Below are 114469 nucleotides of genomic sequence, written 5' to 3'. Positions count from 1 at the left end.
CCGAGCCGGTGGATCGTCAGCCCCTCGTGCTCGTCGAGCACCCACACTTCGAGCGGATCGCCCGCGTAGAAGTGCCAGACCTCGTCGGAACGGATCCGGTGCCACGACGAATACGCGCCGTCGCACAACAGGTAATAGATTGCGGTCGACGCCGCGCGTGGCGCGCCGTCGGCCGGACGCACGACCGTGTCGGCCGCACGGTAGGTTTCCCGGAAATAGCCGCCCTCGGGGTGCGGTTGCAGATCGAACTGGTGAATCAGGTCGGCGGCGGAGATCGGCATGGCGGATGACGTCGGTGAAGGATTGAACCGGGCACGCGACGCACGGCCCGGCCAATCGGGAACCCCACCGGCCGACGTCGCGTGCCGCTGCGTCGATCGCCGCGGCCATGCACGCGGCGACTGGATCGCGCGCCGAACGCGGCGCGCGACGATGAAGCGAACACCGGCCGATGCTGCCAGAAGTGCGGGACGCGACGCAACCGGCGCTACGCGATCACACCGTAGCGACGCAGCGGCGCAAGATATCGGCGGCACGTCGATCGATGCAGCGAACGCACCGCCGCACCCGCCGTCACACCGCCATCCGCGCGACAGCCGCCTGCCCGCCGCTCACGGCGCGACGCCGCACCGCGTCGTCACGCAGTCGGCGCCGCGGCCTGCTCGTCGTGGCGCACCAGCAGCACGGGCCGATCGGCCGCGCGCAGCAGCGATTCCGCGACACTGCCGAGCAGCAGCCGGCGCAGGCCGTGCCGCCCGCTCGTGCCCATCACGATCAGATCGGCGCCGGCCTCGGCCGCCGTGCGCATCAGCACCGCGGCGATGTCCTCCCCGTACGCGTCGAGCGCGCGCACGGTGCCCGGCACGTGCCGCTGCGCGAGGGCCGCCTTCGCATCGTCGAGCACGACCGTCGCCGCTTCGGCTGCCGCGGCGTCGCCATCGTGTTCGGCCGCGAAGCCCGCATCGACGTCGACGAGCTGCGGCCGGTGCTCGACGACAAACGCGCACGTGACCTCGCCGCCGGATGCCGCCGCGATCCGGATCGCCTCGTTCAGCGCGAGACGCGCACTCGGGCCCCCATCGAGCCCGACGAAAATCCGCTTGTACATGGTCCGCCCTCCGACCGGAAGCCCGTCGCCCATCGCGCGAACGACGCCCCCGTCACCGCAAGCCGGCCCGATGCCGGCTCGCCTGCCGAACAGTCTGCCCCACGTGCGGACGCACCGGTTGACGCGTGTCAATCGCGGCCGGAACGCCCGCTGCACCGCCTGGCTATCTCATTTTTAACTGACCCTATTACAAAAAACGTGTAAAACGCGCACAATTTCATCTTGAAAATAGTTGCCGCACGCGGCCGGTGCGATTTTTCCCGGTTATACCGCGCCGCCCGAGTGCCACGGGCGGCCCCGACACCAGAATGGCCATCGAATGACCGCCAGTGGAACCCCGCCGCGTGACGCCCGAGGGCCCACGCGCTTCCAGACCATGTTACGCCAGCCGCTCGCGGCTGGCGTCGTTGCGCTGTTCGCGGGCGCGGCGCTGTCGCTCGGCGTTGCGCTGCTCGTTCGCGAGCAGTGGCAAGGCGCCGTCCATACGCGCTTCGAGCGACGCACGACGCACGTGACGGCGATGCTGCGCCACGAGCTGCAAGCCGCCGTCGCCGTGCTCGAAAGCACGCGCGGCGCGTTCGCGCTCGCGCCACAGATGACGCCCGAGCAATGGCGCCGGTATGCCGACACGCTCGAGCTCGACAGCGGGCGTTCGCCGATCCGGCAGTTCGGCTATGCGCCGCTGTCGCCCGCGGCACGCAGCGCCCTCGCCGGCCACGCGCCGATGCCGGCCGGCCCGCTCGCGGTGGCGACGCTCGGCGCGCCCGCGTCGAGCTCGGCCGGCGTGCGCTTCGGTGCGCCGGATCAGGCCCCCCTCGCGCGCGCGCTGCAGACCGGCGATGTCGCACTCGGCATCCATTCGGCCGACGACGACACATCCCGCGATGCGCGCACCCTCACGCTGTTCCTGCCCGCCACGGCTTCACCGCGCACGACCGCCGCACAGTCCGGCGCCCGTGAAACCGGCGCCGACGGCGTGCTGTTCGCGCAGGTGAGCCCGAATCGCCTGATCGAGCGCGCGCTCGACGCGGAGCGCGGGCTCGACCTGCGGATGAGCGCCGGCGACGATCCTCGGCCGATCGCGAGCGCCGAGACGACGACCGACGAGGCTTTGGCATCGCCCGACCTGATGCGGCGCAGCGACCAGCTGAATTTCGGCGGGACCGTCCTGACGCTCGCCTATTCCGCAGACGGCCGCCCGAGCGCGACCGGCGCGCAGCGCGCGGCGGGCACGGTGCTCGCCGCAGGGCTGATCGCGTCGTTCGCGTTCGCGGCACTCGTCCATGCGTTGCTGCGCGGCCGCGCCGGCACCGCGGATACGGGCGCCAGCAGCCGCGGCATCCTGAACGAGGCGCGGATGATGGGCATCATCCGTTCGTCGATGGAAGCGATCATCACGATCGACGAGAAGCAGACGGTCGTGATCTTCAACCCGATGGCCGAACAGGTATTCGGCGTATCGGCGATGGAGGCGATCGGCGCGCCGCTGTCGCGCTTCATCCCCGAGCGGTTTCGTGCCGCGCATGCGAAGCACGTCGACCAGTTCGGCGTGACGGGCGTGTCCGAGCGGCAAATGGGCCGTCAGCGCGTGCTGTTCGGGCTGCGCGGCAACGGCGAGGAATTCCCGATCGAGGCGTCGATCTCGCAGATCCGCGACGCGTCGGGCAAGCTCTACACGGTGATGCTGCGCGACATCACCGAACGGCAGCGCGCCGAGAATGCGCTGAAGCAGTCGCGCGAAGAACTGCGCGAGCTGTCGGCGAATCTGCAGAACGTGCGCGAAGAGGAAAAGACCCGCATCGCGCGCGAACTGCACGACGACCTCGGGCAGCAGCTCACCGCGCTGAAGATGGACCTGTCGGTCATCGAGCAGCAACTGCGCACGCCGAACCGTGCGCAACCCGACGACGACGTGCTGTCGCAACTGCAGGGCATGCGCCGGCTGATCGACGCGACCGTCGCGTCGGTGCGGCGCATCGCAGCCGATCTGCGCCCCGTGATGCTCGACGATCTCGGCCTCGTGCCCGCGATCGAGTGGCTGGCGAACGACTTCACGAACCGCTACGGCATCGACGTCGAACGCCACATCGAAACGGGCGGACTCACGTTCACCAGCACCGGCGCGACCACGCTGTTCCGGATCGTCCAGGAAGCGCTGACGAACGTCGCGCGCCATGCGGATGCGACGCGCGTCGCGCTGCGGCTCGACATCGAGGAAGGCTTCTGCGTGCTGCGCGTCGCGGACAACGGCCGCGGCGCGGCACCGGGCGGCACCGCCCACGAGGACAAGTCGTTCGGCCTGATCGGCATTCGCGAACGCGCACACATGCTGGGTGGCAGCGTGACGATCGATACCGCGCTCGCACGCGGCTTCTCGATCACGGTCGCGTTCCCGCTCGGCACCGTTCAACAGGAAACCACCCTCACATGATCAAGGTGCTCATCGCCGACGACCATACGCTCGTGCGCGACGGTCTGCGGCACATTCTCCAGAACGCCACCGCATTCGAAGTCGCCGGCGAAGCGTGCGACGGGCCGTCGACGATCGCGCTGATTCGTTCGACGCCCGCGCAGGTGCTGGTGCTCGACCTTTCGATGCCGGGCCGCAACGGCGTCGAGCTGATCAAGCAGATCAAGGACGAGAAGCCCGCGCTGCGCGTGCTCGTGCTGACCATGCACGCGGAACAGCAATACGCGGTGCGCGCGTTCCGCGCCGGCGCGTCGGGCTACCTGACCAAGGAAAGCGCGAGCGCCGAACTGGTCGGCGCCGTGACCAAGGTTGCAGCGGGCGGCGTCTACGTGAGTCTCGCGATGGCCGAGCAGTTCGCGCAGAGCCTGAACGAACCGGCCGAGACGCTGCCGCACCAGCGGCTGTCCGATCGCGAGTTCGACGTGTTCCGCCGGATCGCCGCCGGACAGACACTGACCGAGATCGCGCAGGCGCTGTGCGTGAGCGCGAAGACGGTCAGCACGTACAAGACCCGGATTCTGGAAAAGATGCAGATGCCGCACGAAGCGGCGCTGGTCCGCTACGCGATCCGGCACAAGCTGCTCGACGAAGCGGACGACGTCTAGGCGCACCGTGCCGGCCGCGCGGCGTGCGGGTCAGCCGGACGTCGCACGGCCTTACTTCCCCGGCACCGGACAGGCCAGATCGCCTTCCTCGCAGGACAGATAACCCTTCAGCGTCTCGTTGCGCGTCTTGGTCAGATCGTCGAGGCAGGTCGACACGACCATCGGATACACGCTGCCGCCTTCGGCGTTCGCGCTGGAGAAGTTGCATTCGGCGTCGCGGTAGGCGATCCACGCGCGCTGCGCATTCACGAGTTTCTCCGCGAGCGGCTTCGCATCGCGCAGCCGCGCGGTGACGGCCTGGTAAGTGCGGTTCAGGTCCGCGTCGGATTTCTTGTACGCGCGATCGGCGCACGCCGTCATCGCCGCCTGATCCGTCGCGTCGGCACAATTCGCCTGCGCATGGGCAACGTTCGCCGTCAGCGCCAGCGCGCACAGCAGACCGGTCAAGACACGCATGGATGCTCCTGTTTGTTTTCGTTGAAGTCGTGGAACGTGATGCCGGGCTTGCCGCCGCGCCTCGGTGCGCGACCTCGCCGGCCGATGGGCGCGACCTCCGTCGCGGCCGCCGCAGCGTGGCAATGCCGACCGCGATGCTAGCGCACACGCGATGGATTGTCAGCCCGCGCCACGCTTGCCGCGCACGCAAAAAAGCCCGCACTCGACACGAGTGCGGGCTTTTCGCTACGGCTTTGCAGGCGGCCCGGCGGCCGCGCGGCGAACGGCTTGCTTAGTGACCGAAGTACACCGACGAACGATCGGCTGCTGCCGGCACGACCACGCGCTGGCCCGACTGCGACGACGCGACCGGGCTCGAGCCGTAACCCGTTGCGTCAGCCTGCGCACCGGTGTTCTGTGCCGCGGCGATCTTTGCCTGTGCGGCCTGGATGTTTTCCGGATAGTTGATCCAGTCGTTCGGGTTGTAACCGGCCTTTTCGAGCTGGACCAGCTCGGCACGCACTTGCGCGCGTGTCAGCGGCTGCTGGTTCGATTGGGCGAACGAGACGACCGGTGCGGCCACCAGAGCGGCCAGTGCAACTGCCTTGATCAGCGATTTCATGATGCGTTACCTCCAGATTGTTTTGTCAGGCGCTTCGGACTCGGTAGTCGTTGCGCATGAATGGAAGTCTAGGAGGCTTGCCTATCAGGGTAAATACTTAAATCGCAAATTCACTGTTGACCGAATCCGTACAATTGCCACGCATTCGGTCGAAACATCAGAGGATTATGGCCGCATCCGAACCCAATATGCGGCAGCGTGCTTTCACCCCGGGGGATCGACTCGCCGCGCGGTGGACAACCGCGCCGCGGTTGCCAGGTTTGCCCCGTTCAAGGCATCAGCGAACCTGATCCGCGTCAGTGGCCCCCATGGACAGGTCGAACAGCAACGCCTTGAGGCGAATCCGGTCGTCGGCAGCCGTTTCGTCGAATGCCGCGTGGTGAAGCGCCCAGCCCGGCACCGCCGGATCGGCATGCACCGCGCGCACCGTGCCGTCGAGCGTGAGCAACGCGACACGGTCCTCATCCGTATACGGCAACTGCACGTGCAACGGCTCGCCGGCCGCCGCGAGCGCCCGGTCGAGCGCGATCGACAGCCCGTTCAGGCTGAGATCGCGAACGATCCCGATACCCTCCGCGTGCACCGGCCCGCCCGTGCAGCGGGCCGCGATCCGTACCTGGACGCGCGGCTCCGCACGCGTGCGCAGCCGGTCGACGAAGCCCGGCGGAGAAAGCACCATGAACGGCGCGGCGCCTGTTGACTGCACCGCTTCGACCGTCGCGCCGAATCGCGACACCGCCGACCGGCCGATCGCAACTGCCTCGACGTCGTCGCCGCGGGCAAAGTCGAGCACGACCGCCGGCTGCGGCTCGACGAACAGCGCACCCGATGCGCCGATCCCGATCAACCGGCAGCGCTGCAGCACCCGGGTCGCGCCAACCCGCCGCCGGATGCCGATCGCGGCGCCGGCCGACAGCCCCATGCGCGCGGCCCCCGGCACGGTGTCGGGCGCCGGCACGGCGGGCTCGGCGTCATCGCGCCGGCGGACGGGCTGGAAGTGATCGAACAGGAAAGCATGCTGCGCGGGATCGTGCAGCGTCGTGCCGGCGGGCAGCAGCGCAGCGCCGCCCGCATCGTAGAGATCGAAGCCGAGCGGTACGCCGGCGGGGACGTCATCGCGCGCGAGCGCGACGTGATCTGTGATGTGCCGCATCGGAAGGGCGCGGAGCGACCGCGCGAGCTGTCGTGACAACGTTATTACGGCAGCATCGCGCGAAATCTGAACGTCTCGTTACTCCGAACCGCTGGTCGCACCGGGCGAAACCGGCGCCGGGGCTGGAGCCGGAGCCGCCGACGGAGCCGGTACGGCCGACGGTGCGGCCGGGGCGGAGCCGAGGCCCCCGCCGCCCGTGTTGCCCGCAGGCGTCGCGCTGCCTCCCGCCGCAGCCGGCTGCGCGGCCTGCGGTTGCGACGCGCCCGACGACAGCGCGGCGGCCGATGCAGCCACCTCGGACGCCGGAACCCACTCCTCGACGATGCCGCCGGATGCCGCCTCGGGCGCCGACGCAGCCGATGCGGCCGACGCCGCGGCGGCGTCCGCCTCCGGCTGCCGCTCGATACGCTGCGTTCTGACGGGCGCCGGCGCCTGCTTCGGCTCGGGCCCGAACCACCCGTCGAACAGATCCGTCACGCGTTCGCGCACCGACGCGAACCAGCCGGGCGACGGCTCGGTATCGAATTTCAGCTTCGCGTCGACGATCCGGGCGCGTTGCGCGCGCTGGAAGAAGTCGCCGACGATCGGCAGTGCGCTGTGCGCGCCTTGCCCCCAATAGTCGCTGCGCAGCGTCACGCGGCCGTCGTCGAAGCCGACCCACGCGCCGGCCACCAGCCCGGGCTGCATCAGGATGAACCAGCCGTCCGCATTGTCCTGCGTGGTCCCGGTCTTGCCGGCCACGTCGCCGCGAATGCCGAAGCGCGTGCGGATGCTGCTGCCGGTGCCGCGCGTCACCACGTCGCGCATCACGCCGAGCAGCGTCTTGTCGGTCTCGGCGTCGAGCGCGCGCTCGGGCGGCGCCGGCGCATATTCGGCGAGCACGTCGCCCTGGCGGTTCTCGATGCGCGTCACCATCTGCGGCTCGAGGTACAGCCCGCCGTTCGCGATCGTGGCGTACGACGCGACCATCTCCTTCAGCGTCACCGGGCTCGTGCCGAGCGCGAGCGACGGCACGCGCTCGAGCGGACTTTCGCGCACGCCCATGTCGCGCGCGAGCCGCGCCACCGCCGCCGGTCCGACCTTCTCCATCACCTGCGCGGTGATCCGGTTGCGCGACAGCGCGACCGCGTCGCGCAGCGTCATCGGTTTGCCCGACGGCGGCGCGTCGTCATTCGGCCGCCAGATCTCGCCGCCCTTCAGCGGAATCTCGACCGCCTGGTCGATGAAGGTGTCGTCCGGCTTCATCCCGTTCGCGAACGCGACGCCGTAGACGAACGGCTTGAAGGTCGAACCCGGCTGACGCCGCGCCTGTGCGACGTGATCGAACGGCTCGTTGGTGAAGTCGCGGCTGCCGACCCACGCGCGGATCTGCCCGTCACGCGGATCGATCGCGACGAAGCCGGCCTGAACGTCGGTCTTCGCCTTGCACAGCGCGCGCATGAAACCGCGGTCGGCGGCGAGTTGCTTCATCGCGACGGCATCGTTCTTGCCGGCATCCTGCGCGGCCTTGTACTCGGGCGACTCGCGCATGAAGGTGCGGAACACCTCGTTGTCGGTGCCGCAACCGTCGCGGCCGCCCCACGCGTTGTTCGCGATGCCCTGCAACTGGTTCGCCTGCAGCGTCAGCGCCTGGGTCGCCATCTGCTGCAGCCGCGAATCGATCGTGGTGCGCACGACCAGCCCGTCCGAGTAGATGTTGTAGTCGTTGCGGTCGGCCCAGCCGATCAGCCATTTGCGGAGTTGCTGCGCGAAGTGCGGCGCAGGCCCGGGCGGTTCCTTCTGGCGCTCGAAATCGATGCGCAGCGGCCGGCGCTGCAACTGCGCGAACTGCGCCGGCGACAGCTTGCCGTACTTCACCATCTGGCCGAGCACCGTGTTGCGCCGCTGCAGCGCGCGCTCGGGGTTCAGCACCGGGTTGTAGTAGCTGTTGCCCTTCAGCATCCCGACGAGCGTCGCGCTGTCCAGCACGTCGAGCTCGTCGGCCGACTTGTCGAAATAGGTGCGCGCGGCCATCTCGACGCCGTACGCGTTGTACAGGAACGGCACCGTGTTAAGGTAGGTCTCGAGGATCTGGTCCTTGCTGTACACGGCCTCGATCTTCAGCGCGGTGATCGCCTCCTTCACCTTGCGCGTGAGCGTCGGCGCGCGGCCGATCTCGTCCGGATACAGGTTGCGTGCGAGCTGCTGCGTGATCGTCGAGCCGCCCTGGCGGCTGCCCGAGAACGTATGGAGCGCGGCCGACGCCGTGCGCTTCCAGTCGAGGCCGTGGTGCTCGTAGAAGCGATGGTCCTCGGTCGCGATCAGCGCGTCGACCATGTGCGGCGAGATCTGCTTGAGCGACACCCATTCGCGGTTCGACGGCTTGAATTCCGCCAGCACCTTGCCGTCGGCGGACAGCACCTGCGCGGGCTGGTCGACGCGTGCCTTGCGGATGTCGCCGATGCCGGGCGTGAACGGAATCAGCACCAGCACGTACAGCAGCAACAGCACCGGCACGGCGGCGGCCGCGCGCAGCACGCTGCGGCGCGTCGGATGACGGAGATGGCGCCAGGCGATGGCCAGGACACGCTTGACGGGCACGGCGGCAGCGGCCGCGACGGGTTGGGCGCGCGCGCCCCATTTGGCACAGAGGTCACGCACTGACGACACGTTTCGGCGATTCACGCGGGTGGGGGATCTGCTGGAAAGGCTGCATCGTACCAAAACTCGCGCGGCCCACCGGCCCGCGGCAGTCCCGGGCCCGTGCGAACGGCGCCGGATCGCGCATCTTTACAACAAAAAAGGCGCGCGCCCCGTAAAGGAACCGCGCGCCAAGCCTGGTACAACCGGGTGCCGTACGCGACGCTCAGCGCACGAGAAAACCGTAGGTCAACGGATCGCGCTCGTCGACGATCCAGTTCGCGAACCCGCAGATGTGCGCGCTGCCCTCCACTTCCGGGATCACGGCCGAAATATCGCCGACCGTCGTTTCGCGCAGCACGCGCCCCTTGAACACCGTGCCGACGATCGACTCGTTGACGAGCGTGTCGCCGGCCGCCAGCAGGCCGCGCTGGTACAACTGCGCGACGCGCCCGCCGGTGCCGGAGCCGGTCGGCGAGCGGTCGACCTCGCGATCCGCGAACACGCAGCAGTTCGCCTGTGTCGAGTCCGGATGGCGCGGCGCGTTCGCGATGATCGTGCCGTAGATATGGTTGATGTCGGGGATCTCCGGATGCACGACCGGATATTTCGCGTTCGCGGCGGCCTTCACTTCGGCGCCGAAGCGGATCAGTTTTTCCACCGCCGCTTCGCGCACCGGCAGGTCGAACGGCGCGCCGTCGACGTAGAAATAGAATGCGCCGCCGTACGCGATGTCGCCGGTCACGGTGCCGAACGACGGCGTGTCGACCGACACGTCGCGCAGCCAGATGAACGACGGCACGTTGACGAAGCGCACCGGCCCCGCGTGTTCGCCGTCCCATTTCACGAACGCCTCGATGAAACCACACGGCGCGTCGATGCCGACGCGCGTCTCCGGCACCGTGCGCTGCACCCAGCCGAGCTCGACCGCGGCGGTCGACAGCGCGATGATGCCGTGTCCGCAATGGTCGCTGTAGCCTTCGTTGTGCACGAATATCACGCCGAAATCCGCGTTCGCCGACACCGGCTCGGTGAGGTAGCCGCCGTACATGTCGGCGTGGCCGCGCGGCTCGAACATCAGCGCCGTGCGGATCTCGTCGGCGTTCTCCTTGAGCCACGCGCGGCGCTTGACGATCGTGTCGCCGGGCAGGCGCGGCAGCCCGCTCGTGACGATGCGGAACGCTTCGCCGCCGGTATGGACCTCGACGGTGGAAATGGATCGGGAAATTTTCATGGAGGATCGAAGGCGTGAAAACGAAGGACGGCGCCGCGGCGCCGTCCGGTGACGGTTACTTGGCGTACGGCTCGGGCAGGCCGTTGCGGATCACGTAGACGGTGGTCGGCGCGCCCTTCAGGTCGCCGCGTTCGTCGAACGAATAGGTGCCCGCGACGCCCGCGTAGTTCGACTTCGCCAGCTGCGCGATCAACTTCGCCTTGTCGGTGGTCGTGCCGGCCTTGACCATCGCGTCGGCGAGCAGCTTCATGCCGTCGTAGTAGTTGACGCCGTAGACCTGCGTGTCCGTGTGATAGGTATCGTGGTACTTCTTCAGGAATTCGCGGCCGGCCGGCGTCTTCTCGAGCGCGACACCGCCCTGCGCACAGTAGACGATCGACGCGGCCTCGCCCGCGACCTTGCCCATGTCGGCCGAGCAGATGCCGTCGCCGCCGAGCAGCTTCGCGCGCAACCCGCGCTGCTTCATTTGCTTCGCCATCGGCGCGCCTTGCGCCGCATAACCGCCGAGGAAGATCACGTCGGGATTGCTGGCCTTGATCTTGGTGAGAATGCCGAGGAAATCGGTCGCCGACGAGTTCGTGTACTCCTGGTCGACGATCTTGATCCCGTTCGCCTTCGCGACGTTCATGAACTGCTCCGCAACGCCCTGCCCGTACGCGGTGCGATCGTCGATGACGGCGGCGGTTTTCGCGTTCAGCGTCTTCGCGGCGAAAGTCGCCATCGTGCCGCCGAGCTGTTCGTCGCTCGCGCCGATCCGGAAGATGTTCTTGAAGCCCTGCCGCGTGAGCGCCGGGTTCGACGCGACCGGCAGGATCGGTACGCCCGCGTTGCTGTATACGCGCGACGCCGGAATGGCGACACCCGAGTTGTACGGCCCGAGCACCGCGACGACGCCCTTGTCGACCAGGTTCTGCGCGACCTGCACGCCCGCCTTCGGGTCGGCCTGGTCGTCCTCGGACACCAGCTTGAACGTGACCGTCTTGCCGGCCACTTTCACGCCGGCCTTGTTGAGCTCCTCGACGGCGAGGCGTGCGCCGTTTTCATTGTCCTTGCCGTTCGCGGCCTGCGGGCCGGTCAGCGGTGCCGAATGACCGATCATCACGACTTCCTGCGCGTGCGCGGAAGTCAGCGCGCCGGCGGCAACGGCCACCGAGAGCGCGGTAACGAAGTGTCGCATGGTGTCTCCTGATTGGTTTGTGTGAAACCAATGTAGGACACATGTGGTCATGAAGCAAGCAGTTTCAAAATGATTTTTGTGCTTTTGGTCATTTTTAAGACCAGACCGACGTGATGCAGGTCATTTCGGCGTGATGTCTCGCCGCACACGAAGAATGTGCTGTTCGACGTAGAAGGCGGCCGCATCGGCGTCGCCCGACACGATCGCCTCGTAGATCAGCCGGTGCTCGGACACGTAGAGCCGGATCCGGCCCGCGTCGTAGATGCCGTCGTCCTTCAGCCGCTTCCACAGGGGCTGGTCCATCGTCTTCGCGACTTCCTCCGCGATCTTCACGATCAGCGCGTCGCCGGTCATCAACGCGAGCTGCCGGTGGAACAGCCGGTCGCTCTCGTTCCACAGCGCCCGCTGCTGCGGATCGTCGATGTCGGCGATGGTTTCCATCTGCGCGAGATAGCCTTCGGCGACGGGATCGGCGCGCCCGTGCGCGGCGGCGAGGCGCGCGATCGCCGGCTCGAGGATGAGCCGCACGTCGAGCGTCGACGTCGGACTGAAGTCGGCGTCGGGCACGCTGCGCGTGTCGCCGCGCTGCGCGAGCACGTCGAGCGGCGCCGGCACGACGTAGGTGCCCGAATTGCGCTTCGTGAACACCAGCCCTTCGTTCTGCAGCGCGCCGAGCGCCTCGCGCACGGCCGGTCGGCCGACCTGGAACAGCGCCGCGAGTTCGCGCTCCGACGGCAGCCTCGAATCGGCCGCATAGCGCCCCGCGCGGATCTCGTCGCGGATTTTCTCGGCGACCTGTTCGTAGATCTGCAACGGTCGGAAACCGGCTTCGAGCGATTCGGGACGTGCGGACATCATCTGGGGCTCCTGCCCGGGCGGGTGGTGGACGGGGAAACGGGTTCGCACTATACCGGAGCGATACCGGCGCCGGCGTGCGCTACGCCCATCTGGACGGATATTAGAACCAAAATTGACGGTCCGCTTGTTTTTCCGGCTTGCCTGCCGACGATCAACTGGTATAGATTTGATCCAGAATGACTGCCGTCTCGATATTCGGCAGCCTCCGTGGCGAGCGCGGCATGCGCCCGTCGTCCACGCCCACCGACACGAAACCGATCGATACGATGACCGCTCTCCCCCGGATTCCCGCGTTCGACGCCGCCGAAACGGCCGCGCTGCTCGACTACCCCGCGCTGCTCGCCACGCTCGCACACGCCGTCGCCGAATACGCGGCGGGCGAGATCGTCAGCCCCGAACGCCTGGTCGTGCCGCTGCAGGCGGGCGGCGTGATGCTGTCGATGCCGTCGAGCGCACGCGACCTCGCGAGCCACAAGCTCGTGAACGTGTGCCCTGGCAACGGCGCGCGCGGACTGCCGACGATCCTCGGCCAGGTGAGCGCGTACGACGCGACGACGGGCGCGCTGCGCTTCGTGCTCGATGGCCCGACGGTCACCGGGCGCCGCACGGCAGCCATTACCGCGCTCGGCATTCAGGCGCTGCACGGCGCCGCGCCCCGCGACATCCTGCTGATCGGCACCGGCAAGCAGGCGGCCAATCACGCGGGAGCGCTCGCGGCGATCTTTCCGGACGCGCGCCTGCACGTGCGTGGCTCGCGCGCCGACAGCGCGGCCGCGTTCTGCGCCACGCACCGCGCGCAGGCGCCGCAACTGGTGCCGCTCGACGGCGACGCGATTCCCGATGCGATCGACGTCGTCGTCACGCTGACGACGAGCCGCACGCCCGTCTATCGCGAAGCGGCACGCGAAGGCCGCCTCGTGGTCGGCGTCGGCGCGTTCACCGCGGATGCCGCCGAGATCGACGCCGACACCGTGCGCCACAGCCGCCTCGTCGTCGACGACCCGGCCGGCGCGCGCCACGAGGCCGGCGACCTGATCGTCGCGCAGGTCGACTGGCGGCAGGTCGCATCGCTCGCCGACGTGTTGCGCGGCGCCTTCGAGCGCAGCGGGCCGCTGCTGTTCAAAACGGTCGGCTGCGCCGCGTGGGATCTGGCCGCGTGCCGCACGGCTCGCGACGCGCTGGACGCGCGCGCGGCTGACTGATTCCACGGCGGCGGACCTCGGTCCGCCATCATCTTCGCGGGCCCCACCCGGCGTCGCCGGGCACGCGGCCTCGCCTCTTTCTCCTGCGCGTTGTAGGAAACACCCTACAACGCGTCGCGGCGGCCTACACAAACTTCCAGTTCGGCCGATTTCATTTTCGGCGGCGCGACAGGATACTGCCGGCATGAATGCCAGCCTGTCACCCGCCGACGCACTCCGGGTGTTTCTCGTCGATCACGCCATTGCCGTCCGGCAAAGGATCGCGCTGCTCGTCGGCGCGATCCGCGGCGTCGTGGTCGTCGGCGAAGCGGAAGACGGCGAGGACGCACTGACGCACATCCGCGGCAGCCACGCGGACGTCGTGATCGTCGACCTGCGACTCGCGGACGGCAGCGGTCTCGAGCTGATCGGGATGCTGTCGAAGGCCGCGCCGCGGATCGTCACGATCGTGCTGACGAACCATTCGGCGCCGGCATTCAGGGAGGCATGTGCGACGGCGGGAGCGGACTACTTCTTCGACAAGACCGCCGAATTCGACGCCGCATGCCACGTCATCGAATCCCTGGTGCGCGCTCGTGCGCACCGCCCCTGACCGAGCCGGAGTGACTCATGTCCACAGCCACCGCCTGCGCCGCCGCCCCATCCGTCGCGCCTCGGCCAACGATTCCGCTTCCCGCGGTCTCACGTAACGACGGCGCCAAACACCCCGCCGCGCGCTGCTCGGCTTGCCTGATGCGCTCGCTGTGCCTGCCGCCGCACCTGACCGCCGCCGAATACGGCCGACTGGACGCGATCATCTGTTCGACGCGCCAGGTTCGCCAAGGCGACGCACTGTTCCGAACCGACGATCCATTTCACAGCATCTACGCCGTGCGCGCGGGCTCGTTCAAGACGGTGATGATGCATCGCGACGGCCGCGAGCACGTGACCGGCTTCCAGATCGCGGGCGAAACGCTCGGCATGGACGGCATCGGCGGTGGCCAGCACTGCTGCGACGCGATCGCGCTCGAGGACAGCGTCGTCTGCGTCATCCCGTTCGGCGCGCTCGAGGCGGCGTGCCGCGAAATGAAGCCGATGCAGCATTTCCTCTACCAGATGCTGAGCAGCGAGATCGTCCGCGAGTCGAGCCAGATGCTGCTGCTCGGCACGATGTCGGCCGAGCAGCGCGTCGCGCATTTCCTGCTGAACCTGTCGTCGCGCTTCGAGGCGCGTGGCTATTCGGCATCGGAATTCAACCTGCGGATGACGCGCGAGGAGATCGGCTGCTATCTCGGCATGAAGCTCGAGACCGTCAGCCGGATGTTCTCGCGGTTTCATCGGGATTCACTCGTCGAGACGCGCGGCAAGCGCGTGCGGATCATCGACGCGCAGGCGCTCGCGCAGGTGTGACGCATGGCGCGTCGCGCGTCATTGCGCGGTGGCGCCCGGCGTGACCGCATGCAGCACGACCGCCCCGGATTCGCCCGCCTGTGATACGGACAGGGTCTGCTCGGCCAGCGCGAACACGCGGCCAAGCACCTCGATCACGTCGTCGCCAGTGCCGCTCGGCAGCGATACCGGCGAGCGGCCGCGCATGGCCAGCTCGAGCCGCACGTCGTAGGTCTGGCCGCCGTCCACGCGCGGGCGCAATTCGATCACCAGACGGCAATCCTCCAGCCGTGCGCGGAATCGTTCCAGCCGCACCAGTTGCACCGCCGCTTCTGCTTCCAGCGCAGCGGAACCTGCGAATCCGACGCAGACGATCTGCATGCCCACGCCCATGGCGCTTCTCCTGACGCGGTCGCCGCTCGTCGACGGCGTTGCCTGTTCCTGTGTCTCCGTGCCTCGGCGTCCCACGCGCGGCACGATCCTGCTTCACGCAGCGCGATGACGGCCGCGGCGATTACTGCCCTGGCAGCTTTGCATTCGCCCGTCCATCGGCACGATACGGTTCAAACGTTGAATGTCTGCGACGCCTTCATTTCGATCCATGTCATCCCGGCCCGCAACCCTTCGATCGCCGCCTCGTACTCGGTCGGGTACGCATGACTGTGCTCGAACGTGTGGTGAAAGCGCGCTGGCCCGGTGCCATGCTCGACCGACACACGACATCGGAACTCGCCGGATTCACACCGCCGCGTCTCGATCTCGACCGACCAGTCGCGCTCATGAATCGTGCCTTGCAGTGTCATGCCTCCTCCTGCGGTATCAATCACCCATCCGAAAGTGACCGCTGTGCAGCAACACCGGCCGGCCGCCGATTTCGTCGAGCATCCGTCGCGCCATCGCCTCGATCGCCGAACGGTGCGCTTCGAACGCATGCAGCAAATCCCGCTCGAGCAGCGACGGCGCACCGAAATGGTCTTCCAGCGCCTCGGCCGTGATCGCGCACTGCACGCAGCGGCCGTCGACGAGCGCCGAAAACGCGACGACCAGATCGCGTGCGCAATATTCGGGCGGTTCTGGTGGAAAGGCTATCTGCATCTGTGCGCCTGTCATCGTCGGGACGATTCATGACGTGAGCATAACGGCCCACGCCGCCGCACGCTTGACCCACGTCAACCGGTTCGCTGCGCCTCACGCGGCGGCGCACCGTCGCGCCGCCCGACGGCGGTTCAGCCCGCATCCGCATCGATCGCCGCACCGCGCTCCGCCAGCAGTTCGCGCAGCACGCTGCGATGGCAGCGCCGCTCGTCCTCGCAGTAGCAGCCGATCGAAAACGCGCTCGTCGCCGACAACGCGGCGAGCAGGTCCAGCACCTTCGGCGCGTCACCATGCGCCATTTCCGCTCGGAAGTGGCGCGTGAACGCGCGCCATTCGGCGTCGGTTTCGGCAGCCTGCGCCTGCGCGACCAGCTCGGGGCTCGGCGACAGCGTCGGCAGCCATACATCATAGTAGTCGCGCGATGCGAATTCCGCCTTGGGAACGCCGCGCGGCGGTCGCCGCACCGTGCCGATCCGCAGGCCCTCGCCGGCCGTGCGCGGCGTGCCGAGCCGTACGATTCGAATAGCCATGCCGCTCCTTCATCATGCGTTCGATGCGCCATCGTACCGCCGCGCCGCCGCCGCGCAAGAAAAAACCGGCTGCCTCCACGACGGAGACAGCCGGTTTCGGCGATGCGATCGTGCGCCCGCGGGCGCGCCGTCAGACGCCGCTCTTCAGCACCTTGCCGATCGCGTCCGCGACGATGCCGACGTTCGAATCGTTCAGCCCCGCGACGCACATGCGCCCGGAACGCAGGATGTACACGCCGTGCACTTCGCGCAGCGCTTCGACCTGCGATTCGGTCAGGCCCGTGTACGTGAACATCCCGCGCTGTTTCACGTAGCGCGTCAGCGCTTCGCCGCTGACGTGGTCGCGCAGGCCGTCGTGGATCGACTGGCGCATCCGCGCGATGCGGCGGCACATCGCGGCGAGCTCTTCTTCCCACTGCTTGCGCAACGCGGGCGTGTTCAGCACGGTCGCCACGACCTTGGCGCCGTAGGTTTGCGGGTTGCTGTAGTTCGAGCGCACCGCGCCGGCCAGCTGGCCCAGCACGCGCTCGGCCGCGGCCGCATCCTCGCAGACGACGCTCAGGCCGCCGACGCGCTCGCCGTACAACGAGAAATTCTTCGAGAACGAGTTCGCGACGAGTGCCGGCACGCCGCGGCGGGCCAGTTCGCGCACCGCGAACGCGTCCGCGTCGAGGCCTGCGCCGAAGCCCTGGTACGCCATGTCGACGAACGGCAGCAGCCCGCGCGCCTCGATCACGTCGATCAGCTTCTCCCACTGGCCTTCGTCGAGATCGACACCGGTCGGGTTATGGCAGCACGCGTGCAGCAGCACGATGCTGCGCGCCGGCAGCGCGTCGATCGCCGCGAGCATCGCGTCGAACTTCAGGCCGCCCGTCGCTTCGTCGTAGTACGGGTACGTGTTCACCGTGAAGCCCGCACGCTCGAAGATGAAGCGGTGATTTTCCCAGCTCGGGTCGCTCAGCCACACCTGCGCGTCCGGGAAGTAGCGCTTCAGGAAATCGGCGCCCACCTTCAGCGCGCCCGAGCCGCCGAGCGTCTGCACGGTCGCGATGCGGCCGGCCGCGCGCGCCGGATGATCGGCGCCGAACACGAGCGCCTGCACGGCGTCGCGATAGGCGGCCAGGCCGACCATCGGCAGATAGGGCTTCGGGCCGAGGTCGCGCTGCAGCGCGGTTTCGGCTTCGCGCACGGCGCCCATCACGGGAATCCGGCCTTCGGCATCGAAATAGATGCCGATGCTCAGGTTGACCTTCTGATCGCGCGGATCTTTCTGGAAGTTCTCGTTGAGCGTCAGGATCGGATCGCCCGGGTACGCGTCGATGTGTTCGAACATGGCTATGTCGGTCTCGTTTGGAAGAGTGGTCGTGGTGCCCGTGTCAGCCGGCGGACGCGCCGTCGCGGATCGCGTAGCCCGCATTCTTCTGACGGAAGCGATACCCGATCGCGAGCACCGCGAGCCATACGGGGATCAGGTACACCGACAGGCGGAGATCCGGCGTCAGGTACATCACGACGAGAATGCCGGCCATGAACGCCAGGCACAGGTAATTCGTGAAAGGATAGCCCAGACTGCGGAAGGAAGTCTGCTCTCCGGCGATGCGCTTGGCCTGGCGGAACTTCAGATGGATCAGCGTGATCATCGCCCAGTTGATGATCAGCGCCGACACGACGAGGCCCATCAGCACTTCGAACGCCTTGCCCGGCATGAAGTAGTTGACCACCACGCACGCGCCGGTCGCGAGCGCCGACGCGCCCAGCGCGGCGAGCGGAATGCCGCGCTTGTTGACCGAGCACAGCACCTTGGGCGCGTTGCCTTGCTTCGCGAGGCCGAACAGCATCCGGCTGTTGCTGTACACGCCGCTGTTGTAGACCGACAGCGCGGCCGTCAGCACGACCACGTTCAGCACGTTGGCGACCACGTTGCTGCTCAGCGCGTGGAAGATCAGCACGAACGGGCTGCCGCCGGTGACGACCTTTTCCCACGGATACAGCGACAGCAACACCGCCAGCGCGCCGATGTAGAAAATCAGGATCCGGTAGATCACCTGGTTGGTCGCGCGCGGAATGCTGTGCTTCGGATCGTCGGCCTCGGCCGCGGTGATGCCGATCAGCTCCAGTCCGCCGAACGAGAACATGATCGCGGCCATCGACATCACGAGCCCCGACACGCCGTTCGGGAAGAAGCCGCCGTGTTGCCACAGGTTCGCGATGCTCGCTTCCGGCCCCGCATGACCGCTCGCGAGCAGCCAGCCGCCGAAGCCGATCATCCCGACGATCGCGGCGACCTTGATGATCGAGAACCAGAATTCGGTCTCGCCGTACGATTTCACGCTCGCCAGGTTGAGAAGGTTGATCGCGACGAAGAACACCAGCGCCGACACCCAGGTCGGCACGCCGGGCCACCAGTACTGCACGTAGATCCCGACGGCCGACAGCTCGGCCATGCTGACGAGGATGTACAGCACCCAGTAGTTCCAGCCGGACAGGAAGCCGGTGAAGTGGCCGACGTACTTGTCGGCGAAGTAGCTGAACGAGCCGGCGACCGGCTCGTCGACGACCATCTCGCCGAGCTGGCGCATGATGAAGAACGCGACGACGCCGGCCACCGCGTAGCCGAGCAGCACGGACGGGCCGGCCATCTTGATCGTCTGTGCGATGCCGAGGAACAGCCCCGTGCCGAGCGCGCCGCCGAGCGCGATCAGCTGGATGTGCCGGTTCTTCAGCCCCCGCTTCAGGCCGTCCTTCTCGTTTCCAGAAACCATGTCTTCTCCATTCTGCCCGCCGCCGCCGGAAGCGGTGCGGCGCGCCTCGGTGTGCCGGGCGCTGTTTTGCTGTGCCGGCGGCCGTTCGTGGAGCCGCCGGGTTGGGGACTGCAATCTTCGCGCGGCAACACCCGTTTCCTGTTGGCAGGCCCGCCAGACCGGCCGCCGACCGTCGCCCTCGCCCGCATTGCTGCGGGCGCACACGAAAATCCGGCGTCAGTTTAGCGTCGCGGCAGCGAAATCGGGTTGCGTAACCCGCTCATGCAAACCCTACATTATGAGATAAGATTGCATCCGGGAGACAGATGAGGAAACAAAAATGCCTGAACCGGTTCTCGATCGCATCGATCGCCACTTGCTGTCGGTGCTGCAGGAGAACGGCCGCGCGTCGAACCTCGACCTCGCGAAGGCCGTCGGCCTGTCGCCCGCGCAGACGCTGCGACGCCACCGGCGGCTGGAGGAAATCGGCGCGATCCGCCGTTACGAGACCCGCCTGTGCCCCGACACGCTCGGGTTCGGCGTCACCGCGTTCGTGCACGTGACGATGGAACGCGGGCATATCCGCGACCTGTCGAAGTTCCAGAAGCTCGTGTCGGATCTCGCGCAGATCCAGGAATGTTTCTCGGTGACGGGCGATATCGACTACGTGCTGAAGGTCGTCGCGCACGACCTGAAGGGGTTGTCCACGTTCCTGCTCGAAACCCTGATGCGAATCCCCGGCGTGAGCGGCGTGCATTCCAGCGTATGCCTCGACGAGATCAAGTGCACGAGTGCGATGCCGGTGGAAAGCTGACACGGCACTGCGCGACCGCCCGGGCGACGCAATGCTCGGCTACCGCGCTCAGCGCACCGCCTCGAACGCGCTGATCAGCAGCGCGCCGCCCGCGATCACCATGCATCCCGCCGCGCGACGCGGCGTCAGCCGCTCGCCGAGATACACGCGGGCAATCAACGCCGCGAACACCACGCTCGTTTCGCGCAGCGCCGACACCGGGCCCATCGGTGCGCGATCCATTGCCCAGATCACGATGCCGTACGCAAGCGCCGCGAACACGCCACCGCATGCGGCCTTCGCCGTTTCGCCGACATCCTGCGCGAGCCGCAGCGGCCCCGCGCGCAGCCGGTAGTACACGGCCATCAGCAACGCGGTCAGCACGAACATCCACGCCGTATAACCGACCGTGCTGCCGCTTTCCCGCACGCCGATCCCGTCGACCACGCTGTACGCGGCGATCGATACGCCGGTGGCGAACGCGGTCGGCAACACCTGCGTCATCCGGTGCCGTGCGCCGCGGCCTCGCTCCAGCCCGATCGCCATGATGCCCGCGCAGATCAGCACGAGCCCGCATTGCGCTCCCGCGTTCAGGCGCTCGCCCGCGAACACCGCCGCGCCCAGCGTGACGAGCAGCGGCGCGGTCCCGCGCGCGACCGGGTACGCGACGGTGAGGTCGCCGTGCTCGTAAGCCCGCACCAGCAGCAGCGTATAGACGACGTGGATCACCGCCGACGCGACGACGCAGGCCCAGCTCGCGGGCGTGATCGGCGCGGCGGCCGGCAGGAGCAGCAGCGCGAACAGCCCGATCGCGATCTGCAGCACCGTGGCCGAGCGCAGCCGGTCGCCGCTGCTGCGCACGAGCGCATTCCAGGACGCATGCAGGAAGGCGGCACACAGGACGGCAAACAGAACGGGGATCGGCACGCTGAATACTCGCTGACGGCCGGCAACGCGAAATCGTCGCCGCGGGCCAACCATCGTATGAATCCGTCACGCGATTGTCAAAAAAGTGCGCGGCCCGGCATCCCGGACGAACCGGCCCGCCGTGCGCCGTCGCCCGCCCGGCGCGACATCCGCGGCGGTGACGGCGCCGATCGCCGACTATGTCGCCCAGGTTGCATCCGCTCCGTCCCTTTCCGCTTTCTTTCGCGCCGCCTCGCGCCGTAATGAAATCGATACCGAGGCGCAACCGTCGCGAAACCGTTCCGCCCCCATATCTTCATACCAGGCTGTTTCAATGCCGGTGCTCTATCGCGAGCGCCGCGCCGAACCGACATGGCGACGGGCCGCTATCCACCATCGAAAACCTACCTGGAGTTTCCCGATGTTCCGTCAAGCCTTGCTCGTCACCGCGTGCGCCGGCGCGGCGCTTGCGCTGTTCGCCTGCGGCGGCAGCGACGATCCCTCGTCGACGCCCGCCGTGTCGTCGCAGGATGCGCTGCAGACCGCCACGCCGATCAAGCACGTCGTCGTGATCTACGGCGAAAACGTGTCGTTCGACCACTACTTCGGCACCTACCCGAATGCGTCGAACCCGTCCGGCGAACCGGCGTTCACCGCGAAGCCCGGCACGCCGACGATCAACGGGCTGACGGGCACGCTGCTCACCGCGAACCCGAACTTCACGAACACGGCCAACGGCACCGACGCCGCGAACCCGTTCCGCCTCGACCGCACGCAAGCCGCAACCGCCGACCAGAACCACGCGTACACGGCCGAGCAGCAGGCCGAGGACAACGGCCTCGCCGACCTGTTCCCGAAATACACGGGCAAGGGCTCGTCCGGCGGCGCCGGCGCGTTCGGCACGAAGGGCCAGGTGATGGGCTACTTCGACGGCAACACCGTGACCGCGCTGTGGAACTACGCGCAGCGCTTCGCGATGAGCGACAACGCGTACACGACGGTCTACGGCCCGTCGACGCCGGGCGCGCTGAACGTCGTGTCGGGCCAGACCAACGGGATGCAGATCGTCAAGACGTCGAAGCAGCCGTCGACGCTCGCCGCCACGTCGTACTACATCAACGACGGCCAGGGCGGCTTCACGATGATCAACGATGTCGACCCGGGCTACGACGTGTGCTCGAGCACGACCGACCAGGCGATGATGAGCGGCAAGAACATCGGCGACCTGCTGAACGGCGCAAAGATCACGTGGGGCGGCTTCATGGGCGGCTTCAACCTGTCGACGACCAACAGCAACGGCACGACCGGTTGTAGCCGCAGCACCGTCGCCACCGCCGTGAACGCCGCGACGGCCGACTACATCCCGCACCACAACTGGTTCCAGTACTACGCGTCGACCGCGAACCCGCAGCACACGCGGCCGAGTAGCGTCGCGGCGATCGGTTCCAGCGTCGAAACCGACGGCAAGACGGCCGAGCCGGCGAACCACCAGTACGACAGCGACGACTTCTTCGCGGCCGTGAAGGCCGGCAACTTCCCGTCGGTCAGCTTCCTGAAGGCACCGGCCGCGCAGGACGCGCACGCGGGCTATTCGGATCCGCTCGACGAGCAGGCGTTCGTGACGAAGGTCGTCAACTTCCTGCAGCAGCAGCCGGACTGGCAGAACACGGCCGTGATCGTTACGTATGACGACTCCGACGGCTGGTACGACCACGCATACACGGCGCCGACGCATTCGTCGTCCGACGCCGTCGACCAGGTCAACGGCAACGGCGTATGCGGCTCGGGTGGCACCACAGGCGTGAACGGCGGCACCGTGAACGGCCGCTGCGGCCCGGGTGTGCGCATCCCGCTGGTCGTGATCTCGCCGTATGCGAAGCAGAACTACGTCGATCACACGATGATCGACCAGGCATCGGTCGTGCGCTTCATCGAGGACAACTGGCTCGGCGGCCAGCGCATCGGCGGCGGTTCGTTCGATGCCACGGCAGGCGACCTGCGCGGGCTGTTCGACTTCGCGTCGAAGCCGAATACGGCGCCGCTGTATCTCGATCCGACGCAAGGCACCGTGCTGAGCGCGGCGCCGTCGATCTGACCGGCATCGCGTAACCGGTAGCAGCAGGCCGGCGCATCGTGCGCCGGCCGTTTCCATTTGATGCGCCGCTTCCACGCGGTGCCCGACTTTCGACCGACAGCATGACAGCCCGTCCCGCGTTCCCGTCTCCCGACGCATCCGGCGCCGCCGCGCCGCGTTCCCCTGCCCGCGCGGTGCGCCGCGCGGCGTTCGTGCTCGGCGCGGCCGTGCTCGGCTATGGCGCGTTCGCGATCGCGTTTCCGGCCCGCACGCCGGCGGCGATCGGCGACGTCGTCGCCGACTGGACGGGCGCGAATCCGCATCCGGTCGCGCTGCAGCGCCCGGCCGCGCAGCCGCTGTCCGCCGTCGCGCAGCTCGGGCGTGCACTGTTCGTCGATCCGTCGCTGTCGGCATCCGGCAAGCAGTCGTGCGCGTCGTGCCATAGCCCCGATCATGCGTACGGGCCGCCGAACGGGCTCGACGTGCAGCCGGGCGGCCTCGCGATGACGCAGCAGGGTTACCGCCCGCCGCCGTCGCTGATGTACCTGTATCGTCAGCCGAACTTCAGCATCGGCCCCGATGCGGGCGAAAACGACGCCGCGCCGAGCGTCGCTCAGCAGGCTGCATCGGCGGCCGGCGTCGTCAAGGCGCAGAAGGTGGCCGGCACGTCGGCCGCGCCGCAGCTCGTGCCGCAGGGCGGGATGTTCTGGGACGGCCGCGCCGACACGCTGCAGCAGCAGGCGTTCGGGCCGCTGCTGAATCCGGTCGAGATGGCGAATGCGAGCATCGACGACGTCGCGCGCAAGCTCGCGCAGTCGTCGCATCGCACGCAGTTCGAGCAACTATTCGGCGCGCGCGTGTTCTCCAGCCCGCAGCTTGTGGTGTCGGAGGCGATGTTCGCGATCGCGCGCTATCAGGTCGAGGATCCGTCGTTCCATCCGTACGACAGCAAGTACGACCGCTGGCTCGAAGGCCGTGCGCGCTTGACGCAGGCCGAATTGCGCGGGCTGCGGCTCTTCAACGATCCGGACAAGGCGAATTGCGCGGGCTGCCACCTGTCGAAGCCCGGCAAGGACGGCTTGCCGCCGATGTTTACCGACTACCAGTACGAGGCGCTCGGCGCGCCGCGCAACATGGCGCTCGCGCAGAACCGCAACCCGGGGTTCTACGATCTCGGCGTGTGCGGGCCGTTCCGCGAGGATCTGAAGGACCAGACGCAGTACTGCGCGATGTTCCTCACGCCGACGCTGCGCAACGCGGCGACGCGCCACGTGTTCTTCCACAACGGCGTGTTCCACACGCTCGATCAGGTGATGGCGTTCTACAACGAGCGCAGCATCTCGCCGCAGAAGTTCTATTCGCGCGGCGCGGACGGCAAGGTCGACGAATATGACGACATTCCGCCGAAGTACCGCGCGAACGTCGATGTGACCGATGCGCCGTTCAACCGCAAACCCGGCGACAAGCCCGCGATGACCGCGCAGGACATCAAGGATATCGAAGCGTTTCTCGGCACGCTGACCGACGAGCCGGCACGCTGAGCCTCGGCGATCCGCCGCGCTTCGTCAGCAGCGCGCGCGGATGCAGAGAAAGGCCGGGGCCAGCGACAGCTCCGCATGGAGCCGCTCCGACACGGCCTTCATCGTCGGCAGCGGCGTCGGCTCGACGAATCGCTCGAGCCGCCAGCCGGCGTCCGCGAGCGCGTTCAGGATGTCGGCAAGCGGCCGGCGCCATGCCTCGACGTAGGGCTTCGGTTCGCCGAAACCCGACCAGTGAAAGCCGAAACGGCTCGTATCGAAGTACGTGCCGTCCCCGCGCGTACGCTCGTCCATCCAGTCCCGCATCGGATGCGCCATCGAGAACACCAGCGTCGCGCCTGGCCGCGCGACACGCCTGAATTCGCGCAACGTCGGCGCGAGATCGCGCACGTAGTCGAGCGCGAGCGAACACAGGATCGTGTCGAACGCGTGGTCGGGCAGCCAGTCGAGCGGCGCGGCGAGATCGCCCTCGGCGACGTCGACCGCGAGCCCCGCGCAGCGCGCGCTCGCGAGCGCGACCATCTCGGGCGTGATGTCGAACGCATGAACCGTCGCACCGTGGCGCGCGAGGTGCTCGCTGCAGATGCCGGGTCCGCAGCCGGCGTCGAGGACCATCAGCCCGTCGACGTCGCCGAGCAGCGCCATCGTCGCCGGGCGCTCGTAGAGCGCGTTGTGCGCCTTGGTCGGCGCGATGTCCGCGTACCGTTGCGCGAAGCTCGCATACGCGCGGCGGGCGGATGGTTCGTTCGGATCGGTCATGCGGCATCCGTTGGCGGGAATCGGAGGCTCGATTCTGCACGATCGGGATGCCGCTGGCGACGTTCGAGGTGCCGATCATTCATGAAAGGCTGCGAGCTGACCGCACCTCGCCACACCGGCGGCGGCATGGAAGCCTGCAGTCCGTGAAGCGGCATCAGCCGAGATCGGCGCCGAGCGCCTGGGGGGAAGCCGGTAAACGGGAAGGATCGCGACCGCGCGGGCTGGTTACCGGGCCGCCGTCGCCGACGTGGCGACGGTTGCGGCGGCAACCATCCGTCGCTCCGCCAACTGCTGCGCGAACCGGTACGCGACCAGCGAGCCGGCCACGGCCAGCAGCATCGGCACCAGGCTGTCGTGATTCACGCGCGTGAACTCGAGCAGCAGCACGACGGCCGTGATCGGCATCTGCATCGACGCGGCCAGGAACGCGGTCGCGCCGATCAGCGCGCATCCGCCGATCGACGCCCCCGGCCATACGAGACTCCACACCCCACCGAGCACGACGCCCAGCAGCGCGCCGTTCGCAAGGCCCGGCGTGAGGAGCCCGCCCTCGGCACCCGCACGCAGGCTGCCCGCCTCGATCAGCACCTTCAGCACGAGCAGCGTCGCCGCGAGGCCGATCGTCAGCGTGCCGTCGAAACCCAGTGAAGCCGGCCCCTTGCCATTGCCGAGCAGTTGCGGAAACCACATCGCCAGCACGCCGATGGCCGCGAAGTTGACCAGCGAGAGCACGGGAAGCAGGCGCCCCTTCGGCGCATCTGCCCGCGCGCGGGTCGTGAGCCGCACGAAGCCGTAAGCGGCAAAACCGAACAACGGCCCGCAGACGATCGACCACGCAACCAGCGGCGTGCTCAGCACGAACGAAGGCACCGTGTACTGATGTTCGTTGCCGAGCCCGATCCATGCGACGGCCGCCGCGATCGCCGACGTGACGACGGCCACCACCAGCGCGCGCAGTTCGAACGTGCCGAGCAACACTTCGAGCACGAACACGGCGCCGCCGAGCGGCACGTTGTAGACGGCCGCGAGGCCGGCGCCCGCGCCGCACGCGGCCATCAGCCGGCAATCGGCGGGCGAGAGCCCCGCGCAACGCGCGAGCTGCCCGGCCAGCAGCGAGCCGATCTCGCGCGGCGCGACTTCGCGGCCGAGCGGCGAACCGAGCGCGACGGTGACGATCTGGAGCAGCGCGTGCACCGTCGTGCTGACGAACGGCATCCGCGGATCGGCTGCGCGAACGGCCCGGCGGATGCTGACGAGCGGTTGGCCGAACCGGTAAAGCGCCCACCAGCCGCCGCCCGCGACGAGCCCGCAGACGATGAGCACCGCGAGCCGGCGCAGCGGCTCGGCGTAGGTCACACCCGCGAGAAAGCTCTCGGCCCCGACCAGGTGCGCCAGGCTGTAACCGTAGGCCACATGCTGGATCGCGTGCAGCAGCAGCGCGAGCAGCATCCCGCCGACGCCCGCGCCAACGCCGGTCAGGATCGTGACGGCAGCCATCCGCGCGAACGGGCTGGCCGGCGGCGAAGAAGAAGCGGGAGCGGACGGGAGATCGAGGCGCATGAGGTCGGCGAACGAGGATCGACACGACGGCGCGCACCATGCACGCCGCCGTCAGGACCGCATCGTAGGCTTCGGCCTCTCATGAGACAAACGTATTTTTCTGATCAACTCATGCAATTTGTGAATACATGCATGGCGGCGATCCCCGGCGGCGCGTGCCGCCAACAACGCGATCGCACTACTCCGGATACGTGACGCGCTCCGGCTCCCGTCGCATGATCACCTTCCCGTGGCGCACCGACAGCGTGGCCTTCGCCTGCCGGCGCACGGCTTCGTAATCGCTGTCCGCGTCGAGCACGACCAGATTGGCCGGCCGTCCGACCGCGATCCCGTAGCCGTCGCCGAGATGCATCGTCGTGGCGCTGTGATCGGTCACGAAGTCGAGGCAGCGCTGCAGGTCCTGGTAGCCCATCATGTGGCAGATGTGCAGGCCGGCATCGAGGACGCGCAGGATGTTGCCGTTGCCGAGCGGATACCACGGATCCTTGATCGAATCCTGCCCGAAGCACACGTTCAGCCCCGCGCGATCGAGTTCCGCGACGCGCGTGACGCCACGCCGCTTCGGAAACGTATCGAAGCGCCCCTGCAAATGGATGCTCTCGGTCGGGCACGACACGAAGTTCAGGCCCGCGCGCTTGAGCAGCCGGAACAGCTTCGAGCAGTACGCGTTGTCGTACGAGCCCATCGCGGTCGTGTGGCTCGCCGTCACGCGCGCGCCCATCCCGCGCACGCGCGCTTCTTCCGCGAGCACTTCCAGAAAGCGCGAATGCGGATCGTCGGTCTCGTCGCAGTGCACGTCGACGAGGCAGCCGGTGCGCTCGGCCAGATCCATCAGGAACCGGATCGAGCTGACGCCCTGCTCGCGCGTGTTCTCGAAATGCGGAATTCCGCCGACGACGTCCGCGCCAAGCTCGATCGCCTGCTCCATCAGCGCGCGGCCGCCGTCGAACGACTCGATGCCTTCCTGCGGAAACGCGACGATCTGCAGGTCGATCAGCCCGCGCGCTTCGTCCTTCACTTCGAGCATCGCCTTCAACGCGGCCAGCGTCGGATCGGTGACGTCGACATGGGTGCGCACGTGCTGGATGCCGTGATCACGCAGCATGCCGATCGCCGCATGCGCGCGCGTCTTCGTATCCGCATGCGTGATCGTCGCCTTGCGCTCGGACCAGCGCTCGATTCCCTCGAACAGCGTGCCGCTCATGTTCCAGGCGGGCTCGCCGGCCGTGAGCACCGCGTCGAGATGGATGTGCGGTTCGACGAGCGGAGCAATCGCGAGACGGCCGCCCGCATCGACATCGTCGACGCCGACAGCGGCGACCGGCGCGGCTTGCGCGTCGATCCGCGCGATCCTGTCGCCGTCGATGCCGATCGTAAACAGCCCGTCGCGACCGCGCAGGCGTGCATTGAAGAGGTTCATGTGGATCCAGGCGTCATGCGGCGCGAGCGCCGCGTGGTGGGGAAAACCGGCTCCGGCGATGCGTGCCGCGCTTATTTGAAATCCTCGATCGTCAGGCCGGTGGCCGCGCGCATCTCGTCGTTCGTCACGTCGCGCACGTGCTTGCCGAACGTCCACACATGCCGGCCGGGATCGCGCGCGCGATACATGCGATCGCCGTAGAACTGGTCGGCCGGCGCCTGCAGGATCTCCGCGCCGGCCGCACGCGCGCGCTCGCAGTGCGCGTCGATGTCCGCGTCGTCGGCAAGGTGCACGTGGACGTGCTGCGTGTTGCGGTCGCCGGTGTCTTCCGGTGAGGCGATGAAGTCGGCCCACGCGCCGCCGATCATGACGAGGCCATCGCCGAACTTCATTTCGGCATGCGCGATGTCGCCTTCCGGCGTGGTGACGACGATCGAGCGCTCGAAGCCAAATGCGCGTTCGAGCCATGCCAGCGCGGCTTTCGGGTTGCGGTAGCACAGCGCGGAACTGAACGACGGACGGCGAGGCGTGGTCATCGGGTGTCTCCGGATCTCGGCATTGGTCTGCTCATTCTCCACGCGCGCGGCGCGGCAATCAACTCCCGCGCCAGCGACGCGCGTGTTGTCAATGCGCGACACGGCGAACGCGGCCACCCGGCATTTCGCGTCGCGCCGTCGACGAAAACGCACGCCATCCGGCCTCCGCATCGATTTGTGAACGCCGTGTGACGCACTCTTGCGCAACTCGCAACGGTGCGCTCGCGCGCCGGCGGCCGTCATCGCGCGACCCCGCCCCTACACTGGCGCCGAACTTTAGTCACTTGTCCCACACGCAGGAGCAGTTACATGAAGAAAACCCTGATTGCCGCCGCATCCGCCACCGCGCTGTTCGCCCCGCTCGCGAATGCACAGAGCTCGGTCACGCTGTATGGCCTGATCGATGCCGGCATCGCATACACGAACAACGCGGGCGGCGCCTCGCTGTGGCGCATGACCAGCGGCACCGTCAACGGCAGCCGCTTCGGCCTGCGCGGCACGGAAGATCTCGGCGGCGGTCTGAAAGCGCTGTTCGTCCTCGAGAACGGCTACAACGTGAACAACGGCGCGCTCGGCCAGGACGGCAAGCTGTTCGGCCGCCACGCGTATGTCGGCCTGACCAGCAGCGGCTACGGCACGCTGACGCTCGGCCGCCAGTACGACACGATGGTCGACTTCGTCGCGCCGCTGTCCGCGACGTCGGGCGACTTCGGTGATACCGGCTTCGCGCACCCGTTCGACAACGACAACCTGAACCACTCGGTGCGCATCAACAACGCGGTGAAGTACACGAGCGACACGATCGCGGGTTTCAAGGTCGGCGCGCTGTACGGCTTCTCGAACTCGACGAACTTCGCCGGCAACCGCGCGTACAGCGTCGCGGCGAGCTACACGAACGGCCCGCTGAAGCTGGCCGGTGCTTACCTGCAGATGAACGGCACGAAGGGCTCGACGAGCGCGAGCCCGGGTGCGACCGACGTGGCCGAAGCGAAGAGCGTGAGCCAGGGCGGCTGGTCGGTGGGCGCGGACCGCATGCGCAGCTACGGCGGCGGCGTCAGCTACGTGTTCGGTCCGGCGACGGTCGGCTTCGTCTACACGCGTTCGCAGTACGACAACTCGGGCTCGTTCGGTTCCACCGGCCAGATTGCGTTCAACAACTACGACGTGAACGTGCGCTATGCGGTGACGCCGGCCGTCAGCCTTGGCGCCGCGTACGTGTACACGGACGCCAGCGTGTCGAATCCGGACAGCAAGCACGGCACCGATCCGAAGTGGCACCAGGTCGACCTGCAGGCGGTGTACAAACTGTCGCGCCGCACCGACCTGTATGCGGAAGCGATGTATCAGCATGCGTCGGGCCGCGGCTACCAGGCGTTCATCAACACGTCTGGCGGCGCATCGAGCACCGCGAACCAGATCGTCGGCACGATCGGCATGCGCACGCGCTTCTGAGTTCAGCGCTGCAGGACCGCACGTCGCCCGCCAGCCGCGAACCTGTCTTGACGGACGGGTTCGTGCAGCGCGGGCGACGTGCGTCAGTGTTGTTCCATCTGGAAATCTGCTTGCCTGGAATCGGGGTTTTTGTGCCGGCGCGCGCTGCATAGACTGGCATCAATGGTTCGGATCACGCATCGATCGCCGGACCGGCCTCACCCCCGCCTACAGGAGAACATCGTGAAATCGCTCGTCGTTACCGCCGCCGCTGCCGTCCTGCTTGCCGCACCGGCCCTGTCGTTCGCTCAGTCCGCCAAGTCGCCCGTCACGCGCGCACAGGTGCTGCAGGAGCTCTACGACCTCGAATCGGTCGGCTACAACCCGTCGCTCGGCGACGCCGGCAACTATCCGGACGACATCATGGCCGCGCAGGAGCGCCTGGCGGCAAAACGGCTCGCCGAGCACAAGGCCGCGCATACCGCATATGGCCCGGCCGGTGCGGGCGCAACCGAATCGGGCGTCGCCGTCAAGCCCGCGCTGTAAATGCATGACGGCTCGCCGCGCCCGCACGACGCATGTCCTGCGGGCGCGGCGCATATCGCGCAAACCGGTCCGTGACGATGGATGCGGCCGGACCGCGTGCCGTCCGGCACGCGGCCATCCTTTTCTTTCTGTATTCGCCCTCAGGCGGCCTGCGGTTCCCGCTCGATCGCGTTCAGCATCTCGACGTCGTGCGCGATCATCCCCGGCACCTGTGCACGCAGCATCTCGACCCAGGTGCGTACCTTCGCGTCGACGAAGCGGCGCGACGGGTACAGTGCATAGACGTTCATCTTCTGCAGGATGTGACCGGGCAGCACACGCACGAGCGTGCCGTCCTGCAACGCGTCGATCGCCGAGTACAGCGGCAGCATGCCGATCCCGATGCCGTCGCGAATCGCGAGCGCAAGCGACTCGGCCGTGTTGGTCTGCACCGGCCCGGCGACATGGATCTGCTCGACGCCCTCGGCACCTTCGAGCACCCATTCGTGGGTCGGAAACGCCGGCGTACAGAGCGTCAGGCACGCATGCGCGCCGAGATCCTGGGGGCGCGCCGGCGCGCCGTGACGCTTCACATACTCGGGTGACGCGCACAGGATGCTGAAGGTCGAGCCAAGCAGGTGCGACACGAGCTCCGAATCGGGCAGCGACGACGCGGTCACGACCGCCATGTCGCTCGTGCCGTCGAACAGGTCGGGCATGCGCTGCGACAGCGACAGCTCGATCGACACGTCCGGAAATTGCGTGTGGTAGCGCGTGAGCGCGGGCATCACGTAGTGATGGCCGACGCTCGCGAAGCTGTGCATGCGCAGCACGCCGGCCGGCCGCTCGTGCGCGCAGCTCGCCTCTTCCTCGGCGCGATCGACGTCGGCGAGGATCTGGCGGCAGCGCCGCAGATAACTTTCGCCGGCCGACGTCAGCGCGAGGCGGCGTGTCGAGCGATTCATCAGACGAGTGCGCAGACGCGCCTCGAGTTCCGACACCGCGCGCGACATCGCGCCCGTCGTCGAATTCAGCGATTGCGCGGCCGCGGTGAAACTGCCGGTCTCGACGACGCGCGTAAACACCCGCATGTTTTGTAGGGTATCCATACCTGTGAGCCACCTGTAGCGGAGCCGCTATTTTCCTCCAGCAGATGCGACAGATTGTTACGCGCCCTGCAACTATCGTTTCCCTGCAGCTGCGTTAATGCCCGCGCGCCGCACTCCTACAATCGGCGCCTCATCAGTCGAATGGACCCGTCCGGACGCGCCGCGACACCGCACGCGCCCCCTCTTTCTTCATGAAGCCACAACCTGCGAGCGAGCGACCTTCCATCGAACCGGCACGATGGAGAACCTGGCTCGATCCGCTCGGCGGCGCCGCGCGCGACTGGGCCGCAAGCGACGGGCTGATCTGGCTGCACCTCGCCAAGACCGTGCTCGCCGCGCTGCTCGCGATGGGGATCGCGATGCGGCTCGAGATGTCGCAGCCGCGCACGGCGATGACGACCGTGTTCGTGCTGATGCAGCCGCTGTCGGGGATGGTGTTCGCGAAGAGCTTCTACCGCGTGCTCGGCACCGCGGCCGGCCTCGTCGCCGCGCTCGCGCTCGGCGGGCTGTTCGCGCAGCAGCCGGAGCTGTACATGGCCGGCATCACGCTGTGGATCGGCGGCTGCATCGCGCTCGCGGTCCGCAACCGCCATTTCCGCTGGTACGGGTTCGTACTCGCCGGCTACACGGCCGCGCTGATCGGCCTGCCCGCGGTGATGACGCCGCAGACGCTGTTCCAGTCCGCGCTCACGCGCGCCGCGGAAGTCGCGCTCGGCATCGCATGCTCCGGCGCGGTCAGCGCGCTGATTCTTCCGCTCAGTTCCGCGAAGGCGCTGATGCGCTCGCTGACCGCCCGTCATGTGAAGTTCGCGGCATTCGCGGCCGGTGCGCTGTCGGGCGACCTCGCACGCGGCGATTTCGAGCGGCGCTTCGCCGATTTCGTCGACGAGATCGTCGGCTTCGAGGCCAACCGCGCGTTCGCGTCGTTCGAGGATCCGCACATTCGCGCGCGCAGCCGCCGGCTCGCGCGCCTGAACAGCGAGTTCATGAATGCGTGCACGCGCCTGCATGCGCTGCACCAGCTCGTCAAACGCTTGCGCGCGAACCGGTCCGACGCAGTGCTCGACGCGCTCGCGCCGCACATCGATGCGCTCGCGCAGCGGGTGACCGCGTTGCGCGACGAGCGGCAGCGCGGGATCGCGTCGACCACCGGCGCGCTGCTCGAACTGCGCCGCTTTCACGGCGCGCTGCCGAAGGCCGCGCGCGCGTCGCGCCGCGAGATCGAGGATCACGCGGCCGGCGGCCTGCTCGACTTCGACACCGCGATCGAGCTGATGTATCGCTTCATCGGCGAGTATCTCGGCTATGCCGACACCAACGCGTCGCTCGACCGCGACGATCACGCGTTCGAACGCTCGGTCACGCACTACGCGGTGAAGACCAATTCGTTCTTCGTCGGCTTCACGTTCCTGCGCACGCTCGTCGCCGTCGGCGCGATGAGCGCGTTCTGGATCGCGTCCGAATGGCCGAGCGGCCCGCTCGCCGTCATCGCCACCGCGATTGCATGCGCGCTGAGCTCGACGTCGCCGCGGGCGCCGAAATTCGTCGCGCAGATGGGCGTCGGCGCGGCATTCGCGACAGCCGTCGGCTATGTGTTCCTGTGCTACGTCTATCCGAACATCGACGGCTTTCCGCTGCTGTGCGCGACGCTCGCGCCGGTGCTCGGCCTCGGCGCGTTTCTCGCGATGCGTCCGGGCCTGTCCGGCTACGGGATCGGCTTCGCGGTGTTCTTCTGCCTGCTCGCGGGCCCGGACAACGCGATCGCGTATACGCCCGAGGTGCTGATCAACAACGGTTTCGCCGTCGTCGTCGCGATGCTCGCGTGCTCGATCGTATTCGCCGTGGTGTTTCCGACCCACATGCCGTGGCTCACATCGCGTATCGCGCACGACCTGCGCCGCCAGGTCACGCTCGCGTGCGAAGGCACGCGCGACGGCCTCGCGGCACGCTTCCAGTCGAGCACGCACGACCTGATGGCGCAGTTGCGCACGCTGCTCGTCAAGCGCACGCGGCATCATCGCGACGCGCTGCGCTGGATGCTGTCGACGCTCGAAGTCGGCCATGCGGTGATCGACCTGCGCGACGAGCTGCACGGGTTCTGCGAATCGAAACCGCCGCAGACGCTACACTGGACCGCATCGATCGATGCGGTGCTACGCGAGCTGCCGCGATTCTTCGACGATCCGACGCCGGCCCACCATGCGCGCACGCTGAAATCGGTGAATCTGGCGATCCGAGCCGCCCAGCACACGCTGCACGCGTGGTACGCGGTGCCCGACGAACGCCATCGCATGCAGCGCATCATCGGCTGCCTGCACTTCATCCGCAGCGCGCTGCTGGACAAGGACGCACCGTTCAATCGCCATCGTCATTGACCGTCGGCGGCGATCGGCGGCGATCAATGCGCGCGCAACGTCATACTTGTTCCGATTGGAAATAAGCTCTGCACCCGCGGTGATTAATCTTTAAGCAGTGCGAGCCTATAGTTTCCTCACTGCCAGCGAGACTGGCACTGACCCAGGAGAAACCCAAATGAAGCCGCTGCACCTCGCCCTCGTTGCCCTGTCGCTCACCGCCGCTGTCGCCCATGCCCAGCCCGCGCCGGCCGACGTCGCGCAACAACCGGCGAACCGCGCCGAAGCCGTCCAGGCCGCGGGCCGCGCCGATCGTGCGCAATCGAAGCAGGAAGATCCGAACGCATGCGTCGGCCCCGTCAGCTTCTGCAACGTCTACTTCGGCAGCTGAGCATGACGCCGCGTCGCCACGGCCAGGCCTGCCGCGCACGCATCGCACGCATCGCATGCGCGCGCGCACGGCACGCCGGCCGATCGCCGCAACGACACTGTCCGCCACGCCGCTTCGATTGAAGCGGCGCATGCCGTTTCAGGCGCCGCGCCCCGGCCGCCACCCCACTTCGCGCAACGCATCCAGCAAACGCGCCTGCCCCAGCCCTTCGACCCGCGCGCCGCGCGATTCGACGTCGCTGCCCGCGACCAGCGCATTCACGATTGCCTCCTCCACCGCCTCCGCCGCCGCGACGAACAGCGCGGAGATGTGGTCGTTGTTCACCATCTTCACGGCCGTCGTCGGCGCGCCCTTGCTGCCGTAATTCGCGGCCGGCAGCCCGTCGTTGCCCGTCGCGAACGCCAGGAAGATGTCACCGCTCGAATCCTCGGTGCCGCCGCCGACGCGGGCCAGCCCGACGCTCGCCCGCTGCGCGAGGCGCGTGCACTGGTGCGGCAGCAGCGGCGCGTCGGTCGCGATCGTGACGACGATCGAACCCATCCCCGCCTCGCCTTGTGCATCGGGTGTGCGAAACGGCGAATGTACGTGCCGCAACACCTCGCCGACCGGATAACCTGCCACGCGCAACATCTCGCGCACGCCGTAGTTCGCCTGCACGAGCGCGCCGACGGTCCAGCCGCCCGCGTCGGCCGCGACCACGCGCGACGCGGTGCCGATGCCGCCCTTGAACTCGTGGCAGATCATCCCGGTGCCGCCCCCCACGCCGCCTTCGGCGACCGGCCCCGACTGCGCGGCGGCCAGCGCGCGCTGCACGTGCGCGGCGTTCACGTGCTGCCCCCAGATGTCGTTGAGCAGGCCGTCGTAGGTTTCCATGACGACCGGCATGCACCAGTACACGCGGCCGGCCGCGGCTTCGCGCTCGTTCGCGACCAGCGCATCGCGCACGGCGCCGACGCTGTGCGTGTTCGTATAGGCGATCGGGGTCGTCAGCAGGCCGGCTTCGCGGATCCATTCGAGCCCGGTCGCGTCGCCGTTGCCGTTCAGCACATGGACGCCCGCGAAGCACGGCGAATCGTGCGCCGCGCCCGCGCGCGGCTCGATGACGGTGACGCCGGTGCGGATCGACGCGTCGCCGTTCTCGACGTTCAGCGTGCAATGTCCGACCCGCACACCCGGTACGTCCGTGATCGCGTTGAAGCGGCCCGGCGTGCCGAGTCCGACGCGGATGCCGAGATCCCTCGTGCGCATGATGCAATTCCTCCCGTCTTTCAATGGTTCGGTGTGTCGAAATGGTCAGAGCGAGCGGAACGCATCGCTGTGGCGCGCCCAGACCGCATACATCGCGAGCGCGGCTACCAGCAGCCCGCCGATGATGATCAGGTCGGTCGGCTTGGTTGCCGTCGCCAGTGTCGTGTAGAGCGTGTACGCGGCGCCCGCGACCGCGACGAGCGGCGTCACGGGCCACAGCGGCATCCGGTAGTGATGCTCGACGTCGCGGCGCACAAGGCGACTCGCCAGCGCGGCCAGCCCGACGACGAGGTAGATCAGCAGCAACAGGTCGACCGTGAACGCGGTCAGCTCGTCGAGGCTCGACACGAATACCAGCCCCGACGACGGCACCGCCAGCGCGAGCGTCGCGAGCCACGGCGACTCGAAGCGCGGATGGATCGTCGAGAACGCGCGGTTGCAGGTGCGCGACCAGAGCGCATGCCGGCCGCTGCTGTACAGCAGGCGCCCCATCGTGATCACGATCGCGATGATCGCGTTGAACACCGACAGGAAGATCCCGCCGCTGACCACGCGCGACACCGCCGGGTTGCTCAGCGAACGCACGACATAGCCGATCGGGTCCGCGCTCTTCGTCAGCTCCGTCAGCGACGGCGCGCCGAGCACGATCGCGGTGAGCGGAATCAGTTCGACGACGAGGATCACCAGCAGCGAATAGATCACCGCCTTCGCGACGTTGCGGTTGCCGCCGCGCAGGTCTTCGGCGAGATAGGCGGCGGAGCCGAATCCGTTGTAGCAGAAGATCGCCGTGCCGATCGCGGGCACGATCGCCGCGAGCGTGGCCGGCACCAGCGCATTGCCGCTCGCGACGACCGGCGCCATCAGTGCGTCGGCGCCGCGATGCGGGGAGCCGAATCCGAGCCCCGCGATCAGCATCAGCACGCCGATCTCGACGACGAGAAACGCGCCGGTGATCCACGCATTCGTCTTGATGTTCAGCATGCCGAGCACGTAGCTGAGCAGCACGATCGTGAGCGCGACCGACTGATTGCCGAAGTGCGTGCCGAGCGCATTGTTCAGATACGGCGCGGCGCCGCTCGCGAGCACGGCCGGGATGAATACGCTGACGGACAGCACCGTGATGAACGTCAGGTAGCCGGGCAGCGTGCCGAACACACGTTTGGCCATCACATATTCGCCGCCCGCGCTGCGATGCGCGGCGCTGAGCTCCGCGTAGCAGAGCGCGAACGCGAGCGCGAGCACGCCGCCGAGCAGGAACGACAGCACCGCGCCGCTGCCGGCCTGCTGGATCGCGAATGGCGCGATCACGAAGATCGAACTTGCGGGCGTCACGCCCGACACGGTGATCATCACCGCGTCGCGCACGCTGAGCGTCTGCGACAACGCGCGCGGCGCGTCTTCCGTGGCAGGCGTCGCTTGCAGCGTGCCCGTCGATTCCGACATCATCGCCATTTCGTTCTCCTGTTGCTCCTACCCTGCTCTTTTTTGAACACCCATACTCGGGCCCGATTGATTGCGTGGCAGTCTAGGAAGCCAAATTCAGGACCGCTATTCCCCCTTCGTGTTACACCCTTCGGTGGTGGTATGGATCGACTTTTCTCCGAATTCGCGATGCACCAGGCGCTTGGCCGCGCGATCGATCATCTGGGCGAGCCGCGCTTCTGGCGCTTCCTGGTGCTGCTGCTCAACGAAATGGTGCCGTTCGACAACGCGCTCGCGACCGCGATCGGCCGCGACGGCGTGCCGCTCGTGCTCGACGAATACGACACGGGCGGCTCCGACAGCGCGTCGCCGGTGCCGCTTTACCTCAATGGGTTATATCTGCTCGATCCATTCCTGCAAGCCGCGCACGACGGGCTCGCCGACGGCTGCTACCGGCTCGAGGAAGTCGCGCCCGACCTGTTCCGGCAGAGCGAGTATTTCCTGAGCTACTTCCGCGACGCGGTGGGCGACGACGAGATCCAGATCCTCGTGCGGCCGAACGCCGACACGCTGCTGTCGTTGTCGCTCGGCGCGTCCGCGCGCTTCGACGTCGAGCCGCTCGGCAAGCTGACGGCCACGATGCCGTGGGTGCTCGCGACGATCCGGCAGCACTGGCGGCTGGTGGGCGATGCCGCGCGCACGACGCCCGACGACGATCTCGGAGCGCGCGTCGAGCAGGCGCTCGCGCGCTTCGGCGCGGGCGTGCTGACCGATCGCGAGATGTCGATCGCAAGAATGGTGCTGCGCGGCAATTCGTCGAAGGCGATCGCGGAGCGGCTGGCGATTTCACCCGAGACGGTGAAGGTGCATCGGCGCCATCTTTACGCGAAGCTCGGGATCTCGTCGCAGCCAGAGCTGTTTTCGCGGTTCATTCAGGCACTCGGGGAGGATGCGGCGGGCTGAGCGCGACGCCGCCGCGTCATGACGATGCGACGTTCGCCGCCGACCGCGTCGGCGCGATCGCCAGGTGCAGCGCGCGCGTCGGCCGCAGCGTCACGTTCAGCGTCGCGCGCGGTGCCGCCATGCCGGGCGGCACTGATAGTTCATGGCGCTGCAGGATCATGGCCGCCACCACCGTCATTTCCGTCATCGCCAGATGCTGCCCGAGGCACACGCGCGGCCCCGTGCCGAACGGCATGTACGCGCCGCGCGGAATCGCCGACGCGTCGTCGGCGAAGCGCTCCGGCCGGAATGCCTGCGGCTCTGGAAACCATCGCGCGTCGTGATGCATCAACTGAATCGGCAGCATGAACAACGTTCGCGCCGGAAACTGCCATGCGCCCAGTTCGACCGGCCGCAATGCGCGACGGCTGATCAGGATCGGCGCCGCCGGATACAGGCGCATCGTTTCCTCGAGCGTCTGCGTCAGGTAGCGCAATGCGGCGCGCGTGTCGGCGCTCGGCGCACGGCCGCCCAGCACGCGCACGACTTCGTCGCGCGCGGCGGCCTGCGCGGCCGGATTCGCGGCCATGTTCCACGCCCACCAGGTCAGCGTGGCCGCGGCCGTCTCGTGACCGGCCAGGAAAGCCGTCATGCACTCGTCGTGCACGGCTTGCAGCGGCCAGGTGCGCGCGTCGGCGCGGTGCAGCCGCAACAGGCGCGACAGCAGATCGTCCGGCCAGCCGTGCTCCGGCATGTCCAGACGCGCATGCAGTTGCCGGTCGATCAATCCGTTCAGCACCGCCAGCGCTCGCGCCTTGCCGCGCTTCCACGGCATCCAGTCCGGTGCGCTGGCCGGCTGGTAGAACTCGGCGTTCGCGGCCGCGCTGACCGTGCGCACGGCTTCCTCGGCCGCGCGCGCGTCCGCGCCAATCGCATTCGAGAACATCGTGCGCATGATCACGTCCATCGCGAGCGACGTCAGCGCACTTTCGATCGGCCAATGCGAGTCGTGCGCGGGCCACTGCGCGAGCGCATGACCGGCCGTCGCGGCGATCGACGGCACGAATGCCTGCACCGGTTTCGGCATGAAGTTCGGCTGCAGCGCGTGCCGCTTGTCGCGCCATGCGTCGCCCTCGGCGACCAGCACGCTGTGCCCGTGGACCTGCGAGAACACGCGGATGCCGCGCTCCCAGCGCACCAACGCATCGTGATGCTTGACCAGCAACTCGCGCACGAGCGCAGGATCGGTCACGACCACCGCATGTTCGGGCCACATGCGCAGGTGCACGACGTCGCCATGCGTGCGCTGCCAGCCCGCGAGCGCGCCAGTCAGATCGCGCGACATCGCGCGCAGCAGCCGCCACCCCGTCAGGCCGGCGCGCGGCCCCGGCGGCCATACGCCGGGCGGGTGAAGCGCGGGCGCCGCACCGGCGGCGTCCGCATGAAACGGGCAACGGGAAGAGGATCGTGTGTTCATGCGCCGGATTGTCCGGATCGACACGCTGCCGGTCTTGAACGCAAACGACATCGACACGCGCCGCGCCGGTCCCTATACTCCGGCGTCATGCCCTCCGGTCCGTCTCCGACTTTGCCGCCGTGTCCCGATCCGCTCGCGCGTGCGCCGCGCGTGCTGTGCGACGGCCGGTCGCCGCCCACGCGGCTGTATCAGCCGCCGGCTGCGCTGCAAGGCGCGGTCGTGGCGATCATCACCCGCGACACGCGCGGCTTCACGTTGAGCGACGCGCAGCGGCTCACGCATTTCCCCGCGTCGCCGATCGTCTGCCTGTCGTGGTATCGCGGCCTCGACGTCGGGCTCGTCCGGCGCACGGGCGACGGGCCCGTATGGCGGCCGTTCGGTGCATCGGCGACGCTGTCGGGCAGCCAGTCGATGCCGGTCGCGAGCTGGGCGCCGACGAGCGGACAAGGCGGCATCGTCTGCCTGCATGCCGATGCGGCACGCGCGCTGTTCGGCGTCGCGCTGCCGGCGATCCACGACACCTTCGTCGACGCGCATGCATGCCTCGACGACAGCTGGCAGCCGCTGCTCGATGCACTCGCCGATGCCGAACACGACGACGACGCGCTGGCCGCGCTCGACCGTTACCTCGCGCCGCGCTGGCACGCGCTGCGCGGCAGCGTATCGCCGCTGTCGTCGCTGCGAGATGCCGGGCGCAGCTGGGTCGGGCGTCTCGCGTCGAAAGCGCGCGAATGGCGGTACACCCACAGCCCGCGTCAGGTCGAACGGCGCATCAAGTCGTACAGCGGTCGCTCGTTGCGCGACTGGCAAACGCTGGTGCGCACCGAAGGCGTGTTCTTCGCCGCGCGCGACCGGCAGGACGCCGGCCAGCCGGTCGACTGGGCCGCGCTCGCGCTGGACGAGGGGTTCGCCGACCAGGCACACCTGAGCCGCGCGACGCGGCGCATCACGGGCTTCTCGCCGACCGAGTTCGTGCGACGCTTCGCCGAGGACGAATCGTTCTGGATGTACCGGCTCTGGGTATGACGGGCCGCTGCCCGTCACGCATCAGCCGCCCGATTCGATGAACCCGCCCTCCGGCGCCTGATGCGGCACATACCAGCCGAAATACACCTCGGCCTCGACGATCCGGCCATCGCGGACACGCAACCGCTCCGCATTCCGGAACCGCCTGCCCGCAATCGTGTCGGCTTCGTACACGACGAACACGTATTCGCCGTGCACGGCGACGTCGACAAACGCGAAGCTGGCGAGCATCGCGCTGTTCGGCCAGCAGCGCGCCAGATACGTGTCGCGGTCGAGCCGGTTGTCGAGCGGGCTCGTGAAATGGAAGTCTGGTGCGATCAGCGCTTCGATCGCGTCGCGGTCCTTGTCGACATACGCGCGATAGCTGGCACGCGCAACGTCACCGGGGTCGTCTGTCATCGTCGTTACTCCGCGAAGGGCGGGGCCGACGCGACAGCCCGCGTCGCCCCGAGGCATCGATCAAACGCATGCGGGCGGCACGAACGACCACGACCGCCCGCGCATGCAGCTATGCGCGCATGCCCGACTCGATGCCATTCACGAAAACCCGCACCGGGCGATCGCCGCGGCCGCCTGCACGCGCCGTGCCACGCCACGCCACGCTTCCCGCCGCGAGCACCGATGCCGCGGCTGCCCGTTGCCCGTTTCCGCACGCACGGGCATGATGTCCGCCAGCGTGCCGGCCGGGCCGCCGGCTTCGGCGGTCATCGGCGCCGCGACCGGCATGTCTTCCATGCGCCGCCGGCATCATCGAGCAATCCGCGTGCCGGCCCCGGCCGCCCACCTCATCGAGTCCATGTCACTACGCGCATTCAGAACGCTGGTCGCGATCGCCCGATACCGAACCTTCGCACGCGCCGGCGAAGCCATCGGGCTCACACAATCGGCCGTGAGCCTGCAGATCAAGACGCTCGAAAGCGAATACAACGTCCGGCTGTTCGACCGTTCGCGCCGCCAGCCGGTGCTCACCGAAGCCGGCAACATCCTGGTCGCGCAGGCCGAGCAGGTGCTCGCGATGGTCGACCGGATTCCCGATGCGCTCAGCGACGAGAAGAAGCTCGTCGGCCGCCTGCGGATCGGCGCGATCCAGACCGCGCTGTCCGGCCCGCTGCCCGATGCGCTGCTCGCGCTGCGCGCGGCGCACCCGTCGTTGCGCGTGCACGTATCGGCCGGCATGTCGGCCGAACTGGCGAACCGCGTCGCCGCCGGCGAACTCGACGCCGCGATCACGACGCGCCCGGTGCGCCCGCATCCGGCGGAACTGACATGGACCACGCTGTACGAAGACCGCTTCTGGCTGCTCGCGCCGCCGCAGTATGCGGAGCGCGACGCGGGCACGCTGCTCGAGGAATTGCCGTTCATCCGCTTCGACGCGCAGGCGTGGGCCGGCCGGATGATCGCCGCCGAGTTGCGCCGCATCGGCGTGCGCGTGCGCGAGGAGATGGTGCTCGACAGCGCGGAGACGATCGCGCGGATGGTCGCGCGCGGGCTCGGCGCGGCGATCGTCGCGCTCCCCGACTCGACGCTCGCGCGACTGCCGCCCGTCACGCGCTTGCCGTTCGGCCAGCCGCAGATGGGCCGCGCGGTCGTGCTGCTCGAACACCAGTCGCGGCCGGCGGCGCGTTTCGCGCGTGCGCTGGCCGCCGAAGTCACCGCGTCATCGATGAGAATTTCTCATTGAACACCCGATAATTAACCATTATTCCTGCTGCATCCGCGTGTTAACTTGGCGGCATCGTCACTCTTTCGATTGCGTGCCGCCATGTTGCCCGCCGGATGGATTCCCGCTTCGTTCCGCTGCTCCGCGTGCCTGCCGTCCCGCCCGTGTCGCCTGAAGGCGCGTCGATGATCGGCCCGATCCTGCTCGCGCTCGCGCCGGTCGCGCTGCTGGTCGCGCTCGGCCACGGCCTCCGGCGCACGGGCTTCATCGGCGACGCGTTCTGGCCGCACGCCGAGCGGCTGTGCTACTACGTGCTGCTGCCTGCGCTGTTCGCGAACGGTCTCGCGACTGCCCGGCTGCAAGCGCTGCCCGTCCTGCCGCTCGCGGCGGCGCTGGTCGGCTCGACCGTGTTCGTCTCGATGCTGCTTCTGCTGGTCCGCCGCTTCGTGTCGGTCGACGGCGCCGGGTTCACGTCGGTGTTCCAGGGCGCGGTGCGCTTCAACAACTATGTCGGCACCGCACTCGCCGCCGGACTCTTCGGCGCGCACGGAATCGCGCTCGCGGCCGTGTGCGTCGCGGCGATCGTGCCGACCGTGAACCTGATGTGCGTGCTGGTATTCGCGCGCTACGGCGACACGCGGCTCGGCGCGTGGGCGCTCGTGCGTCAGATCCTGTCGAATCCGCTCGTCGTCGGGTGCGCGCTGGGGATCGCGATGCAGGTTGCCGGCATCGCGTTTCCGGCCGCCGTCGAACCGGCCGTGCGCGCGCTCGGCGCCGCCTCGATGCCGCTCGGCCTGTTGTGCGTGGGCGCCGCGCTGAAGTTCGACGCGGCGCGCGAATGGATGCAGCCGACGTGCATCGCGTCGGCGTTCAAGTTCATGGCGATGCCGCTCGCCACGCTCGCGGCCGGCCGCCTGGTCGGGCTCGGCGATGCCGCACTGACCATCGCGCTGCTGTTCCAGGCGCTGCCGACGTCGTCCTCGTCGTACATCATGGCCCGCCAGCTCGGCGGTGACGCGCCGCTGATGGCCGGCATCACCGCGTTCCAGACGATCGCCGCCGCGCTCGCGATGCCGGCCGTGCTGACGGCGCTTGGGTCGGCGCCGGTGTTTCGCTGACGGCCCGGCACCGCGGCGTGTCGCTTTCCGTCGTGGGCGCGCGGCCGCAGGGGCCAGTTCAACTCGCGAAGGTTCGGGGACGGATGGCGAATCCCGCCGCACGCGCGCAACCGCCGCGTCGTTGCGCGAGATACACGCATCGCCGATGTGCCCCCGGTTCTTCTCGCAGCCCCGCCAAAAACCGCCTATGGTGAATGAAGCGCGTCCGTGCCTCCGCCATTCGACTTCACGTCGCTCGCACCGGCGGCCACGGCGCCGCGTTCCGGCACCATTCCCCGCAGTCGCGTGCACGCCCGGCCATGCGTGCGGCTGCGCCGCCCACCGGACTACAAGGAGGTAATCATGAAAGCCGTGCTGCTCGTCAGCTCCGCCGTGCTCGCCATGGCGTCCGTTTCCGCCTCGGCTCAAGACGCGATCACCAAGGTCGAAAACGGCGCGCTCGTCGCCGCGAACGGCATGACCGTCTATGTATTCGACAAGGACAAGCCCAACGCCGGCACCAGCGCATGCACGGGCCAATGCGAATCGTTCTGGCCGCCGTACAAGGCCAGCGCGACCGACGTCCCGGTCGGCCCCTACACGATCGTCAAGCGCGACGACGGTAGCCCGCAATGGGCCTACAAGGGCAAGCCGCTATATTTCTTCTCGAAGGACATGAAACAGGGCGATCGCAACGGCGACAACTTCAAGAACATGTGGCACGTGGTCGCGCCGTAAGCGCACCTTCGCCGTCTTCCGTGTCGGCACGGCCGCCGCACGTGTAAAAAGGCCCGCCCCGGTCATCGACCGGGCGGGCCTGTGCGTCTTGACGCCGGCCGCGTGGCATCACGCCGCCGGCCGGCGCGTGTCGCGTCGCGGCCGGATCGCGCGTCAGCGGTTCGACGGAAAGCTGAACACCGTCCCTTCGCGTACGCCGGCCGAGGGCCAGCGCTGCGTGATCGTCTTGCGTTTTGTGTAGAACCGCACCGCATCCGGGCCGTACGCGTGCAGGTCGCCGAACAGCGAGCGCTTCCAGCCGCCGAACGAGTGGTACGCGACGGGCACCGGCAGCGGCACGTTGATGCCGACCATGCCGATCTGGATGTTGTCGCTGAAGTAGCGCGCCGCTTCGCCGTCGCGCGTGAACAGGCACGTGCCGTTGCCGTATTCGTGCGCGTCGATCAGCGCCATCGCTTCGTCGAGCGACTTCAGGCGGATCACGCCGAGCACCGGCCCGAAGATCTCGTGCTGGTAGATCGGCATGCCGGGCTTCACGTTGTCGAACAGGCACGGGCCGAGGTAGTAGCCGCCGTCGTGGCCGTCGACCTTCACGCCGCGGCCGTCGACGACGAGCGTCGCGCCCGCTTCCACGCCCGCGTCGACGAACCCCGTCACCTTCTCGAAATGCTGCTGCGTGACGAGCGGGCCCATGTCGACGCCCGCGCCGTTGCCCGGGCCGACCTTCATCTTCTCGATCTCGGCCTTCAGGCCCGCGACGACCTTGTCGCCCGTTTCATCGCCGATCGCGACGACCAACGGGATCGCCATGCAGCGCTCGCCGCACGAGCCGTACGCGGCGCCCATCAGCGCATTCACCGCGTTGCCGATGTCGGCGTCGGGCATCACGACCGCGAAATTCTTCGCGCCGCCGAGCGCCTGCACGCGCTTGCCGTGCGCGCAGCCGGTCGAGTAGATGTATTCGGCGATCGGCGTCGAGCCGACGAAGCTCACGGCCTTCACGCGCGGGTCGGTCAGGATCGTGTCGACCGCTTCCTTGTCGCCGTTCACGACGTTCAGCACGCCCGGCGGCAGGCCAGCCTCGAGCGCGAGCTCGGCCATGCGCAGCGTCGACGACGGCGTGCGCTCCGACGGCTTCAGCACGAACGTGTTGCCGCACGCGACGGCCATCGGCCACATCCACAGCGGCACCATCACCGGGAAGTTGAACGGCGTAATGCCGGCCGCGACGCCGAGCGCCTGGAACTCGCTCCACGAATCGATCGCGGGGCCGACGTTCTTGCTGTGCTCGCCCTTCAGCAGCTCGGGCACGTAGGTCGCGTATTCGACGTTCTCGATCCCGCGCTGCAGTTCGCCCATCGCGTCGGCGAGCACCTTGCCGTGCTCGGCGGTGATCAGCGCGCACAGCTCGTCCGCGTGTTCCTCGAGCAGCGTCTTGAAGCGGCTCATCACGCGCGCGCGCTTCAGCGGCGGCGTGTTGCGCCACGCCGGGAACGCGGCCTGCGCGGACGCGATCGCGGCTTCGACGGTCAGCTTGTCGGCAAGCGCGACGCTCTTGTGCGATTCGCCGGTGGCCGGGTCGAACACCGGCTGGACGCGGCTGCCGCCGTCGACGCGCTTGCCGTCGATCAGGTGGCCGACGGTGGAGGTCACATTGCTGTCGTGTTTCATGTTTCTGGCTCTGTCGTGAATTCGGTTGTCGCAGGGAACGGGCCGCGGCTCAGTCCACTTCGTTCAGCGCGTCGGACAGCGCGTTGACCAGGTTGTCGATCTCGCGCTTCTCCGAGATGAACGGCGGCGCGAGCTGAATCGTGTCGCCGCCGTAGCGCACATAGAAGCCCTTCGCCCAGCAGCGCATCGCGATCTCGTACGGGCGCCGTGCCGGCTCGCCCGGCAGTGCCGCGATCGTCAGGCCGGCCGCGAGGCCGTAGTTGCGGATGTCCGTGATGTGGCGCTGGCCCTTCAGCCCGTGCACGGCCGCCTCGAAATGCGGCGCGAGATCGCGCACGCGGGCCACCGCGTCTTCCTTCACGAGCAGGTCGAGCGCCGCGACGCCGGCCGCGCACGCGACCGGATGCGCCGAGTACGTGTAGCCGTGCGGGAACTCGAGCATGTACTCGGGGCCGCCCGCGGCCATGAATGTGTCGTAGATTTCCTTCGTCGCGATCACGCCGCCGAGCGGCTGCACGCCGTTGGTCACCTGTTTCGCGAAGTTCATGATGTCCGGCACCACGCCGAACGCGTCGGCGCCCGTCATCGCGCCGGCCCGGCCGAAGCCCGTGATGACTTCGTCGAAGATCAGCAGGATGTCGTGCGCGGTGCAGATATCGCGCAGGCGCTTCAGATAGCCCTTCGGCGGCACGACCACGCCCGCCGAACCCGAGAACGGCTCGACGATCACGGCCGCGATGTTCGATGCGTCGTGCAGCGCGATCAGGTCGAGCAGGCGGTCGGCCAGCTCCGCGCCATGCTCGGGCATCCCGCGCGAGAATTTGTTTTCGGCGAGCTGCGTGTGCGGCAGGAAGTCGGCGTCGATCCCCTGGCCGAACAGCTTTCGGTTCGGCCCGATCCCGCCGACCGAAATGCCGCCGAAGTTCACGCCGTGATAGCCCTTCTCGCGGCCGATCAGGCGCGTCTTCGTGCCCTTGCCCTTGGCGCGCCAGTACGCGCGGGCCATCTTCAGCGACGTGTCGGCCGCTTCCGAGCCCGAGCCCGTGAAGAATACGTAGTCGAGGCCGGCCGGCGTCAGGTCCTTGATCTTGTTCGCGAGCTCGAACGACTTCGGATGGCCGAACTGGAACGCCGGCGCGTAGTCGAGCTGCGCGACCTGGCGGCTCACGGCTTCCGTGATTTCCGTGCGGCCGTGACCGAGGCCCGTGCACCACAGGCCCGACAGGCCGTCGAAGATCTTGCGGCCTTCGCCATCCGTGAAATACGCGCCCTTGGCCGACACGATCATGCGCGGGTCGGACTTGAACTGGCGGTTCGCCGTGAACGGCATCCAGTGGGCGTCGAGCCAGGCGGCGTCGGTGCGGATGTTCGTCTCGTCCTGCTGGCTGGCGGTGATCGTATCGGTCATGTCGGTCGGCGCGGCGCGCCCCTCCTTCTTGTGATGATGTTGCGCATTGTCGGGAGGCCAATTAGTCTCTTCAATATCGCAATATCAATGTTCACTTGCGCAACTATGCAAGCAAAGAAACCGAAGAGCCGCGCGCTGCTCGGGCAACTCAGCGACATGGATCTGCGGCTGCTGCGGGTCTTCAAGGGCGTCGTGCAGTGCGGCGGGATGGCGGCGGCCGAACTCGAGCTGAATATCGGCATCTCGACGATCAGCCGGCACGTGAAGGACCTGGAAACGCGCCTCGGCCTCGTGCTGTGCCGGCGCGGCCGCGCGGGCTTCACGCTGACCGCCGAGGGGCAGACCGTCTACGAGGAAACGCTGCGACTGCTCGCGTCGATGGAAGCATTTAGAAGCAGAATAGACGGCATTCACGACAAGATGGGCGGAGAATTGCACGTCGCCGTATTCGACAAGACGGCCACCAATCCGAACGCGCGGCTCGGCGACGCGATCCGCCAGTTCACGGACGAAGCGCCCGACGTCGCGCTGAACCTGCATGTCGCGTCGATCAACGAGGTCGAGCGCGGGATCATCGACGGCAGCTATCAGGTCGGGATCATCCCCGCGCACCGCAGCTCGGGCAGCCTCGTGTATTCGGAACTGTTCGACGAGCGGATGCTGCTGTACTGCGGCCGCCAGCACCCGCTCTTTGACGCACCGCACGGCAAGCTCACGTGGACGACGATCCGTAACCACGCGTTCGCCGGGCTCGGCTTCCATTCGCCGAACATGGAGCTGAGCCATCGCGCGAAGCTCACGCGCAGCGCGACGGCATCGGACCAGGAATCGATCGCGACGCTGATCCTGTCCGGCCGCTATCTCGGCTTCCTGCCCGACCATTACGCGGAGAGCTTCGAAAACAAGGGGCTGATGCAGCCGATCGCGCCGCACCGCTTCAACTACCGGTGCCGGTTCGTGAGCCTGCTGCGCCGCTCGCCGCGGCCGTCGCGGGCCGCGCTGCTGTTCCAGTCGTGCCTCGAAGCCGCGCATGCGGCGGCGCGGCCGGGCGCCGACGTGTAGCCGGGGTCTAGGCTTCGCTGGCGCCGCCGTCCGACGAGGGGCTGCGGCCCGATCCGGCTCTGCGATAATGCGCACTTCCCGTTTCCGCTCCGCCTCCCGCCATGACGCAGCCGTCCGCCCCGCTCCCCAACGACCTGCCGCCGATTTCGTGCCTGCCCGGCGATGCGCTGCCGTGGCTGCCGATGAGCGCCGACCTGCCGGGGCTCGCGATCAAGTATTTGCATATCAATGCGGCGGAAGACACGCTGACCGCGCTGCTGAAAATGCCGGCCGGCGGCACGCTGCCGCGCCATCGCCACGACGGCGAGGTCTTCGTCCATACGCTGCAGGGTGCGTGGCGCTACCGCGAGTACGAATGGATCGCGCAGGCCGGCTCGACGGTGCTCGAACCGGCCGGGTCGGTGCATACGCCGGAAACGCTCGGCGCGCCCGGCGACGACGTGATCACGCTCAACGTGATGCGCGGCGATCTGGTTCTGCTCGACGACGACGGCCGCGAGACCGCGCGCGAGAATTGCCGCGTCGCGCTGCTGCGCCAGCGCAAGCATGCGCGCACCGCGCCGCACGATGCGGCGCCGTTCGTCACGCGGTAAGACCGGCGACATCGTCGCGTCAGGATCCGCACGGTGCCGGCACTCGCCAACGCGCGCATCGCCGCCGGCGCACTGCGCCAGCCAGCCAGGCCGCCCCCGGGCGGCGTTACCGGAAACGCCGGAAGAATCGCCGAATATCGTCGGCCAGCAGTTCCGGCTCTTCCATCGCGGCAAAATGGCCGCCGCTCGGCATGTCGGTCCACTGCACGACGTCGAACACCCGTTCGAGCCAGCTGCGCGGCGGACGACTGATTTCCTTCGGAAAGCGTGCAAACGCGACGGGCGCCGCCACACGTTGCCCGGCCGCGAAGCGCATCGGCTGCAGCCGGTTTTCCCAATACATCTGCATTGACGAGCCGATGCAACCGGCAAACCAGTAGAGCGAGATTCCGGTCAGCAGCGTGTCGTGCGAAAACCGCTTGGCGACGTCGCCATCGCAATCGCTCCACGTGCGGAATTTCTCGGCGATCCACGCGGCCAGCCCGGCCGGCGAATCGTTGAGCGCGACGGCCAGCGTCTGCGGCTTCGTCATGTGCACATGCGCGTATCCGCCCTCCAGCGCACCCCACTCTCCACGCTGCGTCACAAAGGCCCGTTCGTCCTCGGTCAGCGGCGAAGCCGCGTCGACCGGAGGCTCGTAGCTGCCGGGCAGGTAGTTCAGATGGATACCGTCCACCGCATCGGGATGCCGCGCGCCGAGCGCAATCGACACGCCTGCGCCCAGATCGCCGCCTTGCGTGCCGAAGCGGCGATATCCGAGCCCGGACATCAACGTCGCCCAGCAGTCGGCGACCTGAAATGCCGACATGCCGGGTGCCGCGGGCGCCGGTGAGAACGCGAAGCCGGGAAGCGACGGCGCGACAACGTCGAACGCGTCGTGCGGATCGCCGCCGAAAGCGGCCGGATCGCACAGGCGATCGATCAGCGCGTCGAATTCGAATACGGAGCCCGGCCAGCCGTGCGTGATGACGAGCGGATACGGCTTCGGCCCCGCCCCACGCCGATGGATGAAATGCACGCGTTGCCCGCCTGCGTCCGCGACGAACTGCGGCTGCCGGTTCAGCGCCCGCTCCGCCGCACGCCAGTCGAAGCGCTCGCCCCAGTACGCAACCAGTTCGCGCAGCCACGCGCCATCCACACCCTGCTGCCACGGCGCGGCGGGTGTCAGCACCGGCGCGCGCATGTCGCGCAGGCGCCGACGCAGGTCATCAAGCGCGTGATCGGGAATCGCAACGTTGAACGGGGCGGCGTGCATGGTGTCTCCTGGCGAGGAATGCCGGAGATTCTGCGCGATTTTTCAGACCCGCGCTGGCGGCGCCCGCCCGCGAGCGTCAGCCCGTTTCGCGCGCGTCCGCCCGCGCGTCGCGCCGCACGGCCTGGGGCGGCACGCCGAAGCCGCGCACGAACGCATCGCGCAGGTGGCGCCGGTCGCGGAAACCGTTCTCCTTCGCGATCACATCGAGCGAATGCCGGCTCTGCTCGATCATCAGCCGCGCGGCCTCGAGCCGCAGCCGCTCGATCCCCTTCGCCGGCGACTGCCCGGTTTCGAGCGTGAACACCCGGCTGAACTGGCGCGGACTCAGGTGGACGGCGTCGGCCAGTTCCTCGACGGTCAGCGCGCGGCCGAGGTTCTGCCGCGCATAGTTCAGCGCATTCTGGATCCGGTCCGATTTCGGCGCGAGCTCCAGCATTTCCGAATGCTGCGACTGCCCGCCCGCGCGACGCTGGTGCATCACGAGCTTGCGCGCGACCGAGCGCGCGACGTCCGGGCCGAGATCCTTCTCCACCATCGCGAGCGCCAGGTCGAGGCCGGCCGTCATCCCGGCGGACGTCCAGATCGGGCCGTCGACGATGTAGATCCGGTCCTCCTCGACACGAATGTCCGGAAACTGCTTCTGCATGTCGCGTCCGTACGCCCAATGCGTCGTCGCGCGGCGCTGCGCGAGCAGCCCGGCCTCGGCGAGCACGAACGCGCCCGTGCAAATGCCGGCGATCCGCCGCGCGCGCGCGTTCGCGCGCCGCAGGAACGCGACGACGCCGGCCGGCGCCGGCGACGCGAGCGGATCGTTGACACCCGCGACGATCCACGTATCGACGTCGATCCGCCCGCGCAGCGCGCGCGTCGCGACCGGCAATCCGAGCGATGAACGCACGTCGCCGCCGTCGACGGAATAGTTGTCCATCACGTAGAAAGGCTCGCCCACGCCCATGTTCGCGTACTCGAACACCGACTGCGCGGCGAGCGCCATGATCTGGAAGCCGTCGCTGATCAGAAAGCCGATGCGGTGCATGCGTATCTCCAGTGCCGGGACATGATCCTCACGACCAACCCGATGTCCTAAATCATACCCATCTACGTCATTTGTGTCGCCGCGATTCGAGGCCAGAATGCGTTCACGCACTCACCCTTTCCTCGACATGGAGCGACATCATGACTGAAGCACATCGCGGTACCGCCGTCATTACCGGCGCATCGTCCGGCATCGGCGCGATCTATGCGGACCGCCTCGCGCGCCGCGGCTACGACCTGATCCTGGTCGCGCGCAACCGCGACCGCCTGGCCACGCTTGCCGAGCGCATCACGAACGACACGCAGCGCAGCGTCGAGATCGTCGGCGCGAACCTCGACGACCGCGCGGCGCTCGCCACCGTCGAGGCGAAGCTGAAGCAGGACGCGAGCATCACGCTGCTCGTCAACAACGCGGGCGTCGGCACGCACACGTCGCTGCTCGACAGCGACGTCGACGCGATGACGCGGATGATCGACCTGAACGTGACCGCGCTCACGCGCCTGACCTATGCCGCCGTACCCGGCTTCGTGGCGCGCGGGCGCGGCGCCATGATCAACATCTCGTCGATCGTCGCGCTGTCACCGGAAACGCTCAACGGCGTCTACGGCGGCAGCAAGGCATTCGTGCTCGCGTTCAGCCAGTCGCTGCACCACGAGCTCGCGGACCACGGCGTGCAGGTGCAGGCCGTGCTGCCCGGCGCGACGGCCACCGACTTCTGGCAGACCGGCGGCCTGCCGCTCGAACACCTGCCGAAGGAGATCGTGATGTCGGCCTCCGATCTGGTCGACGCAGCGCTGGTCGGCTTCGATCGCGGCGAACTCGTGACGATTCCGTCGCTGCACGCGGCCGACGAATGGGATGCGTACGAGGCCGCGCGCCGCACGATGGCGCCGCACCTGTCGACGGATTCGCCGGCGCCGCGCTACGCGGTTGCGCGCTAGTCGGGCAGTGCCCGCGTCGCGCCCGTGCTGTCCGGGCGCGACGCTCCCGAATCGACGCGCGTCGACGGCGCTTGCGCCACCGCAGCCGTCGACGCCGCGACGCATTCCGGACCCTGCGTTGCGTTCCCGCCAAAGCCGGTTGCGCCCCGCTTGCCACGCATTTCCCGCGACGATAAGCTTCGCGATTGCAACTCCTGAAGCAGCGCCACGCGGCATTCGTCCGATCATCGGCGCAATCGACCGTCGCGGAATTCAACCATGCGGTTCCGAATGTTCACCTCCGGGGCCGGCGACACACCCGCCTCCTCTCGCGTTCCCGCCGACGATCGCCCGGCGCTCGCGCCGTTGCCCGAACTCGAGACCGTGTGCCGTCTCGCCCGCGCGCACGTCGGCACGGCCGGCGCGTTCGTCACTTGCGCCGAAGCCGGCACACAGCATGTGGTCGCGTCCGACGGGACGCTGCCCGCCACGCTTTCTTCCGTGCACTTCTCGCCGCGTGTCGAGCGCACCTCGGCGCCCGACCGGCGATTCATCACGCCCGATGCGGGTGGCCTGCCGCTCGACGCTCCGCATGTCGTCGCGGCCTGCGAACTGATTGCGGCCGACGGCACCACGCGTGGCGCACTGTGTATCGTCGGCGACGCGGGCCTGATGCTCGACGCCGCGCAACGCGCTTTCCTGCATGACCTCGCCACGCTCGCGGAACGCGCGATCGCCCGCGCGAACGCGCAGGCCGCGCTGCACGAACGGCTCGGCATCGTCGAGGAACGCAGCGCGCTGACCACGCTCGCACTGACCGAAAGCGGCACCGGCGTGTGGGATCGCAACGTGGAAACCGGCGAGATCCATTATTCGATGGCCTGGAAGGCGCTGCTCGGCTACGCGCCCCACGAACTGACGAGCCGGATCGAGGATGCGTACGAACGGCTGCACCCGGACGATGTCGCCGACGTGAAGGCCGCGATGATCGCGCATTTCGAAAACCGCACCGACAGCTATGCGGTCGAGCACCGCATTCGCTGCAAGAACGGCACGTACAAATGGATCTGCAGCCGCGGCAAGGTCATCTCCCGCGACGGCAACGGGCGGGCGTTGCGCATGGTCGGCACGACCACGGACATCACCGCGCTGCGCGAACTCGCCGGCCGGCTGAGCGACTCCGTCACGCTCGTGACGAACCTGACCGATCAGGTTCCCGGTCTCGTGTTCCAGCTGCGGCAGACCGCCGACGGTCGCCGGTTCTTTTCGTACGCGAGCGCGGGTGTGCGCGACATCTACGAACTGACGCCCGAGCAGATCGCCCACGACGCGGATGCGGTCGAGACCCGGATTCATCCGGCCGATCTGGTTGCCTACCGCCAGTCGCTGCTGACGTCGGCCGAGCGACTGGCACCGTGGCGGCTCGAATACCGCGTGCTGCTGCCGGACCAGGGGATGCGCTGGCGCGAAGGCGACGCACGGCCGCAACGCATGCCGGACGGCGGCACGGTCTGGCACGGCTTCATCACGGATGCGACCGAGCGCAAGCACATCGAGACCGAGCTGCACCGGATGGCGACGACCGATCACCTGACCGAACTGTCGAACCGCCACGCGTTCATGCGGCTAGGCGAAGCCGCGTTGCGCCGCGTGCGCGCGACCGGCCAGGACGCCGCGGTGCTGATGCTCGACCTCGATCACTTCAAGGCGCTGAACGACCGCTGGGGACATCCGTTCGGCGATCGCGCGCTCCGGCATTTCGCGCGGCTGCTGCTCACGGAAATCGGGCCGGACGGCATCGTCGGACGCATCGGCGGCGAAGAATTCGCGATCGTGCTGCCGCACGCCGGAATCGATGCGGCGTGCGCGCTCGCGCGGCGCGTGCAGCAGCGCGCGGCCGATTCCCGACTCGTGCACGAGGACCAGGTGCTTGCGCTGACCGTCAGCATCGGCATCGACGCGATGCGGACGTCCGACTTGGGCGCGTACCAGGCGCTATCGCGCGCGGACAAGGCGCTGTATGTCGCGAAGGAACGCGGCCGCAACCGGATCGAGGTGTATCGCCCCTAGCCGCGCACCGCGCCGGTGCACACCCGTCAACGCGGCGCGAGCGCCGCGTCACGCGGGGTCGCGCGCACGCCCAGCAGCATCGCGACCGCACATGCGGCCAGCAACGCCGCGATCATCAGCATCGCCGAGTCCATGCTGCCGGTGCGGGTGCGAATCACCCCGACGATCCACGGCGTGATCATCCCGCTCGATACGCCGATGCTGCTGATCAGCGCGATCCCGCCCGCCGCGCCGGCGCCGGAGAAATACGCGGACGGCACGGCCCAGAACACCGGATGCGCGGCGAAGATCAGCATCGCCGCGATCGACAGCAGCGCCATCATCGCGACGATGCTCGGCAGGTGCAGCGTCAGCAACGCGAGCGTCAGCGCGCCGCCGAATGCGCACGCGGCGAAGTGCCAACGACGCTCGCGCCTGCGGTCCGAGCGCCGCGCGATCGCGAGCAGGCCGGCCGCGCCGATCGCGTTCGGCACGATCGACAGCAGGCTGATCTGCACGACGTCGTGAATGCCGAATTCGCGAATCATCAGCGGCATCCAGAACAGCAGCATCAGCAGCGCGGTCGTCAGCGAAAAATAGATGAACGCGAACAGGTAGGTGCGCGGCTCGGCCAGCACTTGCCGCAGCGATGCGGCCGCGTGCGCGGGTGCGGCCGCGCGATCGGCGGCCAGGTCGGCCTCGAGCCGTTGCCGGTCGTCGTCGGACAGCCAGCGCGCCTGTTCGGGGCGGTCGCACAGCCAGAACCACGCGATCACGCCGAGCAGGATCGCGGGCGCGCCCTCGATCGCGAACATCCACTGCCAGCCGTGCAGCCCGAGCACGCCGGACATCCCGCGCATCAGCCAGCCCGACAGCAGCCCGCCGACCATCCCGGCCACCGCGACGCCCGCATAGAAGATCGACAGCACCGACGCGCGCCGGCGCGCGGGATACCAGTACGTCAGGTAGAACACGACACCGGGGAAGAAGCCGGCCTCGAAAAGCCCGAGCAGGAAGCGCAGCACGTAGAAGTGCTTCGCGCTGTCGACGGTGATCATCGCGACCGACACCGCGCCCCACAGGAACATGATCCGCGCGAACGTGCGGCGCGCGCCGAAGCGGCGCAGCAGCGCGTTGCTCGGCACCTCGAACAGCACGTAGCCGACGAAGAACAGCACCGCGCCGAGGCTGTACATCGCGTCGGTCAGGCCGAGATCCTGCCGCATCTGCAACTGCGCGAAGCCGATGTTGCTGCGGTCGAGGATCGACACGATGTAGCAGATGAACAGGAACGGCACGATCCGCACGCCGATGCGGCGGTACAGCGCGTCGTTGTCCGACGGGCGCGACGCGGATGCGACGGGATGCGCGGCGTCCGCTTGAAGATGGGCTGACATCGATCGTCTCCTCGATGGATGCGAATACGGGGCCTGCAGGACACGCAACGCCGGACGCCACCGGCCCGCATGCAGCGCCCGGCCGTGGTTCAGGCCCGCCGCGCGGGTTCGCCCTTCACGCCGAGCATCAGCGCCGCGCCGCTCAGCGCGAGCAGCGCGGCCAGCAGGTACACGGCGAGATCCATGCTGCCGGTGCGGGTGCGGATCAGCCCGATCACCCACGGGCTGACGATGCCGCTCGTGATCCCGATGCTGCTGATCAGCGCTATCCCGGCCGCGGCCGCATTTCCCGACAGATAGCGGGTCGGCACGGCCCAGAAGATCGGCAGCGCGGCGAAGATCAGCGTCGCCGCGATCGACAGGCACGCAAGCATCGCCGCGAAGCTGTGCAGGTGCAGCGTCAGCGCCGCGAGTGCGAGCCCGCCGCCGATCGTGCAGCATGCGAAGTGCTTGCGGCGCTCGCCGGTGCGGTCCGAGCGGCGCGCGATGAGGATCAGCCCCACCGCGCCGACCGCGTTCGGCACGACCGTGTAGAGGCTCACGGCCACGACGTCGGTCACGCCGAAGTCGCGGATCATCAGCGGCATCCAGAAATTGAGCGTCAGCGACGCACAGGTCAGCGAGAAGTAGACGAACGCGAACAGGTAGACGCGCGGGTTCGCGAGCGCGGCCATCAGGCTGCGTGTGTCGTGCGCGCCGTGCGCACGGCCGTCGCCGCACAGCGCGGCGACGCGCGCCTTTTCGTCGGACGTGAGCCACGCGGCGTCCTGCGGCCGGTCGACGAGATAGGTAAACGCGAAGCACGCGAGCACGATCGCCGGCGCCCCTTCGATCGCGAACATCCACTGCCAGCCGTACAGCCCGAGCACGCCGCTCATGTCGCGCATGATCCAGCCCGACATCAGGCCGCCGAGCACGCCGGCCACCGCGACGCCCGCGAAGAACACCGAGATCGCCGCCGCGCGACGGTTCGCGGGGAACCAGTAGGTCAGGTACAGAACGATGCCGGGAAAGAAGCCGGCCTCGAACACGCCGAGCAGGAAGCGCAGCACGTAGAAATGCGACGGCTGCGACACGAACATCATCCCGGTCGACGCGATGCCCCACAGCAGCATGATCCGCGTGAACGTGCGGCGCGCGCCGAAGCGCGCGAGCAGCAAGTTGCTCGGCACCTCGCAGAACACGTAGCCGACGTAGAACACCGCGGCGCCGAGGCCGTACATCGCATCGCTGAAGCCGAGGTCGTGCTTCATCTGCAACTGCGCGAAGCCGATGTTGATACGGTCGAGGAACGACACGACGTAGCAGAGGAACAGGAACGGCACGATCCGCCATGCAATCTTGCGGAACAGCAGCGCGTCGCCGGCGTCCGACGCCGGTGTGGATTCATATGTGGAAGCCGACGCCGCAACACTCGCGTGCGCGATCGTCGCTTCGGCGGGAAGCGATTGGGGCATGTCTCTCTCCAAACGGGCCGCGCGATTCGAGCGCGCAGCAGTCTCCGAGGGCGTACGTGCGCCCTGCATTCTTGTGAGACCGGAAGCCGGCGCCGTGAACCGCGGCCCAATGCCGCCGTCGTTCAGGCGCCTTCAGTAAAACGGCACGACGCCCGCCTGGACACCGCGCCGCGGTGAGCGGCTCAGTCCTGCAGCGCGTCCCACATTTCCTTGTCGCGCTGCGCGGTCCAGATGCGCGGATGCGTGATGCCGCTCGCCTCGTCGAACGCGCGCGACACGTCGAACGGCAAACAGTGCTCGTAGATGAACACGTGGCCGAACTTCGGATCCATCGCTTCGCGCGTGAGCGCCATCGACGCCTTCAGGTCGAGCTTGCGCTCGACGGCTTTGCGGCCCTGCGCGAGCAGCGTCGTCACGAAGTCCTTCGTGTAGTCGAGGCCCTTGTCGACCTCGGCCGGATTCAGCAACGCGGGGCCGCGGCCGGGCACGAGCTTTTCCGCGCCGAGCGCGCGCAGCGCCTCGAGCGTGGCCGGCCATTGTTCGAGCTGCGCGTCGCCGCAATAGCAGGCCGCGTCGTATTCGACCAGGTCGCCGGAGAACAGCACCTTCTGCGACGGCAGCCAGACGATCGTGTCGCCCTTCGTGTGGCCCGAGCCGACGTGCATGATCTTCACTTCGAGCTTGCCGAGGAACAGCGTGATCTCGCGCTCGAACACGAGCGTCGGCCAGGTCAGGCCCGGCACCGTCTCGACGCCCGCGAACAGGCGCGGAAAGCGTTCGATCTCCGACTTCATGTCGGCCTCGCCGCGCTCGACGATCATCTCGTACGTGCCGCGGCTCGCGATCACGTGCTGCGCGCCTTCGTCGAAATACGCGGACGCGCCGAGCACGCGCACCGCATGGTAATGCGACAGCACGACGTGCTTGATCGGCTTGTCGGTCACGCTGCGGATCTTCGCGATCAGGTCTTGCGCCATCGCCGGCGTCGCGGTCGTATCGACGATCAGCACGCTGTCGTCGCCGATGATCACGCCCGAGTTCGGATCGCCTTCGGCGGTATATGCGTACGCGTTCTCGGACAACTGCGTCCAGGTGACTTTCTTCTCTTCCAGATCGGCTTGGGAGGCGAATGCTTTGGCCATGTTGCGTTCCGTGGCTGCGAGCCATGTGTTGAGGGGAGTGATCGGATCATCTGCCCGCGACGATTATTTGTCAATGACAAAGTCGCTTGCTATTGTTTAATACGGGTAAACCTGTGGGCTGGCGCGTCAAATGGCGTCGGATACCATGCGGGGTTTCGTCAACGGAAGAATCATCGCGTGCAGAACCATGAAGTCAGCGCGGACGACGCGCCGCCCAAGGCGCAGCGCGGGATCCAGAGCGTCGAGGTCGGCGGCCGGCTGCTCGACGCGCTCGCGCGCCGGCGCAAGCCGCTCGGGCTGTCGGAGCTGGCGGCCGCGGCCGACCTGTCGACCGCGCAGGCGCACACCTATCTCGTCAGCCTGACGCGGCTCGCGCTCGTGAAACGCGACGCGCTCACGGGCAACTACGAGCCAGGGCCGCTGTCGCTGCGGCTCGGGCTGATGTCGATCGAGCGCCAGCTGGCCTATCGCGCGGCGCTGCCGCATGCGGCGCGGCTCGCGGAAGCGGTCGGCCTGAGCGTCGCGCTGTCGGTGCCGGGCGTGCTCGGGCCCACGATCGTGCGCATCGAGCACGGCGGTTATCCGCTGCACGTGAACCTGCACGTCGGATCGGTGATGTCGCTTGACACGACGGCGACCGGCCGAGTGTTCCGCGCGTTCGGCGACCCCGCGCAGCTCGACGCGATGGCGGCCAGCCAGGCCGGCGCCGGCGACACGCTCGCGGGCGCGGAAGGCGTCCAGCCCACGTCCGACGCCGGCGCGTGGCAGGCCGAACTCGACGCGATCCGCGTGCGCGGGATCGAGCGCGGCGTGGACCGGCCGAGCCCCGGCGTCAGCGCGATGTGCGTGCCGGTGCTGGACGCAGACGGACGCCTGCAACTCGCGTTGACGGTGATCGGCTCGACCGGATCGATCGATGTCGGATGGGACGGCCCGATCGCGACGGCGCTGCGCGACGCGGCACGGCAAGCCACTGCGTCGCTCGGCGCGGGACGCGATGCACCGCCGATCGCGCCGGGCATGCTCCCGGCCACGCAGCGCATGCCGCCCGCGCTCGCCGACGATACGAAAGCGCAACGCGGCATCAACGCGCTCGACAGCACGGGCGAGCTGCTGCTGGCGCTCGTCTCGGCGGGTCGTGCACTGCCGCTGCGCGACCTCGCGGCGGCGGCCGGCATGCCGGCCGCGAAGGCATTTCCGCATCTGGTGAGCCTGCAGAAGATCGGCCTGCTGAGCCGCGACGACGCCGGCTGCTTCGGCGGCGGGCCGCTCGCCCAGGCGCTCGGCCTGATCGCGATGCAGCGCGTGTCGCCGACGCGCGATGCGGAAGCCGAGATCGTCGCGCTGGCGGCCGCGACCGACATGAGCGTGGCTGCCGCGACGCTCGGGCCACTCGGGCCGACCGTGATCCGCCTGGAGGAATCCGCGCGGCCGCAGCACGTGAGCCTGCAGGTCGGCACGGTGATGTCGCTCGTGAATACCGCGATAGGGCGGATCTTCGCGGCCGGCATGTCCGACGACGTGCTGGCCGGCCTGCTGACCGACGAGCCGGTGCGTCTCGCCGGCCGCGCGACGCAGATCGACGACGCATTCCGCGCGCGGCTCGCGACGATCCGCGCGGACGAGCTCGATTTCGCGTTCGATGCGCCGGTGCCGGGCATCGGGACGATCGCCGCGCCCGTGTTCGATCACACCGGCAGCATCCGGCTCGTGATCGCGATCATCGGTTCGTCGCGCGGCTTCCCGCGCGGGCCGGAGAGCGAACTCGCGCATGCGCTGCTCGCCGCGACGCGCCGCCTGTCGTGGCGCTTCGGATGGATCGGCGGGTAAGCGCCGCTCTGCTGCCGCCCCCTTTCTCCCCGCCTGACATCCCTTTCCGTCCGTCAATGCGCGGCCGTGCTCGCCACGGCCTCGTTACGCCTGTCCGCCACGCAGAAGCAGGTGCAATTCATGTTGCGCAGCAGCAACAGAAGTTGTCAGTAATTCTCATATAACGAAATCGCATTTCACAACGCGGCGACACTCCTCTATGATTAGGGTTATCCCTAACTCGCCACCTACCTGGGGCTTCGTCATGCAAACGTCTAATGTCTCCGATCGTTCCACCCAATCCTCTGGCTGGCTCGCACGTGTTGGCGAGCTGCTTGCAGAAGCATGGGCACTGCACCTCGAGAACTGCGAAGTCATCGCTGAAGCGCACGCACGCCTGCCGCGCTGAGCGCAGCGTCACGCCGCCGGCCGGCGGCACGCCATCCGTCCGACCCGCCTGCCGGGACGCGCACCGCAAGGCCGCCGCGCCCGGCATCGGCGTGTCGGAGGAAGGCCGCAAAAGCCCGCGGAAGATTCATCCGTCTTACCGCCCCGCAGGCATTGCCCGCCTGTTTCCGGCTCCGCGCCGCGCCCACTGGACGCGACAGCCCGATTACCGCTCTGCTTCGGCACAACCGCGCATCTCGTCGTCACGACGATCCACGGCCCATCTCCCCTGTCGTCACACCTGAATCGACGGCACGTCTTTCATGCACCGCAGCGCGAACATCGAGCGGCTATGGCGGATGCTCGAAATCCGGTACAGCTTCTCGCGCAGGAAGCGCTCATAGCCGGCCGTGCCGTCCACCGCGACCTTGATCCAGTAGTCGTATTCGCCCGACACGAGGTAGGCCTCGAGCACTTCGGGCAGCGCCGCGAGTTCGGCGCCGAAACGCGCGAGCGCGTCGTCCTCGTGGCGATCGAGCGTGACTTCGAGGATCACGATGTCCGCGTAGCCGAGCATGCGCTGGTTGACCAGCGCGACGTAGCCGTCGATGTAACCGTCGAGCTCGAGCTGCCGCGTGCGGTTCCAGCATGCGGTGGTCGACATGCCGATCTGTTCGGCCAGTTCGGCGTTCGACAGACGCGCGTTCTTTTGCAGTGCACCGAGGATCTTGCGGTCCTGGTTGTCGAGGGTTTTCGGCGTGCGTTCGCGGGTAGCCATGACGTAAAGAATTTTCTACTGGAAATCGGCATTCTATCTGAACAGGATTCCGGTTTCGGGCGTGCTTTACTGGAAAACAGGAAGCCTTTTAACCGGCCCGCTTGATACATTTTCTCCATGCCTGTTGTCCGGCACGCTCCCAGCGACAACCCCTTCGCACCGGGACGCACGACCGCAATCACGAGTTGCGGCGCCGGACACGCAGGCATGCAATGTCCCGCCTCCCGCGCGCCTATCCGGCTGCACGGGCCGGCGCCTGATCCTTCGTTTTCCGCACCTCCCGTCATGTCGTTCAGGCTCTATCTGTCGTTCCTCGCTGCGTCCGCCGTCCTCATCTACGCCCCCGGGCCCGTCAACCTCCTCACGATGAACCAGGCATTGCGCACCGGCTGGCGCCGCGCGCTGCCGTGCGTATGGGGCGGCACGCTCGCCGTGCTGCTGCAGCTCGCGCTGACCGCGCTGTGCCTGAATTCGCTGGTCCATCTCGACGAGCACGCGCTGAACGTGCTGCGCTGGGCCGGCGCCGCCTACCTCGTGTGGCTCGGCGGCAAGCAATGGCTAGGCCGCGCGCAGCTCACCGCGCCCGCCGCGTCGACCCAGCCCGGCAGCGCCGCACCCGACGACACCGACAGCGGCCGCGCACTGTTCTGGCGCGGCCTCGCCACCTCCGGCCTGAATCCGAAGACGCTGCTGTTCTTTCCGTCGTTCTTTCCGCAGTTCATCGTACCGAGCGCAGACTGGAGCCTGAACGCGCAGTTCCTGCTGCTCGCGACGTCCTTCGCGCTGCTGTTCGCCGGCGGCATTGCGTCGATGGCGCTCTTCTCGCACCGGCTGAGCCATGCGCTGCGGCGTCCGGCGCGGATGCGCGCGATGAACCGAGTGACCGGCGGGCTGCTGGTCGGCATGGGCGCGATCATGGTCGGCTGGAACTGAGACCGCGCGGCCGCACGCGCGGGTGCCGGGTCACCCGCGCGCCCCGCGAAAAAGCAGCCGATCGCCGAATGCTTTAGGGTAGCGGCTGGTTCGTTGGACATGCCCGGCTCGCCCGGGTGATTGCATGAAGCACGTCACTACCCGCCTGCGGCGGCTGTTCGCGCCGATCGGCCTGCACTGGTATCTCGCTCTCCTCCTCGCGCTCGATGCACTGATGGTGCTGCGCCCCGTCGTCGCCCATGCGAAGCTCGGCGTGCATCGTGCGTGGCTCACCGATGCGCTGAATCTCGTCGATAACGCCGGCCTCGTCGTGCTGCCGCAGGTCGTCGTCGCGGCCGGCCTCGCGACGATGGCCATCGGCATCGTGCTGCGTGCGCGCGTCGCGTGGGTGCTGTCGATCCTGCTGCTGGTCGCGGCCGCCGCGATCAGCATCCTCGGCGGCTACCGCAGCAACGCGGTGTTCGTGTACACGGCCGTGCTGGCCGTCACGCTGATCTACTACTGGCGCCATTTCGACCGCGCGAGCGTCGCCGCGAGCAGCCTGTTCGCGCTGCTCAGCATCGTGTCGCTGTTGATCTACGCGACCTTCGGCGTGCTGTATCTCGGCGACGAATTCACGCCGCCCGTCCACGACCTCGCCACGGCCGTCTACTTCTCGATCGTGTCGATGTCGACGGTCGGCTACGGCGACATCGTGCCGCACGCGCCCACCGCGCGCCTCTTCACCGCATCGGTGATCGTGCTCGGCATCACCGTATTCGCGACGTCGATCAGCGCGGTCGTCGGGCCGGTGATCGGCGGCAACCTGAAACGGATCGTCAAGGGAGGCATTTCGAACGTGATCCGCAAGCATCATTTCCTGATCGTCGGCGCGACGCCCGTCGCGCATGCAGTGCACGAGGGGCTGCGCAAGCGCGGCTACGCCGTGACCGTCATCGTGCCGGCAGGCGTCGAGCACAACTATGCGGGCGGGACCGACCTGATCGTCGGCGACGCCACCGACCACGCGGTGCTGGAAAGCGCCGGCGCGGCAACGGCCCGCGCGGTGCTCGCGCTGCGTTCCGACGATGCCGAGAATGCGTTCATCATCCTCGCGATCCGCGAGATCGCGTCGACGGTGCGTACCGTCGCGCTCGTGAACCAGCAACGCAACCTCGAGCGGCTGCGCCTGCTGAAGCCGGATATGGTGTTCTCGCCGCAGCAGCTCGCGGGCGAACTGCTCGCCAGCACGCTCAACGACGAACCGGTCGACAAGTCGGTGATCTCGCACCTGCTGTTCGGCACCGACGCCGCCGCGTGACCGGTGCCGGCCGACGCGCGGCCGGTACAATCGCGCGATGTCCGAATTGCTCACTTACGGCGGCCTGTTCGCCGTGTCGATGGTCGCCGCGACCCTGCTGCCGCTCCAGTCCGAAGCCGTGCTCGCCGGCCTGCTGCTCGCCGGACGCGAGCCCGTGTGGGCGCTGCTGCTGGTCGCGAGCGTCGGCAACGTCGCGGGCTCGGTGGTCAACTGGGCGCTCGGCCGCGGCATCGAGCACTTCCGCGACCGCCGCTGGTTCCCGGTCAAGCCGGCCGCGCTCGCGCGCGCCGAGCGCTGGTATGCGCGCTACGGCCGCTGGTCGCTGCTGCTGAGCTGGGCGCCGGTGGTCGGCGATCCGCTGACGATGGTCGCCGGCGTGCTCCGCGAGCCGCTGCCGACCTTCCTCGCGATCGTCACGATCGCGAAGGTCGGGCGGTATCTGGCCGTCGCGTGGCTCGTGATGCACTGACGCTGCCCGCCTGCGTCGGGCGAGCCTGCCCCCCCTCCGGCTTCGCACCGCTAAAGAATTCACCGAAGCTGCCGTATTCCTTACGGTATGCGGTGGCGCGTGCGTTCCGCCTCTCTCCCTCTCGACTCAGGATTCCTATGAGATTGACCCAATTGGGCCGGGCGAGCGTCGGCGCGCGCCTCGCCGCGCTGGCGTGCGTGCTCGTCGCGCTGCTGTTTACCGCCTTCGCATGGGCGCTCGCCCATTTCGCCGGCCAGCAACTCGCCGACGAGGCCCATGCGCGCATCGCGGACAAGGAGCAGTCGATCCGTGCGATGGTCGAAATGTTCGACAAGGCGCTGTCCGCCGAAGCCACCCGCGCGATGGCGCTGTTCGCCAGTTTCCTGCCGGCCGATTTTGCGCTCGACCCGGCCCGCACCGTCGACATCGGCGGCGTCGCCGCGCCGACACTGTCCGCGGGCGGCCAGCCGCTCGACCTCGATTACGCGATTCCCGACCAGTTCCTGAAGAAAAGCGGCGCGATCGCGACGATCTTCGCGCGCGACGGCGACGATTTCGTCCGCATCACGACGTCGCTGAAGAAGCAGGACGGCTCGCGCGCAGTCGGCACGCGCCTCGATCGCGCGGGCCCCGCCTACGCGCCGCTCGTCGCCGGACGCAGCTATACGGGCCTCGCGAAACTGTTCGGCCGGCCGTACATCACGCAGTACAAGCCCGTCACCGACGCGACGGGTCGCGTGATCGGCGCGCTGTTCGTCGGCCTCGACGTCGGTGCCGAGCTGCAAGTCGTGCAGGACGGCATCCGGGCGTTGAAGATCGGAGAAAACGGCTATTACTTCGTGCTCGATGCGTCGCCGGGTACATCGCGCGGCACCTTCGTCGTCCATCCCGACGCGGCCGGCCAGCGCGCGGACGACGCGCGCGCGCCGTACACGCAGATGCTCGCCGCCGGCCAGGGCCGGCTCGCTTACACGTCGGCCGATCCGGCCGCGCACGACGCCGCGCCCAGCGCCAAATTCGTGTCGTTCACGACGATTCCGCAATGGCAGTGGCTGGTCGGCGGCATCGCGCTCGACGACGAACTGCTGGCGGGCATGCGCACCATCCGCAACCGTTTCCTGATGATCGCGGCCGTGCTCGTCGCGGCGTTCGCGGCGTTGTTCCTCGTCGTCGTGCGACGCGTGGTGAGCCGACCGCTCGATGCGGCGGCGCGTGCATCGGAACGCTTCGCGGCCGGCGACCTCAGCATCCGCATCCGCGACGGCGCCGCCGCGCGCGGCGCGGCGGGCAACGACGAGATCGGCCGGCTCGTGCAGGCGGTCGACGGAATCGGCGACGGCCTCGCGCGGATCGTCGCGCAGGTGCGCAGCAGCTCGTCCGACATCGCGCGCGGCACGGTCGGCATCGCGGCCGGCAGCGGCGACATCGCGGCGCGGATCGCGACGCAGGCGAGCAGCGTCGAACAGACGGCAGCCAGCATGGAGCAGATCACGGCCGCCGTGCAGCAGAACGCCGAACACGCGGCGCAGGCGAACGCGCTGGTCGCCGACGCATCGGCCGCCGCGACCGACGGCGACACGGCCGTGCAACGCGTGGTCGCGACGATGGACGACATCGGCCGTGCGACGCGCCGGATCGCCGACATCACCGGCACGATCGAAGGCATCGCGTTCCAGACCAATATCCTGGCGCTGAACGCTGCCGTCGAGGCCGCACGCGCGGGCGAGCACGGCAAGGGCTTCGCGGTGGTCGCGGCCGAAGTGCGCACACTCGCGCAGCGCAGCGCGGCCGCGGTCAAGGAAATCGACGCGCTGAGCGCCGAATCGTCGACGACCGTCGAACAGGGCTATCGGATCGCGGACGCCGCGCGCGGCACGATGCGCGACATCGTCCAGCGCGTCGATCAGGTCAGCACGCTGATCGGCGAGATCAGCGCCGCGTCGCGCGAGCAATCGACCGGCATCGAGCAGGTGAATCAGGCCATCACGCAGATCGGCGAGGCGACGCAGCAGAACGCGACGCTGATCTCGGATGCGGAACGCGCGGCCGTCGCATTGCGCGACCAGGCCGCGCAACTGGCGGAAGCCGTCAGCGTGTTCCGGCTGGCCCGCGACGCGTGACGCACGACGAACGGCCGGGCAACTGCCCGGTCGCGTCGATTACTTCTTGTCCCCGGCCAGGTCGATCGCCTTGTCCGACCCGACCGCGTTACGCAGCTGGAATTTCTGGATCTTGCCGGTCGACGTCTTCGGCAACTCACCGAAGCGCACGACCTTCGGCACCTTGAAACCCGCGAGCAACTGCCGGCAGTGCGCGACGATTTCCTCCTCGGTCGCGCTCATGCCGTGGCGCAGCTCGACGAACGCGCACGGCACCTCGCCCCATTTCGGGTCAGGCATCGCGACCACCGCCGCGACCTCGACGGCCGGATGCCGGTACAGCGCGTCCTCGACCTCGATGCTCGAGATGTTCTCGCCGCCGGAAATGATGATGTCCTTGCGGCGATCCTTGATGCGGATATAGCCGTCCGGCGTCAGCACGCCGAGATCGCCCGTATGGAACCAGCCACCGTGGAATGCCTCGTCCGTCGCGTGCGGGTTCTTCAGGTAACCCTTCATGCAGATGTTGCCGCGGAACATGATCTCGCCGAGCGTCTCGCCGTCGGCCGGCACCGGCGCCATCGTGTCCGGGTCGAGCACCGTCGCGCCCGCTTCCAGGTGATAGCGCACGCCCTGCCGCGCATTGAGCCGCGCGCGCTCGTCGTCGGGCAGTTCGTCCCAGTGCGCCTGCTTCGCGCACACGGTCGCCGGGCCGTAGACCTCGGTCAGTCCGTACACGTGCAGCAGGTCGAAGCCGATCTCCTTCATCTTCGCGATCACGGCCGGCGCGGGCGCGGCACCGGCGACCATCGCGTGCACCGTGTGATCGATGCCCGCGCGGAACTCGGCCGGTGCATTCGCCATCGCGCTCTGCACGATCGGCGCGCCGCAGTAATGCGTGATGCGTTCGCGGCGGATCAGGTCGAACACCGTCTTCGCGTCGAACTTGCGCAGGCAGACGTTCACGCCCGCGCGCGCCGCGACCGCCCATGGGAAGCACCAGCCGTTGCAATGGAACATCGGCAGCGTCCAGAGATACACCGCGTGCTTCGGCATGTCCCATTCGAGGATGTTGCTGATCGCCGCGAGATACGCGCCGCGATGGTGATAGACGACGCCCTTCGGGTCGCCGGTCGTGCCGGACGTGTAGTTCAGCGCGATCGCTTCCCACTCGTCGGCGGGGGGCGTCCATGCGTAGTCCGGGTCGCCGCCCGCGACGAACGCTTCGTAGTCGGTCGCGCCCGCGAAGCGCGCGGGGTCGGCCGGCATCGCGTCGGCGACGCTGACGATCTTCAGGCCCGGCACTTCGAGCGCCGCGCGATGCGCGAGCTCCGCGTATTCGGTGTCGACGATCAGCACCTTCGCTTCGCCGTGACGCAGCATGAACAGCACCGACGAAATGTCGAGCCGCGTGTTGATCGTGTTCAGCACGGCGCCGGCCATCGGTACGCCGAAGTGGGCCTCGACCATCGCCGGGATGTTCGGCAGCAGCGCCGCGACCGTCTCGCCGCGCGCGACGCCGGCCCGCGCGAGCGCGCTCGCGAGCTGCTTCGCGCGCTTGTAGGTCTCGCCCCACGTGCGCCGCACGTCGCCGTGCACGATCGCGAGGCGCTCGCCGTAGACTTCGGCCGCGCGGACCAGAAAGTCGATCGGCGTGAGCGGCACGTAGTTGGCCTCGCGGCGGCCGAGTCCGGCCTCGAACATCTGCGTCATGATCCTGTCTCCCGTTTTCTGCCGGCCGGCGTGCATGCACCCCGATCGGTTTTGATGTGGTTCAATTGCCGATAGCCTAACGGGCGCTATTGTGAGCCGTCTGTCATCGAAACGACAGAGTGCCCGATGAACGCTGCGCGTTATCCCTATCCTCGCAAACCCGCACCCATGCACGATCACTCCGTTGCGCCGCCCGACGCGGCCGCTCCGTCGGACCACTCGCCGGCCAACCCGCCGGCCGACCCGGGCCCGTTGCCCGCCCTGTCCGCGCTGTTCGGGCAGTGCGCGTGGTTCCGCGCGCTGGCGCCGGAACACCAGGCGCTGGTGCTCGCGCAGTCCCATGCGGAACGGCACGAAGCCGGCGACGTGATCGCGCAGCGGCTCGCGCCGTCCGAATACTGGATCGGCGTGCATCGCGGACTGCTCAAGCTGGCGATCTTCAACGCGTCGGGGCGCGGCTGCACGTTTTCCGGCGTGCCGTCGGGCGGCTGGTTCGGCGAAGGCAGCGTGATCAAGCGCGAGCTGCGCAAGTACGAAGTCGTCGCCGTCCAGCGCTCGATCGTGCTGTTCGTCCCGGTCGACACGTTCCATGCGCTGCTCGACACCAGCCTGCCGTTCACGCGCTTCGTGATCCATCAATTGAACAACCGGATGGGCGAGTTCATCGCGTCGATCCAGAACAGCCGGCTGCTCGACGTCGACGCGCGCGTCGCGCAGGCGCTCGCGCAGTTGTTCAACCCCGCGCTGTACCCGGACACCGGTCCGTCCCTCGCGATCTCGCAGGAGGAACTGGGGATGCTCGTCGGCGTGTCGCGGCAGCGGATCAACCAGGCGTTGCAGCAGCTCGAGAAACTCGGGGTGCTGCGGCTCGCGTACAACCAGATCGAGGTCGTCGATCTGGCCGCGCTGGCGCGGGTCGGGATGGAACAGATCTGAGCGACGCCGGATGAGTGGAACCGTCGTCGATGCGGCATCCGCATACGGCACGGCGGCGGTTTCCGGGTGCCTGCGCCCGCGCGCCTTTCATCCGATGAATCGGCCTTTCGTCGCCCCGCCCCAACCTGACAATTCCGCCAGTTTCGCGCCAGTGACCCGTTCCGCCCCGACGCCTATCATTCGGGTTCCCTTCACCGACGCCTGATCACCGCCTGTCCCGCTGCCTCCATGTGGATCGTCAATCTCGCGCTCAGGCGCCCCTACACGTTCATCGTGATGGCCATCATGATCGTGCTGGCCACCCCGCTTGCGCTGATGCGCACGCCTGTCGACGTCCTGCCGGCGGTCAACATTCCCGTCATCAGCGTGATCTGGAATTACAACGGCTTCTCCGCGAAGGAGATGACCAACCGGATCACGGCCGTCCATGAACGGATCCTGACGACGACCGTCAACAACATCCAGCACATCGAGTCGACCTCGCTGCCCGGCATCGCGGTCGTGAAGGTGTTCCTGCAGCCCGGCGCGAACGTGCAGACGGCGATCGCGCAGACGGTCTCGTCCGCGCAGGCGATCGTGCGGCAGATGCCGCAGGGCGCGACGCCGCCGCTCGTGATCACCTATTCCGCGTCGAGCATCCCGGTGATCCAGCTCGGGTTATCCAGCAAGACGCTCAGCGAACAGTCGCTCGCCGACATCGCGCTCAACTTCCTGCGCCCGCAACTGATCACGATCCCGGGCGCGCAGATCCCGTTTCCGTACGGCGGCCGCACGCGCGTGGTCGCGATCGACCTCGACCCGCAGGCGCTGCTCGCGAAGGGCCTCACGCCCGCCGACATCGTCAACGCGGTCAACGCGCAGAACCTCGTGCTGCCGACCGGCACCGCGAAGATGGGCCAGACCGAATACCGGATCGACACGAACGCGTCGGCCGACACGGTCGCCGACATCAACGGCCTGCCGGTGCAAACCGTCAACGGCGCGACGACCTACCTGCGCGAAGTCGCGTCGGTGCGCGACGGCTTCGCGCCGCAGACCAACGTCGTGCGCCAGAACGGCCAGCGTGGCGTGCTGATGTCGATCCTGAAGACCGGCGACGCGTCGACGCTGAAGGTCGTGTCGGACCTGAAGGCGTTGCTGCCGAAGGTGATCCCGACGCTGCCCGAAGGGCTCACGATCACGCCGCTGTTCGACCAGTCGGTGTTCGTCAACGCCGCCGTGCAGGGCGTGATCCGCGAGGCGCTGATCGCGGCCGTGCTGACCGCGATGATGATCCTGCTGTTCCTCGGCAACTGGCGCAGCACGCTGATCATCGCGATCTCGATTCCGCTGTCGATCTTCACGTCGCTGATCGCGCTCTCCGCGCTCGGCGAGACCATCAACATCATGACGCTCGGCGGGCTCGCGCTCGCGGTGGGGATCCTGGTCGACGACGCGACCGTCACGATCGAGAACATCGAGCGGCACCTGCATCTCGGCACGCGCCGGGCCGACCCTGGCGAGCCCGGCAGCCCCCTCGGGGGGCCGCGACCGGAGGGCGCGCTGGGGTCCTCGTCGAGCACCAACCTGCACGATGCGATTCTCGAAGGCGCGGGCGAGATCGCAGTGCCCGCGTTCGTATCGACGCTGTGCATCTGCATCGTGTTCGTGCCGATGTTCTTCCTGACGGGCGTCGCGCGCTTCCTGTTCGTGCCGCTCGCCGAAGCCGTGGTGTTCGCGATGCTCGCGTCCTACGTGCTGTCGCGCACGCTCGTGCCGACGCTCGCGATGCTGCTGTTCCGCCCGCAGCAGGCCACCACCGGCCCCGACCACTCGACGTCGCGTTTCGCGCGCCTCCATCACGCGTTCAACGCCGCGTTCGAGCGGCTGCGCGCGTGGTACATCGTGCTGCTCAGCATCCTGCTGGTGCGCCGCCGCTTCTACGCGACGTGCTTCCTCGGCTTCTGCGTGCTGTCGACCGGCCTCGCGTTCGTGCTCGGCCGCGACTTCTTCCCGAACGCCGATTCCGGCAACATCCGGCTGCACATGCGCGCACCGACCGGCTACCGGATCGAGGAAACCGCGCGCCTCGCCGACCAGGTCGAGCGCGTGATCCGCGAAGCCGTGCCACCCGACGAACTTGGCGCGATCGTCGACAACCTCGGGCTGCCGGTGAGCGGCATCAACCTGTCGTACAGCAACAGCGGCACGATCGGCACGCTCGACGGCGAACTGATGATCGCGCTGAAGCCCGGCCATCGCTCGACCCAGCACTACGTACAGACGCTGCGCACGCTGCTGCCGCAGCGCTTCCCCGGCGTCGAGTTCTTCTTCCAGCCGTCGGACATCATCACGCAGATCCTCAACTTCGGTCAGCCGGCCGCGATCGACGTGCAGGTGCTCGGCAACGATCTCGCGAGTAACATGGCTATCGCGAGCAGCCTGATGAAAAAGATCAGGCAAATCCCCGGCACCGTCGACGTGCACGTACTGCAGCGCAACGACGAACCGACCCTGGTGGCCGACATGGACCGTACGCGCATGCAGCAGCTCAGCCTCTCCGCGCAAAACGTCGCGCAGAACATGCTGATCTCGCTGTCCGGCAGTTCCCAGACGACCCCGTCGTTCTGGATCAACCCGCGCACCGGCGTCCAGTACCCGCTGCAGATCCAGACCCCGCAATACAACATCGCGTCGATCGACGACCTGCTCGGCACGCCGATTTCCGCGAGCGGGCGCACGGGCATGCCGCTGCAGCTGCTCGGCAACCTCGTGCAGATCCACCCCGTCTCGAACCCGGCCGTGATCACGCATTACAACATCCGCCCGGCGATCGACCTGTACGTGAGCGTCGAGGGCCGCGACCTCGGCTCGGTCGCGGGCGCGATCGACCGGATCGTGTCCGACGCGCGCGCGACGCTGCCGCGCGGCACCGACCTCACGGTGCGCGGCCAGGTCGAGACGATGCGCACGTCGTACATCGGTCTCGGCGCGGGCGTCGCGATGGCGATCGTGCTCGTCTACCTGCTGATCGTCGTGAATTTCCAGTCGTGGCTCGATCCGCTGATCATCATCAGCGCGATGCCTGCCGCGCTCGCCGGCATCGCGTGGATGCTGTTCATCACCGGCACGCACCTGAGCGTGCCCGCGCTGACGGGCGCGATCATGACGGTGGGCGTCGCGACCGCGAACAGCATCCTGGTCGTGTCGTTCGCGCGCCAACGCCTCGCCGCCGGCGCACCGCCGCTCACGGCCGCGCTCGAGGCCGGCGCGACGCGGATCCGCCCGGTGCTGATGACGGCGCTCGCGATGATCATCGGGATGGTGCCGATGGCGCTCGGTCTCGGCGAAGGCGCCGAGCAGAACGCGCCGCTCGGCCGCGCGGTGATCGGCGGCCTGCTGTTCGCCACCGTTTCGACGCTGCTGTTCGTGCCGCTCGTGTTCGGCGGCGTGCATTCGCGGCTGGCCCGCCGGCGCGCGCGCCAGGCCGGACGCTGACTTTCGCCCCTAGCCTCTAGACCCGGTCAATTCATGGAAGAGAAACATCACAGCTCCGTCGGCATCCAGGTGGACGAACACGGCATGCACCTGCCGACGCGCACGTCGGTGTCGCGGCGCGGGCGGATCGTGCTGATCGTGGTCGGCGTGCTGCTGGCCGCGGGCGCCGCGCGCACGATCGTCGTCAACGTGCTGAACCGCAACCGGCTCGACGCAGTGGCCGAGCAGAACACGCGCCAGTACGTGAACGTCGTGCATCCGGTCGATGCGGCCACCGGCGGCAAGCTCACGCTGCCCGGCACGTTGCGCGGCTTCGTCGAGGCGCCGATCTATGCGCGCGCGAGCGGCTACGTGCTGCGCTGGCAGGCCGACATCGGCGCGCACGTGAAGCAGGGGCAACTGCTCGCCGAGCTCGACACGCCCGAGCTCAACCAGGAACTCGCGCAGGCCACCGCGCAGCGTCAGCAGGCGCAGGCCGCCCTCGCGCTCGCGAAGACGTCGTTCGACCGCGCGCAGCAACTGCGCCAGCGCGATGCGGTGTCGCAGCAGGAACTCGACGACCGGCAAGGCGCGTTCAACCAGGGCAGCGCGAACCTCGCGGCGGCCGATGCGAACATGCGCCGGCTCACCGAACTGAAGGGCTTCCAGCGCATCGTCGCGCCGATCGACGGGATCGTCACGCAGCGCAACGTCGACGTCGGCGACCTCGTCAATTCCGGCAACGCGGGCCGCTCGCTGTTCACGGTCGTGCAGGCCGACCGGCTGCGCCTGTATGTGCAGGTGCCGCAGGCGTATGCGCAGCAAATCAAGGTCGGCCAGCACGTGAGCGTCGCGCAGGCCGAGCTGCCTGGCCAGACCTTCGACGGCACGATCACGCGCACGTCCCAGGCAATCGACGTCGCGACGCGCTCGCTGCAGATCGAGATCACGCTGCCGAACCCGGACGGACGGCTGCTGCCCGGCGCATACGTGCAGGCGACGCTGCCGATGACGCCGGTCGGCCGCCTGCAGATTCCGGCCAACACGCTGCTGTTCCGCGCCGAAGGGCCGACCGTCGCGACCGTCGACGCGAACGGCCAGGTGCGCCTGAAGGCGGTGACGGTCGCGCGCACGATCGGGCAGACGCTCGAAGTGGACGGCCCGCTCACGCCGAATGACCGCCTCGTCGCGAACCCGAGCGATGCGCTCGCGAACGGCGACGCCGTCATCGTGCAGGCGCCGCCGGTCGTGAAGCCGGCGTCCGCCGCCGCGGGAGCGAAGTCGTGAGCGCGATGCGCGCCCGCCGGCGCCCCGCCGCGCTCCTGGCCGCCGTCGCGGTCGCGGCCCTTGCCGGCTGCACGGTCGGCCCCGACTACCGGCGCCCCGCCGTCGAGACGCCGGCCGCCTGGCGGCTCGACCCGGCAGACGCGTACTGGCACCCGGCCGCGCCGGCCCGTGCGCCGCTCGATCCGGCCTGGTGGACCGCCTTCGGCGACGCGCAGCTGGACGCGCTCGAAGCCGACGCGTTACGCAACAACCAGAACCTGAAGGCCGTCGCCGCACGCTACGATCAGGCAAAGGCGACGCTCGCGTCGGTCGCGTCCGCGCAGTATCCGGCCGTCGGCCTGAACGCGAGCGGCCAGCGCTTCAAGATCTCCGCCGACCGGCCGCAGACCAACTACGCGACGCGGAGCACGTCGACCGTCCAGAACGACATCCAGGTCGGTGCGAGCGCCAGCTATGAACTCGACCTGTTCGGCCGCGTGCGGCGCAGCGTCGAATCCGCGCAGGCCAGCTCCGTGCAGGCGCGCGACGATTTCGCGAACGCGCGCCTCGTGCTGACCGCCGATCTCGCGTCGAGCTACTTCGCGCTGCGCGAGCTCGATACCGAGATCGACGTCGTCAAGCGCTCGATCGACCTGCAGCAGAAGGCGCTCGACTACGTGAGCGCGCGCCACGACCTCGGTGCGGTGTCCGGCCTCGATCTGCTGCAGCAACGCGCGCAGCTCGACGCGACGCGCACGCAGGCTCAGCTGCTGATCCAGCAGCGCGCGCAGGTCGAAACCGCGATCGCGACGCTGGTCGGCACGCCGGCCCCCGAATTCTCGCTGCCGCCGCGCGTGGTGGCGATCAACGCGCCCGCGCTGCCGACCGGGATGCCCAGCGACCTGCTGCAGCGGCGCCCCGACGTCGCGTCGGCCGAACGCGCGATGGCGGCCGCGAACGCGCAGATCGGCGTCGCGCGCGCCGCGTATTTCCCGCGCATCACGCTGTCGCCGGACATCGGCTGGGATGCGACGCGCTTCGCGGGCCTGTTCACCGTGCCGGCGCTGCTGTGGTCAGTCGGCGCGTCGGTCAGCCAGCCGCTGTTCGAAGGTGGCAAGCTGAAGGCCGGCGTCGATTTCGCGCAGGCCGGCTACGTGGCCGCGCAGGCCAGCTACCGGCAGACCGTGCTCACCGCGTTCCAGGAGGTGCAAAATGCGGTGACGGGCCTGTCGGTGCTGGCCGAAGCCGCGCAGCAGGCATCGGCGGCCGTCGACGACGCGCGCAAGCTCGTGTCGCTCGCACAGGACCGCTACGCGGGCGGCCTCACGCCGTTCATCGACGTGCTGACCGCCCAGCAGCAGTTGCTGACGAGCGAGCGCCAGGCCGTGCAGATCCAGGGCCAGCGCGCGGCGCTCGTCGTGTTTCTCGCGAAGGCGCTCGGCGGCGGCTGGGACGGCGGCGCGACCGGCGGCGCCACGCCGACCGACGTCGCGACGGCAAACCTCCCGCGCGCCGCGAGCGTCGGCCCCTAACCCGGTTACAAGGACAAACCCATGAAAGTCCTGATCGTCGAAGACGAACCGAAAGTCGTCGAATACCTGAAGAGCGGCCTCACCGAGGAGGGCTGGGTCGTCGACACCGCGCTCGACGGCGAGGACGGCGCGTGGAAGGCCGTCGAATTCGAATACGACGTGGTCGTGCTCGACGTGATGCTGCCGAAGCTCGACGGCTTCGGCGTGCTGCGCGCGTTGCGCGCGCAGAAGCAGACGCCCGTGATCATGCTGACCGCGCGCGACCGCGTCGACGATCGCGTGCGCGGGCTGCGCGGCGGCGCCGACGACTACCTGACCAAGCCCTTCTCGTTCCTCGAGCTGATCGAGCGGCTGCGCGCGCTGACGCGCCGCGCGCGTGTGCAGGAATCGACGCTGATCTCGATCGGCGACCTGCGCGTCGACCTGATCGGCCGGCGCGCGTCCCGCGACGGCACGCGCCTCGACCTGACCGCGCAGGAATTCCAGCTGCTCGGCGTGCTCGCGCGGCGTAGCGGCGAGGTGCTGTCGAAGACGACGATCGCCGAACTCGTATGGGACGTGAACTTCGACAGCAACGCGAACGTCGTCGAGACTGCGATCAAGCGCCTGCGCGCGAAGCTCGACGGCCCGTTCGCGGAGAAGCTGCTGCACACGATCCGCGGCATGGGCTACGTGCTCGAGGCGCGCGAGGACGCCGACAACGAGAGGCACGCATGAAACGCTCGATCACCCTGCGTCTGTCGGCGATGTTCGGCATCGTGTCGCTGCTCGTGTTCACGCTGGTCGGCTGCGGGCTGTTCGTGATGATGGAGCGCCAGCTGTTTGCCGAACTGCGCGCGACGATCGACACGCGCGCGAAGGTCGCGCAGATGATCGTGTCGCACGCGACCACGGCCGCGCGCGGCCGCCTGATGCAGGAAAAGCTCGCCGACCTCGAACCGCCCGACGGGTCGACGCGTTACCAGATCGACAGCCCCGACGCCAACTTCCGCTTCGGTCATCCGGTCGACGGCATGCCCGTCGGCAAGCCGTTCGGTGCGTTCCAGCAGTACGCGCTCAACCACAGCAGCTACGACGTGATGACGAAGACCGTCCCGATCGCGGGCAGCGGGGAGCGCCCCGATCTGAAGCTGATCGTCGCGTCGTCGTGCGAGCGTACGCAGCGGATGCTGCGCCGTTTCGTGTGGACGCTCGCGGCGCTGATCGCGATCGCTACCGTCGTGACGCTGCTGCTGGGCCGCGCGGTCGCGCGCTTCGGGCTCGCGCCGCTCGAACGGCTGTCGCAGGACGCGGCGGCGATCAACGCCACCAACCGCCGCCAGCGGTTGCACACCGACGCGCTGCCGACCGAGCTGCGCGATCTGGCCGCATCGTTCAATGGCGCCCTCGAGCGCATCCAGCAGACCTACGCGCGGCTCGAGGCGTTCAACGCGGACGTCGCGCACGAGTTGCGCACGCCGATCAGCATCCTGATCGGCCAGACCCAGGTCGCGCTGACGAGCCGTGACCGCTCGGTCGACCGGATGCGCCAGACGCTGCAGTCGAACCTCGAAGAATTCGAACGGCTGCGCGTCATCATCAACGACATGCTGTTCCTGTCGCGCAGCGATCGCGGCGAGCGCGCGACCGACCTGAAGCACGTGTCGCTCGCCGACGAAGTGCGGCGCATGCTCGACTTCCTCGAGATTCCGCTGGACGAAGCGCAGTTGCGCGCCGAACTGCACGGCGATGCGCACGCAGCCGTCGACCCGTCGCTGTTCCGCCGCGCGATGACCAACCTGCTGATCAACGCGATCCAGCATTCGGCGCCCGGCGCGACGCTGAACGTGACGATCACGCCGCGCGACACGCTCGTCGACGTATCGGTTGCCAACCCCGGCGAACCGATCGACCCCGTGCAGCGCTCGCACGTGTTCGAGCGCTTCTACCGGCTCGAGGAAGCGCGCGCGAACAGCAAGGAGAACCACGGGCTCGGGCTGTCGATCGTCAAGGCCGTCGCGGAGATGCACGGCGGCAGCGTGTTCGTCGCGTGCTCCGGCGGCGTCAATACGTTCGGCTTCTCGGTGTCGACGCAGCTGTGCAGCGTCGGCCCGCTGCGCGCGGCCGACGCGGGCGACCCGCACGCGCTGCGGCCGGCGCACGCGCCGCGCGCGGTGCACTGACGGCGCCCGCGCCTGTCGGATGCCCCAACCGCGCCTGAGCGGCGCCTGCCTGCCGCGAACGCGGCCCGGGACGCGTCACACGCGTGACTTGCTGCCCTGCTCGCGCCACGCCCGCGGCGACATCGCAAACCGCTCGCGGAACACGCGGCTGAAATGCGACATGTCGTTGAATCCCCAGCGCAACGCGATGTCGGACACGCGCAGCATCGCGCATTGCGGATTCACGAGATCCTGCGCGCACCGCTCGAGCCGCAGGTTCCATACGTAACGCATCAGCGACGTGTTCTCCGCCTCGAACAGCTTGTTGATGTAGCGCGACGACATGCCGATCGACTGCTCGATCATCATCGGGTTCAGCTCCGGGTCGCGCAGGTGCTCGAGCAGATGCCGCTTCACCCGCGTCAGCGTCAACGCCTTCATCCTTGATTGCGCGAGGTCGTTGCGCTGCAAGCCCCCGACCGTCATCGCGATCAGCGAGATCGCGGTATCCGACAACTGCCGCATCTCGTCCTCGGACACGTTACGGATCTGCGACGACATCTGCTCGAGAAACGCGCGCATGACGCTGCCGACACCCTCCCCGGTTTGCGTCGGGCACGCCGTACGGTGCTCCATTCCGACGACGAGCTGGTTCAGGGTCGTGCGGGGAATGCTGACGACGATCTCGCGCCACGACTGGCCGAACGTCAGGTGGTGAGGCCGTGTCGCGTCGTAGATCGCGAAATCCCCGGGGTGCAGCGTGACGATCTTGCCGTCCTGCTCGACCGATTGGCTGCCCTCGAGCATCAATACTCCGAAATACTTGTCCTCGTACTCGCTCCGCGCCTGGCGATAACGCCGGATCACGGCCTGCTCGCTTGCGTAGATCTCAGAGATGCGCATCTTTTCGCATCTACGCTGCCGAACCTGGCCGAAGAAATCGGCTTTCTGCACGGCCGCGATCTGCACGTCCGCGAACAAGCGCAGAATCGTCTCGCGCCAGAATTCGATACGCTGGCTGATCGAGCCGTTGGTCGCCACCTCGATTGCCGAATTCGTTCGTTCGCCCGGCGGGCTGTCGGAGTCCAAGCCGGGCGCGTCGCCGCTTGCGGCGCGCGGGAAAGGACGCATCGTCATGGTCGTGCCCCACATGGGTTGGCAAATACGCAGCCGGTAGCGTGCCCGTTCAAAAGCACATTGTCCAATCGATTCCACCGCGCCCGCCGCGTTGCCGGCCGGACCGACACGCAACGCGGCGGCGAGGCTCCGGGCACGTTATGCGAATGTCGCCTGACGCCAGTCGGAAGATTGTTCATACGCATACGCACAGCGATAGATCGTCGCCTCGTCGAAGCGGCGCCCGACCAGTTGCAGCCCGATCGGCAGATCATCGGCGACGCCGCACGGGAGCGACATGGCCGGATGCCCGGACACGTCGAACGGCGCGGTATTCGCAATCATCTCGAACGCCCGCGTCAGCGACTCGGACATCGCACAACCCGGCTCCGGCAGTTTCGACGCACGCATCGGCACGGTCGGCATCAACAACACGTCACAAGACTGCAGCGCCGCGTCGTAATCCGCCCGCAAACGCCGCGCGATGTTCTGGCACTTCGCGTAGTAGCGGCCGCGATACCGGCTCGTGAAATACTCGCCGAGCAACATCGTCACCTTCACGGTATCCGGCAGCTCATCAGCGCGCTCGCGCCAGCCCGCATGGTGATCGATCATGCCGGTTACGTACAGGCCACCCCAGTTGAAACCGTGGCTGTTGCCCTTCATCATCTGCTGCGTCGCGCCCTCGGCCGCGATCGGCAACCAGATCGCGGTGCCGGCCGCATGCAGCGGTACCGACACTTCGGCGACGCTCGCACCCAGCTTGCGCAACCGGTGCGCGGCAACCAGCACGGCCTCGTCGACGACTTTCTCCGAATTCGCGAGCCCGAACGCTTCGCGCAGAATGCCGATCCGCAGGCCGGCGATGCCGTCGCGGATCGCGCCGAGATAATCGGCGCGCGGCGGCAGCGCCCGCTGGCGCGGATCGAGTCCGTCGTCGCCCGCGATGACATCGAGCAGCAACGCATTGTCGAGCACGCTGCCCGTCATCGGCCCGAGATGATCGACCGTCGCCTCGATCGGCATCGCGCCGGTGTACGGCACGAGCCCGTGTGTCGGCTTCATCCCGTAGATGCCGCAGTAGGCGGACGGGATCCGCACCGAGCCGCCCTGATCGCCGCCGAGCGCCATGTCGACCTCGCCGCTCGCGACCAGCGCACCGCTGCCGGACGACGAGCCGCCGGACGAGTGCCCGGCCTTGCGCGGATTGTGCACCGGCCCCGACGCGCTCGTGTGCGAGCCGCCGGAAAAGCAGTAGTACTCGCAGGTCGACTTGCCGGCGATCGTTCCGCCAGCGTCGAGCACCCGCGTGACGACGGTCGCATCGACGTCGGGCACGTAGCCCTCGAACGTGCTCGAGCCATTGCGCATCGGCACGCCGGCGACGCAGATGTTGTCTTTCACGACCACCGTCCTGCCGCGCAGCTTGCCGTCGGCGGCACCGTGGATCGTGCTCTTGCGCGCCCATGCGCCGTAACGGTTCTCGTCGCCTTCCGGGCGGTAGCCCGGCGTGCGCGGATACGCGACGACGGGCAGATAGTCGGGCAGCGCGTCGATCGCATCGTAGGCGTCGAAATTCGCCTGCAGTACGTCGTCGTATTCGGCGAGTTGGCGGGAATCGAGATGAAAGCCGAAGTCGGCTGCAATATCGGACAGTTGTTCGCGGGTCGGGCGTTTGATGGCCATCGACGTTCTCCAGTTCGGTAAGCGGCACCGCCGGCCCCGGCGGTGCCGGCGGGATTCAGCGGGCGACGGCGTCGCGCATCATCCCGGTGCGCGGATGGCAGTTCACGTATTCGTAGACCTGATGCTTTGCGTCGAAGACGGAAACCTCGTGATACAGCCGCAGTTTCGACAGCCCGGTGACGACGCGGAAGAAGGTGACGAAGATCCGCAGGTGCGTCGGATGGGATTCGGCCCACCGTTCGAGGCGGTCGAGCGAGCGCCAGTGGCCGATGTTGTAGCTCTCGTCGAGCACGTTGCCGTCGAGATCGATCGAGCGCACGTAGCGATTGCTGTAGCAGCCGACGTCCGTGCCGTTGTCGCGCAGGAAGTCCATCCCGCTGCGCAGCGTCGGCTCGATCTCCTCGAGATACAGTCGGCGCTCGTCGCGCTCCGCCGCGCGCCAGTCCTGACCGGAGCGAATCAGCGCGATGTTGTCGTGCGCCAGCACGACCACGCGGCCGCCGCGGGCCGGATCGCCCTCGACGACGCGCAACTCGCCGTCCGCGCTCATCCAGTCCGTCTGCGAAATCGGGAACCGGTCGCGCATCGATCCCCAGTAGCCGTGCTCCTCGATCTCGCCGCTGACGCCGTCCATGATCGCGCCGACGCCGGGGAAATCGCTCGTAAATGCGTAAAGCGTCTCGAACTGCTCGGCGCGCGGTGCGACGATTTCCCGGAAGTAGCCGATGCCGTCCGCGAGGCGTGCGTCGGAGGTCCACCATTCGACGAGCGCCGGCGACGTAATCCAGCGCGCATACGCGGCCGGATCGCGCCAATAGCCGACGGCAATCAGGTTCTCGTAACCCTGGTCGTCGGTGTGTTGCGTCAGATCGTAGTTTTTCGGCCCGTCCTGCGCACCGAAATCGGCGACGATCCGGCGCAACGCGGCCAGTGCCGCCGCGCGCTTGTCGGCGCCGCTGTATTGCACGCCGAAATAGCCCATCACGACCTGGCTCAGGTCTTCGGCGGCCCGGGCGACGTACATCGGGAACGGCGGCTGGTAGTCATCCGCGACGCGGCGCGACAGCGTCCGCGGGCAGACCAGGTGTTTGTCGATGGCGGATTCCATGCATGACCTCTCTGGAAAGGGAATCGGATGTCGAGGTATCGACGTTGGGAACACGGAGCCACATGCACCGGACGTATCCCGGCGCATGCGGGTGGTCAGAAGATGTGCGCGTAACGCAGGCCCGCGAGCACGCTGTTCCTCGGCCCGTTGCGCACGCTCAGGTCGGTGCCGAGCTGGATTTGCACCTGATCGGCCTTCGTCACGAATTTCGCCGCGCTGATCCGCATGCGCGTCGTGCGAAGCGCGTCGTTGTTGTCCGCGCCGTCGACGCTCGTTTCACCGCCCCAGAGCTGGGTGATGCCGATCGCGAGCGACGTGCCCGGATCGGGCATGTAACGCACCATCGCCTGTGCGCTGTAGCTCATCCGCTGATGCAGCGTCGTGCCGCTCGCGCCGTACGACCTGTTGTTGCCGTACCAGATCGCGTCGCCGACGAGATCGAGTGCCCACTGTGGCGAAAAGTGCTTGATGTAAGCCGCCTGGAAATCGAGCGACCAGCGATTGGCACCGAGATTGAGACCGCGGTTCTGGTCGTAACTCCCTGTCGGCGCGTATACGTAGATGGTCGCGGCGGCGACGTCCTTCGCGTCGTTGAGGCGAAATTTCAATGGAGCCGTCAGGATCACGTCTCCGACACCATTCGTACTGCCAAGCGAACTTGCGTTGCCGAAGCTGCTGACGTGACCGAATGGCAGCAACACCTGCGGATCGATCGTGAGCCTGTCGGTGAGCTGGAACACATGCAGCAGGCGGGCGATGCCGACATTGGACTGCAGATCGAAATCCGACGTCCGGTGGCCGTTCGCGTAGTACGCGTTCGTCGCTGAATAGTTGTAGTACAGCACGCCGATCGTCGCGCCGATCGGATACTGCTCATAGTCGCCGGGATCGACCTCGACCGCGCCCGCGTAATGCGACGCGACGGCGATCAGCGACAAGCCGATCCAGCGCGCGATTCGCTTCAGTTTCATTCTGTTGACGTTGTCCATCATGCTCCTCACCTGGTTGCGCAGACACCGCCACGCCCGCCGCATGACGAACGGGAACCGTCGCCGGACGGTGGAATCGCGGGGTGCTGGCTGACTGTTGTTCCGCCGGTACATCGGGGATGCCGGCGATTCGCGACATCGAACGGCCATCGCTTGAGGATGAGAATAGAAAGGCAAAATCCGCAGTTCTGTTTTCCGGCGGAACAAGAAATTGGCTGTGACGGATCTGCGCTTCCGATGCCATGAAGCGGTCGAAAAACGTGCGCCGGCCGCCACGGTTTTCGTGCCGGGCGCCCCGTCGATTGCCGCCAATCGCCGTGCATCCGTTGCGTGTCGGCCCCGTGCCGCGCAACGGGGCCGTCTCAGCATAGTTTCCGATCCGTGCCGGCAAAGAACCGCGCTTTTTCTCTTCTTACCCTGCTCGTCGAGCGTGGCCGACACCACGCGGCCGCACCCCGCCAGGGCAGTCCCGACGCCGTGGCGGCGGTCAATCCGAACCACCACAAGGAGCCCCACGATGAGTACGACCCCTTCCACGGAAACGGTCTCGACGCCCGGCGAACGTGCCTGGGCGCTGTTTCGCGTGATGAAAGAGAAGAACCTGATCCCCGACGGCTATATCGAAGGCCTGACCGAGCTGATGTCCACGACCTGGGATCCGGCCAACGGCGCGCGCATCGTCGCGCGTGCGTGGGTCGACCCGGCGTTTCGCGAACTTCTGCTCAAGGACGGCACGACCGCGTGCGCGCAGTTCGGCTACACCGGCCCGCAGGGCGAATACATCGTCGCGCTCGAAGACACGCCCACGCTGAAGAACGTGATCGTCTGCAGCCTGTGCTCATGCACGAACTGGCCTGTGCTCGGGCTGCCGCCCGAGTGGTACAAGGGCTTCGAATATCGTGCGCGGCTCGTCCGCGAGGGGCGCACGGTGCTGCGGGAGCTCGGCACCGACCTGCCCGACGACGTCGTCGTGAAGGTCTGGGATACGACCGCCGAAAGCCGCTATCTCGTGCTGCCCGTGCGGCCGGCCGGCAGCGAGCACATGACCGAAGAACAACTGCGCACGCTCGTCACGAAGGACGTGCTGATCGGCGTTGCGCTGCCGCGCGCGCGCTGACGCCCACCACGTTTCGCTCTCGACCTTCATCTCGGAGATCACATATGGACGGCTTTCACGACCTCGGCGGATTCCAGGGTTTCGGCCCGGTGCCGCATACGATCAACAGTCTCGGCTACAAGCCGGTCTTCAAGGAAGACTGGGAACATCTCGCGTACAGTCTGATGTTCGTCGGCGTGGACCAACTGAAAAAATTCAGCGTCGACGAGGTACGTCACGCGGTTGAACGCATCGACGTGCGCCAGCACGTCGGCACGCGCTACTACGAGCGCTACGTGATCGCGACGGCGACATTGCTCGTCGAAACCGGCGTGCTCACGCAGGATGAACTCGACCGCGCGCTCGGTTCGCATTTCCGGCTCGCGAACCCGCCGAAATCCGGGGGCCGGGCGGCACCGCCCGAATCAACGCGGTTCGAGGTCGGCGATCGCGTCGTCGTTCGCGACGAATACGTCAGCGGACACATCCGCGCGCCGGGCTACGTTCGCGGCAAAGAAGGTGTCGTGCTGCACCGGACGACCGAATCGTGGCCATTCCCGGACGCGATCGGCCACGGCGACACCGGCGCCGCGCATCAGCCGACCTACCATGTCGAGTTCCGCGTGAAGGATCTGTGGGGCGACGCCGCTGACGACGGCTACGTCGTGGTCGATCTGTTCGAAGGCTACCTGGATCGCGCGTCCGGGCAGAGCGCATGACGACGCCGGGGAATCAGGGAACGCCGGCCGCCCCGGCGCCGAGGATTCCGGTCACCGTGTTGTCCGGCTTCCTCGGCGCCGGGAAGACGACGTTGCTGAACCACATCCTGCGCAATCGCGCAGGACTGAAGGTCGCCGTGATCGTCAACGACATGAGCGAAGTGAACGTCGACGCCGACGATGTGCGGCGCAACGTCGAGCTGCATCGAGGCGAGGACGAACTGGTCGAGATGAGCAACGGCTGCATCTGCTGCACGCTGCGCGCCGATCTGCTCGAGCAGATCAGCACGCTGGCGCGGCAGCACCGCTTCGATTATCTGCTGATCGAATCGACCGGCATCTCGGAGCCGATGCCGGTCGCGGAGACGTTTGCGTTTCTCGATCGAGACGGTTTCAGCCTGAGCGAACTGGCGCGGCTGGACACGCTCGTCACGGTGGTCGACGGCGAGACGTTCGAGGACATGATCGCGTCGGCTGAACCGCTCGCGCACGACGGCAATTCCGGTCCGCCACGCAAGCTGTCGGACCTGCTGCTCGAGCAAGTCGAATACGCGAACGTGATCCTCGTGAGCCGTCTCGACCGGATCGGCCACGCGGGTTTCGACCGGCTGCGCGCAATTCTTGCATCGCTGAATCCATCAGCGCGAATCCTGCCGATGCAGCACGGCAAGGTCGATCCGTCAGACGTGCTGGATACCCGGCGCTTCGATCTGCCGGCGCTCGTCGAATCGCCGGGATGGATGCAGCGCATGCAGATCGACGAACGCCCCTCGGAGTCGGATGCGTACGGGATCGCGTCGTGGACCTATCGCGAACGTACGCCGTTTCATCCGGCGCGCCTGCTCGCATGGCTGCGTCGTCCGTGGGACAACGGCCGACTGCTTCGCTGCAAGGGCTATGTCTGGGCTGCGCACCGCTATGCCGAGATCGCCATGCTCGTGCAGACGGGCGGAGCATTCCAGTGGGGTTACGTTGGGCGATGGTGGCAATTTATCCCGCAGTCGGACTGGCCGCACGACGACTATCGTCGCGATGGCGTGCTGAAAAAATGGGAGGAGCCGGCCGGGGATTGTCGGCAGGAAATCGTGTTCATCGGGCAGTCGATCGATCACGCCACGTTGCGTCGCGAACTCGATGCGTGCCTGCTGACGGTCGAGGAAATCGACGCAGGCCCGGAGTCGTGGCTGCAGCTTCCGGAAGCTGACGCGTTCGACGCGCTCGCGACAGCCGCTCATCCGTGATGTAAGACTCGATGCCTTCGGCTGCAACGCCTGCATCCAACGACTTTCGAGCGCCGGTGAGCGCTGTGCCCGGTTCGGCGTTACGTGAATCCCGGCAGCGCCGCCGAGGGCAGTTTTCTTCAATACGGACATGCGCGGCTTCTTTAGTCTCGATGCGACTTTCACATTCGCATGGAGACACATGATGAGCATGCTGGTTTCGATGGCCGCGTTCGCGCTGGCGTCGTCGATCACGCCCGGTCCCGTCAACCTCGTCGCGCTCGGCGCGGGCGCGCGCCACGGTCTCGGCGCGAGCCTGCGCTATGCGGCCGGCGCGACGCTCGGCTTCGTCGCGCTGTTCTTGCTGATCGGCCTCGGGCTGCACGCGGCGCTCGCGCGCTGGCCGATGCTGACCACGGCCACCCAATGGTCCGGGATCGCGTTCCTGCTTTACCTCGCGCTGCGGCTGGCGCTCGACGACGGCCGGCTGTCGGCCGATCCGGACGCGCCACACGTCGCCGGCCCGTCGGCGGCGGCCGGCGCGGCGATGCAATGGCTGAATCCGAAGGCGTGGCTTGCGTGCGTGGCCGCGATGGGCGCGTATGCGGCCGATGGCGATCGCGCGCAGGTGTGGCAATTCGCGGCGCTGTATCTGGTGATCTGCTTCGCGTCGATCGCCTGCTGGGGGTATGCGGGTGCGTCGCTGCGGCACTGGCTCGCAAATGCGCGGCGGATGCGGCTGTTCAACCGCGCGATGGCGCTGCTGCTCGCGGGCAGCGCGCTTTATCTGCTCGATGTTTAGTGCCGTTTTCGATGTGTGGTCGCGGCGCGCGTGCCGCCGGCGACCGATGACACAGGCCGTCGCCGGTGTGCGGTGTGCGGTGTGCGGTGTGCGGTGTGCGGTGTGCGGTGTGCGGTGTGCGGTCTGCGGTCTGCGGTCTGCGGTCTGCGGTGTGCGGTGTGCGGTATGCGGTATGCGGTATGCGGTGTGCGGTATGCGGTATGCGGTGTGCGGTATGCGGTATGCGGTGTGCGGTATGCGGTATGCGGTATGCGGTGTGCGGTGTGCGGTGTGCGGTGTGCGGTGTGCGGTGTGCGGTGTGCGGTCTGCGGTCTGCGGTCTGCGGTCTGCGGTCTGCGGTCTGCGGTCTGCGGTCTGCGGTCTGCGGTCTGCGGTCTGCGGTCTGCGGTCTGCGGTCTGCGGTCTGCGGTCTGCGACGCCGGCACCGCCCCACGGTTCGCCGGTCAACTCGCGGCGCTTCGATACTGCCCCGGCGTGGCGGCCGCGATGCGCCGGAATGCGCGCTGGAAATGCGCCTGGTCCGCAAAGCCCGCATCGAGGGCGACCTCGGCGATCGGCCGGCCGCGGCGCAGTTCCGCGCGGCCGTACTGCACGCGACGGTCGACCAGGAACGCATGCGGCGTCATCCCGTAGCGGGCGTTGAACGCGCGGATCAGGTAGGACGGCGACAGGTCGGCGGCCGCGCAGATCGCATCGAGCGTGACGGTCTGACGGCAATGCGCAGCGATGTAGTCGGCCGCACGCGCGAGCTTCGCGTTGTCGGCCCCGCGCCGCGTATCGACGGGCAACTCGCGATCGAGCGCGCCGTGCAGCCGCGTGAAGAATTCGACCGCCGCGCTTTCCTTGCCAAGCGGATCGATGCCGGGTGCCACGAGCGTGCGGTAAAAGCCGCCGAACTGCGCGAACAGGTCGCGCCGTGCCGTCAACTTTGGCGAAAAACCGTGAAAATCGCTGTTCGGGTCACGCCCGAGCGCATGCTGCAGCCGTGCGAGCCACGGCACGTCGACATAGACCATCCGGTACGCCCATGCGTCGGGGCCATACGGATTGCACGCATGCACCTGCTCCGGATCGATGATCACGAGCACGCCGCGCCCGACGCGTTCCTTCGTCGCACCGTTCAGGTAGGTGCTCGTGCCGCCGACGATCGCGCCGAGCGAAAACGTGTCGTGCGTGTGCTTCGCGTAGCAGAACGTCCGGCCGTCGTCGACGGTGCGCGCCTCGATGAACGGCAGCGCGGCGTCGCGCCAGAACGGCGACGGCACAGCGAGGGGGTTGGCGGAACGGCTCACGCGACGGGCTCCCGGATCGGACGGCGAACGCACACCGTACAAGACTGCGCTGCGCGATGCAACCGCGACACGACACTTCGCGGCCGGATCGCCTAAGCTATGAATTCGGCCGCCGCGGCCCCTGCGGCGGTTCCCGTTCCCTCTTCCAACCGGTACATTCATGCACATCGATCTGACAGGCAAGACTGCGGTCGTCACCGCTTCCACCGCCGGCATCGGGCTGGCGATCACCAAAGGGCTCGCGCAGGCCGGCGCACGTGTCGTCGTCAACGGACGCAGCGAAAAGTCGGTCGATGCCGCGCTCGCACTGCTGCGCAGCGCGGTACCCGGCGCGGACATCGACGGCGTCGCCGCCGACCTGGCCGACGCATCCGGCGTCGCGCGCGTCACGCAGCACACGCCGGAGGCCGACATCCTCGTCAACAACGCGGGCATCTACGGGCTGAAGGCGTTCTTCGACATCGACGACGACGAATGGGCACATTACTTCCAGATGAACGTGATGTCCGGCGTGCGTCTCGCGCGGCACTATCTGAAGGGGATGCTCGCGCGCAACACGGGCCGCGTCGTGTTCATTTCGTCGGAATCCGGCCTGAACATCCCGGTCGACATGATTCACTACGGGTTCACGAAAACCGCGCAGCTCGCGATCGCGCGCGGCCTCGCGAAACTCGCGGCCGGAACCAACGTGACCGTCAATTCCGTGCTGCCAGGGCCAACGATGTCGGAAGGCGTGCGCGCGCTGCTGAAGGAAACGGCCGACGCAACGGGCCGCAGCATCGACGACGTCGCGGTGGATTTCGTGCGCAGCGAGCGCGCAAGCTCGATCATCCAGCGCCCGGCTACGACGGAGGAAGTCGCGAATATGGTCGTGTATGTCTGCTCGCCGCAGGCCTCGGCCACGACGGGCGCGGCGTTGCGCGTCGACGGCGGCGTGGTCGACACGATAGCGTGACGACTGCGTGACACGCTCGCACGGCGCATGTCGGCCGCGCTACCGCGAAGCCGCCTTGTCCGACTGAAGCGTGCCCTTGCGGTCGGCGTCCATGCAGGTATCGAAGCCGTGTTGCGTGACGGCGCCGGCCTTGTCGAACACGACGAAGTACGCCCGGTGATCGTTGCCGTGCTCGATGAAGTAGTTGTAACAGACGCCGCTGCCGTTACGGACCATCCACACGCTGCGCGGGTTGCCGCCCGCGCGGACGACGTCGGCGCGCGTCGCGCCGTGCCGCGACGCGGCCCGCGCCAGCGGCGTGCGCGAATACGAGAACGGCAGCCACGAGTCGAACCACGCGCAACCGTGCAGCATCAGGCAACTGGCGGCCAGCGACAATGTCGCTGCGCGACGGGACATCGGAATCAATCGCATGCTTGGAAAATCTGCTGCGCCGTGCCGGCGTGATCGAAAGCCCCATGCTACTAGACCTTTGGGTCCGGATCGAAAAGAAATGTAGAGACTTGTGTCCGACGTCGCGCCCGTCGCGGCCCGGCGCACGCCCGATCGTCGCGAAACATGAGGCGCCGCGCGGGCCCGCACGCGCATCAATGCCGTTGCGCCGATGGCCCGGATCTGCGCAACGAGGCTCGTCGTCAGGCGACCCACTCTGCCCACAGCATCGTCAGCACCGTCATCAGCGCCGGGCCGACGAACAGTCCGATCAGGCCGAACGACTCGGCGCCGCCGAGGATGCCGAACAGCACGAGCAGGAACGGCAGGCGGGTCGAGCTGCCGATCAGCACCGGCCGCACGAAATGCTCGGCGACGAACACGACCACGAAACCGAGCACCAGCACCACCACGGCCCACGCGGTCGCACCCTGCACGAACAGCCAGAGCGCCGCGCCGCAGAATACGATCGGCGCGCAGAACGGCAGCATCGCGGCGACGGCCGTGACGAGGCCGAGCAGCGCCGCGTGCGGAACGCCCGCGAGCGCATACGCGACGCCGAGAATGGCGCCCTCACCCAGCCCGACGACGACCAGCCCCGTCACCGTGCCGTACACGGCCGCGACCATCCGTTCGATCAGGTCCGCCCCGCCGCGGCCGAACGCACGCCGCGCGCCCTGCAGCAACGCGCCCGACAACTTGTGGCCGGCCCTGATGATCACGAACAGCGTGACCAGCATGAAGCCGAACTCGAACAGCGCATGCGCGAGCTTCGTGCCGAACTGCCGGCCGAACGCGATGAACCGCTCGCCGCTCGCGCCATGCATCGCGGTGCCCGCGTGCAGCGGATGACCGAGATTGGCCTGCCACCACTCGGTGATCTGTGCGGCGCCGTACGGCAACCGGCCGACGACGTCCGGCAGTGGAATGCCGTTGTCCTGGATCGAATGCAGCCAGATGCGCAGGTCGTGCGCCTGCGAGATCGCCTGACCGAGCGCAATGGCGATCGGCAGCACGACCAGCAGCGACACGCCCGCGGTGATCGCGGTCGCGATCAGGGTCGGCCGGTCGCGAAACCAGCTGCCCGATTCGAAGCGTTCCAGCAACGGCCACAACGCGATCGCGATCACGCATGCCCACGCGATAGCGGGAAGAAAATCGCGGATCACCCACAGCGCGAGCACCAACAACGCCGCATACAGCACGGCGCGGGCGATCTGCTGGGCACGCGGCCGCCCGGCGGAATCGGGGGAAGGCGAGACATGTGCGCGCATGGCACCTCTGTCGAAATGAAAAAATGGCGGTTCGCATGGGCCAAAGGCCGGTGCGAACCGCCATTCTATCCATCGATACCGCCACGGCACGCGGACGCGATGCCAAGCATTGTCAAATGCGTGCCGCGCACGTCGCGCGCGCCGTGCTGTGCGACGTGCGCTCAGGCCACCTTGTCGGCGACGCGATAGCGTTCGAGCCAGTGCGCGTACGGCGCAGGCAGCGTCCACGACGGACGCTCGACGCCGAGCTGTTTGGCCGCGTAGTACGGCCAGTGCGGATCGGCCAGATGCGCGCGGCCGACCATCACGAGGTCGAGCTGCTGTTCGGCGACGACGCGCTCGGCCAGTTGAGGCGTGTCGATCCCCCATGCGGACGACACCGGCATGCCGGCCTCACGGCGCACGCGTTCCGCGATCGGCGCGAGGAACGCCGGGCCCCATGGAATGCGCGCGTCGGGCACCGAAAAGCCGACCGACACGCTCAGCATGTCGAGGCCTTCCTGCTTCATCCGCTGCGTGAGCGCGATGGATTCGGCGAGCGTCTCTTCATCGCGGCCGTCGTATTCGATCACGCCGAGACGCGCGGTCAGCGGCAGGTGCTCCGGCCAGACCTTGCGGACGGCCTTCAGCGTGTCGACGAGGAAACGGCCGCGGTTTTCGGCCGAGCCGCCGTACTCGTCGTCGCGCTGGTTCGAATGCACGGAGAAGAAGCTCTGGCCGAGATAGCCGTGCGCGAAGTGCAGTTCGAGCCATTCGAAGCCGAGGTCGCGGGCACGCTTGGCCGACGCGACGAAGTCGGCCTGCACGCGTGCGATGTCGTCGTGCGTCATCGCGCGCGGCATCTTCGGCAAGTGCGCGCCGAACGGTACGGCCGACGGTGCGATGGTCTGCCAGCCGCGCGGATCGCCGTCGGCGATGTGGTCGTCGCCTTCCCATGGACGGTTCGCGCTCGCCTTGCGGCCCGCATGCGCGATCTGGATGCCCGGCACCGCGCCGGCCGCCTTGATCGCCGCGACCGACGGCGCGAACGCCTCGGCCTGCGCATCGGTCCACAGGCCGGCGCAGCCCGGCGTGATACGGCCTTCCGGCGACACGGCCGTCGCCTCCGCGATCACGAGGCCCGCGCCGCCGCGCGCGATGCCGGCCAGATGCACGTGATGCCAGTCGTTGACGACGCCGTCTTCGGCGACGTACTGGCACATCGGCGGCACCGCAATGCGGTTGCGCAGCGTGACATCCTTGAGTTTGAACGGTTCGAACAGGGCAGACATCCACCACTCCTTTGCTTGGTTCTACGAAACGACTGGATGAGCCGTCGTGCGGTGCGCACGACGGAACGGTTCGGGTCGTCGCCGGGCCGGATGCGCCCGACGACGGCACGGCCAGGTGCCGGTCATACCGGCACCGCGCCGGCTTACTGACGGCCAAGCTTCGCGAGCAGCGCCTCGGCAGCGGGCTCCGACGACGCGGGGTTCTGCCCCGTGATCAGCAGCCCGTCGGTGACGACATGCGGCGCCCAGTCGGCGCTGCGCTCGAACTGCGCGCCGTTGGTCTTCAGCATGTCCTCGACGAGGAACGGCACCACTTCCGTCAGCTCGACGGCAGCTTCCTCGCTGTTGGTGAAGCCCGTCGCACGCTTGCCGCGCACGACGGACTCGCCGGTCTTCGGATCCTTCACGTGGCGCAACACACCCGGCGCGTGGCACACGGCCGCGACCGGCTTGCCCGCCGCCAGCGCGCGCTCGATCAGGCCGATCGAGTGCAGGTCCTCGGCGAGATCCCACAGCGGGCCGTGGCCGCCCGGATAGAACACCGCGTCGTAATCGTCGATCGACACGTCGGCCAGCTTGCGCGTGGCCGCGAGCTCGGCCTTGGCCGCCGGATCGGCGTCGAAGCGGCGCGTGGCGTCGGTCTGCGCGGCCGGATCGCTGCTTTTCGGGTCGAGCGGCGGCTGGCCGCCCTTCGGCGACGCGAGCGTCAGCTCGACGCCCGCATCCTTGAACGCGTAGTACGGCGCGGCCAGCTCCTCGAGCCAGAAGCCGGTCTTCTTGCCGGTGTCGCCGAGCGTGTCGTGCGAGGTCAGGACAACCAGAATCTTCATGATCGACACTCCTTCGAAATGGGGGAACGGGGCCGCGTCACGGCGGCGGCCAACGCGGCGCACGCCACGTGCCGGCAACGACGGCACGCCTGCCGGTTAGGCTGCTGGCACACGTCAACGTGCCAGCTCCGCACAAAAATATTGCCCGACTCTATTAGACCAGTCGTCTATAACTGGCTCGAAAAAAATCGACGACCACGCCTGCACGACAAGCATCGCAGCGCGATATGGCATTTTCGCGTCCGTTGGCAGGCACGACGTCGCATTCATGAGGCCGGATGATAGCCCCCGATTAGACCGGTCGTCTAGAGATCTGGCATTCAGCCCTGCCGCCGTCATGGCTTTTGCGCCGGAGCGCGTCCCGCAACGCTCGTTGCCGATCGCCCCGCCGCCGCGCGCCGCCGTCGTGGCTAGCCGTGCAACGGCCCGTCCGTATCGCCTGCCTCGATCATCGGCATTTCGAGCCGATGCTCGCGAACGCCGTCGGCGAGCAAGCCCAACATCAGGTCCGCCAGCGCACGCCCCGTCGCATGTCCGGTCGGCTGCACCACCGCCGTCACCCGATGCGGATACGCGACCTCCGGGGGCACCCCGTCATAGACGATGAGCGACATGTCCCGCCCCAGCCGCAAGCCGCTGTCGACCAGCGCCCGGAACGCGCCGCCACCCGAGATGTTGTTGTCGACGAGCAGCGCAGTCGGTCGTTCGGCCTGCGCGAGTAGCGCCTGTGCGCCCTGCTGCCCGCCGTCGCGCGTAAACGGACCCTCGACGAGCAGCGCCGGATCGGGCTCGATCCCGGCTTCGCGCAGCGCCGCGAGGTAGCCGGCGCGGCGCTGCATCGCGAAATTCAGCGACAGCGGCGCACTGATCATCGCAATGCGGCGATGACCGAAGCCGATCAGGCGCCGCACCGCATCGCGCGCGCCCGCTTCGTTGTCGAAATCGAACCATGCATAAGGCTCCGCGGTTTGCGTACGGCCGTACGCGACATACGGAAACGCATTCGAGCGCAGGTACGCGAGGCGCGGATCGTCGACCAGCGTGCGCGCGACGATCAGCCCGTCCACGAGCCTGCCGTCGACGAGCCGGCGATACGTGTCGAGTTCGGCGTTCGGCCGTGCGGCCGCGATGATGAAGTCGAGATTGCGCTCGCCGAGCCGCTCGGTAATGCCCGAGACGACTTCACCGAAGCGCGGGTCCCCCAGATCGCCGGCTCCGAACGGATACACGATGCCGATCGTATCGGCACGCCCCGTCGCCAGCCGCCGTGCGGTCGGATCCGCGACATAACCGAGTTCGCGCGCAGCCTTCATCACGCGCTCGCGGGTCGCCTCGCTCACATCGTCGTAGCCGTTCAGCGCCCGACTGACCGTCGTGCGCGACAGTCCGAGCGCATCCGACAGCGCCTTCAGATTCACCTTCACGTCGCTCCTCGCGTTGTGCATGCCATTTGTTCAACCCGCTCGCGGCGGCAATTATTTCCGAATGGTAGTTATTACCGTCAAATATTTATCTTTTGACGTCCAAACCGGTTTGAAATAGCATCCAAACCGGTTTGGATATCGATACCACCTCAGCAGTTCCTTTTCACCGCAAACGGAAACAACGCCGACATGACTTACTTTCCTTTTTGCCGCGCGACCGCGGCCAAACGTTTGCTGTTCGCTGGCGCAGCACTGGCCGCCTTCGCGTCCGCGTCGTCCGTCGCGCACGCGCAGAGCACCGGCGCCCCCGCCCCCACGCCGCATACGCAGCAGGCCTACGATCCCGAAGGCAACTTCACGATGCGCTGGACCCGCGCGGACATCCGCCAGATCGTCGCGCAGTCGCACACGGCCGGCGCCGACAAGAACTCGCTGCCGCAGTCGCTGACGATGCCGGACATCCCGCAGGATTTCCCGCTGATCAACTCGAACGTATGGGTCTGGGATACCTGGCCGCTGGCCGACCTGCGCGCGAACCAGCTCAGCTACAAGGGCTGGGAGGTGATCTTCTCGCTCACGGCCGATCCGCACGCCGGTTACACGTTCGATGACCGCCACGTCCATGCGCGCATCGGCTTCTTCTATCGCCGTGCCGGCATTCCCGCGTCGCAGCGTCCCGCGAACGGCGGCTGGACCTGGGGCGGCCATCTGTTCCCGGACGGCGCGAGCGCCAAGGTGTTCGGCACGTCGCCGATGACCAACAACGCCGAGTGGTCGGGTTCCGCGCGCCTCACGCATGGCGACAACGTCAGCCTCTACTACACCGCGACCTCGTTCAACCGCTCGGCCCCCGGCGGCGCCGACATCACGCCGCCGCAGGCGATCATCACGCGCGCCGACGGCCACATCCATGCCGATGACAAGCACGTGTGGTTCAGCGGCTTCGACGATCACAAGGCGCTGCTGCAACCGGACGGCAATTACTACCAGACCGGCCAGCAGAACACCTATTTCTCGTTCCGCGATCCGTTCGTGTTCACCGACCCCGCGCATCCGGGCAAGACCTACATGGTGTTCGAAGGCAACACCGGCGGCCAGCGCGGCGCCCGGACCTGCACCGAGGCCGACCTCGGCTACGCGCCGAACGATCCGCAGCGGGAAGACCTCAACGCCGTCATGAACTCGGGCGCAGTGTATCAAAAGGCCAACGTCGGCCTGGCGGTCGCGACGAATCCGCAACTGACCGAGTGGAAGTTCCTGCCGCCGATCCTGTCTGCGAACTGCGTCGACGACCAGACCGAGCGCCCGCAGATCTATCTGAAGGATGGCAAGTACTACCTGTTCACGATCAGCCACCGCACGACGATGGCCGCGGGCGTCGACGGGCCGGATGGTGTCTACGGCTTCGTCGGCAACGGCATCCGCAGCGACTTCCTGCCGTTGAACGGCGGCAGCGGCCTCGTGCTCGGCAACCCGACCGACTTCTCCGCACCGGCCGGCGCGCCGTATTCGCAGGACCCGAACCAGAATCCGCGCGAATTCCAGTCGTATTCGCACTACGTGATGCCGGGCGGGCTCGTCGAGTCGTTCATCGATGCGATCGGCCCGCGTCGCGGCGGCACGCTCGCGCCGACGGTGAAGGTGAATATCAACGGCACGTCGACGGCGGTCGACCGCACGTACGGACGTAGCGGCCTCGGCGGCTACGGCGACATCCCGGCAAACCTGCCGGCGACGGGCGCCGACCACAACGGCGGCCCCGGCACCCGTCCGTAACGGGTCCGCTACGGACGCGGCGGGCACCGCCCGCCAGCGTCGAGGCGGCGCACATCGCGCGTGTCGCGTGTGTGCCGCCTCCCTCCTTCGCAGAATCGCGCATGCTGCCGTTGCAAGCGGCATGCACCCTCCTTTCCCGCTTCGCGCGCCGAAGCACGGAACCCCGCATGAGATCGACGTTTTTTCGCTTTTCCCTCCGGATTGCCCGGCTGCTGCTCGCGTGTACGGCAAGCGCGGCCTGCACGCACGCCAGCGCCGCGCCCTGCGACGCACCGCCCGAACCCGGCACGCCGCAATGGCGGCCGGCCGTGCACTACACGCCGCAACGCAACTGGATGAACGATCCGAACGGCCTCGTCTACGAGAACGGCCGCTATCACCTGTTCTATCAGTACAACCCGCTCGGCCATGACTGGGGCAACATGTCGTGGGGCCATGCGACCAGCACCGACCTCGTCCACTGGCGCGAGCAGCCGGTCGCGATGCGCGCGAACGCGACGGAGGAAATTTTCTCCGGCTCGATCGTCGCCGACACGCGCAACACGTCCGGCCTCGGCGCGCCGGGCGACACGCCGCTGGTTGCGCTTTACACGAGCGTCTATAAAGACGGCTCCGGTCACGCACCGGGCACGCAGGCACAATCGCTCGCGTACAGCCTCGATCACGGCGCGACGTGGCGGCCCTACGCGCACAACCCCGTGCTCACGCTCGATCCCGAGTCGAAGCAGTTCCGCGACCCGAAAGTGTCGTGGTACGCGCCGGGACGCTACTGGCTGATGACGACCGTCGTCGCGGACGCGCAGGTCGTGAAGCTCTATCGGTCCGATGACCTGATCCACTGGTCGTTCCTGAGCGACTTCACGCTGCCGGACGTGCCGCATGCGGGCGTGCTGTGGGAAATGCCCGATCTCGTGCCGCTGCCCGTCGACGACGATCCGCGACACATCAAGTGGGTGATGATCGTCAACGTCAACCCGTGGTCGATCGCCGGCGGCTCCGGCGCGATGTATTTCGTCGGCGACTTCGACGGTCGCACGTTCACGCCTGACCACGTCGCGCCGGCCGGTTCCGATCCCGCGCGATTCCGCTGGGTCGATCACGGCGCCGACTTTTACGCCGCCGGCACGTTCTCCGGCACGCCGGGCGCGCGGCCTGTCGCGATCGCATGGATGAGCAACTGGGATTACGCGGCGAAAGCGCCGACGGCGCCCTGGCGCGGCGCGGCGACGTTGCCGCGCGAGTTCGCGCTGAAGACGATCGGCGGCGAACCGACGCTCGTCGTGACGCCGGCCGCCGCGTTCGATGCGTGGGCTGACGGGCGGCCCGCCGTGCATGAAGGCAACCTGAACGTCGAGTCCGCCACCCGCCCGCTGTCGGACGCCGCGCGCGGCATCGTCCAGCGCATCACGGTGACGATTGCGCCGCGGCGCGCGGCCCGCGCGGGTCTGATCGTCCGGGGATCGGCGGATGGCTCGATCGGCACCCGGATCGTGTACGACACGGCGAAGCGCACGCTGACGCTCGACCGCTCGCGCTCCGGCACAACGGATTTTGCCGGCACGTTCATCCGCGAGCACATCGTCGATCTGCCGCTCGAGCACGGGCAACTGCGGCTCGAAATCGTCGTCGATCGCGGGTCGGTCGAGGTATTCGCGAACGGCGGCCGCGTCGCGCTGACGGACCTGATCTTTCCGCCGCTCGATGCGGACCGCGTGGCCGTGTTCGCCGAGCACGGCAGCGCGGCGTTCTCGGGGCTGACGGTGACGCAACTCCACGGACGCGATCGGACCGACGAAGTCCGTGACGCCTGTGCATCGCGCTAGCGATGCGATCGAACGGCAGGGCTGCACCGCCCGACATCGCGTCGGGTCGCGCAGCCCCGCCGGTTACGCGCTCAGAGCAAACCCATCCCGCCCGACGCGATGATTTCCGCGCCGACGATGAACGCGGACTCCGGCGCGCTCAGGTGCAGCACCGTCGACGCGATTTCGTCCGGCGTGCCGAACCGGCCGATCGGGACGAGCCCCTTGATCTTCTCGGCCGTCTCGTCGAGCGTCGCCGCGTCGAGCCCGAGCTTGCCGTACAGCGGCGTCTGGACCGGGCCGGGGCTCACCACGTTCACCCGCACGCCGTGCGGCAGCAGCTCCGTCGACAACGTCTTCGCGAACGAATTGACGGCCGCCTTGCTCGCCGCGTACACCGACGAGCCGGGCATCCCGATATGCGCGTTGATCGAGCCGTTGATCACGATCGACGCGCCGCGGTTCAGCAGCGGCACTAGCGACTGGATCTGGAAATACGCGCCCTTCACGTTGGTGTTGAACACGAGGTCCCACATGGCCTCGTCGCTGTCGGCGAACGGCGCGAGTTTCGCGACGCCCGCGTTGATGAACACGGCGTCGAGCCGCGCGCCTGCGGCCGAGATCGCGTCCGCCAGGGCGCGGGCCGACGCGACGCTGCCGGCCTCATTGCGGATCGCGAGCGCGCCGTCGCCGAGCGACTCGCGCGCGGCGGCGAGCGTCTGCTCGTCGCGACCGGTGATGATGACCCGCGCGCCTTCGGCCGCGAATGCCCGTGCGGCCGCCAGGCCGATGCCGCTGTTGCCGCCCGTGACGAGGACCGTTTTTCCTTCGAAGCGTTGCATGATGTTCTCCTTTGAACCGGTGAGTTGACCGTGAACACAGGATGCGCGCGCCGCGCGGCCTTGCCGTACGACCGGCGCGGCAGACATGTTCGAAATCTTCGAACGTGTTTGTCGGGACCTTTCCGTGCGTTGCGCGGCTGACGCACTCAGCCCGACACGTCGATCCCGTCGAGCAGGCGCTGCGCGAGCCGCGGCTCGCGCAGTTGCTCCAGCCACCATTGCAGCGCCCGGCCCTCGCGGTCGCCGCGCCACGCGACGTACAGCACGTTCGGTTCGCGCGGATCGGCCGTTTCCTTCTCGACGAGCTCGCCGCGCGCGAGCAGCGACGCAACCCGCCGGCGCGGCACCCAGCCGACGCCGAGCCCGTCGCGCTGCGCGAGGATCTTCGCGCGCATCGACGGCACCGCGAGCACCGCCTGCCCGCCGAGCAGCCCGTATGCGCGGCCGACGGCCCGCCGCGACGAATCGGCGACGACGACCGCGCGATACGCGCAGATCGCGTCGCGGGTCAGTCGCTCGCTTGCCGCGGCCAGTGGATGGCGCGGCGATACGGCAAACACCCATTCCATCGCGCCGAGTTCGAACCATTTGAAACCCGGAATCGCCGGCGGCTCGTTGGTCGCGCCGACGACCAGATCCGCGCGACCGTCGCGCAGCGCTTCCCAGGTGCCGCCGAGCACTTCGTACGTGAAGCGCAGCGACACGCCCGACTCGAGCGCATCGAACGCGCGGACGACCGGCAGCAGCGTATCGAACTCCAGCACTTCGTCACTGACGATCCACAGCCGGTCCTCCCAGCCGCTCGCGACCTGCCGCACGCGCTGCGTGAGCCGCGCGACGTCCAGCGCGAGGCGCGACGCCTCGTCGGTCAGCAGCTGGCCGGCCGGCGTGAGCTGCAGCCGGTAGCCGCGCCGGTCGAACAGCAGCGCGTCGAAACGCGTTTCGAGCTGTCGCGCGGCGTGCGACACCGTCGACGGCGCCTTGCCGAGCCGCGCGGCCGCCCGCGACAGGCTGCCGGTGGCGCGGATCGCATCGAGCAGCGCGAGTTCGTCTTCGGACAGCATGGGGGCACTCCGGTCGTGGATTGTGATGGATCGTAAGGCACCGGCGGGCGGCGGTCCAATCGAATGGCGCCGCGCCCCTGTGTTCGGCGGATGCCGGGCCGGCCACGAACTTCCGGTATGCTCATCGGCATCAAATTTCCTTATTCGGAGTAACCACTGCGATGGACATCGCGATCCGCATCGAAGGCCGTCACGACCTGACCGGGCAAATCTTTCGGCAACTGCGCACCGCGATCGTCGACGGGCGGCTCGAAGGCGGCGCCCGGCTGCCGTCGACGCGCGATCTCGCGAAGCAGCTCGGCGTGTCGCGCAAGACGACGCTCGACGCGTTCGAGCGTCTCGTCGCCGAGGGCTTCCTGAACACGCGCGCGGGCGACGGCACGTTCGTCGCCGACGGCCTCGCGCGGGTTCCGCATGCGGCGGCCTCGACGCCGTCGCTCGTCGAGGCCACGCCGCCCGTCCATGCCGTCGACGCACGCGCGCTGTGGAACGACCTGCCCGATGCGCTCGCGATGCCCGCGCCGCAGGACACGCCCGCGTTCGACTTCCGCGGCGGCGTGACCGACAAGACGCTGTTCCCGTTCGACGCGTGGCGCCGCTGCCTGCATCACGCGTTGCGCCAGCAGGCGCGCGGCCCCGGCCAGTACCACGACCCGGCCGGCGATCCGCAGTTGCGCGGCGCGATCGCGCGCTACGTCGCGTTCAGCCGCGCGGTCGCGTGCGGCTGGGACGACGTGCTCGTCACGCAAGGCGCGCAACAGGCGCTCGACCTGATCGCGCGCGTGGTCGTGCGGCCCGGCGACGTCGTCGCGGTCGAGAATCCCGGCTATCCGCCGGCGCGCGCGGCGTTCGCGTCGCTCGGCGCGACGGTGATCGGCGTGCCGGTCGATGCGCACGGCCTGATCGTCGAACGGCTGCCCGACGACGCACGCCTCGTCTACGTGACGCCGTCGCACCAGTTCCCGCTCGGGATGCCGATGACGCTGGACCGGCGCGTCGCGCTGCTCGAATGGGCGCAGCGCCGCCGCGCGGTGATCATCGAGGACGACTACGACGGCGAATTCCGCTTCGAAGGCCGGCCGGTGGAGTCGCTCAAGAGCCTCGACCGCACGGGCCTCGTCGCGTACGTCGGCACGTTCTCGAAGACGATCTTTCCCGAACTGCGCATCGGCTACGCGATTCCGCCGCGCGCGCTGCGCGGCGCGCTCGCCAAGGCGAAGCAGATCGTCGACTGGCATACCTGCACACTCACGCAGGCCGCGCTCGCGCGCTTCATGCACGAAGGCGATTTCGCGCGGCATCTGCGGCGCGTGCAGAAGCACTACGACGCGCGCCGCAAGATGCTGCTCGCGCATTTGCGCGGCGGCCTCGCGCCGTGGTTCGACCCGATCGTGCCGACCGCCGGCATCCACCTCGCCGCGCACTTGAAACCGGGGCTCGATGAAGCCGCGCTGGTCCGTGCCGCCCGCGAGCACGACATCGGCCTGTACGGAATCGCGGCGTTCCACGTCGGCTCGGCGGCGCGCGCCGGGCTGCTGTTCGGCTATGGCGGGATCGACGCGCTGCGCATCGACACCGCGCTCGCGAAACTGGCCGCGCTGCTGGACTCGGGCAGCGTCGGCGGCGCGACACTGGTTACCTGAATTTTCCCGGAATTGGCCATTCAAGCAGGCCAGTGGCACGCATAAAGTGGGTCCTGTCGCGCCACCGTGCGCATCAACCGAAAAAGGACCTGCCATGCAACCGCGCCTGAACTTCTATACCGCCAGCCCGAACGCAATCAAGGTGATGCGCAACGCCGAGGAATTCATCGCGAAAAGCTCGATCGAGAAGCCGCTCGCCGAACTGGTCCGGCTGCGCGCGTCGCAGATCAACGGCTGTGCGTTCTGCGTCGACATGCACACCACCGATGCGCGCAAAGGAGGCGAGACCGATCGCCGCCTCGCGACGGTCGTCGTGTGGCGCGAAACGCCGTTCTTCACCGAGCGCGAACGCGCGGCGCTGGAGTGGACCGAAGCGCTGACGCTGGTCGCCGACAACCATGTGCCGGATGCCGTCTGGGAAGCCGTGAAGCCGCACTTCAGCGACACCGAGCTGTTCGAGCTGTCGATGCTGATTGCGACGATCAACACGTGGAACCGCTTCGCGATCGCGTTTCGCAAGATGCCCGAGTAAGGAGACGACGGTCATGCGCTCCAGCTCCACGCTCCGCCGCGCGATGCTGTGCACGTCGCTCGCGCTCGTCGCCGCGCTGCCGGCCGCCGCCCGTGCGCACGATGCCGGCGACAACGTGCACGCGATCATGCAGCAGGCCGTGCCCGAAGCGCCCGGCAAGCTCGCCGTCGTCGCGACCGTCGACTATGCGCCTGGTCAGGCATCCGAAGCACACAGGCACCTCGGCTCGGTGTTCGCGGTCGTGTCGAAAGGCGAAGTGCTGTCGCAGGTGAACGGCGGCCCGGTGCGCCGCTATCGCGCCGGCGAAGGCTGGTATGAGCCGCCCGGTTCGCGCCATCAGGTGTCGCGCAATGCGAGCGCGACCGAGCCCGCGCAACTCGTCGTGTTCGGGCTGACGGGCGAGCACCAGCCGTTGAAATCGCCGATTGATCAGTAACGACGTTTCCGGGGTGCGTGCCGTGTCGGGCGCGCACCCGTGCCGTGTTGCCGGCTTCCCTGCCCGCGACGCGCGGCTTCCTCGCCAGCCTTTGGCGCGGCCGCTCCACCCATTCCTCCACCCATTCCTCCACCGGTTCCCCGCGCTTCCCCATTAGCCGCTCCCTACACTCCGCCGCCGGCACCCGGCGTGCCGCCGCGCCGCGTCCCCACTCGTCCGCACCGCCATTCGGCGCACGCCTGATCTCGATCAACGCGGGCAAAAACCCTTCCTTGAAATTAACTAACTCATCAATTAGCGTCGTCTGCATGAACGCGAAATCCACCGTCGCCAGGCCGCGCGGGCGCCGCCCGTCGGCGGACGACTTCGACCTGCGCGACCACATGCTCGACGTCGCGATGCAGTTGTTCGCCGAGCGTGGCATCGCGGCGACGACGGTCGCGCAGATCGCCGCGGCCGCAGGCGTCACGTCGGCGATGGTCCATTACTACTTCACGAATCGCGAGCAGTTGCTCGATGCGATCGTCGAGGAGCGGCTCGCGCAGGTCATCGCGTTCGTGTGGCGGCCGACCGAGCCGCAAATCGAAAACGATCCGTTCGCGCTCGTCGCCGAACTCGTCGACCGCTTCTTCGACGTCACGCATCGCATGCCGTGGCTGCCGTCGATCTGGCTGCGCGAGATCGTCCATGAAGGCGGGCTGCTGCGCGAGCGGATGCTACGGCGCATTCCGCTCGAGCATGTCGGGCGCTTTGCCGAGCGCATCCGCACCGCGCAGCAGGCCGGCACGCTGAACCCCGCGCTCGAACCCGCCTTCCTGTTCCATTCGATCATCGCACTCGTGATGCTGCCGCTCGCCACCGCGAAGCTGTGGCAAAGCGCACGCGGCCTGCCGCCGATCGATCGCGACGTGCTGCATCGCCACGTCCGCGCGCTGCTCGGGTCCGGCTTGCAGCCGCCCGCCGCCACACTGGATGCCGGCGCGCATTCGCCGCGGAGGCCGTCGTGAACGTGTCCCGCCCGCTGCCGCTCGCACTGGCCGCCGCCATCGCGCTGCTCGCCGGTTGCGGACGGCCGGCGAACGACGTCGCGACCTACCAGGGCTATGTCGAAGGCGAATTCGTGTACCTGTCGTCGTCGCAAGCGGGCACGCTGACGCAGTTGTCGGTCGAACGCGGTCAGGCCATCGCGGCCGGCATGCCGGTGTTCTCGCTCGAAGCCGTCAACGAAACAGCCGCATTGCTGCAGGCGCAGCATCAGCTCGCGGCCGCACGCGCGCAACTTGCCGACCTGCAGACCGGCAAGCGGCCGCCGGAAGTCGCGGTCACGCGTGCCCAGCTCGCGCAGGCCATCGCACAGGCCGCGCGGGCCGCCGCGCAACGCGCGCGCGACGAACGCCAGTACGCGGCCGGCGGCCTGTCGAAGCAGCAGCTCGACGATTCGCGCACGTCCGCGCAGACCACCGCCGCGCAGGTCCGCGAGTTGCAGAACCAGGTCGACGTCGCGCGCCTGCCGGGACGCGCGCAGCAGGTGGCCGCCCAGGCCGCGCAAGTCGATGCCGCGCAGGCGGCGGTTGCCGAAGCGCAATGGAAGCTCGACCAGAAGCGCGTCGCCGCGCCCGCCGCCGGGCGCGTGTACGACACGCTGTACCGCGTCGGCGAATGGGTGCAGGCCGGCAATCCGGTCGTGCAGATGCTGCCGCCGCAGAACCTGAAGGTGCGCTTCTTCGTGCCGGAAGCCGTCATCGCATCGATCGCCCCGGGGCGCACCGTCGCGATCCGCTGCGACGGCTGCGCGGCCGACGTGCCCGCGCGCGTCACCTACGTGTCGCGCGAGGCCGAATACACGCCGCCCGTGATCTACAGCAACGAGAGCCGGACCAAGCTCGTGTTCATGGTCGAAGCGCGCCCCGCCGTCGCCGACGCGCCGAAGCTGCACCCGGGCCAGCCCGTCGCCGTGAGGATGCGTTGAACGCGCCGGCCGCTCCGTACGCGATCGACGTCGATCGCCTGAACAAGCGCTTCGGCGACAAGCACGTCGTGAAGGACGTCTCGCTGCGCGTCGCGCGCGGCGAGATTTTCGGCTTTCTCGGGCCGAACGGCAGCGGCAAGACGACGTCGATCCGCATGATGTGCGGCCTGCTCACGCCCGACTCGGGCAGCGGCACCTGCCTCGGCTACGACATCGTGCGCGACAGCGCGCAGATCAAGCGGCGTGTCGGCTACATGACGCAGCGCTTCTCGTACTGGGAAGACCTGTCGATCCGCGAGAATCTCGATTTCGTCGCACGCGTGTACGGGATGCCCAACCGCCGGGCGGCGGTCGCCCGCGCGCTCGACGGGCTCGGCCTCGCGAGCCGTGCGGACCAGCTCACGGGCGCGCTGTCCGGCGGCTGGAAGCAGCGGCTCGCGCTCGCCGCGTGCATGCTGCACGAGCCGGAATTGCTGCTGCTCGACGAGCCGACCGCCGGCGTCGATCCGGCCGCGCGCCGCGACTTCTGGGAAGAACTGCACCGGCTGGCCGCACAAGGCATCTCGGTACTCGTCAGCACGCACTACATGGACGAAGCCGAACGCTGCCACAAGCTCGCGTACATCGCGGCCGGCGAACTGCTCACGCAGGGCACGTCGGCGGAGATCGTCGCATCGCAGCACCTGTCGACGCGTACGATCACCGGCGGGCACCTGACCGAACTGTCCGCGCGGTTGCGCGCGATGCCGGGCGTCGATCAAACCGTCGTGTTCGGTTCCGCGCTGCACGTGAGCGGCCGCGATCGCGCGCTGCTCGACGCGACGCTCGCGCAGGTTGCGGCGCAGGCCGACGGGCGCGCACCGCTGCAGGTCGCGCCGATCGACACCGGGCTCGAAGACGTCTTCATCTACATGATGGGCCACGCATCCGCGCCGCCCGGCGGAGCATCGCCATGAACGCGTGGGTTGGCCTGCGCGAATCGTTCTCGGTCGCGCGCTGGTGGAGCATCGTGCTGAAGGAATTCCTGCAGCTGCGCCGCGACCGCGTGACGTTCGCGATGATCGTCGGCGTGCCGATCATTCAGCTCGCGCTGTTCGGCTTCGCGATCAACACCGACCCGAAGCACCTGCCGACCGCGGTGATCGTCGCCGACTCGAGCCCGTTCGCACGCAGCTTCATCGCCGCGATGCGCAATTCCGCGTACTTCGACATCGTCGCGACGCTGCCCGACGAGGCGGCCGGCCGGCATGCGCTCGCCCGCGGCGACGTGCAGTTCGTGCTGAGTGTGCCGGCCGATTTCTCGAAGCGGCTGCTGCGCGGCGAGCGCCCGACGCTGCTCGTCGAGGCGGACGCGACCGATCCCGTCGCGACCGCGTCGGCGATCGGCGCGCTGCCGGGCCTCGTGCGGCCCGTCGCGGACAAGGACCTGACGGGGCCGCTCGCGCACCTGAACGGCCGCCCGGCCGCGTTCGACGTCGTGCTGCACCGGCTGTACAACCCCGAAGGCATCACGCAGTACAACGTCGTGCCGGGCCTGATGGGCGTGATCCTGACGATGACGATGGTGATGATGACGGGCCTCGCGATCACGCGCGAACGCGAGCGCGGCACGATGGAGAATCTGCTGGCGACGCCCGTGCGGCCGCTGGAGGTGATGACCGGCAAGATCGTCCCGTACGTGTTCATCGGGCTGATCCAGGTGTCGATCATCCTCGCGGCCGCGCGCTACGTTTTCGACGTGCCGTTCGTCGGCGGCCTGTTCGCGATCTACCTGTCCGCGCTGCTGTTCATCGCGGCGAACCTCACGGTCGGCATCACGCTGTCGTCGCTCGCGCAGAACCAGCTGCAGGCGATGCAGCTCGCGGTGTTCTACTTCCTGCCGAACATCCTGCTGTCGGGCTTCATGTTCCCGTTCGCCGGGATGCCGAAGTGGGCGCAGTTCATCGGCAACCTGCTGCCGCTCACCTACTTCAATCGCCTCGTGCGCGGCATCCTGCTCAAAGGCAACGGCTGGGCCGACCTGTGGCCGTCCGTGTGGCCCGTCGCGCTGTTCACGCTCGTGGTAATGGGCATCGCGCTGCGCTTCTACCGGCGCACGCTCGACTAGGGGCCGCGCGATGAAACCGGCTTCGCGTCGCGCCGCCCACACCGCCCGCTGCTTGACGTTGGCCGCTGCTGCGCTGCTCATCGCCGGTTGCGCGGTCGGGCCGGATTTCCGCATACCCGACGCGCCGGCCACGCAGCGGTACACGCGCGATGAACCGCCCGTCGCGACGGTAGCCGCCGGTGGCCCGACCGGCGACGCGCAGACGTTCGCATCAGCCGCGCACACGCCGCGACACTGGTGGACCGAGTTCGGCTCGGAACCGCTGAACCGGCTCGTCGATACCGCGTGGCAAAACAGCCCGACGCTCGCCGAGGCCCGCGCGCGGCTCGACGAAGCACGACAGAACCATGCGGCGGAAGCCGGCGCGACGATGCTGCCGCGCGTCGACGCGAACGTGTCCGCCACGCGCCAGAAAGTCGACATCGCTGCGTTCGGGCTGCCCGCCAACGTGCCGAATCCGGGGCCATTCACGCTGTACGACGCGTCGGTGAGCGTGTCGTACGTCCTCGACGTGTTCGGCGGCAACCGGCGCGCGCTCGAAGCGCTGCGCGCCCAGGTCGACTATCAGTCATACACGCTCGACGCCGCGCGCCTGACGCTCGCGGGCAACGTCGTCGCGACCGCGATCCTGCGCGCGTCGCTCGCGCAGCAGATCGCGCTCACGCGTGAGCTCGTCGACGCGCAGGCGCGGCAGTTGCGCATCGTCGAAGCGCGCTTCGCGGCGGGCGGCGTATCGCAGGCCGACGTGCATGCGCAGCGCACGCTGCTCGCGCAGACGCAGGCCTCGCTACCGCCGCTCGCGGCCCGCTTCGCGCAGGCCGGCCACCGGCTCGCGATCCTGCTGGGCGCGCCGCCATCCGACGCCGCACTGCCCGACCTCACGCTCGATGCGCTCGCGCTGCCGCACACGCTGCCGGTCGCGCTGCCGTCGACGCTCGCGCGCGAACGGCCCGACATCCGCGCGGCTGAGGCCGTGCTGCACCAGGCGAGCGCGAACGTCGGCGTGGCGACCGCGAACCTGTATCCGCGTTTTTCGATTTCGGCGGGAATCGGTTCGGAACGCACGCGCATCGCCGATATCGTGAGCGGGCTCAATGTCTGGAATGTCGGTCTCGGCCTGACGCAGCCGCTCTTTCATGGCGGCGAACTGCGCGCGAAAAAACGCGCGGCGGAAGCCGCATACGATGCCGCGTTCGCAAGCTATCGGGAAACCGTGCTGCTGGCGCTCCAGCAGGTCGCCGACGCAATGCGCGCGGTCGAACACGATGCGGCGGAGCTGGAGGCACGAGACACGGCCGCACGGGAAGCGGCGGCCGGCAACGCGATTGCCGGCGACCGTTACGCGGCAGGCGGGATCAGCACGTTCGCGCTGCTCGATGCGCAGCGGCAGGCACTGCAGACCGCGCTCGATCGCACGCGCGCGCAGGCCGACCGGCTTGCCGATACGGCGGCGCTGTTTCAGTCGCTGGCGGGGAACGGGTCGGAGGACGATTCGACCCGGTGACGATCAGGACGACGTGTGCCCGCGCGATGCGAGCGGCGCGCACCCGCGAAAAAAAACCGGCCCGAAGGCCGGTTTTTTCATACCGCATGCCGTGAGCGGCGCTTGCGCGCCGCGCGACATCAGAAGCGGTGGATCAGGCCGACGCCGGCAGCGATCTGGTTCTGCTTCGAACCCGCGCCCACGCCGTCGCCGATCGACGTCGTTGCATTGACGATGCCGCCGGTCAGGCCGCTGATCGTGTTGCCGCTGGCGTGCTGGTACGCTTCAACCGCGTACAGGCCCGTGCGCTTCGACAGGCTGTAGTACTGCGACAGCGTGACCTGATGGTACTTGGCCGAGCTCGAAACGCCGTTCGATTCGGTCGCACGCGTGTACGAGTAGCCTGCCGCGAAGTCCCACTGCGGCGCTGCCTTCCAGTGCAGCACGGCGCCTGCCGTGTTGAAGATCGCCGTGTTGCGGAATGCCGACTGCGTGCCCGGGATGTACTGGACGTTCGAGTACGACACCGAGATGTCCCACGCCGGCGTGAACTGGTAACCGGCCGTCACGGCGACGCGTTGCTGCGACTGTGCCGTCTTGTAGCCACCGTTGATCGACGACACGGCCTGTTCCGCACCGTTGCCGCTCGAATCCAGACCGTTTTGCGCGGTCGAGTTCGCGCCCCACACGCCGCCGCCGAGCGTCGCGTTGTTGATGCGCTGATAGCCGACCGCGATGCCTGCCGGGCCGTTCAGGTACTGGATCGCCGCGCTCCAGGTCGAGCCGCGGTTGAAGCTGCCCGCCACGCCGCCGAGCGAGTACGAACCGCCGACCGTGAAGCCGTAGAACTTCGGCGACATGTAGACGAGCGAGTTGTTCGCGCGGTAGCTGGTGTCCAGCGAGTCGATATCGCCCGGGTGCGCGCCGTAGTAACCGGTCAGCCAGGTCGTCGGGCTATACGGCGACAGCAGCGTGTAGTACGCGGTGTACTGGCGGCCGGCCGTCAGCGTACCGTACGTCGCGTTGGTCAGACCCACCCATGCCTGACGCGTGAAGATGCCGTTCGTCCATTGCGACGAGCCGTTGTTCGCGTTGAAGCCGGCTTCCAACTGGAAAATCGCCTTCGTGCCGCCGCCGAGATCTTCGCTGCCCTTCAGGCCGAAGCGGCTGCCTGCCCAAATGCCGGTGGCCATCTGCACCTTCGAGTGACCACCCGAAACCGCGCTGGTAGCCGACGAGTTGTTCTGCCAAGCGATAGCGTTATCGACGATACCGTACAGGGTAACGCTGCTCTGGGCGTGGGCGGCGGTAGCGGCTGCGAGACCCACTGCCGTCATGGCGAAAGCGACGCGCTTTTTCATTGATTCTCCGTCCTCAAAGAATGATTTCTTTTCTGGTGTGGTTTTATGACTGACACATGTGCGAGTACATGCCGGTGCGATTCTGACGGATTACCAATCGTTTCCCAACATGTGCAGTCGGTCATCGTATGATCGACGCAACGCAGGGGTTCACCAAACGGTTACATAACACCTGAAAACGCTTACGCGGTGGGCCTCTCCGGCATTTCCCGGTGAAAACCCTAGCTTTACATTTTTACTGGTGCATCGCGACCGTCCAATGTCGTCAGACGCCTTCGGCAACAACCTTCTTACAAAAGCGCGACCTCGGCTGGTGCCGCGATTCACGCCGCCGCGCAGGATCGCTGACATTCATGACACCCACGTTTCGGGAAGCGAAATCGTGTAAACGTTTCAGTCCGTGTGGGGAGAATCAGACGGGAGTGGCCCGGCGAACGCGGGCCAAGGGCGATGCCCGCGCCTGTCGCGCCGGCATCGTGCAGCACAACTCAGCGCGCGGACGCCTGCCCGATCCGCGTGTTCACCGCGTCGACGAGCGCGTTCATGCGCGCACGGATCGCCGCGTTCGAGCCGACGAGCGCGAGCGACGACGCCATGATCCGGTAGATCCGCTTGCGCGGCACCTTCGCCGGCCTCGCCGGATCGAGCCACGCGTCATGGCCGGCCAGCAGTTCGAGCGTTTCGAGGCCGATCATGATGGGCCACAGGCACGCGAGCCGCAGACGCACGAAGCGGCGCGGAATCGCCAGCGTGTACCGGCACGCGTCGCGATACTGATCGAGCGCCACGCGCAGCAGGTCGACCAGCACGCCGCGCGCGCGCGCCGACGCGTCGGGCGACATCAGGTCGGCGACGCCCAGGCGGTGCGCGGCCAGCACGTCGTCCGGCAGGTAGCAGCGGCCAATCCGCAGGTCCTTCGCGCAGTCGCGCAGGATGTTGGTCATCTGCAGCGCCTTGCCGAAACGAATGCCCTTCTCGCGCATGTCCGCCAGGTCCCAACCGCGCGCGGCGCGCGTGTGCGCACCGGTCATGTCGGTCCAGAATTCGCCGACGCAGCCGGCGACCAGATAGGTGTAGCGATCGAGCATGTCGCGGTCCGGCAACGACGCGACCTCCCCCGACTGTTCGTCGGGGAACGTGCGCAGGTCGAACTCCATCCCCGACGTCAGCGTCGCGACGACCTTGCGGATCGATGCGCGATCCGCCTCCGGCTGCGCGCGCAGCAGCGCGAGCATCGGCTGCATCGAGCCGAGCAGCACGTGCTCGTGCGAATCCGTCTGCATCCGCGTCACCTCCTCAAGCGCACGCGACAGCGCTGCGCCGTCGCCGAGCCGCTCGACCTCGTCGCGCAGGTCGGTCAGCAGCGCCGCGCGGCGATCGGGCGCGACGAGCGCCGTGTCCGCGATCGTGTCGGCCGCGCGCGCGAGCAGATAGGCCAGGCCGACCGGGTCGCGCATGCCGTCGGGCAGCACGCGCAGCGTCAGGTAGAAGGAGCGGGAAACGTTTTTCAGCAGGTCGCCGAGCAGATAGGCGGGATCGGTATGAGTCGTCATGGGTCGGTAAAAATCGGCCGGCGCGGGCCCCGGACGCACGCTGTCGCCGGGCGCCCGCGCCGGCCCGCGAGTCGCCGCATCGTCGCGCGCGAGCAGGCGTCGGCCCGGTGCGGCGATGCAAAAGTCCCGCAAGTTTAGTGCATCCGGCTCGCCGGCTCCCGGCGACGGCCGGATCGCGCCGCGAGCGCGGTTGCGCTATCCGGCCATCCCGTGCGTTTTTCGCGGCAACGAAAAAGAAAGGCGCGAGTAATACATATGTAATTATCCGATGCGACGATCGCGTCCCGTTCGATCCCGCGCGGCCCGCCGAGACAGGCCGCACCCGCCGGAACGACCGCCCTTTCACCGACTTCCGTTTCGAAGGTTCTCCACCATGCTCTTCACGCGCCCGACCGCCCTGCGCTGCATCCCGCTCGCCTGTGCCGCCGCCCTCCTGCTCGCCGCCTGCGGCGGTGACGACGTGTCAGCATCCGATCCGACGCAGCCGATCTCCGCGAAGGTCCAGGTGGTCGGCCATCGCGGCGCGAGCGCGCTGCGCCCCGAACACACGCTCGCGTCGTACCGCAAGGCGATCGAGGACGGCGCGGACGTGATCGAACCCGATCTCGTCTCGACTCGCGACGGCGTACTCGTCGCGCGCCACGAGAATGAAATCTCCGGCACGACGAACGTGTCGACCCTGCCGCAGTTCGCGAGCCGAAAGGCGACCAAGACGATCGACGGCGCGCAGCTGACCGGCTGGTTCACCGAGGACTTCACGCTCGCCGAGTTGAAGACGCTGCGTGCCCGCGAGCGCATTCCGCAGGTCCGCCCGGCGAACACCGCGTACAACGACCAGTTCGAGATTCCGACCTTCGACGAGATCGTCGCGCTCGCGAAACAGATGGCCGCGCAGACCGGCCGCACGATCCACCTGTATCCGGAAACCAAGCACCCGACCTACTTCCAGTCGGTCGGCCTGCCGCTCGAGGACCGTCTCGTCGATGCGCTGCTGAAAGATCCGTACACGGCACGCACGGCGACCGTCTACATCCAGTCGTTCGAAGTGGCGAACCTGAAGACGATCCGCAACCGGATCAAGACGAGCCAGCCGAACTGGAAGCTCGTGCAGTTGATGGACGAAGCCGATCAGCGTCCGTACGACTTCGTGAAGGCGAACGACAAGCGCACCTACGGTGACCTGTCGACGCGCGACGGAATGCGCGAGATCGCGTCCTATGCGAACGGCGTCGGCCCGTACAAGACATCGATCATCGCGGTCGCCGCCGACGGCACGCTGCAGCAGCCGACACCGTACGTGCGCTACGCGCACGAAGCCGGCCTCGTCGTGCATCCGTACACGTTCCGTCCGGAGAACAACTTCCTGCCCGCGTCGCTGAAGGACGGCGGCACGCCGGCCACGCGCAACACCGCGGGCTCGGTGCGCGAGATCCAGGCGTACCTGCGCGCAGGCATCGACGGCTTCTTCACCGACGATCCCGCCGTCGGCCGCACGGCCGTCGATACGTTCAAGCGCTGAGCGGACTGAACGCGTCGAATGCGATGCGCCGCTGAATGCGCGGCAACCGGGCGCGGCGCATGTCGTGCCGCACGCCGGTTGCCACGTCGCGGTCAGATCACGCGGAAGTGGTGCGTGCCGTCGCGCTTCAGTTGATCGACCAGCCCGTATTCCCAGTCGAGATACGCCTGCATCGCGGCGGCCGCGTTGTCCGTGCCTTCATACGGGCGCCGGTAGCGGTCGACGCGCGGCGACGCCAGATGCGTCTCGCCGTGCTCGAGCGGCAGCCCCGCGTCGATCCACGCGGCCGTGCCGCCGGTCAGCACCGTGATCGCCGCGGAAGCCGGCAGCAACGCGCGCGCGTCGTCCGCCGCGAACCGCGCGAGCAGGCTCGATCCACACGTGAACACATAGCGCTTCGCCGGCGGGATCGCGGCGAGCGCGTCGCGCAACTGCGCACGCACGACGAACCACGCGCCGGGGATATGGCGCTTCACGTAGTTCGCGCTGGTCGTCACGTCGACGATCGCGACCTCGCCCGCGGCCGCTTCCTTCAGCCAGCCCGCGAGCGTCGCGGGCGACACCTCGGTCACCTGCGGCGTCGCCGGCACGTCGCGCGGCGGCTGGCCGCGCTCGGTGAAGGCCGCCGTGCCGGCCGGCTCGATCACGCGCACGTCCCAGCCCATCTGCGCGAGCCACGACGCGGTCATGTCCGCGCGCACGCCGTCGTCGTCTGCGAGCACGATTCGCGCGCCGCGCACGGGCGCGTGATGGTCGGTCTCCTGCACGAGCTGGCCACCCGGCGTGCCCAGGAAGCCTGGCAGATGGCCGGCCTCGTATTCCTCCGGCGTGCGCACGTCGAAGCGGTACAGCGTGCGGCCCGGCTCGTCGAGCGCCGCGACGTCCGCGAGCGCGATGCGCGGCACGCCGGCGCGCTCGGCCACCGCGCGCGCGGCGCGGCGGGCTTCCTCACGCTGCGCGGGTTCGACGTCGTCGGGAAAGCGTCGCGCGGCGCCGTGCTCGAGCGTCTGGCCCGCGAGCGTCCAGCCGATCGTGCCGTTGCGCAGTGCCGCGACCGGGTTCGGCAGCCCTGCGTTCACGAGCGATTGCGTGCCGATGATGCTGCGCGTGCGGCCCGCGCAGTTCACCACGACCCGGGTAGCGGGGTTCGGCGCGAGCGCGCGCACGCGCAGCACGAGTTCCGCCCCCGGCACGCTCGTCGATGTCGGGATGTTCATCGTCTGGTATTCGTCGAAGCGGCGCGCGTCGACGATCACGACGTCGGCCTTTTCGTCGATCAGCGCCTGCACTTCCTGCGCGGACAGCGACGGCGTATGGCGCTCGGCCTCGACCCACTCGCCGAACGACTTGCTCGGCACGTTCACGTCGATGAACAGCTCGCCGCCCGCGGCGAGCCAGCCCGCGAGACCGCCGTCGAGCAGCCGCACGTCGGTATAGCCGAGCTGCGCGAGCTTCGCGGCCGCGCGCGGCGCGAGATCCTCGCCGCTGGCTTCGCCGAACACGACGATCGGCGTGTCGCGGCGCGGAATGCGCGTCCACGCGTCGAGTTCGAGCTTCGACAGCGGAAAGTTGGCAGCCCAAAGCGGATGGCCCTGCGCGTATGGATCTTCCTCGCGCACGTCGATCAGCGCGAGCTCGTCGCGGGCCAGGAGGCGCGCGCGTACGTCCTGGTACGACGCGATGGAGAAACGGGAAGTGGAATCAACGGATTGCGTCACGATGTCTCTGTCGGATTCTGTTGAAGTCGGTGAAAAAAGCAAACGGAAAACGGTTGAAGCCCGAGGCCGCGGGCGTGCGCTCGCAACGGAACGCCCGCGACTTTCGGCGTCACACGTTCGAATAGCCGGACACGAACGGCTTCACGGTGCCGTCGTCCAGGAACACCGCGCGCTCGACCTTGCCGATGTTCGCGCCGTACACGTGGATGCTGATCGATACCTGGTCGGCGAACGCGTTGGTCACGCGATGAACGTCGCCGATGCTCGGCGACACGGCCTCGACGTCGCCCGGCCGCAGTTGCACCGCATCGCCCGACGGCACCGGCCTGCCGGTCGCGTCGAACCGGTACGGCTGCGAAAACTCGCCGCCGCGCAGCATGCCGATCAGCCCCCACACCGTGTGATTGTGGATCGGCGTCGTCTGGCCAGGCCCCCACACGAAGCTGACGACGGAGAACCGATCGTCGGGATCGAGATGCAGCAGGTACTGGCGGTAGCGCTCGGGATCGGGCTGCGCGAACGCGTCGGGCAGCCAGTCGTCGTGCGCGACGAGCGCGGCAAGCAGCGCGCCGCCCTCGTCGAGAATGCGCGCCTCGTTCGCGCCGGACGCGAGCAGCGCGCCCAGGCCGTCGACGAACGGACGCAGCGGCGTCTGATGCAACGAAAGCGTACTCATCGGCTGCCTCCTCGAATATGATGCCGAATAATGATTAATCGTCATGATCACCCGAAAGATCATGCAGAACAAACATGAAAATTAGCGATATCGACGCTTTTGCAGCGGTCGTCCGCTGTCAGACGCTGAGCCAGGCCGCGGCCGAGCTCGGGATGACGCAGCCGGCGATCACACGGCGCGTGCAGAATCTCGAGGAAGCGCTCGGCGCGACGCTGCTCGACCGCAACACGAAACCGCCGCGCCCGACCGACATCGGGCTGCAGGTGTTCGCGCAGTGCCGCGCGATCCTGCGCGAGGTCGATGCGCTGCGCGAACTGACGGCCGGCCAGCGGCCGCCCGCCGGCGAATTCCGCGTCGGCCTCACGCAAGGGCTTGGCGAACTGATGCTGCCCGGCCTGATCGCGCGGATCGCCGGGCAATGGCCGGCGCTCGCCACGCAGGTCACGACCGCCTGGGGCGGCATGCTCGTCGAGCGCGTCGCGCGCCGCGAACTCGATGCGGCGCTGGTGTTTCTGGCCCGCGAGATGGTGCTGCCGCCGCACGTCGAGGGCGAACGGCTGCTGGCCACCCGGCTCGTCGCGGTCGGCCGCAAGGGCGACTGGCCGCGCCGCAGCTACCGGCTCGCCGACTGCCATGCGCGCGGCTGGGTGCTCAATCCCGACGGCTGCGGCTTTCGTGCGGGCCTGCGCCGCGCGCTCGACGCGCAGGGGCTGCCGATGCCCGTCACGCTCGACACATATGG

Annotated in this window: 99 protein-coding genes and 1 pseudogene (2 of these 100 cut by a window edge); 49 read left to right on the top strand and 51 right to left on the bottom strand. The window is 68.1% G+C overall.

Features of this window, described 5'->3' with window-relative positions:
* Positions 1 to 281, bottom strand: partial view of a cupin domain-containing protein gene (locus LGM71_RS13600; RefSeq protein ID WP_226115103.1) — the 5' portion only. The gene continues 226 nt to the left of window position 1, outside the view; the window shows 281 of its 507 coding nt (coding positions 1–281); the start codon lies at positions 279 to 281; the stop codon falls past the left edge of the window.
* 356 nt (positions 282 to 637) lie between these two features.
* Positions 638 to 1108 carry a universal stress protein gene (locus tag LGM71_RS13595; protein ID WP_226115102.1) on the bottom strand — a complete coding sequence of 157 codons (471 nt, stop codon included), beginning with the start codon at positions 1106 to 1108 and terminating at the stop codon, positions 638 to 640.
* Between the two features lie 319 nt (positions 1109 to 1427).
* On the opposite strand from LGM71_RS13595, the gene LGM71_RS13590 reads away from it, so the two are divergent.
* Positions 1428 to 3539 (top strand): PAS domain-containing sensor histidine kinase, encoded by a 2112-nt coding sequence (locus tag LGM71_RS13590; RefSeq protein ID WP_226115101.1) that lies wholly within the window; start codon positions 1428 to 1430, stop codon positions 3537 to 3539.
* Complete coding sequence (locus tag LGM71_RS13585) at positions 3536 to 4183, top strand: response regulator transcription factor (protein WP_059599433.1); 648 nt, start codon at positions 3536 to 3538, stop codon at positions 4181 to 4183. The genes LGM71_RS13590 and LGM71_RS13585 overlap by 4 nt, the downstream gene beginning before the upstream one ends.
* Before the next feature lie 51 nt (positions 4184 to 4234).
* Here LGM71_RS13585 and LGM71_RS13580 read toward each other — a convergent pair whose 3' ends face one another.
* From LGM71_RS13580 to LGM71_RS13550, 7 genes are all read right to left on the bottom strand, one after another.
* The gene (locus LGM71_RS13580; protein WP_059599432.1) at positions 4235 to 4639 is read right to left on the bottom strand and encodes a lysozyme inhibitor LprI family protein; all 405 of its coding nucleotides are present in this window, start codon (positions 4637 to 4639) and stop codon (positions 4235 to 4237) included.
* A gap of 271 nt (positions 4640 to 4910) precedes the next feature.
* The gene (locus LGM71_RS13575; RefSeq protein WP_226115100.1) at positions 4911 to 5240 is read right to left on the bottom strand and encodes a DUF4148 domain-containing protein; all 330 of its coding nucleotides are present in this window, start codon (positions 5238 to 5240) and stop codon (positions 4911 to 4913) included.
* Positions 5241 to 5517: 277 nt separating this feature from the next.
* Complete coding sequence (locus tag LGM71_RS13570) at positions 5518 to 6393, bottom strand: PilZ domain-containing protein (protein ID WP_226115099.1); 876 nt, start codon at positions 6391 to 6393, stop codon at positions 5518 to 5520.
* A gap of 78 nt (positions 6394 to 6471) precedes the next feature.
* Complete coding sequence (locus LGM71_RS13565; protein WP_226115098.1) at positions 6472 to 9042, bottom strand: penicillin-binding protein 1A; 2571 nt, start codon at positions 9040 to 9042, stop codon at positions 6472 to 6474.
* Positions 9043 to 9238: 196 nt separating this feature from the next.
* Entirely contained in the window at positions 9239 to 10246 is a 1008-nt protein-coding gene (gene lhpH, locus LGM71_RS13560; protein WP_124623943.1) for a trans-3-hydroxy-L-proline dehydratase, read from the bottom strand.
* Between the two features lie 55 nt (positions 10247 to 10301).
* Positions 10302 to 11423, bottom strand: coding sequence for a branched-chain amino acid ABC transporter substrate-binding protein (locus tag LGM71_RS13555; protein ID WP_059450263.1), 1122 nt, complete (start codon positions 11421 to 11423; stop codon positions 10302 to 10304).
* A 120-nt stretch (positions 11424 to 11543) separates the two neighbouring features.
* Positions 11544 to 12281 (bottom strand): FadR/GntR family transcriptional regulator, encoded by a 738-nt coding sequence (locus tag LGM71_RS13550; RefSeq protein WP_059599427.1) that lies wholly within the window; start codon positions 12279 to 12281, stop codon positions 11544 to 11546.
* Positions 12282 to 12547: 266 nt separating this feature from the next.
* On the opposite strand from LGM71_RS13550, the gene lhpI reads away from it, so the two are divergent.
* The 3 genes from lhpI (at position 12548) to LGM71_RS13535 (ending at position 14872) form a co-directional block, all read left to right on the top strand.
* The gene (gene lhpI, locus LGM71_RS13545; RefSeq protein ID WP_226115097.1) at positions 12548 to 13483 is read left to right on the top strand and encodes a bifunctional Delta(1)-pyrroline-2-carboxylate/Delta(1)-piperideine-2-carboxylate reductase; all 936 of its coding nucleotides are present in this window, start codon (positions 12548 to 12550) and stop codon (positions 13481 to 13483) included.
* Between the two features lie 184 nt (positions 13484 to 13667).
* On the top strand, positions 13668 to 14075 hold the full coding sequence (locus LGM71_RS13540; RefSeq protein ID WP_059599426.1) for a response regulator transcription factor: 408 nt from the start codon (positions 13668 to 13670) through the stop codon (positions 14073 to 14075).
* A gap of 17 nt (positions 14076 to 14092) precedes the next feature.
* Positions 14093 to 14872 (top strand): helix-turn-helix domain-containing protein, encoded by a 780-nt coding sequence (locus LGM71_RS13535; protein ID WP_059599425.1) that lies wholly within the window; start codon positions 14093 to 14095, stop codon positions 14870 to 14872.
* An 18-nt stretch (positions 14873 to 14890) separates the two neighbouring features.
* On the opposite strand, the gene LGM71_RS13530 is transcribed toward LGM71_RS13535, so the two are convergent.
* The 6 genes from LGM71_RS13530 to LGM71_RS13505 form a co-directional block, all read right to left on the bottom strand.
* Entirely contained in the window at positions 14891 to 15244 is a 354-nt protein-coding gene (locus LGM71_RS13530; protein WP_226115096.1) for a metal ABC transporter ATPase, read from the bottom strand.
* 170 nt (positions 15245 to 15414) lie between these two features.
* Positions 15415 to 15654, bottom strand: coding sequence for a hypothetical protein (locus LGM71_RS13525; protein WP_059599423.1), 240 nt, complete (start codon positions 15652 to 15654; stop codon positions 15415 to 15417).
* A gap of 16 nt (positions 15655 to 15670) precedes the next feature.
* The gene (locus LGM71_RS13520; protein WP_124623930.1) at positions 15671 to 15961 is read right to left on the bottom strand and encodes a DUF1488 domain-containing protein; all 291 of its coding nucleotides are present in this window, start codon (positions 15959 to 15961) and stop codon (positions 15671 to 15673) included.
* Positions 15962 to 16077: 116 nt separating this feature from the next.
* On the bottom strand, positions 16078 to 16476 hold the full coding sequence (locus LGM71_RS13515) for a DUF488 domain-containing protein (protein WP_059599421.1): 399 nt from the start codon (positions 16474 to 16476) through the stop codon (positions 16078 to 16080).
* Between the two features lie 130 nt (positions 16477 to 16606).
* Positions 16607 to 17809 carry an amino acid aminotransferase gene (locus LGM71_RS13510; protein ID WP_226115095.1) on the bottom strand — a complete coding sequence of 401 codons (1203 nt, stop codon included), beginning with the start codon at positions 17807 to 17809 and terminating at the stop codon, positions 16607 to 16609.
* 43 nt (positions 17810 to 17852) lie between these two features.
* A complete protein-coding gene (locus LGM71_RS13505) occupies positions 17853 to 19238 on the bottom strand; it encodes an amino acid permease (protein ID WP_226115094.1) in 1386 nt (461 codons plus the stop codon).
* 319 nt (positions 19239 to 19557) lie between these two features.
* On the opposite strand from LGM71_RS13505, the gene LGM71_RS13500 reads away from it, so the two are divergent.
* On the top strand, positions 19558 to 20031 hold the full coding sequence (locus LGM71_RS13500; RefSeq protein WP_006479071.1) for an Lrp/AsnC family transcriptional regulator: 474 nt from the start codon (positions 19558 to 19560) through the stop codon (positions 20029 to 20031).
* A 48-nt stretch (positions 20032 to 20079) separates the two neighbouring features.
* Here the strand turns inward: LGM71_RS13500 and LGM71_RS13495 are convergent, their stop codons facing one another.
* Positions 20080 to 20991, bottom strand: a complete 912-nt coding sequence (locus LGM71_RS13495; protein ID WP_124623920.1) for an EamA family transporter — start codon at positions 20989 to 20991, stop codon at positions 20080 to 20082.
* 346 nt (positions 20992 to 21337) lie between these two features.
* Between LGM71_RS13495 and LGM71_RS13490 the strand changes: the two genes are divergently transcribed.
* The gene (locus LGM71_RS13490) at positions 21338 to 23011 is read left to right on the top strand and encodes a phospholipase C (protein WP_226115093.1); all 1674 of its coding nucleotides are present in this window, start codon (positions 21338 to 21340) and stop codon (positions 23009 to 23011) included.
* A 101-nt stretch (positions 23012 to 23112) separates the two neighbouring features.
* Entirely contained in the window at positions 23113 to 24531 is a 1419-nt protein-coding gene (locus tag LGM71_RS13485) for a cytochrome-c peroxidase (RefSeq protein WP_226115092.1), read from the top strand.
* Positions 24532 to 24555: 24 nt separating this feature from the next.
* On the opposite strand, the gene LGM71_RS13480 is transcribed toward LGM71_RS13485, so the two are convergent.
* The 4 genes from LGM71_RS13480 to LGM71_RS13465 form a co-directional block, all read right to left on the bottom strand.
* Entirely contained in the window at positions 24556 to 25287 is a 732-nt protein-coding gene (locus LGM71_RS13480) for a class I SAM-dependent methyltransferase (protein ID WP_226115091.1), read from the bottom strand.
* Positions 25288 to 25512: 225 nt separating this feature from the next.
* Positions 25513 to 26847: a chloride channel protein gene (locus LGM71_RS13475; RefSeq protein ID WP_226115090.1), complete on the bottom strand. Its 1335-nt coding sequence runs from the start codon at positions 26845 to 26847 to the stop codon at positions 25513 to 25515.
* Between the two features lie 178 nt (positions 26848 to 27025).
* Positions 27026 to 28267, bottom strand: a complete 1242-nt coding sequence (gene codA, locus LGM71_RS13470) for a cytosine deaminase (RefSeq protein WP_226115089.1) — start codon at positions 28265 to 28267, stop codon at positions 27026 to 27028.
* Positions 28268 to 28338: 71 nt separating this feature from the next.
* Positions 28339 to 28803 (bottom strand): VOC family protein, encoded by a 465-nt coding sequence (locus LGM71_RS13465; RefSeq protein WP_174906720.1) that lies wholly within the window; start codon positions 28801 to 28803, stop codon positions 28339 to 28341.
* A gap of 309 nt (positions 28804 to 29112) precedes the next feature.
* On the opposite strand from LGM71_RS13465, the gene LGM71_RS13460 reads away from it, so the two are divergent.
* Positions 29113 to 30255: a porin gene (locus tag LGM71_RS13460; RefSeq protein WP_226115088.1), complete on the top strand. Its 1143-nt coding sequence runs from the start codon at positions 29113 to 29115 to the stop codon at positions 30253 to 30255.
* A 222-nt stretch (positions 30256 to 30477) separates the two neighbouring features.
* On the top strand, positions 30478 to 30780 hold the full coding sequence (locus LGM71_RS13455) for a DUF4148 domain-containing protein (protein WP_059599468.1): 303 nt from the start codon (positions 30478 to 30480) through the stop codon (positions 30778 to 30780).
* Between the two features lie 140 nt (positions 30781 to 30920).
* Here the strand turns inward: LGM71_RS13455 and LGM71_RS13450 are convergent, their stop codons facing one another.
* Positions 30921 to 31868, bottom strand: coding sequence for a LysR family transcriptional regulator (locus tag LGM71_RS13450; protein ID WP_059599411.1), 948 nt, complete (start codon positions 31866 to 31868; stop codon positions 30921 to 30923).
* 191 nt (positions 31869 to 32059) lie between these two features.
* Here LGM71_RS13450 and LGM71_RS13445 point away from each other — a divergent pair, with 191 nt between their 5' ends.
* Together LGM71_RS13445 and LGM71_RS13440 are read left to right on the top strand one after the other, a co-directional pair.
* Positions 32060 to 34243 (top strand): FUSC family protein, encoded by a 2184-nt coding sequence (locus LGM71_RS13445; RefSeq protein ID WP_124623900.1) that lies wholly within the window; start codon positions 32060 to 32062, stop codon positions 34241 to 34243.
* Between the two features lie 157 nt (positions 34244 to 34400).
* The gene (locus tag LGM71_RS13440; protein WP_059599409.1) at positions 34401 to 34613 is read left to right on the top strand and encodes a hypothetical protein; all 213 of its coding nucleotides are present in this window, start codon (positions 34401 to 34403) and stop codon (positions 34611 to 34613) included.
* 138 nt (positions 34614 to 34751) lie between these two features.
* On the opposite strand, the gene LGM71_RS13435 is transcribed toward LGM71_RS13440, so the two are convergent.
* Together LGM71_RS13435 and LGM71_RS13430 are read right to left on the bottom strand one after the other, a co-directional pair.
* Positions 34752 to 35861, bottom strand: coding sequence for a P1 family peptidase (locus tag LGM71_RS13435; RefSeq protein WP_226115087.1), 1110 nt, complete (start codon positions 35859 to 35861; stop codon positions 34752 to 34754).
* Positions 35862 to 35906: 45 nt separating this feature from the next.
* Positions 35907 to 37313, bottom strand: coding sequence for an APC family permease (locus LGM71_RS13430; protein WP_059599407.1), 1407 nt, complete (start codon positions 37311 to 37313; stop codon positions 35907 to 35909).
* Between the two features lie 132 nt (positions 37314 to 37445).
* Here LGM71_RS13430 and LGM71_RS13425 point away from each other — a divergent pair, with 132 nt between their 5' ends.
* Entirely contained in the window at positions 37446 to 38246 is an 801-nt protein-coding gene (locus LGM71_RS13425) for a helix-turn-helix transcriptional regulator (RefSeq protein ID WP_226115086.1), read from the top strand.
* A 16-nt stretch (positions 38247 to 38262) separates the two neighbouring features.
* Here the strand turns inward: LGM71_RS13425 and LGM71_RS13420 are convergent, their stop codons facing one another.
* A complete protein-coding gene (locus tag LGM71_RS13420) occupies positions 38263 to 39702 on the bottom strand; it encodes a cytochrome P450 (RefSeq protein WP_226115085.1) in 1440 nt (479 codons plus the stop codon).
* Between the two features lie 87 nt (positions 39703 to 39789).
* On the opposite strand from LGM71_RS13420, the gene LGM71_RS13415 reads away from it, so the two are divergent.
* Complete coding sequence (locus LGM71_RS13415; RefSeq protein ID WP_226115084.1) at positions 39790 to 40728, top strand: AraC family transcriptional regulator; 939 nt, start codon at positions 39790 to 39792, stop codon at positions 40726 to 40728.
* 21 nt (positions 40729 to 40749) lie between these two features.
* Here the strand turns inward: LGM71_RS13415 and LGM71_RS13410 are convergent, their stop codons facing one another.
* On the bottom strand, positions 40750 to 41127 hold the full coding sequence (locus tag LGM71_RS13410) for a nuclear transport factor 2 family protein (protein WP_124623889.1): 378 nt from the start codon (positions 41125 to 41127) through the stop codon (positions 40750 to 40752).
* A 138-nt stretch (positions 41128 to 41265) separates the two neighbouring features.
* The gene (locus LGM71_RS13405) at positions 41266 to 41463 is read right to left on the bottom strand and encodes a hypothetical protein (protein WP_226115083.1); all 198 of its coding nucleotides are present in this window, start codon (positions 41461 to 41463) and stop codon (positions 41266 to 41268) included.
* A gap of 61 nt (positions 41464 to 41524) precedes the next feature.
* On the opposite strand from LGM71_RS13405, the gene LGM71_RS13400 reads away from it, so the two are divergent.
* From LGM71_RS13400 to LGM71_RS13390, 3 genes are all read left to right on the top strand, one after another.
* Positions 41525 to 42409 (top strand): LysR substrate-binding domain-containing protein, encoded by an 885-nt coding sequence (locus LGM71_RS13400; protein ID WP_124623886.1) that lies wholly within the window; start codon positions 41525 to 41527, stop codon positions 42407 to 42409.
* Positions 42410 to 42573: 164 nt separating this feature from the next.
* Positions 42574 to 43506, top strand: coding sequence for an AEC family transporter (locus tag LGM71_RS13395; RefSeq protein ID WP_226115082.1), 933 nt, complete (start codon positions 42574 to 42576; stop codon positions 43504 to 43506).
* A gap of 342 nt (positions 43507 to 43848) precedes the next feature.
* Positions 43849 to 44223, top strand: a complete 375-nt coding sequence (locus tag LGM71_RS13390) for a hypothetical protein (protein ID WP_059679743.1) — start codon at positions 43849 to 43851, stop codon at positions 44221 to 44223.
* A gap of 153 nt (positions 44224 to 44376) precedes the next feature.
* Here the strand turns inward: LGM71_RS13390 and LGM71_RS13385 are convergent, their stop codons facing one another.
* Both LGM71_RS13385 and LGM71_RS13380 read right to left on the bottom strand, forming a co-directional pair.
* Positions 44377 to 45894, bottom strand: a complete 1518-nt coding sequence (locus tag LGM71_RS13385; RefSeq protein WP_059599401.1) for a CoA-acylating methylmalonate-semialdehyde dehydrogenase — start codon at positions 45892 to 45894, stop codon at positions 44377 to 44379.
* 49 nt (positions 45895 to 45943) lie between these two features.
* Positions 45944 to 47302: an aspartate aminotransferase family protein gene (locus LGM71_RS13380; RefSeq protein WP_059599400.1), complete on the bottom strand. Its 1359-nt coding sequence runs from the start codon at positions 47300 to 47302 to the stop codon at positions 45944 to 45946.
* A gap of 105 nt (positions 47303 to 47407) precedes the next feature.
* Between LGM71_RS13380 and LGM71_RS13375 the strand changes: the two genes are divergently transcribed.
* Together LGM71_RS13375 and LGM71_RS13370 are read left to right on the top strand one after the other, a co-directional pair.
* Entirely contained in the window at positions 47408 to 48364 is a 957-nt protein-coding gene (locus tag LGM71_RS13375; protein WP_059599399.1) for a LysR family transcriptional regulator, read from the top strand.
* 101 nt (positions 48365 to 48465) lie between these two features.
* Positions 48466 to 48957, top strand: coding sequence for a 2,4'-dihydroxyacetophenone dioxygenase family protein (locus tag LGM71_RS13370; RefSeq protein WP_059599398.1), 492 nt, complete (start codon positions 48466 to 48468; stop codon positions 48955 to 48957).
* 106 nt (positions 48958 to 49063) lie between these two features.
* On the opposite strand, the gene LGM71_RS13365 is transcribed toward LGM71_RS13370, so the two are convergent.
* Positions 49064 to 50212 carry an epoxide hydrolase family protein gene (locus LGM71_RS13365; protein ID WP_226115081.1) on the bottom strand — a complete coding sequence of 383 codons (1149 nt, stop codon included), beginning with the start codon at positions 50210 to 50212 and terminating at the stop codon, positions 49064 to 49066.
* Positions 50213 to 50288: 76 nt separating this feature from the next.
* Entirely contained in the window at positions 50289 to 51248 is a 960-nt protein-coding gene (locus LGM71_RS13360; protein WP_226115080.1) for a GlxA family transcriptional regulator, read from the bottom strand.
* Between the two features lie 140 nt (positions 51249 to 51388).
* On the opposite strand from LGM71_RS13360, the gene LGM71_RS13355 reads away from it, so the two are divergent.
* Both LGM71_RS13355 and LGM71_RS13350 read left to right on the top strand, forming a co-directional pair.
* Positions 51389 to 52189 carry an SDR family NAD(P)-dependent oxidoreductase gene (locus LGM71_RS13355; protein WP_226115079.1) on the top strand — a complete coding sequence of 267 codons (801 nt, stop codon included), beginning with the start codon at positions 51389 to 51391 and terminating at the stop codon, positions 52187 to 52189.
* A gap of 270 nt (positions 52190 to 52459) precedes the next feature.
* Positions 52460 to 54238, top strand: a complete 1779-nt coding sequence (locus LGM71_RS13350) for a sensor domain-containing diguanylate cyclase (protein ID WP_226115078.1) — start codon at positions 52460 to 52462, stop codon at positions 54236 to 54238.
* Between the two features lie 26 nt (positions 54239 to 54264).
* Here LGM71_RS13350 and LGM71_RS13345 read toward each other — a convergent pair whose 3' ends face one another.
* The 3 genes from LGM71_RS13345 to LGM71_RS13335 all read right to left on the bottom strand — a co-directional run bounded on the left by LGM71_RS13345 (position 54265) and on the right by LGM71_RS13335 (position 58213).
* The gene (locus tag LGM71_RS13345) at positions 54265 to 55614 is read right to left on the bottom strand and encodes an MFS transporter (RefSeq protein WP_226115077.1); all 1350 of its coding nucleotides are present in this window, start codon (positions 55612 to 55614) and stop codon (positions 54265 to 54267) included.
* Positions 55615 to 55703: 89 nt separating this feature from the next.
* Positions 55704 to 57071 carry an MFS transporter gene (locus LGM71_RS13340; RefSeq protein ID WP_226115076.1) on the bottom strand — a complete coding sequence of 456 codons (1368 nt, stop codon included), beginning with the start codon at positions 57069 to 57071 and terminating at the stop codon, positions 55704 to 55706.
* A 182-nt stretch (positions 57072 to 57253) separates the two neighbouring features.
* The gene (locus LGM71_RS13335) at positions 57254 to 58213 is read right to left on the bottom strand and encodes an MBL fold metallo-hydrolase (protein WP_059599391.1); all 960 of its coding nucleotides are present in this window, start codon (positions 58211 to 58213) and stop codon (positions 57254 to 57256) included.
* 177 nt (positions 58214 to 58390) lie between these two features.
* Between LGM71_RS13335 and LGM71_RS13330 the strand changes: the two genes are divergently transcribed.
* Positions 58391 to 60043, top strand: coding sequence for an IclR family transcriptional regulator (locus LGM71_RS13330; RefSeq protein ID WP_226115075.1), 1653 nt, complete (start codon positions 58391 to 58393; stop codon positions 60041 to 60043).
* Between the two features lie 661 nt (positions 60044 to 60704).
* On the opposite strand, the gene LGM71_RS13325 is transcribed toward LGM71_RS13330, so the two are convergent.
* Positions 60705 to 61187: an Lrp/AsnC family transcriptional regulator gene (locus LGM71_RS13325; protein WP_006755380.1), complete on the bottom strand. Its 483-nt coding sequence runs from the start codon at positions 61185 to 61187 to the stop codon at positions 60705 to 60707.
* 285 nt (positions 61188 to 61472) lie between these two features.
* On the opposite strand from LGM71_RS13325, the gene LGM71_RS13320 reads away from it, so the two are divergent.
* The 4 genes from LGM71_RS13320 (at position 61473) to LGM71_RS13305 (ending at position 66009) form a co-directional block, all read left to right on the top strand.
* The gene (locus LGM71_RS13320; protein WP_151050187.1) at positions 61473 to 62120 is read left to right on the top strand and encodes a LysE family translocator; all 648 of its coding nucleotides are present in this window, start codon (positions 61473 to 61475) and stop codon (positions 62118 to 62120) included.
* A gap of 124 nt (positions 62121 to 62244) precedes the next feature.
* Positions 62245 to 63420: a voltage-gated potassium channel protein gene (gene kch / locus LGM71_RS13315; RefSeq protein WP_226115074.1), complete on the top strand. Its 1176-nt coding sequence runs from the start codon at positions 62245 to 62247 to the stop codon at positions 63418 to 63420.
* Between the two features lie 37 nt (positions 63421 to 63457).
* Positions 63458 to 63889 carry a YqaA family protein gene (locus LGM71_RS13310; protein WP_059599387.1) on the top strand — a complete coding sequence of 144 codons (432 nt, stop codon included), beginning with the start codon at positions 63458 to 63460 and terminating at the stop codon, positions 63887 to 63889.
* Positions 63890 to 64026: 137 nt separating this feature from the next.
* The gene (locus tag LGM71_RS13305) at positions 64027 to 66009 is read left to right on the top strand and encodes a methyl-accepting chemotaxis protein (RefSeq protein ID WP_226115073.1); all 1983 of its coding nucleotides are present in this window, start codon (positions 64027 to 64029) and stop codon (positions 66007 to 66009) included.
* 39 nt (positions 66010 to 66048) lie between these two features.
* Here the strand turns inward: LGM71_RS13305 and LGM71_RS13300 are convergent, their stop codons facing one another.
* On the bottom strand, positions 66049 to 67701 hold the full coding sequence (locus LGM71_RS13300; protein ID WP_124623845.1) for an acyl-CoA synthetase: 1653 nt from the start codon (positions 67699 to 67701) through the stop codon (positions 66049 to 66051).
* Between the two features lie 168 nt (positions 67702 to 67869).
* Here LGM71_RS13300 and LGM71_RS13295 point away from each other — a divergent pair, with 168 nt between their 5' ends.
* From LGM71_RS13295 to LGM71_RS13270, 6 genes are all read left to right on the top strand, one after another.
* Positions 67870 to 68637 (top strand): Crp/Fnr family transcriptional regulator, encoded by a 768-nt coding sequence (locus LGM71_RS13295; protein ID WP_226115072.1) that lies wholly within the window; start codon positions 67870 to 67872, stop codon positions 68635 to 68637.
* 228 nt (positions 68638 to 68865) lie between these two features.
* Positions 68866 to 72114 (top strand): efflux RND transporter permease subunit, encoded by a 3249-nt coding sequence (locus LGM71_RS13290; RefSeq protein ID WP_226115071.1) that lies wholly within the window; start codon positions 68866 to 68868, stop codon positions 72112 to 72114.
* A gap of 33 nt (positions 72115 to 72147) precedes the next feature.
* Positions 72148 to 73380, top strand: a complete 1233-nt coding sequence (locus LGM71_RS13285; RefSeq protein ID WP_226115070.1) for an efflux RND transporter periplasmic adaptor subunit — start codon at positions 72148 to 72150, stop codon at positions 73378 to 73380.
* A 5-nt stretch (positions 73381 to 73385) separates the two neighbouring features.
* Complete coding sequence (locus LGM71_RS13280) at positions 73386 to 74891, top strand: efflux transporter outer membrane subunit (RefSeq protein WP_226115154.1); 1506 nt, start codon at positions 73386 to 73388, stop codon at positions 74889 to 74891.
* Between the two features lie 21 nt (positions 74892 to 74912).
* Entirely contained in the window at positions 74913 to 75608 is a 696-nt protein-coding gene (locus LGM71_RS13275; RefSeq protein ID WP_059599382.1) for a heavy metal response regulator transcription factor, read from the top strand.
* The gene (locus tag LGM71_RS13270; protein WP_226115069.1) at positions 75605 to 77053 is read left to right on the top strand and encodes a heavy metal sensor histidine kinase; all 1449 of its coding nucleotides are present in this window, start codon (positions 75605 to 75607) and stop codon (positions 77051 to 77053) included. Before LGM71_RS13275 ends, LGM71_RS13270 begins: the two co-directional genes overlap by 4 nt.
* Before the next feature lie 75 nt (positions 77054 to 77128).
* Here the strand turns inward: LGM71_RS13270 and LGM71_RS13265 are convergent, their stop codons facing one another.
* The 4 genes from LGM71_RS13265 to LGM71_RS33295 form a co-directional block, all read right to left on the bottom strand.
* A complete protein-coding gene (locus LGM71_RS13265) occupies positions 77129 to 78169 on the bottom strand; it encodes a helix-turn-helix domain-containing protein (RefSeq protein WP_226115068.1) in 1041 nt (346 codons plus the stop codon).
* A 138-nt stretch (positions 78170 to 78307) separates the two neighbouring features.
* Positions 78308 to 79834, bottom strand: coding sequence for an amidase (locus LGM71_RS13260; RefSeq protein ID WP_226115067.1), 1527 nt, complete (start codon positions 79832 to 79834; stop codon positions 78308 to 78310).
* A 55-nt stretch (positions 79835 to 79889) separates the two neighbouring features.
* Positions 79890 to 80942 (bottom strand): phenylacetaldoxime dehydratase family protein, encoded by a 1053-nt coding sequence (locus tag LGM71_RS13255; RefSeq protein WP_124623823.1) that lies wholly within the window; start codon positions 80940 to 80942, stop codon positions 79890 to 79892.
* 95 nt (positions 80943 to 81037) lie between these two features.
* Positions 81038 to 82468 carry a transporter gene (locus tag LGM71_RS33295; protein WP_226115066.1) on the bottom strand — a complete coding sequence of 477 codons (1431 nt, stop codon included), beginning with the start codon at positions 82466 to 82468 and terminating at the stop codon, positions 81038 to 81040.
* Between LGM71_RS33295 and nthA the strand changes: the two genes are divergently transcribed.
* From nthA to LGM71_RS13230, 4 genes are all read left to right on the top strand, one after another.
* Positions 82449 to 83048 carry a nitrile hydratase subunit alpha gene (nthA, locus tag LGM71_RS13245; protein ID WP_226115065.1) on the top strand — a complete coding sequence of 200 codons (600 nt, stop codon included), beginning with the start codon at positions 82449 to 82451 and terminating at the stop codon, positions 83046 to 83048. The two genes, LGM71_RS33295 and nthA, sit on opposite strands and share 20 nt — an antisense overlap.
* Before the next feature lie 44 nt (positions 83049 to 83092).
* Positions 83093 to 83746 (top strand): nitrile hydratase subunit beta, encoded by a 654-nt coding sequence (nthB, locus tag LGM71_RS13240; RefSeq protein ID WP_124623814.1) that lies wholly within the window; start codon positions 83093 to 83095, stop codon positions 83744 to 83746.
* On the top strand, positions 83743 to 84987 hold the full coding sequence (locus LGM71_RS13235) for a GTP-binding protein (protein ID WP_226115064.1): 1245 nt from the start codon (positions 83743 to 83745) through the stop codon (positions 84985 to 84987). Before nthB ends, LGM71_RS13235 begins: the two co-directional genes overlap by 4 nt.
* Before the next feature lie 184 nt (positions 84988 to 85171).
* The gene (locus LGM71_RS13230) at positions 85172 to 85768 is read left to right on the top strand and encodes a LysE family translocator (RefSeq protein WP_226115063.1); all 597 of its coding nucleotides are present in this window, start codon (positions 85172 to 85174) and stop codon (positions 85766 to 85768) included.
* Between the two features lie 443 nt (positions 85769 to 86211).
* Here the strand turns inward: LGM71_RS13230 and LGM71_RS13225 are convergent, their stop codons facing one another.
* A complete protein-coding gene (locus LGM71_RS13225; RefSeq protein WP_124900743.1) occupies positions 86212 to 87060 on the bottom strand; it encodes an AraC family transcriptional regulator in 849 nt (282 codons plus the stop codon).
* 160 nt (positions 87061 to 87220) lie between these two features.
* Here LGM71_RS13225 and LGM71_RS13220 point away from each other — a divergent pair, with 160 nt between their 5' ends.
* On the top strand, positions 87221 to 88015 hold the full coding sequence (locus LGM71_RS13220) for an SDR family NAD(P)-dependent oxidoreductase (protein WP_226115062.1): 795 nt from the start codon (positions 87221 to 87223) through the stop codon (positions 88013 to 88015).
* Positions 88016 to 88054: 39 nt separating this feature from the next.
* Here the strand turns inward: LGM71_RS13220 and LGM71_RS13215 are convergent, their stop codons facing one another.
* The 5 genes from LGM71_RS13215 to LGM71_RS13195 all read right to left on the bottom strand — a co-directional run bounded on the left by LGM71_RS13215 (position 88055) and on the right by LGM71_RS13195 (position 93267).
* Positions 88055 to 88429, bottom strand: coding sequence for a hypothetical protein (locus LGM71_RS13215; protein WP_059599321.1), 375 nt, complete (start codon positions 88427 to 88429; stop codon positions 88055 to 88057).
* A 221-nt stretch (positions 88430 to 88650) separates the two neighbouring features.
* Positions 88651 to 89721, bottom strand: a complete 1071-nt coding sequence (locus LGM71_RS13210) for an AI-2E family transporter (protein WP_151049518.1) — start codon at positions 89719 to 89721, stop codon at positions 88651 to 88653.
* 161 nt (positions 89722 to 89882) lie between these two features.
* On the bottom strand, positions 89883 to 90992 hold the full coding sequence (locus LGM71_RS13205) for an NADH:flavin oxidoreductase/NADH oxidase (RefSeq protein WP_175815218.1): 1110 nt from the start codon (positions 90990 to 90992) through the stop codon (positions 89883 to 89885).
* Between the two features lie 143 nt (positions 90993 to 91135).
* Positions 91136 to 91822, bottom strand: a complete 687-nt coding sequence (locus tag LGM71_RS13200; RefSeq protein WP_124623799.1) for a type 1 glutamine amidotransferase domain-containing protein — start codon at positions 91820 to 91822, stop codon at positions 91136 to 91138.
* A 410-nt stretch (positions 91823 to 92232) separates the two neighbouring features.
* Positions 92233 to 93267, bottom strand: a complete 1035-nt coding sequence (locus LGM71_RS13195) for a substrate-binding domain-containing protein (RefSeq protein WP_226115061.1) — start codon at positions 93265 to 93267, stop codon at positions 92233 to 92235.
* A gap of 168 nt (positions 93268 to 93435) precedes the next feature.
* Here LGM71_RS13195 and LGM71_RS13190 point away from each other — a divergent pair, with 168 nt between their 5' ends.
* Together LGM71_RS13190 and LGM71_RS13185 are read left to right on the top strand one after the other, a co-directional pair.
* Positions 93436 to 95022 (top strand): glycoside hydrolase family 68 protein, encoded by a 1587-nt coding sequence (locus tag LGM71_RS13190; protein ID WP_151049525.1) that lies wholly within the window; start codon positions 93436 to 93438, stop codon positions 95020 to 95022.
* 167 nt (positions 95023 to 95189) lie between these two features.
* Positions 95190 to 96845, top strand: coding sequence for a glycoside hydrolase family 32 protein (locus LGM71_RS13185; RefSeq protein WP_226115060.1), 1656 nt, complete (start codon positions 95190 to 95192; stop codon positions 96843 to 96845).
* Between the two features lie 71 nt (positions 96846 to 96916).
* Here LGM71_RS13185 and LGM71_RS13180 read toward each other — a convergent pair whose 3' ends face one another.
* Positions 96917 to 97666 (bottom strand): SDR family oxidoreductase, encoded by a 750-nt coding sequence (locus LGM71_RS13180; RefSeq protein ID WP_059599315.1) that lies wholly within the window; start codon positions 97664 to 97666, stop codon positions 96917 to 96919.
* Between the two features lie 146 nt (positions 97667 to 97812).
* A complete protein-coding gene (locus LGM71_RS13175; RefSeq protein ID WP_226115059.1) occupies positions 97813 to 98730 on the bottom strand; it encodes a LysR family transcriptional regulator in 918 nt (305 codons plus the stop codon).
* Between the two features lie 161 nt (positions 98731 to 98891).
* Between LGM71_RS13175 and LGM71_RS13170 the strand changes: the two genes are divergently transcribed.
* The 8 genes from LGM71_RS13170 to LGM71_RS13135 all read left to right on the top strand — a co-directional run bounded on the left by LGM71_RS13170 (position 98892) and on the right by LGM71_RS13135 (position 106921).
* Positions 98892 to 100373 carry a PLP-dependent aminotransferase family protein gene (locus LGM71_RS13170; RefSeq protein WP_226115058.1) on the top strand — a complete coding sequence of 494 codons (1482 nt, stop codon included), beginning with the start codon at positions 98892 to 98894 and terminating at the stop codon, positions 100371 to 100373.
* A gap of 94 nt (positions 100374 to 100467) precedes the next feature.
* Positions 100468 to 100905: a carboxymuconolactone decarboxylase family protein gene (locus tag LGM71_RS13165; RefSeq protein ID WP_059599312.1), complete on the top strand. Its 438-nt coding sequence runs from the start codon at positions 100468 to 100470 to the stop codon at positions 100903 to 100905.
* Between the two features lie 13 nt (positions 100906 to 100918).
* Positions 100919 to 101341 (top strand): cupin domain-containing protein, encoded by a 423-nt coding sequence (locus LGM71_RS13160; protein ID WP_059599311.1) that lies wholly within the window; start codon positions 100919 to 100921, stop codon positions 101339 to 101341.
* A 308-nt stretch (positions 101342 to 101649) separates the two neighbouring features.
* Positions 101650 to 102348 carry a TetR/AcrR family transcriptional regulator gene (locus LGM71_RS13155; protein WP_226115057.1) on the top strand — a complete coding sequence of 233 codons (699 nt, stop codon included), beginning with the start codon at positions 101650 to 101652 and terminating at the stop codon, positions 102346 to 102348.
* Complete coding sequence (locus LGM71_RS13150) at positions 102345 to 103310, top strand: HlyD family secretion protein (protein ID WP_226115056.1); 966 nt, start codon at positions 102345 to 102347, stop codon at positions 103308 to 103310. Before LGM71_RS13155 ends, LGM71_RS13150 begins: the two co-directional genes overlap by 4 nt.
* A complete protein-coding gene (locus tag LGM71_RS13145) occupies positions 103307 to 104266 on the top strand; it encodes an ABC transporter ATP-binding protein (protein WP_226115055.1) in 960 nt (319 codons plus the stop codon). Before LGM71_RS13150 ends, LGM71_RS13145 begins: the two co-directional genes overlap by 4 nt.
* A complete protein-coding gene (locus LGM71_RS13140) occupies positions 104263 to 105417 on the top strand; it encodes an ABC transporter permease (protein ID WP_226115054.1) in 1155 nt (384 codons plus the stop codon). The genes LGM71_RS13145 and LGM71_RS13140 overlap by 4 nt, the downstream gene beginning before the upstream one ends.
* A 10-nt stretch (positions 105418 to 105427) precedes the next feature.
* A complete protein-coding gene (locus LGM71_RS13135; protein ID WP_226115053.1) occupies positions 105428 to 106921 on the top strand; it encodes an efflux transporter outer membrane subunit in 1494 nt (497 codons plus the stop codon).
* A gap of 119 nt (positions 106922 to 107040) precedes the next feature.
* Here the strand turns inward: LGM71_RS13135 and LGM71_RS13130 are convergent, their stop codons facing one another.
* Together LGM71_RS13130 and LGM71_RS13125 are read right to left on the bottom strand one after the other, a co-directional pair.
* Entirely contained in the window at positions 107041 to 108261 is a 1221-nt protein-coding gene (locus LGM71_RS13130; RefSeq protein ID WP_124623767.1) for a porin, read from the bottom strand.
* 488 nt (positions 108262 to 108749) lie between these two features.
* Positions 108750 to 109814 (bottom strand): phytoene/squalene synthase family protein, encoded by a 1065-nt coding sequence (locus LGM71_RS13125; RefSeq protein WP_124623764.1) that lies wholly within the window; start codon positions 109812 to 109814, stop codon positions 108750 to 108752.
* 373 nt (positions 109815 to 110187) lie between these two features.
* On the opposite strand from LGM71_RS13125, the gene LGM71_RS13120 reads away from it, so the two are divergent.
* Complete coding sequence (locus LGM71_RS13120; RefSeq protein ID WP_151052328.1) at positions 110188 to 111333, top strand: glycerophosphodiester phosphodiesterase; 1146 nt, start codon at positions 110188 to 110190, stop codon at positions 111331 to 111333.
* Between the two features lie 92 nt (positions 111334 to 111425).
* On the opposite strand, the gene LGM71_RS13115 is transcribed toward LGM71_RS13120, so the two are convergent.
* A complete protein-coding gene (locus tag LGM71_RS13115) occupies positions 111426 to 113051 on the bottom strand; it encodes a rhodanese-related sulfurtransferase (protein WP_226115052.1) in 1626 nt (541 codons plus the stop codon).
* A gap of 109 nt (positions 113052 to 113160) precedes the next feature.
* The gene (locus LGM71_RS13110) at positions 113161 to 113727 is read right to left on the bottom strand and encodes a cysteine dioxygenase (protein ID WP_226115051.1); all 567 of its coding nucleotides are present in this window, start codon (positions 113725 to 113727) and stop codon (positions 113161 to 113163) included.
* A gap of 17 nt (positions 113728 to 113744) precedes the next feature.
* On the opposite strand from LGM71_RS13110, the pseudogene LGM71_RS13105 reads away from it, so the two are divergent.
* Positions 113745 to 114469 (top strand): annotated as a pseudogene (locus LGM71_RS13105) (LysR family transcriptional regulator); it runs 256 nt beyond the window's last position.

Origin of the sequence: Burkholderia sp. AU33545, assembly GCF_020419685.1 — a bacterium.
GTDB lineage: Bacteria > Pseudomonadota > Gammaproteobacteria > Burkholderiales > Burkholderiaceae > Burkholderia > Burkholderia diffusa.
This window is presented reverse-complemented; position numbering and strand designations above follow the sequence as displayed.

What these genes read in the sequence shown, in the direction of transcription:
- LGM71_RS13595 (WP_226115102.1), bottom strand. Translation starts at nt 1,108, where the DNA reads ATGTACAAGCGGATTTTCGTCGGGCTCGATGGGGGCCCGAGTGCGCGT.
- LGM71_RS13590 (WP_226115101.1), top strand. Translation starts at nt 1,428, where the DNA reads ATGACCGCCAGTGGAACCCCGCCGCGTGACGCCCGAGGGCCCACGCGC.
- LGM71_RS13585 (WP_059599433.1), top strand. Translation starts at nt 3,536, where the DNA reads ATGATCAAGGTGCTCATCGCCGACGACCATACGCTCGTGCGCGACGGT.
- LGM71_RS13580 (WP_059599432.1), bottom strand. Translation starts at nt 4,639, where the DNA reads ATGCGTGTCTTGACCGGTCTGCTGTGCGCGCTGGCGCTGACGGCGAAC.
- LGM71_RS13575 (WP_226115100.1), bottom strand. Translation starts at nt 5,240, where the DNA reads ATGAAATCGCTGATCAAGGCAGTTGCACTGGCCGCTCTGGTGGCCGCA.
- LGM71_RS13570 (WP_226115099.1), bottom strand. Translation starts at nt 6,393, where the DNA reads ATGCGGCACATCACAGATCACGTCGCGCTCGCGCGCGATGACGTCCCC.
- lhpH (WP_124623943.1), bottom strand. Translation starts at nt 10,246, where the DNA reads ATGAAAATTTCCCGATCCATTTCCACCGTCGAGGTCCATACCGGCGGC.
- LGM71_RS13555 (WP_059450263.1), bottom strand. Translation starts at nt 11,423, where the DNA reads ATGCGACACTTCGTTACCGCGCTCTCGGTGGCCGTTGCCGCCGGCGCG.
- LGM71_RS13550 (WP_059599427.1), bottom strand. Translation starts at nt 12,281, where the DNA reads ATGATGTCCGCACGTCCCGAATCGCTCGAAGCCGGTTTCCGACCGTTG.
- lhpI (WP_226115097.1), top strand. Translation starts at nt 12,548, where the DNA reads ATGACCGCTCTCCCCCGGATTCCCGCGTTCGACGCCGCCGAAACGGCC.
- LGM71_RS13540 (WP_059599426.1), top strand. Translation starts at nt 13,668, where the DNA reads ATGAATGCCAGCCTGTCACCCGCCGACGCACTCCGGGTGTTTCTCGTC.
- LGM71_RS13535 (WP_059599425.1), top strand. Translation starts at nt 14,093, where the DNA reads ATGTCCACAGCCACCGCCTGCGCCGCCGCCCCATCCGTCGCGCCTCGG.
- LGM71_RS13530 (WP_226115096.1), bottom strand. Translation starts at nt 15,244, where the DNA reads ATGGGCGTGGGCATGCAGATCGTCTGCGTCGGATTCGCAGGTTCCGCT.
- LGM71_RS13525 (WP_059599423.1), bottom strand. Translation starts at nt 15,654, where the DNA reads ATGACACTGCAAGGCACGATTCATGAGCGCGACTGGTCGGTCGAGATC.
- LGM71_RS13520 (WP_124623930.1), bottom strand. Translation starts at nt 15,961, where the DNA reads ATGACAGGCGCACAGATGCAGATAGCCTTTCCACCAGAACCGCCCGAA.
- LGM71_RS13515 (WP_059599421.1), bottom strand. Translation starts at nt 16,476, where the DNA reads ATGGCTATTCGAATCGTACGGCTCGGCACGCCGCGCACGGCCGGCGAG.
- LGM71_RS13510 (WP_226115095.1), bottom strand. Translation starts at nt 17,809, where the DNA reads ATGTTCGAACACATCGACGCGTACCCGGGCGATCCGATCCTGACGCTC.
- LGM71_RS13505 (WP_226115094.1), bottom strand. Translation starts at nt 19,238, where the DNA reads ATGGTTTCTGGAAACGAGAAGGACGGCCTGAAGCGGGGGCTGAAGAAC.
- LGM71_RS13500 (WP_006479071.1), top strand. Translation starts at nt 19,558, where the DNA reads ATGCCTGAACCGGTTCTCGATCGCATCGATCGCCACTTGCTGTCGGTG.
- LGM71_RS13495 (WP_124623920.1), bottom strand. Translation starts at nt 20,991, where the DNA reads ATGGTTGGCCCGCGGCGACGATTTCGCGTTGCCGGCCGTCAGCGAGTA.
- LGM71_RS13490 (WP_226115093.1), top strand. Translation starts at nt 21,338, where the DNA reads ATGTTCCGTCAAGCCTTGCTCGTCACCGCGTGCGCCGGCGCGGCGCTT.
- LGM71_RS13485 (WP_226115092.1), top strand. Translation starts at nt 23,113, where the DNA reads ATGACAGCCCGTCCCGCGTTCCCGTCTCCCGACGCATCCGGCGCCGCC.
- LGM71_RS13480 (WP_226115091.1), bottom strand. Translation starts at nt 25,287, where the DNA reads ATGACCGATCCGAACGAACCATCCGCCCGCCGCGCGTATGCGAGCTTC.
- LGM71_RS13475 (WP_226115090.1), bottom strand. Translation starts at nt 26,847, where the DNA reads ATGCGCCTCGATCTCCCGTCCGCTCCCGCTTCTTCTTCGCCGCCGGCC.
- codA (WP_226115089.1), bottom strand. Translation starts at nt 28,267, where the DNA reads ATGAACCTCTTCAATGCACGCCTGCGCGGTCGCGACGGGCTGTTTACG.
- LGM71_RS13465 (WP_174906720.1), bottom strand. Translation starts at nt 28,803, where the DNA reads ATGACCACGCCTCGCCGTCCGTCGTTCAGTTCCGCGCTGTGCTACCGC.
- LGM71_RS13460 (WP_226115088.1), top strand. Translation starts at nt 29,113, where the DNA reads ATGAAGAAAACCCTGATTGCCGCCGCATCCGCCACCGCGCTGTTCGCC.
- LGM71_RS13450 (WP_059599411.1), bottom strand. Translation starts at nt 31,868, where the DNA reads ATGGATACCCTACAAAACATGCGGGTGTTTACGCGCGTCGTCGAGACC.
- LGM71_RS13445 (WP_124623900.1), top strand. Translation starts at nt 32,060, where the DNA reads ATGAAGCCACAACCTGCGAGCGAGCGACCTTCCATCGAACCGGCACGA.
- LGM71_RS13440 (WP_059599409.1), top strand. Translation starts at nt 34,401, where the DNA reads ATGAAGCCGCTGCACCTCGCCCTCGTTGCCCTGTCGCTCACCGCCGCT.
- LGM71_RS13435 (WP_226115087.1), bottom strand. Translation starts at nt 35,861, where the DNA reads ATGCGCACGAGGGATCTCGGCATCCGCGTCGGACTCGGCACGCCGGGC.
- LGM71_RS13430 (WP_059599407.1), bottom strand. Translation starts at nt 37,313, where the DNA reads ATGGCGATGATGTCGGAATCGACGGGCACGCTGCAAGCGACGCCTGCC.
- LGM71_RS13425 (WP_226115086.1), top strand. Translation starts at nt 37,446, where the DNA reads ATGGATCGACTTTTCTCCGAATTCGCGATGCACCAGGCGCTTGGCCGC.
- LGM71_RS13420 (WP_226115085.1), bottom strand. Translation starts at nt 39,702, where the DNA reads ATGAACACACGATCCTCTTCCCGTTGCCCGTTTCATGCGGACGCCGCC.
- LGM71_RS13415 (WP_226115084.1), top strand. Translation starts at nt 39,790, where the DNA reads ATGCCCTCCGGTCCGTCTCCGACTTTGCCGCCGTGTCCCGATCCGCTC.
- LGM71_RS13410 (WP_124623889.1), bottom strand. Translation starts at nt 41,127, where the DNA reads ATGACAGACGACCCCGGTGACGTTGCGCGTGCCAGCTATCGCGCGTAT.
- LGM71_RS13405 (WP_226115083.1), bottom strand. Translation starts at nt 41,463, where the DNA reads ATGGAAGACATGCCGGTCGCGGCGCCGATGACCGCCGAAGCCGGCGGC.
- LGM71_RS13400 (WP_124623886.1), top strand. Translation starts at nt 41,525, where the DNA reads ATGTCACTACGCGCATTCAGAACGCTGGTCGCGATCGCCCGATACCGA.
- LGM71_RS13395 (WP_226115082.1), top strand. Translation starts at nt 42,574, where the DNA reads ATGATCGGCCCGATCCTGCTCGCGCTCGCGCCGGTCGCGCTGCTGGTC.
- LGM71_RS13390 (WP_059679743.1), top strand. Translation starts at nt 43,849, where the DNA reads ATGAAAGCCGTGCTGCTCGTCAGCTCCGCCGTGCTCGCCATGGCGTCC.
- LGM71_RS13385 (WP_059599401.1), bottom strand. Translation starts at nt 45,894, where the DNA reads ATGAAACACGACAGCAATGTGACCTCCACCGTCGGCCACCTGATCGAC.
- LGM71_RS13380 (WP_059599400.1), bottom strand. Translation starts at nt 47,302, where the DNA reads ATGACCGATACGATCACCGCCAGCCAGCAGGACGAGACGAACATCCGC.
- LGM71_RS13375 (WP_059599399.1), top strand. Translation starts at nt 47,408, where the DNA reads ATGCAAGCAAAGAAACCGAAGAGCCGCGCGCTGCTCGGGCAACTCAGC.
- LGM71_RS13370 (WP_059599398.1), top strand. Translation starts at nt 48,466, where the DNA reads ATGACGCAGCCGTCCGCCCCGCTCCCCAACGACCTGCCGCCGATTTCG.
- LGM71_RS13365 (WP_226115081.1), bottom strand. Translation starts at nt 50,212, where the DNA reads ATGCACGCCGCCCCGTTCAACGTTGCGATTCCCGATCACGCGCTTGAT.
- LGM71_RS13360 (WP_226115080.1), bottom strand. Translation starts at nt 51,248, where the DNA reads ATGCACCGCATCGGCTTTCTGATCAGCGACGGCTTCCAGATCATGGCG.
- LGM71_RS13355 (WP_226115079.1), top strand. Translation starts at nt 51,389, where the DNA reads ATGACTGAAGCACATCGCGGTACCGCCGTCATTACCGGCGCATCGTCC.
- LGM71_RS13350 (WP_226115078.1), top strand. Translation starts at nt 52,460, where the DNA reads ATGTTCACCTCCGGGGCCGGCGACACACCCGCCTCCTCTCGCGTTCCC.
- LGM71_RS13345 (WP_226115077.1), bottom strand. Translation starts at nt 55,614, where the DNA reads ATGTCAGCCCATCTTCAAGCGGACGCCGCGCATCCCGTCGCATCCGCG.
- LGM71_RS13340 (WP_226115076.1), bottom strand. Translation starts at nt 57,071, where the DNA reads ATGCCCCAATCGCTTCCCGCCGAAGCGACGATCGCGCACGCGAGTGTT.
- LGM71_RS13335 (WP_059599391.1), bottom strand. Translation starts at nt 58,213, where the DNA reads ATGGCCAAAGCATTCGCCTCCCAAGCCGATCTGGAAGAGAAGAAAGTC.
- LGM71_RS13325 (WP_006755380.1), bottom strand. Translation starts at nt 61,187, where the DNA reads ATGGCTACCCGCGAACGCACGCCGAAAACCCTCGACAACCAGGACCGC.
- LGM71_RS13320 (WP_151050187.1), top strand. Translation starts at nt 61,473, where the DNA reads ATGTCGTTCAGGCTCTATCTGTCGTTCCTCGCTGCGTCCGCCGTCCTC.
- kch (WP_226115074.1), top strand. Translation starts at nt 62,245, where the DNA reads ATGAAGCACGTCACTACCCGCCTGCGGCGGCTGTTCGCGCCGATCGGC.
- LGM71_RS13310 (WP_059599387.1), top strand. Translation starts at nt 63,458, where the DNA reads ATGTCCGAATTGCTCACTTACGGCGGCCTGTTCGCCGTGTCGATGGTC.
- LGM71_RS13305 (WP_226115073.1), top strand. Translation starts at nt 64,027, where the DNA reads ATGAGATTGACCCAATTGGGCCGGGCGAGCGTCGGCGCGCGCCTCGCC.
- LGM71_RS13300 (WP_124623845.1), bottom strand. Translation starts at nt 67,701, where the DNA reads ATGACGCAGATGTTCGAGGCCGGACTCGGCCGCCGCGAGGCCAACTAC.
- LGM71_RS13295 (WP_226115072.1), top strand. Translation starts at nt 67,870, where the DNA reads ATGCACGATCACTCCGTTGCGCCGCCCGACGCGGCCGCTCCGTCGGAC.
- LGM71_RS13290 (WP_226115071.1), top strand. Translation starts at nt 68,866, where the DNA reads ATGTGGATCGTCAATCTCGCGCTCAGGCGCCCCTACACGTTCATCGTG.
- LGM71_RS13285 (WP_226115070.1), top strand. Translation starts at nt 72,148, where the DNA reads ATGGAAGAGAAACATCACAGCTCCGTCGGCATCCAGGTGGACGAACAC.
- LGM71_RS13280 (WP_226115154.1), top strand. Translation starts at nt 73,386, where the DNA reads ATGCGCGCCCGCCGGCGCCCCGCCGCGCTCCTGGCCGCCGTCGCGGTC.
- LGM71_RS13275 (WP_059599382.1), top strand. Translation starts at nt 74,913, where the DNA reads ATGAAAGTCCTGATCGTCGAAGACGAACCGAAAGTCGTCGAATACCTG.
- LGM71_RS13270 (WP_226115069.1), top strand. Translation starts at nt 75,605, where the DNA reads ATGAAACGCTCGATCACCCTGCGTCTGTCGGCGATGTTCGGCATCGTG.
- LGM71_RS13265 (WP_226115068.1), bottom strand. Translation starts at nt 78,169, where the DNA reads ATGACGATGCGTCCTTTCCCGCGCGCCGCAAGCGGCGACGCGCCCGGC.
- LGM71_RS13260 (WP_226115067.1), bottom strand. Translation starts at nt 79,834, where the DNA reads ATGGCCATCAAACGCCCGACCCGCGAACAACTGTCCGATATTGCAGCC.
- LGM71_RS13255 (WP_124623823.1), bottom strand. Translation starts at nt 80,942, where the DNA reads ATGGAATCCGCCATCGACAAACACCTGGTCTGCCCGCGGACGCTGTCG.
- nthA (WP_226115065.1), top strand. Translation starts at nt 82,449, where the DNA reads ATGAGTACGACCCCTTCCACGGAAACGGTCTCGACGCCCGGCGAACGT.
- nthB (WP_124623814.1), top strand. Translation starts at nt 83,093, where the DNA reads ATGGACGGCTTTCACGACCTCGGCGGATTCCAGGGTTTCGGCCCGGTG.
- LGM71_RS13235 (WP_226115064.1), top strand. Translation starts at nt 83,743, where the DNA reads ATGACGACGCCGGGGAATCAGGGAACGCCGGCCGCCCCGGCGCCGAGG.
- LGM71_RS13230 (WP_226115063.1), top strand. Translation starts at nt 85,172, where the DNA reads ATGAGCATGCTGGTTTCGATGGCCGCGTTCGCGCTGGCGTCGTCGATC.
- LGM71_RS13220 (WP_226115062.1), top strand. Translation starts at nt 87,221, where the DNA reads ATGCACATCGATCTGACAGGCAAGACTGCGGTCGTCACCGCTTCCACC.
- LGM71_RS13215 (WP_059599321.1), bottom strand. Translation starts at nt 88,429, where the DNA reads ATGCGATTGATTCCGATGTCCCGTCGCGCAGCGACATTGTCGCTGGCC.
- LGM71_RS13210 (WP_151049518.1), bottom strand. Translation starts at nt 89,721, where the DNA reads ATGCGCGCACATGTCTCGCCTTCCCCCGATTCCGCCGGGCGGCCGCGT.
- LGM71_RS13205 (WP_175815218.1), bottom strand. Translation starts at nt 90,992, where the DNA reads ATGTCTGCCCTGTTCGAACCGTTCAAACTCAAGGATGTCACGCTGCGC.
- LGM71_RS13200 (WP_124623799.1), bottom strand. Translation starts at nt 91,822, where the DNA reads ATGAAGATTCTGGTTGTCCTGACCTCGCACGACACGCTCGGCGACACC.
- LGM71_RS13195 (WP_226115061.1), bottom strand. Translation starts at nt 93,267, where the DNA reads ATGCACAACGCGAGGAGCGACGTGAAGGTGAATCTGAAGGCGCTGTCG.
- LGM71_RS13190 (WP_151049525.1), top strand. Translation starts at nt 93,436, where the DNA reads ATGACTTACTTTCCTTTTTGCCGCGCGACCGCGGCCAAACGTTTGCTG.
- LGM71_RS13185 (WP_226115060.1), top strand. Translation starts at nt 95,190, where the DNA reads ATGAGATCGACGTTTTTTCGCTTTTCCCTCCGGATTGCCCGGCTGCTG.
- LGM71_RS13180 (WP_059599315.1), bottom strand. Translation starts at nt 97,666, where the DNA reads ATGCAACGCTTCGAAGGAAAAACGGTCCTCGTCACGGGCGGCAACAGC.
- LGM71_RS13175 (WP_226115059.1), bottom strand. Translation starts at nt 98,730, where the DNA reads ATGCTGTCCGAAGACGAACTCGCGCTGCTCGATGCGATCCGCGCCACC.
- LGM71_RS13170 (WP_226115058.1), top strand. Translation starts at nt 98,892, where the DNA reads ATGGACATCGCGATCCGCATCGAAGGCCGTCACGACCTGACCGGGCAA.
- LGM71_RS13165 (WP_059599312.1), top strand. Translation starts at nt 100,468, where the DNA reads ATGCAACCGCGCCTGAACTTCTATACCGCCAGCCCGAACGCAATCAAG.
- LGM71_RS13160 (WP_059599311.1), top strand. Translation starts at nt 100,919, where the DNA reads ATGCGCTCCAGCTCCACGCTCCGCCGCGCGATGCTGTGCACGTCGCTC.
- LGM71_RS13155 (WP_226115057.1), top strand. Translation starts at nt 101,650, where the DNA reads ATGAACGCGAAATCCACCGTCGCCAGGCCGCGCGGGCGCCGCCCGTCG.
- LGM71_RS13140 (WP_226115054.1), top strand. Translation starts at nt 104,263, where the DNA reads ATGAACGCGTGGGTTGGCCTGCGCGAATCGTTCTCGGTCGCGCGCTGG.
- LGM71_RS13135 (WP_226115053.1), top strand. Translation starts at nt 105,428, where the DNA reads ATGAAACCGGCTTCGCGTCGCGCCGCCCACACCGCCCGCTGCTTGACG.
- LGM71_RS13130 (WP_124623767.1), bottom strand. Translation starts at nt 108,261, where the DNA reads ATGAAAAAGCGCGTCGCTTTCGCCATGACGGCAGTGGGTCTCGCAGCC.
- LGM71_RS13125 (WP_124623764.1), bottom strand. Translation starts at nt 109,814, where the DNA reads ATGACGACTCATACCGATCCCGCCTATCTGCTCGGCGACCTGCTGAAA.
- LGM71_RS13120 (WP_151052328.1), top strand. Translation starts at nt 110,188, where the DNA reads ATGCTCTTCACGCGCCCGACCGCCCTGCGCTGCATCCCGCTCGCCTGT.
- LGM71_RS13110 (WP_226115051.1), bottom strand. Translation starts at nt 113,727, where the DNA reads ATGAGTACGCTTTCGTTGCATCAGACGCCGCTGCGTCCGTTCGTCGAC.